Source organism: Fibrivirga algicola, assembly GCF_011742925.1.
Lineage (GTDB): Bacteria > Bacteroidota > Bacteroidia > Cytophagales > Spirosomataceae > Fibrella > Fibrella algicola.
Genome location: NZ_WAEL01000005.1, coordinates 288,358 through 403,700 on the forward strand (window position 1 = coordinate 288,358; position 115,343 = coordinate 403,700).

Here is a 115,343-nt window from a genome sequence, read left to right on the forward strand (position 1 = left end):
TAAGGGGTTACCGTACAGCTGAAAGTGCTAATTAGTACGTCAGTGAGTTGAGCGGGCAGTTGGGCCGGCGATTCAGGCAGCGGGTGTTGTGCCAGAAATGCATCGGCCTGTTGTTCCAGGTCATCGAAATAGGTGTCGTGCATAGCTTGATACGTACGCAACACCGAGAAATAAAACTGCTCAACACGCAGGTCATAGTTGCGGCCAATTTCGATGATCGTACTAATGAATGCGCTCAGTTTGGCAGGTGCATTGGCCATCACTTCTAAAAAATAACCGGGCTCTATACCAAACAGATCGAATGGTAACTCGTTGAGAACGTTCGAGTTGAGTAAGCCGACAACTGGTTCCAGTCGCTTGCTGACGCGTAGCGATACCAGCGAGTCGTAGTCGGTACCCAGCGCTTTGGCAATGGCAAAGATCTTTTCCGTTTTCGGGTACTTTTTCCCCTTCTCGATCTCATTTAGGTAGGAAGGTGACAGGCCGGTCAAATCGGCCAGGTCATAAGTCGACAACCCCTGATCGGCTCGCAACTGTTTCAGCTTAAGGCCAAAAATGAGCCTTACTTTATCCCGGTCGGTATTCATGATATAATCTGGAGAGGTGTACAGCCTGGGACAAAATTACAACTTCCCGTTCGATAAGCGTTGCTCTAAATTTTAGCGAACGTTCGCTAAATATATAATAATCGCTACTATCTTTGTTTCATCGCTCGTACAGTAAACACACGCCTACTATGGTCATTGAACAATCGCAATCATTTGCCCAGTTAATCAGCCTTAATTTTCCGGCCGATAACGCCATTGACTTCCTGCAACTGGCAGAACCCTCTGAGCTGTTTTTTCAACTTTCGCCAGCGGCCTTGATCGAGCAGGCAGTGCAGCGTGGTGAGGGTCAACTAACAGATACTGGTGCCTTGTTATGCACAACGGGTCGTTTTACAGGCCGTTCGCCCAAAGACAGGTACATCGTGCGCGATGAGTTGACGGCCGATACCGTAGACTGGGGCAACGTGAATATCCCGTTTTCGGCGGCCAAATTTGATCAGCTACATCGTCGGATGCGTAGCTTTCTGGAATACCAGACGGTATATGTGCGCTATGCCCGGGCTGGTGAATCATCGCCCGGTGCTGATCCGGCGCATCAGCTAAACCTTTGTATTCTGACCACGGCAGCCTGGCAAAATTTGTTCTGCCATAATATGTTTCAGCGGGTAGCCGACGACGAACTGAACCGGTTCAAGCCAGATTTCACCGTATTGGCCGTTCCCGGCTTTAAGGCCATTCCAACGGAAGATAGTACGCGCGCCGAAAATTTTGCCCTACTCAACCTGTCGAAGCGCATCTTGCTCATTGGGGGTACGTGCTACGCAGGTGAGATCAAGAAGGGAATTTTCTCGGCTTTGAATTACCTGCTCCCTTCTCAAAATGTGCTACCCATGCACTGTTCGGCTAATGTGGGCGAGCGCGACGGCAAAACCGACGTGGCGCTCTTCTTTGGCTTGTCGGGCACTGGCAAAACAACGCTCTCAGCCGATCCGAACCGGGCGTTGATCGGTGATGATGAGCATGGCTGGAGCGAAACCGGCGTTTTCAATTTTGAGGGCGGCTGTTACGCCAAAGTCGTTGACCTGACCCGCGAGCGTGAACCCCAAATCTATGACGCCATCCGGTACGGTGCCATCGTAGAGAATACCCGATTTGCGCCCGGCACCAGCACGGTCAATTACAGCGATACGAGCCTGACCGAGAATACACGGACGTCATACCCCATCGACTTCATCAATAATGCCCGTATTCCGTCGGTGGCGGGCCACCCTAAAACGATCTTTTTCCTGACCTGCGATGCGTTCGGTGTACTGCCGCCCATTGCCCGCCTCACGCCCGAGCAGGCCATGCAGTACTTCCTGCTAGGCTACACGGCCAAAGTAGCTGGAACCGAAATGGGCGTGACCGAGCCGAAAGCCACCTTTTCGGCCTGCTTCGGGGCAGCTTTCATGCCACTTACTCCAGGTGCGTATGCCAAGATGCTGGGTGATAAAATTCGTGAGCACGACACCGATGTCTGGCTCATTAATACTGGTTGGACGGGCGGCGGTTACGGCGTTGGTAAACGCGTTAGTCTCACACACACACGGGCACTAATCAGCGCGGTGCTGTCAGGCAGGCTCGACCCCGACCGAATCCAGTACCGTGCTCATCCGATCTTCGGCCTTGCCATGCCAGCCACCTGCCCCGACGTACCCAACGCCCTGCTCGACCCCCGACAAACCTGGGTCGACACCGCCGCCTACGACGAAAAAGCCATGTACCTGCAACGGTTATTCGACGAAAAGCAACAGATTCTTTGACCTGATCTTATGCCAGCCATAAGTTAGTCATCACTCTTTCCATCATCACTCGTATGACGTTTACTGAAAACAACGCCGATCTGGGTAATCTGGCGCTGCCCGTCGGCACCACGCTCGACCGCTACATTATGCGTCGGCAAACGGCGTTTCCGTACGCTACAGGCGAGCTGTCGCAACTACTACGCGACATGGCGTTGGCGAGTAAGATTATTAACCGCGAAATAAATCGGGCGGGGCTGATGGATATTACCGGCTCGGCGGGGTCGGGGAATATTCAGGGCGAAACGCAGCAGAAACTCGATGTAGTGGCGAACATTCGGTTTCTACGCGCCCTGAAAAACGGAGGTGAGGTGTGCGCCATTATTTCAGAGGAAGATGACGATATTATCTGTACCGGCAACCGCAATGCCAAATACGTGGTTGCCATCGACCCCCTCGACGGCTCGTCAAATATTGATGTGAACGTATCGATCGGCACTATTTTCTCCATCTATCGCCGCGTTACACCAGTAGGTACCGAAGCGACAATGGCTGATTTTCTACAGGGCGGTGATAAGCAGGTGGCAGCGGGCTACATTCTGTATGGCTCCTCTACGATCCTGGTCCTGACAACGGGCGACGGCGTTAGCGGATTCACCTACGACACTTCCCTGGGAGAATACATTCTGTCGCATCCGGGACTTCGTCAGCCAGCCGACGGGCAGATTTTCTCATGCAACGACGGCAACGAACTCGATTATCCTGCCTATGTGCAGACGTACCTGAAAACCTGCAAGCAGCAACGCCTGACAGGCCGATACATCGGTTCGCTGGTGGCCGATTTCCACCGCAACCTTATCAAAGGCGGGATTTACCTGTATCCACCAACGGTAAAATCGCCCAACGGAAAGCTGCGATTACTCTACGAATGCTTCCCCATGGCCTACATTGCCGAACAAGCTGGGGGCGTAGCAACAAACGGCCGCAAACGCCTGCTCGATGTTGAGCCGACGAACCTTCATCAGCGTTCTCCGCTCTTCATAGGTTCAACAGAGATGATTCAGGCATTGCGGAGTGCTGAAGAATGCCTGGTTGCTGATGCTGTTAGCGTACTGTGAAGTAGTGTGTTCCTTTTTCTTGAAACTCCATGCTGTGAAGCCTGCTTACGCCACTTGCACAGTATTGAATGGGAATTTGTGCTCAACCCATTTCCTAGGAACACCCTTGAAATAATCCTCGATGGCAAAACTAAGTCCTTTGCCGTAGTCGAAAAAGAACGTGGCGTTTCCATCGTAGTCGATGAATCGAAAGTAGAAGTAGGCGAATTTTCCCTGTGCCGTTATATGCGATTCGATTAGCGCAACATTACCGGCGGTCAGTAAAGTAGACGTACCGGCACGGTGAACCGTAATTGCCTTTACTGCGGGATCAAGCACCAGTGAAGTATGGCGGATGATTGTCCAGAACTTTTCTTCCAGCAGGAATAATTTGTTGAGCAGATAGAACGAAGCACCGCACACTGCGATCATGAAGGCGGCAAGAATCTAATGCCAGATGCTTGTAGCTGTATCTAGATAATACAGGACTACCCAGCAGGCCCAAAGAGAGATAAGACAAGCAATAAGCCATACCGGCGAATTTGTCCACTGTAAGAAATCCAGCGCCTTATATTCGTAAACGACTACCCGTTTCAGTGGTGAATCTTCTCCGACGGATTCACTCGTATACCGAATCGCCCGGTATATCAACCAGCCGACCAGAGAGAAGGGAATGGCGAACAACAGGAACGTACCCATGATCAGAAAGCAGCCTGGTACGTAATCTGAACGGTGTGTTGCGTGGTGGTATTCTTTTTAACGGTTACAGCATTGAGCCGGCCATCCATATCGAATAAGCTGGCATACAGGCCCTTCGGTTCGCGCACCAGTACCGAATACGTACCTGCGGGAAGGCCATAAATGCAGAATTTACCGTCTTTGCCTGATGTTACCGTTTTAACTGGCTTTACGCCCTTCGTAGAGGTAATAAAGCCCTCTTCCATACCCTCAACGCCCTCCATGGTCAGAGCTGGGTAGATCAGGACCTCGCGACTAACGGGCGTGCCTTTCGACGGTATTTTCCCGGGGCCGGGCATCTGGTTACCGGTCTGTTCGAGTACCGTGCCACAAATGCCTTGCTTTTTGCTCATCACAGTTTTTTGCTTTGGCTTTTTTTGAGCCATTGAGTTGGTTGTCAGGCAGAAAAACGCGATAATAAAGAGGAGGCTACGCATGACGGTAAAGGGGTCTGTGGTTGGTTAATGCTTTGCTGGTGGGCAGGGAGCGCGATCACTACCTACCCGCCAGTAACACCCGATAGACAAGCAAACTGCCTGATCGTTTAACTCACCTTCTTGAAGAAGGAGTCGACAAACTCCATCTTATCGAAGGTCTGGAGATCGTCGATTTTCTCACCAACACCGATGTACTTAACCGGAATTTGAAACTGGTCGGAAATGCCGATGACCACACCGCCCTTGGCCGTACCGTCCAGCTTAGTGATCGCCAGTGCTGTTACCTCAGTTACTCTCGTAAACTCGGTTGCCTGAATAAACGCGTTTTGTCCCGTCGATCCGTCCAGCACGAGCAGTACTTCGTGTGGCGCGTCGGGAATAAACTTCTGCATCACCCGCTTGATCTTCGATAGCTCGTTCATCAAATTCACTTTCGTATGCAGTCGCCCGGCGGTATCAATAATGACTACATCGGCGCCCATTTCCTGCCCTTTTTTTACGGCGTCGTAGGCTACGGCCGAGGGGTCGGTATTCATACCATGCGAAATAACCGGAACGCCAACGCGGTCGCCCCAGAGTTTAAGCTGGTCAACGGCAGCGGCCCGGAAGGTATCGCCCGCGCCAAGCACAACAACTTTGCCGCGTTTGTGAAATTGCGACGCCAGCTTGCCAATGGTCGTGGTTTTACCTACCCCATTGACGCCAACGACCATGATAACATACGGTTTCTTGCCGGCAGGCAAGTCGAAGTCATCGCTACCTGTGGCACTGGCGCTTTTATTATCAGATAGCAGGGCGGCAATTTCTTCGCGCAGAATAGAGTCCAGTTCACTGGTCCCCATGTATTTGTCGCGCGCCACTCGGGCTTCGATCCGGTCGATGATCTTAACGGTTGTTTCAACGCCTACGTCAGAGGAGATCAGCACGTTTTCAAGTTCATCGAGTACTTCTTCGTCGACGGTCGCTTTACCGACAACGGCCCGTCCCAGTTTAGAGAAGAAACTGTCTTTGCTTTTCTCTAAGCCTTTGTCGAGCGACTCTTTTTTCTCTTTTCCAAATAAACCGAAGAAAGCCATAGGTATATAATAGTCTTGAAAGTCGTCATTGAGGAGTTCTAGGTCTGGAAAGCCGTATACTCGTCTGTATTGAGCAACGTGACTTATAACGCATCGATGACGACTTTCAGGGCTTTGAACTTCCTGTACAAAGCTAAAACAAAAAAAGTCCCTCATCGGGACTTCCTTGTACGCGGTTACTGAACGTTAACGAGCAACTAAGCTTTCAGTGCGTTTTGCACTTCGTCGATCAGTACCATTTCTTCTTTGAAGGTGTAAGCCCCCGTTTTGGGTGACTTCACGGCACGGATCACTTTCGCGTATGCTTTGCCGTTATCCTTCGTTTTCAGGGTTGCAACTACCTTCTTTGCCATTGTTCTGAGCTTGTTTTGACGTGTGCCTCAATTGCTGTTACGCATCGGGTTCCGCCGGATGACTAATTACTTAATCTCTTTATGGAGCGTTACCCGCTTCAAATTCGGATTGTACTTCTTACGCTCGATACGAGCTGGCGTGTTCTTACGGTTCTTAGTCGTAATGTACCGCGATGTGCCGGGAACGTTAGTTTCCTTCTGTTCTGTGCACTCTAAAATTACCTGAACTCTATTACCTTTCTTAGCCATGGCTATCTGATTTTTCTCAACGGGACCGCAAAGATAGGAAATGGAATCTTTATGCGCAACGGTCTTTTCAGTATGGCTGTCAGATTATTACGCATCAAATAGGCTCTGCGGATCAAAAAAGGGTATGCAAGCCAAACCAGCCTTCTTTTTGGTACAACAAGCATGGGCGTTATACACCTGCATAGCCCACAAGTAGGTGATCATCAGTGCTTAACTACATAGGCAGCTGAAAGGCTGCTTTCATCGTCAACCGATATGCAATTCTATTCTCTGGTTCTGTCAATCTGTTTACTGATCCTCTCTTTAGTTGCTCCTGTACGGGCGCAGAAGCAGATCTGTGTGACGATCGATGACCTGCCCACCGTGTCTCGCTTTTATCGGACTCCCGAGGGACGTGACTTACTCACGAAAAGCCTGCTCACTCAGTTAGGGCAGTATAACGTACCTGCTATTGGGTTCGTTGTAGGTGAAAAACTGGTAGTAAGAGACAAACCCGATACCGCTCAGATAAGGTTGCTCAAGCGGTGGCTCAGTGCTGGCATGGAACTAGGAAACCACACCTTCGCCCACAAGGACTACAATGCTGTTTCGGCTGCCGAGTTCCAGCAGGATATCGCTGGCGTAGACACACTGCTGCGTGGTTTACTACAACCGATGAACCGGCAACCCCGCTATTTTCGGCATCCCTATCTGCATCGCGGAAACACCGTGGCCAAGCGTGATTCATTGGTGCGCTACCTGGCCGACCATGCGTATCAGGAAGCCCCTGTTTCGATTGATAATGGCGATTACCTGTTCTCTGCTGCTTACGATATGGCCCTGCTCCGCCAGAATACCAGTCTGGCAGCAGCAGTGGGTAAGCAGTACGTAACATACATGCTCGACTGTGTCCATTATTATGAAGCGCAGGCCGATTCGCTGTTTAAACGCCCGATCGCCCATATCCTGCTGATGCATGCTAACACCATCAATTCCATTTATCTGGGGGAAGTGCTTTCTCGCCTGGCGACAGAAGGCTATCGCTTTATCTCGCTCGAGAAAGCGGTTCAGGATCCTGCTTATCAATCGCGCGACGACTATGTAAACAAAGGCGGTATTTCCTGGCTGCACCGCTGGGCCTTGACGCAGGGAAAACGGGGCGCTTTTTTCAACGGAGAGCCAGAGGTTCCCGCTGGTATTAGTCAGCTAGCTGAGGGTAAGTAAAGGCCGTGAACATGTGGGACAATTAGGCAGGTGGGGTAATTATTTAAGGGCTGTTTATGTTACATCCGAAAGCTTTCCGGCTCGTAAACGGGCTGGGGCACTTACGGCTTTAACAACGCGATGAACAGCATTCCTTTTTCTATACTCGATCTGGTTCCCGTTGCTCAGGGTAGCACGGTCAATCAGGCACTACAAAACGCCCGTGATTTGGCGCAACATGCCGAAAAATGGGGCTATAACCGATATTGGTTAGCCGAACACCATAACATGACCGGCGTTGCCAGTGCCGCTACCTCGGTCGTAATTGGGTACATTGCCGGTGGTACAAAAACGATTCGGGTTGGGTCAGGTGGTATCATGCTGCCCAACCACTCGCCACTCGTAATCGCCGAACAGTTTGGTACGCTCGCGTCGCTTTATCCGGGTCGGGTCGATCTGGGTGTTGGTCGGGCACCGGGTTCCGATCAGGTAACTGCCCGTGCGCTGCGGCGTAACCTGACTGGCCCCGATACGTTCCCGCAAGACGTGGTTGAATTGCGCCAGTATTTTCAGGCGGCGCAACCGGGACAAGCCGTTCAGGCAATGCCGGGAGCTGGCCTGAACGTACCCATCTGGATACTAGGCTCCAGCCTGTTTGGCGCGCAACTCGCAGCGATGCTGGGCTTACCGTTTGCTTTCGCGTCGCACTTTGCGCCCGACGCCCTCATGCAGGCATTGCATGTGTACCGCACACAGTTTGTGCCTTCCGAAACCCTGGCTAAACCCTACGTAATGCTGGGTATAAACGTGGTGGCGGCCGATACCGACGAGGAAGCGCGGCGGCTCTTTACGTCGGTGCAACAGCAGTTTATCAATTTGCGGCGTGGTACGCCCGGCCAATTACCACCGCCCGTCGACCGTCCCGATTTGCTCGAATATGCCATTCAGCAATCGGGAGCAAATCAGATGCTGCGCTATGCCGTTGTGGGCTCGCCCGAAACCGTGCACCGTGGCTTGACTAACTTCATTGAGCAAACACAGGTGGATGAACTGATGACAACCGCCCAGATTTTCGACCATTCGGCCCGGTTACGTTCGTTCGAGATTACGGCTCAGGTGCGTAATGCATTAATCGGCCAGTCAACGCTTACCGGCGAACTATCGGCCTGACCAAACGGGAACAACCAAAGAGGGCGCCCCCTAGCAATAGTTAATTGCTAGGGGGCGCCCTCTTTGATTGTGTTCAGTACTAAGTGTCTGTCAGTCTTGGTACATCTGCTGGTAGACAGCGCATACGAGAGATGCCTTTGATTTGAGATATTGAGTACACATATAAGATTTTGGATTATTACTATATACTATATATGGCTGATTTTTGGTGTAATAATTCAGTGATTAGGTAGCCTGGAGGAAAAGTAAAAGGATATAAATGGGTAAAGTCTTGTAAGATTGACTATTAACTAGAATATGACGAATAGTTAATATTTGTTTGGCTGCCTGTTGCTACACAAATTTTCCTGTTAACTTTCCGCCAGATTAATGGAATAAATATAACTAAAACAAGCTTTATAATTGCTTTACAGGAATTTTACGTCAAACAATGTACCTACTTTTTAGTGCCTTAGGCTCTTTGATAGCTTTGTCGGGATTATTGCTGGTGATTTATCGCCCATCCCTCAGCGTAAAATGTCCACACTGCGGCCAGACCGTATCTATCGATAAAATGCACAGGCCAGCTTTGATCAAGACACTTTTTTTCTACCTCCCAACCGAATCATACAAATGCTTGTCTTGCCTGCGCAGTTTTTTGCTGATTGGTAACGGCAGATAGCCTCATCAGGCAGGAGAGCTTACTAGTCGAGATAGGGCTATAGCGCCACATTCGGTGCAGGGCTGAAAAGAAAAAACCCCTACCGGTCTGTTTTATCAAACTAGTAGGGGTTTTCTTAGTAGCGGGAGCTGAACTTTAACCTATCTAATTTCAGTAGTTATATTATACATCGCAATATGCATAAAATCTCCCTATTTAATCAATAGAGGCGGTTTTCGATAGTTATGGCGATTATGTCTGATTAGGCCGAATACGAATAAACTAAGCTATTCCGTACACCATTCCGTACACCGTGTTATATTTGGTGTACGGAATAACACACAGAAAACGCTATGTCTCGTTCGTCAGATTCGCCCGTTACGTACCTGTTACGTGACCCCAAAGCAACAAAAGCAACTCCTATTATCTGTGCAGTTCGATTCGAGAACCAACGGCTCAATTTTGGTTCAGGATTCAAAGTCCTGCCTATACACTGGAACGGCAAAACCAGCCGGGTAAAGAACATAGTTGATGCCATAGACAAGCAACAGATCAACGATTGGCTAAAAGATACAGATGAAGCCATAGGCGGCATTATTGCTGATATGAAGTCTAACCGGCAAGCCCTCACCAAAGAGAGCGTAAAGGCCCGTATAGATGCTTACCTAAAGCCAGTTGTCGAGGTAGCCAAACCGGAACCAACAGAACCCGCCTTATTTACATTCATATCTAAGTTCATTACTGCCGCCCCTACCCGCGTCAATATCGAGACGGGTAAGCACGTAGAACGGCGTACTATTCAGAAGTACGAAACCGTTTTGAAGGTCTTACGGGAATTTGCTATCATATACCGCCGTAAGGTTGATTTTGATACTATCGACCTTGATTTCTACGACGCTTTTAACGCCTATCTGACTGCAACGAAAGGCTTTGCCACTAACAACGTAGGTAAGTACCTGCAAACGTTGAAGGTCTTTCTAAACGATGCCAGCGCAAGGGGTATTCAGGTTAAGCAGGATTACCGGAGCCGCAAATTTAAGGTTGTCAAAGAGGATGCCGATAACGTCTATCTGAGTGAGGCCGAACTACTACGGTTACAGGAAATAGACCTATCCAAATCAGAGCGATTAGAGCGCGTTAGAGACCTCTTCTTAGTTGGTTGTTACACTGGCTTACGGTTCTCTGACTTAACCAACCTACGGCCCGAATACATCAAAGACGGGCTTATCCGTATTGAGCAGCAAAAGACCGCTGACAAAGTAGTTATTCCCTGCTATGACATAGTGACGGCCATGTTAGCGAAATACGGCGGCACGTTGCCCAGAAGTATATCGAACCAAAAGATGAACGACTATCTGAAAGAGGTTTGTCAGTTGGCTGGTATCAATAGTATTGAGAGCAAGGCGCAAACGAAGGGGGGGAAACGGGTAACAAAATCATTCGAGAAATGGGAAATGGTAAGCACCCACACTGCCCGCCGTTCGTTCGCTACAAATATGTACCTGATAGGTATTCCGGCTATGACCATTATGCAGATTACTGGCCACCGTACCGAAAAAGCATTTATGAAGTACATCAAACTTGACCGAGAGCAACACGCTAAAGTAATGGCCCTACACTGGCAAAAACAGGTTACCGCCGCTTCACCGTTCAAGAGTGCTTAAACTAGCAAAAAGCCCGCTGAGGTCTGGAACACCAACAGCGGGCTAAATCAATTTCAACAATGCAAGAGCCAATATACGACCCTGAACGGCTGAAAACAGATGATGCCTATACCTACTCAATGCTAGACGTATTTACGGCTCATATAGAAAGTTTGCTTTCCTATGAAGATCAGGTAGAATATTTTATTCGGATAAGTATAGCGATGGGGACTCACAAGGATGAAAACGGAGTCATTTGGCAACGCTCAGGTATGGGAATGTTTGGTCATACTAATACCGGCCCAACTTGGAAAGAGACAGATGATAATGGGGCGGTAATAAGTCAGAAGCATTGGGGACTAGCCTACCCAAACAATGACAAAGACCTAGCATTGACCCGTAAGGTATGGTTTGAAAAAGTTAGGCATACCGAATATTCATCGTTTGAGCAGTGGGTAAATGAACCCTTAGAGCAACGTAAAGCTAGATATTTTGCCAGTAGTGAGGGCTGGAATAGTACCGATTACGCACGCTTACAACTTACTGCAATCGAGAGTATGATAAAGCAGTTTCAGACTGAATACACTGTATTCAGAGAGGGAAAAGGTAAACTTACTCATGAACCAGAGCCAGTAAAACAGCAGCGACTGAACGCCCCTGCTTTGATTGAAAGCGAATTGTTGGGAAACCCGGCTATCAACTGGCTTGCTTTTATTCGGAGCAGCCAATTACGGAGCTTTGGCATATTGTGGGATATGGTAGCCTTTAAACTGTTCCTACTTAAAGAAATTAGTAACCCTACGCAGCCCGATCAACAGGGGGCAATAAAAAGCGAACCCTCAGCAACGAAAACAAAACGGGGTAAATACATCAAACACGGACGAGATCAAGCAATCGAACAGTTTAGGTACTTTGTTCGCAATACTATTACGACTGAGCTAAGGAACCGCCGTACTCCTAATCCTGCTAAGATTATAGCAAAGGCTTACAAAGATGTTTCAGAAAAGGTTGATGCTAAAGGTGAACGGATTTACAATGAGAGAACACTTAGAGGATACTTGCCAGCTGCCAATCATGAAACAATATTTGGCGAAATTCACCGGCAAGTTTCAAATGAATTAGGGCTATCAATCAGTTAGTTAAAGGGTACTTCTGGCAAGATTATTTTTCGCCAGTTCAACCGGCTTAAATCAGCGTAACCCGTTGGTATTGAGCCGGTTTTTATTTTTTTACTTCACGTTCGAATCAATTAAGATAAACAAAATGCACGATTTGAACGACCTGCAAATCTTCTTAGGCAATGTTCTAAGACCTATAGTTTATGAAGCTGTTAAAGCAGTTTCGACGCCTTCAGCACCTACACCTGTAGGCGCTGAACAAGATGAACTCCTAACACCGGGGGAAACCGCGAAACTCCTTAAGGTTTCTAAGGTCACGGTGTGGGATTGGACAGCTAACCGGGGCATTCTCACGAAGCACACTATCGGCAATCAGGTACGCTACCTAAAGTCAGAGGTGTTAGCAGCGGTCACGAAAAAACAAGTCAATCATATAAAATAGATCGCCGCTATGACTATGTATGACTTTGACTTGCTAGCGTTGTGGCATCTACTACAGCTTGTTCAACAATACGCACCCGATCAAAACGACCGGGAAACGGCCAAATGGTTTTCGGACCGTTTTGGTAACCATCTGCAAGAGCAGGAGCAAACACCCATTAGCACCCCCGGCAACCAAGAGTAATCCAATCACTTTAACGAAAACGGGTTGATGCCCCCGCGCCAACCCGTTTTAATCATTCAGTTATGGAATCTAATAGTATCGAAGATACAGCTGTATTAGACGCAGCCCAAACAGACGGCCCACCCATTTTTAAGATGAGTAATGAAGAGTTGGCCGCAACCGCTGATTGTGATTTTACCGATCTGAAAGCAAGCCCTTATTCCGATCAGCAACAAAAGGATAGCCCACACAAAACGAAACTTTGCGATCACCTTTTAGAACGTGAAAAGATTTTAAGCGATGCTGCTACACGCGCTGTTGTATTTAGCCCCCCCCTAATTATCCGCGCTGGAACAGGTATTATCGGTCGTGGGACCATCAATATAATTCAGGGTGCATATGGTAGCCACAAGTCAAGATTAGCTGAATTAATGGCTAGTTTAATGATAACTACCGATACCAGCAGCAATCATTTCTTAGACTTCGCCCGCTCACCGCTAGAACGCTTTTGCGTCTGTTACATCGATACGGAGCGTAATCAAAGCGAGGAATTACCCTTTGCTATTCAAGGTATTAAGTTGAAGGCTGGCTTTACCCTGACTGAACAGCCCGCTGAATTTCGATTTACTTCGATTAAAGCCGTTGATCGAAAAGAACGCTTTGACGCGATAGAAGCATTTATAAGCCACATTCGGGATCAAACGGCCCTTCACTTACTTTGCTTAATTGACGTAGTTACCGATGCTGTAGGCGACTTTAATGACGCCAAGGAATCTATGCGCTTGTATGATTTCATCGGTAATTTATGCGATCGGCATAATGCTACATTTCTTCTGGTTATTCACCAAAACCCCGGCACAGAAAAAGCCAGAGGTCATACCGGAACCGAAGCCGCCAATAAGGCCAGTACGGTCCTGCAAATTGGTTTTGAACGCGATGCCAACGGAGACGAAACTGACCTCATCCGCCTACGCTATCTGAAATTGAGGCGGGGCAAACGACCTGAACCACTCTACCTGAAATTTAGCGAAGAGGCCAAGGGGCTTATTCTAGCCGATGCTGCCAGCGTAGCCGCCCACGTTAACCATCGCAAGCGTAAGGCTGATACAGAGGATATTGCCGACCGTCTAGTAAGTCTGTTGTCTGAGGGACCCCTACCCAAGTATGAGGTCTGGACCATCTTAGAATCTGAGTTTAAAGCAAAAAACGCCACAATCCGTGAGCGGCTTAAAAGTATTATGGGTGGAGAAGAAGAAATGTATGATGAAGAGGGCCGCGCTGTTCGACTGTCTGACTACAAAGAGGGGCGTAACCAGTTTTTCAAACTAATCCCGATTGAGTAGCAAAGTGATACTGCCAACTGCTAAAGGCCATATAGGGGGTCTGGCAGTTGGCAGTATTAAATCATTATGCCAAAAAACATTCAGCACCATTATTAGCAATTAGCACTATGGATAATCAGCAGCACCGGCCGACGCTGTTAGACGTACCAATCAGCTTTTTTGAGTACGACCACCAGCGGGGCAACTTTGCGAACGTACCCAGCCAGCAAACCACCTTACGGCGTATGCTTACCACCAGACACTATCAGGAAATTATTGTGGCTATACGGGCCGAACCAGATAAAGGCATTCAAGCGCAAATGAAAAAGCAGTTACCAGCCATTGCGCCTGTTGCGTGGCTTCACCACCGAAAACGGGACACGCCTTTTGCGGAACGTATTCGGCAACAGTGGCCGCTACTAATGGGAGACATTGACAAAAAAGATAACCCCGGCGTTGATATGGCTGAACTCAAAACGCACCTTGCCCGCTTGCCATACGTGCTGCTTTGCGGGTACTCGGTACGCGGTGGGCTTTGGTTCGTGGTTCGATTACCTGACGGGCAAACACCCGACACGTTAGCAGCTCATTTCCGTCACCTGCAACAGCTATTCAGTAAAATCTTTGGTATACAATTGGATAAGAGTAAGAAGGGCAACCCAACTGATTTACGGTTTGTCTCCTACGATGCCGCCCCGTACATGAATGAAGCGGCTACCGTAATGAATGGTACATACACGCCAAAGAAAATGAAACCCCGCCCCGTTGACTATAGCCAGTTTAATGGTCAGGGTGAGGAACAACTATTAGTCAGGCTTGTTCGCTTTACTGAAGCCGCAACAGAGGGCAACCGGCATGAAACGCTGTTGAAAGCTTCAATAGTGGCTGGTGGATATGTGGCCGCCCAACGAATAAGAGAGCAAACCGCTGTGGAAGCTTTAGAGATTGTAGCAAACGAATGGCCCAATCCTGCCAAATCCCAAAAGACCATCCGAGATGGTATACGCTATGGCTTATTAAAGCCACTCTATGCTGAAGAGGTGCGCCCACTTGCCCGCCGATCATAGCCTAACTCATGCACCTCACATTGTTCATATCTAAGCAAAAATGAGTTGCTAATCTTAATTCCACTTTGAGCCTGCATGAACCACAGATAGGAATAATACGATTTAATAAGTAAAAAAACAAACTACTTCACAGTCAATATTTCTCGAAAATCTGATTCCAAATTTTTTAGAATTTCTGGAATTTCTTCCTTTATCGTCTTGTCAATTGTATCTCTCATATGTAGCCTTGATACACCATCACCAGGTGAAATATTCCATCTTTTGTTGAATGTATAGTCCCAATGAGTGCTAAAATATTTCTCTCTTAGTGAATCTAATTTTGCACAAACCACTTGATTGAAAAATATTTTGTGTTCTGAATAATATAAAGAATAAGCATTGAATGACTCACCAGCTTGCTTAATACGTTCATTTTCCTCTTTCTCTGCATCTTGCTGTACCTCTTTCATAAAAGCAGTCATTGCCCGAAAATCCCCTTCAAGTTTTACTATGAGCCTGTAAAGATGAGCAATTACTTCCGATTGCTTATCGTGAAGTTTAGAGTACTTAGCATTTAACAAGCCTAGTTCACTCTTGTGACTTTCTAATATTTTATTTAAATCAAGTTTATAAATTTCAGTGTCAGCTAAGAGTAATTGTTTGTGGCTCTCTAAGGCCTTATTTAGCTCAAGCTTCTTCGTCTCAAGTTCATTGTTTAATTCCATTTTCTTTATTTCTATATTCTCACTAAAAAAGTATTTAATCATACTTCTGCCAAAATATCCTATGACTATTAACAACAAGACTTGCGTTGCTGTTGTCAACCCTAAAGCTGTTAAAATTTCAACAGTTCTCATAATAGTAAAAGAGTGCTCAAATTTAAAATTGCAAAAAATACTTTAATACTTTTCCTCTACAATCGCTATTTCCTCTCCCGTCAATCCATACAGCGCGTAAACCAGTTGGTCTATTTCCCCTTCTAATGCAGATGTATTAGCGGCTAGGTTAGCAGCTTTGACGGTTAAGATCTGATTAACCATCACAGTTATTTGATCTTGGAGTGGCTGGTTATTGTTAGGAACGGGTATTTGAGAGATACTTGCAATTGTCACTTGCGGAAAGCTATCTTTAAAATCAGAGAACATGATAGTCCAATAATACTTAATCAACTTAGAGTTGATTAAGCCTAAAATATACGACTCTAATTTCTCAGATTGTGCAATAACTGTAAAAATATTGCCTGTTACAGCATAAGGATGACTAATGAGAGTAGCAGTAGGCTCTTTGCCAATTTGTCGAATGCAAATTTTGTGAGTACTTAGGTGAACAGCCCTATCCCAACAACCGCCCGATGTTTTTGGCTTTATAAACAGTACGTATTCAGCAGGTTCATTGTTACGATACCTGAATATATCTCCACCGGTAAGTATAGGAACGTATCTTATATCTAACTGAGAAGCCGAAAAGTATTTATTTCTATCTCCTGTTATAAGCCCTCTATTAATGACCGCTAATTTACTTAATGGTGTGAAAGCATTAATCTTATGAATTATTTGATAATTACTCTCATCAACTAATAAATTCCATATTCCATTAATATCTGAACCGAATTTTATTTGTTCGATTTCTCGAAACTTTTCTTCTCCCTGAATGGCGATTTCTAATTCAGTTGTTAACTTGATTCTGAAGTTCGGCTTAACCTCACTACACTTGTGAAACATAAAGATTGCCGTATGTACATCTGCATCAGCGAAAACCTTTTGCTCAGCTACCCCTATCAAAATAACTTGGTTTCGATCAATGAGCCACTTTCTTAGTTTTGAGACATATACATTGTTTAATAGACTACTTGGAGTGATGTATGATAGAAGACCGTTTGAAATTAAAATATTGACACCTGCCTGATAGAATAAATGAAATAAGTCAATTTTGAAGTCTGCGATTTCAAACGACTTTCTCATTAAAGCAATCTCATTCTCAGAGGTATTATGAGGTTGTATCATTTTGTACGGCGGATTGCCAATCACAGCATCAAAGCCTACAAAGTCGCCTTTATCATTCAGCACTTCGGGAAACTCAAACCGCCATTCAAACGAACCCCGATACGATGCGTTGTTTTCAATGGCAGCAATTTCAGCTTCAATTTGCTCAATGTACTTTTCTGTTCGGATGATCTCAACTGCTACCAACTTAGGGTCTTTGATTGGGTTGCCGAACATATCAATGTTATTGGCTAAAAGTACCCGTTGGCCCCGTAGGTCGGCTATCTTTTTTCGTTTTGGATCGCGGTTAGACACCGTTTCGCGGAACTGGCTTTTGATCTCATTAATGAACCGCAATAGATCGGCTTTAGCTTCTTTACTCTTTGCCTCTTTATAGGCTGCTACCGCGTCTTTGTAGGTACGTAGCGAAAACTTCTGTTTCCTGAATACGTCGCTCAAGTCTTCAGTCAGGCTAAACTTACTCAACAGACTATTACCCTGTTTAATGTTGATGTCGATGTTGGGTAGCGTTTCCAGTTCGGTAAAGCCTGATTTGTCGGTGTAGTAGGCATTCTTAAGTAACTCAATCCAGAGCCGTAACCGGCAAATCTTTACGGAGTTGGGGTTAATATCAACGCCAAACAGGCAGTTTTCAATGATGGTCTGTTTCTCGTGAAACAGCGTCTTTTGCACCCGTTGGCGTTCGGCCGTAGGTTTGTCAGTTACCCCCAACACATACTGAAACGGTAGTTCGTCCTCGTCCTGAACAATCAACTCATCATTCAGAATGCTAACGGTATAATCTTTTATCCGTTTACCGGTTTGGTCCTGTAGTATGCCCAAATCAGACTTCACGGCAATCAGTTCGTTTAAAGCCGATACCAGAAAGTGACCCGACCCAACGGCGGGATCACAGATGCGTATTTCGTTTATAAGGGCGTTTGCTTCAGCCCTGTCAAGGTCTTTGTTTTCCAGTGCGGCAAAGTCGGCACAGTCCCATCCTTTGGCATCGTTGAACTTTTGTACCACCGCCCTACGGATGGTTTCGCGGCACATATATTCGGTAATGAACCCCGGCGTATAGAATGACCCGTCTTTATAGCCGTTAATCTTCTCAAAGATCAGCCCCAGCACAGAGGCGTTTATCAGTGTCTGGTTCTTTTCCTGTATTACTTCACGGCTCTCAGAAGCAAAATCATACGCCTCTAAAAAAGCAAACAGATAAGCTAGCGTAGGTAAGGCTTTGGCAGTCCGATAAGTCTGGTTATCATTCAGCACACTTTGGCGCAACAGTGGCAAGGTTTGGCCGTTGTCAAGCTGATTGATGCCCAACGTATCATTCTCTAAGTCAGTGATCTCAAACAGCGAACTGTTCAAGTAGGGGACCCGCCCAAACTTAGCTTGTATAGTGGCTTGTCGTTCGGATGGTTTGCGGGCCAATACCCGAAAGAACAGTTTATTCAGTTCGTCAAAATCCGGTATCGTTTCCCGGTTCAAAAAAGCATAGTCTTTATTACCGTTATGATAGGTCACTAACTGCGATTCCAGCAGCTTCAGGAATAGCACCCGGTTAATCCACGTAATGCACAACTCCAGCGCAACGCTGAACATTTGCTCATCAATGTTGGCCCCGTATTGCCCCCGGTCGTGTAGTTGATAGAACTTGCCTGATGAGTCCAGTTCAGCTAGGGCGTTTTCTAATAGTGACCCCTCATCCCGTTTCCCGGCTTCTTTGCGCCGTATCACTTTCTTACCTCCGTCTTTTACCTCTTCCAACCCAATCAGGTGTAGGAGTTCAGCGTAAAACTTAGGGTTAAGCCGGTTACTGTCCGTGGCCGTTGGCAACTTCAGTAGGTGAGTAGGGGATAGTACCTTATAAAGCGGTAGCAGGGCTTTATCGTTGGCCGGGTCACTATCGGTAACAATAGTTTGAAAGTCCCGTAGGTCAAAGTAGGTAAAGGGTAGTTCCTCATTAAGAGCCGCCAAAAATGGTTTTGCAATCTCATTATAAAACAGGTCGTTATTAATGCTGACTTTCTGACCACTTGCCCAGGCTTTGTAGTCTTTGGCTAACTGAACGTTCCGAAAGAATACCCGATCAATCATCGCTGCATCAAAAATGAACCACTCATATACGTTGGTTATTACACAGTACCGAATGTCGTTATTATGAGCGTCTAAGCGTTCCCGGAAATAATATAGCAGTAGTTCGTGAAAGGCTTTAGCGTTCAGGTTTTGGCGGGTAATCATTTCGCCCCGGTTAGCGGGTCGTTTCACTTCAAATAGCACCCCGGCCGGTGTAGTCGCATCTTTCCCGGCATGAATGACAAAATCTGTCTTGCCTTTGGGTGCTACGATGTGGGTGTCTCTATAATAGACCTCTTTCAGAAAGTCCATCAAATGCCCCTTTACATTTTCCTCACTCTCCTTTTCGTTGATAAGGCCCAACAGCTTGACAAAACTAAGTTTAAAGCGGTCGATCTGTTCACGGTTGCCTGATTGGAGCCGATACGCTTTGTCAAGGGATTCAGTAGGGGTGAGGGACTTCAGCAGCATTTTTTGTATCTTTAAGAGAAGCGAATGTAGCGTAAGGTCAATAGACAAACAAGCTCATTTGCCAGCCTCACAAGGCGCATTGATAGTCTTTTCTAAATTCATCTACTTTAGATAAATGGCACACGGAAAGAAGACGGGAGGGCGTACAGTTGGAACGCCTAATAAAATAACTGGCAACCTGAAAAGCCGGATTGCTACCCTTATGGATGAGCGGTTCGATAACATAGCTTATGACCTGCAAATATTAGAGCCTAAAGATCGAATAGCGGCGTATCTGAAGCTGATGGAGTACGTAGTACCAAAGCAGCGGGAACAGAAGATAGATATGTCTACGCTGTCAGATGAACAGATAGACGACCTGTTAGAAAAAGCCTTGACCAAAGTAGGTGAACGCAGTGAGAGTTATTAACCGCGCCCAAAAACTGGCTTTGCTGCAATCGTTGGTGAATGGAACGACAACTGCCGCCCAACTCGATACCTTGCGGCAACTGCAAGAACCCATTCACATTACCCTAAATCTAAGTGAGGATGAACAGGCCGTACCAGCGGACCCTAGCGAACCGACGTACCATATAGATTGCTTCAGCAATGGAATCACCCGCAAGTACTACCGCTATCCTGATGGAAGTGTAGAACCGGCCTAACTGACCTAAGATTGATGCCACACCATGAAAAGAGCTAAAACAGGGGGACGCACAGCCGGAACTCCAAACCACGCCACTAAAGAGTTACGCGAGAAATTACAGGGTATTCTACAAACCACTATTGATGAGCTACCCGATACGTTGGCCGAAATGGGACCAAACGACCGGGCTAAACTGCTAACGGCGTTACTGCCATACATTCTACCCAAACTGACCACTGTGGATATTACCGCACAAGCTGAGATCAAACCATTAAGAGGCAAACCAGCATGGTTAGGAGGAATCGCCAAACGTGACGGGCTTGAAGATTGAGCTATTTATATTCTCAGATGCCATAAACGAAGGTATAAACGCAACTATGTGAGAATATAGAGCTTCACTTATACTGTCATTATTCAGATAATTCATACCTTAAGGCCTTCACTTTGACCAATAAGTCTTATGACAGAAGACCCAAAAGCACTAAGTTCAACAAATTCGGATGCTTCTAATCCAAATGGCCTTGCTTTAAGTTTAGATAACTTTAAAGCAATTATTTACACTTATAATGCAAAGCCTGATACAGATATTATCTTATTTAAAGGAAGTAAGATTATTGAAATAGGCGATATAAGAAGTCTTCATGAGCTAATAATGAGAAAGATTGAAAACTATGAAGACTTTGGAAATTCAATTTCTTTGAACTTAGTTATAGGTAAAAATAAGATCAAGGAGTATTCAAATTGGCATGAATTTTCTAGAGAAGATTGGAATTCAATCAATGGTATTATTAAATCGCTGGCGATTACTTGGATCTTCTATATCAAATTGCCAATGCATCAACTTCCCCAAAAGCACACTGTAAAGATTCGCATTGGAAGTAATATTCCACCTCAGGACATATTTCATGTAGTGATGTCATCAGATAATAGATCTGAATTGTTGGAGTTACAGGCTGAAGGAAGTTGTAAGATAGATTTTATTAATCCTGTTATATCCACTGAAATTTTAGCTCATGCTGAGTCGTGGTATGAAGGACTCAAAAATGCTCCTAAATTAGCGCTGCCTTTTCAAAAATTTCTCGAAAGATATCAGTCTACTATACTGAACATAGTTGGCAATGGTATCTCAATTCTTTTATTAGTTATGTTCTTACTCTGCCTAAAAGCGCCGGGAACTGAACCATTATTTTATTTAAGACTAAATATTCCTAATATTCAAATTATCATAGTATCAACAATATCTTTATTTGTAGTTGGCCAAATAATTGGGAGGCCAATGGCTAAATGGCTTGACAAAAAGATAGATTCTTACAGGCATCACAGTAGTTTTTTGATTACTAGAGGGGATTATAATGCTAAGGCTGATATTGAAAATGGAAACAAAAGTATTTCAAAGGATATCAGAGTTAGATTCATTTGGGTACTCATATCGACTTTTATAAGTATTCTCGCTAGATATCTTCTAAGTATTAAATAGCGGGAAGCGTACTTGACTGAAGGAATAGCTTAGAAGGCGTTTTGCTGACTTGAGTAGAGAAAAAGGTATCAATCAAATATTTATACCAATTTCCCGAACTGTACACTTGAACTATACTTCATGAGCGACGTTCAAGGGTATTTGCATTATCCCGTTATAACGCTAGATATTATTGATCTCGCGAGAAGCTAGTAGCTAAAGTTCCAAGAAATGCTTAATCGTTCACGGCAAAAGGTATAAGGGAAAGAGCTTTACATTTCTTAACAATTAGGCAAGCGAGGTTAGTTTATACAGCTAAGCTAAACAAACTTGATATTGACGAGGTTTGAAGCAATTCAAAAAACAGTTGTTGTATCGCTGTATTCCGTACACCATTCCGTACACGCCATAAACGAAGAAACCCCTAATTATCTGCTATTTAGATAATTAGGGGTTTTCTTAGTAGCGGGAGCTGGACTCGAACCAGCGACCTTTGGGTTATGAGCCCAACGAGCTACCAACTGCTCCATCCCGCGGTGTTGGGAGTGCAAATGTAAGACTGATTTCAAGAAATTCAACTACCTTTGTAAAAATATTTTTTCTGGCCACCTTTCGTTGGGAAACAAAAGGCACGGCTTTCACCTCAAAGCCATTGGTTAATAGACCAATATGGGATCACCTGACATACAACCCCCCGGAAATAAACTTCCGGAGAACCTGGCGGCAGCGGATAATCGTGCCGCAGACGGTTTCAAATCAGGGTTCGTGAGTATCGTTGGTAAGCCGAACGTCGGTAAATCGACCCTCATGAACCAGTTGATAGGCGAGCGCCTGTCGATTATCACTGCCAAAGCCCAAACCACCCGCCACCGGATCATGGGCATTCTGAACGGCAATCACAACGGACAGCCGTTTCAACTCGTTTACTCGGATACGCCCGGCATCATTCAGCCGAAGTATAAGCTTCATGAGTCGATGATGAGTTTCGTGCGTGGTTCGCTCGAAGATGCAGACGTTATTTTGTTTGTAACGGATATTTTCGAGCGGCACGATGAAGACGATGTTATCAAGCGACTGAAGTACGCGAACGTACCCATCATTCTGCTGATTAATAAGATCGACCAGGCCACACCCGAAGAGGTGGAAGCCAAAATTCAGTATTGGGAAGAGCACTTCGAGGTTGGCGGTTATGCCGTCATCGATGAAGCCGCAGTGGTTGCTGACCCAGATATTGCCGAGCTGGCCGAAGAGCACGAACTGGATGAAGAGCCCGTTGCTGATGAAGCCACTGAGTCAACCGAGGCGGGGCAGGCACCTGGTGCACCACGCAAGGCTACCGAGATCATTCCGATCTCTGCCCTTAATGGTTTCAACCTCGACCGCCTTTTCGACGATATCATACGGTATCTGCCAACGCACCCGGCCTATTTCCCCGACGATGAACTGACCGACAAGTCCGAGCGGTTCTTTGCGTCGGAGATTATTCGGGAGAAGATCTTTCTAAACTACAAGAAAGAAGTGCCCTACAGCTCAGAGGTGATCGTTACCGGATTTAAAGACCGGGAGGATATGCTTGTGATTTCTGCCGAGATTCTGGTGGAGCGTCCCACCCAACGGGCCATTCTGCTGGGTGAAAAAGGCAGCATGATTAAGAAAACGGGCATAATGGCCCGCGAAGAACTGGAACGCTTCTTCGGTAAAAAAGTCTTTTTAGAAACACACGTCAAAGTAGAACCAGACTGGCGCCAGAAAGAGCGTATGCTCCGCCGGTTGGGTTACGATGAATAAAACGAGGAGTCTCTGGTATCAAGTATCAGGTATCAAGTGCTTCGCTCAATCACCGTTTGGTTGGTAAGCAACGCACTTGATACCTGAATCTTGGTACCAGAAACTTCCATTGGAAAAATGGCAAATATTGTAGCAATTGTAGGTCGCCCCAACGTGGGTAAATCGACGCTGTTCAATCGACTGATTGAGCAACGGGTGGCCATTATGGATAACCAGTCGGGCGTGACGCGCGACCGGCACTATGGGCGGGCCGAGTGGACCGACCATTTCTTTACCGTGATTGACACGGGTGGGTACGTTGTAGGCTCAGAAGACGTGTTTGAGGAAGCAATCCGCGAGCAGGTACAGATTGCCCTTGACGAGGCCACGGTTGTCTTGTTTGTAGTCGATACCATGAGCGGCCTGAGCCCTCTGGATGATGACTTCGCCGATGTACTGCGCCGCTCGAAGAAGCCTGTATTTCTGGTGGCGAACAAGGCTGAAACAACTGAACGGAATCAGGCAGCGGCTGAGTTCTACGCCCTGGGTATGGGTGATCCGTATCCGGTTTCGGCCCAGACCGGTACGGGTACTGGCGATCTGCTCGACGAAGTGGTGAAGCATTTTCCACAGGGAGAAGAGGAAGACCCCGACGCAGGTATTCCGCGCATCGCCATCATCGGTCGGCCCAACGTGGGCAAATCGTCATTTGTGAATACGCTGCTTGGCAAGGAGCGGAATATTGTGACCGATATTGCCGGTACCACCCGCGACGCTACCAACACACGGTATAAAGCGTTTGGTAAAGATTTTATTCTGACGGATACCGCTGGCCTGCGGCGGAAAGCCCGAGTTAGCGACAACATCGAGTTCTATTCAACGCTCCGGACCATCAAGGCTATGGAAGCGTCGGATGTATGTATTGTGATGCTTGATGCAACGCGCGGCCTGGAAAGCCAGGATATGACAATCATTGGGCAGGCGGTGAAAGCCAAGAAAGGCGTGGTAATCATGGTGAATAAGTGGGATGCCATTGAGAAGGATCATAAGACGGCTGATGTCTGGAAAAAAGAGATCAACCAGCGTATGGCCCCGATCGATTACCTGCCCATCATTTTCACGTCGGTGCACGAGAAGCAGCGTATTTTCCAGGTAATGGAAAAAGCGATGCAGGTATACGAGAACAAAAACAAACGCATTGCCACCTCGAAGATCAACGAGCTGATCCAGCCGGAGATTGAGGCGTATCCGCCACCGGCTATAAAAGGCAAATACGTGAAGATCAAGTATATGCTTCAGGTGCCTACGCCGTCGCCAACGTTTATTTTCTTCTGTAACTTGCCTCAATACATCAAAGAATCGTATGAGCGCTTCCTGGAGAACAAACTCCGCGAGCACTTCGATTTTGAGGGCGTGCCCCTCACGCTGTTCTTCCGCCAGAAATAGGGGAATGAATATAGTCTACTAGGTGTATTACTAAAAATGGCTCTGCAAAGGCACCGATCGGTGATTTGACAGAGCCATTTTTAGTAATACACTTTTTTCAGTATCGCTGTGTCTATTTCTGAGTTAAAAGCTGCTGCGGCTTCTCCGCGAGTGCGGTATTGGATTGGCGCTGTCTGTGTGTTTGTGGCAGCCTTCTGTTTTGCGCTCAAAGGCGTCATGATCAAACTGGCGTATCACTATGGGGTTGATGCGCTGTCGTTGCTGACGCTGCGAATGCTATTCGCACTTCCGTTCTACGCAGGTACGTTGTTCTGGCTGTCGCAACGGTTGCCGCCTGCTCCAATGACGCCGAAGCATTGGGGGTTGGTAGCCATTCTAGGCGTAACAGGCTATTACGCTGCCAGTTATTTTAACTTTCTGGGGCTTGTCTACATTGATGCTAGCCTGGAGCGTATTCTCCTGTTTACGTACCCCACTTTCGTGTTGCTCATGAATGTCTTTCTGCTAAAGAATCGCGTAACGATGCTACAGTGGATGGCACTCGCGCTAACCTATTCAGGAATTATGCTCGCGTTTTTGCCACACTTAACTGGTGGATCGCCACCGAAAGCTGTGTGGCTGGGTACGTTCTGGGTAGTACTTAGTGGATTGGTATACGCTGTATATCTGGTTGGCAGCGATCCTATGATTGCCCGTTTAGGCTCGCAACGGTATACCTGCTACGCGATGCTTGCGGCCACCGTGCCAACCGTTCTGCATCGAGTTCTTATCAAAGGAGGCGATCTGAGTATTTTTCCTACACCTGTCTATATTATTGGTTTTGCCATGGCGTTGCTGAATACGGTCATTCCAACGTTCCTGATTGCTGAGGGAATAAAACGAGTTGGCTCAGGCAACACGTCGATTATTGGCAGTATAGGCCCTGTTTTTACTATTGTTCTTGCTTCTGTCTTATTGAATGAGCATATATCAATATATCAGCTCGTTGGCACTGCATTTGTCCTGGCTGGTGTTCTTCTGATTGGCTGGAAAGGCAGTAAGTGACAACTATCTCGCCAACATATGTGACCATGAGTATATTTATTCGTCAGTAAGAACAAAAGATCATTTCTTCCTTTAAATAAATTGCCCGTCCGGTTGCAATATGAACGTATAGGTAAGTTATGGATGACTGAGTACTTTCACTGTGCGTTCCCCAATCCCCACCAATAAATAACAAATGAACAATGGAAGACGAGAAGAAGATTGAGAAGGCGGCTTATGTACTTAAGGCTGTAGCCCACCCGCTTCGAATCAAGATTATCCTTATGCTCCAAGAGAATAAGGAGATGAACGTATCAACGATTTATAAAAACCTGAATGCTGAGCAGTCGTTGATCTCTCATCATCTGATTAACATGCGTGACAAGGGAATACTTGAGATTAGACGGAGTGGTAAAAATATTTACTATTTTCTGGTCGATACCTCAGTTGCTAATGTCATTGACTGTATTTACCAGAGTAAGATTTTGGTATAATAAAAAAGGCCCGCTAGTAGCGGGCCTTTTTGTTCGGAGGCATCAGCCAAATAATTCACCATTTCGGGTTTGTGGTACTACACCCAGGTGGAAATAGGCTTTTTCGGTTGCTTCACGGCCCCGTGAGGTACGTTTCAGAAAACCTTCCTGAATTAGAAAAGGCTCATAGACTTCCTCGATCGTTTCCGACTCTTCACCGCAGGCGGTAGCAATGGTCGATAAACCCACCGGGCCACCTTTAAACTTCTCGATAATAGTCGACAGGATCCGGTTGTCCATCTCATCAAGGCCGTGCTGGTCAACTTCCAGGGCATTCAGCGCAATCTCGGCAATGTCGACGTTGATAATGCCGTTGCCACGTACCTGGGCAAAGTCACGGGTACGGCGCAGCAGGTTGTTGGCGATACGTGGCGTGCCGCGGCTACGACGGGCGATCTCATAGGCGCCTTTCTCATCAATAGGGGTGGCCAGAATGTGCGACGACCGTTGCACAATGCTCGTCAGTAATTTCGCATCATAATACTCCAGGCGGCTGCTGATGCCAAACCGGGCGCGCAATGGCGCCGTGAGCATGCCTGCACGCGTGGTAGCGCCGATCAGCGTAAACGGATTCAGCTTGATCTGGACCGACCGGGCATTTGGGCCCGAATCGAGCATGATGTCGATCTTGTAATCCTCCATGGCCGAGTATAGGTACTCTTCCACAATAGGGTTGAGCCGGTGTATCTCGTCAATAAAGAGTACGTCGTTTTGCTGTAGGTTGGTCAGCAAACCAGCCAGATCGCTGGGCTTGTCGAGCACCGGGCCCGACGTCATTTTGATATTGGCCCCCAATTCGTTGGCGATGATGTGGGAGAGGGTTGTTTTACCCAAACCCGGCGGGCCATGCAGTAGCACATGGTCGAGGGCATCGCCGCGCATCATGGCCGCTTTTACAAATACTTCGAGGTTTTCGAGCACTTTAGCCTGGCCCGTAAAATCCTCGAACGACAACGGACGAAGGGCGCGTTCGATCTCCTTCTCGGTCGCCGACATGCCTTCGTTTGTGCCGCTTATAATCTCCTTACGCATAGTTCATTAGCAGGTTGTTTGCTGCCGTTGTGATTCTATCAAATTTACTAAAATACGCCCACAAGATCAAGTGATGATGGTACGCTGATTGGCCAGATAGGAGGGAATTTACGCGGATAGCTGGATCCAGGCGAGTCGGTAGATGAGACACCGTAAAGACCTGTCAGGATTCCGAAAATTCACGCAAATCGGTTTAACTCTGTACAATCCGAGTACCCTTAAAAGCGGCTCGCTACGCCCAGAGCTGATCGGGGTAAGCACCGCTATCGTGCAGGCGCTGAAACGACTTTTTCACCGTTGGTTTGTCTTCCGGGTACGTTACTCCAAACCATTCCGACTGGCTACGGAATACCCGGCAGGCTCCTTCGTTGGTCTGAATCAGTTGCATCATTACGGTAGGGATGTAGAACTCCGCTTTCGGAATGTCGAAGTTGGCGCGGGCGTAGGTCTCAAACTGGCTTTGCACGTGGGCAAACACACCGGGCTTGAAGCCCCAGAAGTTCATCGACACTGGTGTTTGCGGATCGAGCGGCGTAAGACCATCCGCTTCTTCGTATACGATAACGTCGTCTTTGCGGTAAATCTTGGTACGCTCTACTACCGAGGTCAGGTTGTCAGCAGCATCGGTGGCACATACGCCCCGCGAAACCGAGCCGAAATCCGACAGGGTGTTCTTTACCTCATAGCCCACCATGGCGTGCAAGCTGTCATTAGTGTCATTTTGCAAGAAATTGCCCATCACCTGGAACGCTTCCCGGCCGTAGAAATCGTCGGCGTTGATAACGGCGAAGGGCGTTTGCGTGTGCTCTTTGGCGCAGAGCATGGCGTGCCCTGTGCCCCAGGGCTTGGTACGCTGCACCGGGCCAAGGTCGTCAGGTACGTAGGAATAGAGAGCCTGAATGGCGAAGTCGACCTCAATTTTATCCGCCAGTTTAGGTAAAAAGATAGCTTCGAAATCGGCACGGAGTTCCTGCCGGATAATGAACACGACCTTGCCGAAACCTGCCCGAATGGCATCGTATAGGGAATAATCGATGATGGTTTCGCCGTTGGGGCCAAACTGATCCAGTTGTTTAATGCCTCCGTAGCGGCTGCCCATGCCGGCCGCGAGAATCAAAAGAGTAGGTTTCATACAGAACGAATCGGTCCGCCTGGAGCGGGGTGAAGGGCGAAAGAGCGGATACACGCTTTCGTCTGGCAAATGTAACTGACAAGCCCATACCGGGTTTTAGCCAAAAGAAAGAATTAGCCTGCCAATAAGGCCTGGATACGTACCTGATAGCTTGCCGTACAGGGTAAGGTGGCCTCATTGGCAGCGATAGTGTCGCCGTTTAAAAATAGTTTATCTGGATTATATACAAAACGACGGGCATTCATGTTATAATTGTGTGCTAAACAAATAATTGTTAAGCTAATTACCTTCATCAACGAACAGGGTTCTGGCAGTTGCCCGGGTTAGCAAGCAACTCAGGCAACTGCCAGAACCCACCAATGCCATGGATAATACACTGCTGCTGGAGCCTGAGGTTGCTCAAATTGGCGAAGCCGCCACCCCGAATGCGGCTACCGACTTTTTGCCGCTCAATGGGACCGATTATGTTGAAATGTACGTTGGTAACGCCCGGCAGTCGGCGCACTTTTTTCAGACTGCCTTTGGTTTTCAGCCGGTTGCGCATGCCGGTTTATCAACGGGGCTACGTGATCGGGAATCATACGTACTTCAGCAGGGGAAAATCAGGCTGGTGCTGACCTCGCCGCTTCACGGCGGCAGCGACATTGGCCGACATATCGACCTGCATGGCGACGGTGTTCGGGTGGTGGCGTTCTGGGTCGACGATGCCCGGCAGGCTTTTCTGGAAACTACCAAACGCGGGGCGAAGCCGTTTATGGAGCCCGTTCGCGATGAAGACGTGCATGGGTACGTGGTGCGTTCGGGCATTCATACCTACGGTGACACGGTGCACCTCTTTGTGGAACGTACCCACTATGCCGGAGCCTTTTTGCCCGGCTACGAAGCCTGGCAGCCCGCCTATCAGCCAGCGCCGGTTGGCCTGAACTACGTAGACCACATGGTGGGCAACGTGGGCTGGAACGAGATGAACGAGTGGGTGGCTTTCTACGCCAACGTGCTTGGATTCAGCCAGCTGGTCTCGTTCGACGATAATGATATTTCGACCGATTACACAGCGCTGATGAGTAAGGTGATGAGTAACGGCAACGGCCGGGTGAAATTCCCGATCAACGAGCCCGCCGAAGGCAAGAAGAAGTCGCAGATCGAGGAATACATTGATTTTTATGGTGGTGCCGGTATTCAGCACATGGCCGTAGCGACCGACAATATTGTGGAAACGGTAACTGCACTGCGCGACCGGGGTGTAGAGTTTCTGCGGGTCCCGGAGGTCTACTACGACGACCTGAAGGAGCGCGTTGGCCAGATCGATGAAGAAATTGACACACTCCGCTCGCTGGGTATTCTGGTCGACCGCGACGAGGAGGGGTACCTGCTCCAGATTTTCACCAAGCCAATTTGCCCACGGCCTACCCTGTTTTTTGAGATCATTCAGCGGAAAGGTGCCCGCTCGTTCGGGAAAGGTAATTTCAAAGCGCTCTTCGAAGCCATCGAACGCGAACAGGAAGTGCGAGGAACGCTTTAACTGGTTGGAGGTTCGGGATTTGTCGTCTGATGTTACGCTGCTAAATCAGACGTTGGTTGATAAGCAACACAACGTCAAATGACAAACCCCGAACCTTAAACTTCCTTCATCATGATTCAGAACTATTCCGCTTACACCCCCGACGATCAGGCCGTTTGGGGAATGTTGTTTCGGCGACAAATGCACCGGTTGCCGGGGCGTGCCTCGCAGGCTTACATGGACGGTATTGTGGCGACGGGGTTCCCTAACGAAGCCATACCTGACTTTGAGCGGGATCTGAATCCGCGTTTGCTGCCGCTTACGGGCTGGCGCGTGGTGGCAGTGCCGGGCTTGATCGGAAACCGGGAATTTTTTGAGTTGATGGCCGACCGCCAGTTTCCTGCCACGACCTGGCTACGTACCCGCGAGCAGCTCGATTACCTACCCGAACCTGACATGTTTCACGACACGTTCGGGCATGTACCTGTACTGACAAACCAGCATTTCTGCGATTTCTTGGCTGCGTTGAGTCGTATTGCCCTCAAGCACGTCGACCATGAAGAGACAATCGACATGATTGCCCGTTTGTATTGGTATACTGTTGAGTTTGGGCTCATTCGCGAGAACGGCCAATTGCGTATTTACGGGGGAGGCATCCTATCGTCGCCGGGCGAAACGATCTATGCATTGGAAAGCGACGTACCCCGCCGCACCAATTACGATGTGGCTACGCTGTTACAAACGCCCTATGTAATTGACCGCTTTCAGCAGCAGTACTTTGTGATCGACTCCTACGAACAGCTCTACGAATCGGTGCCCGAAATAGAACAGCAACTGGAGCGGCTACTGCTGGTGACTGGCGAATCACCGGCGGCGTAAGGCGCTTAGCTGGATCGTGGGCAAGTCGTAAGCAGGCACCGGAACGTCGTTTGGGGCGGGCTGATAAACGGTCTGCCGATTTGCCGAGGTCGTGCCGCTAAAAACGACCGGCAGTTCGGAAACGGCGCTGTTCTGGGTTAGGAAATAGCTTTTTAGGCTATCGGCATAATTAGTCACCAGGTATTTTTTAGCAGGATCGTCACCGTCTGGCTGAAGAATGAACTGGTAGGAGCCCCGCGTTGCCACACTAATTTTAACAATCCCCCCTTGTTGTGTATATGTTTGAGTAGCAACTGGTTCTGGTTGGCAACCGGCTACAAACACGAGCAGTACGCACAGATGAATCGGTTTCATGACAACGACTTTTTAGGTAGACTCAATCGAACCAAGGATGGTTGTAACTACACGTAAAAAGCCTGGGTTAAATTGTGTTGTTTGTGTAAACGTTTGTAAAACGGAATAATAGTTTGTTTTTTTGCGGATATACGGAATACTATTTCGTTGTTACAGACCTATGACTCACCCATCCGATCAGCGGGCCTATTTCTTTAAAATCGATACCACGATCAAGCGAATTCGATATGCGCTCCAGAAGCGCTTTACCGAAGCGGGGTACGACCTTACCGTCGACCAGTGGGTATTGATTGACCACCTGCACCGCAACCCCGGAATCAGTCAGAATCAGTTGGGGGAACTAACCACGAAAGATGCTCCTACCGTAACGCGTATCATTGATATATTAACAAAGAAAAGCCTGGCTGAGCGCCGATCTGCCGACGCTGACCGCCGCAAATTCCTGATTTCGTTAACGCCATCCGGCGAACAATTATACGACGAACTCTTGCCCCTCGTGATCGATATCCGGCGGCAGGGCTGGGGTCAACTCAGTGATGAAGACTACCAGCATTTCACGCGTATTATGGATTCGATCTACCAGAACTTCAGCGCATAAAACCGATATACCAATCAAAAAAGGCCATTCCTGCGCGGGATGGCCTTTTTTGATTGGTATGCGCCTACGTATTAATAAGCCGTGCGGTCACGCACCGACTGGGGATCGTTATAGGGTAGATCCAGCCCTTCGGTTGATTTTGAGTCGCTCCGGTCGCCATCCGATCCAACCATTTCCTGCGCCTTAGTCAACGATTCGTCGGCAGCCTGGCGGGGGTTGGTCATCATCTCTTCAGCTTCTTCAGGCCGCTCGCCTGGTTTATAAGATGATGGTTCGTTTCCATCAACCAGATAAGGTCGGTCAGATGAACCCGTATCGGGTGTGCTTTCCATGCCTTCTGCATCATCAATTCCAGTCGACATGTTTACGTACTGGGTACCCGGAACAGCCTGACCAGGTTCGACTTGGTCGGGTGTTTGCTCTACATGGTTCTGGTCAATAGATACCGACGACGTGCGTGTAGCAAAACCGCCGTAGCCGTAATGACCGAGGCCGGGCGGCGTTAGGCTTGGGTATTTCGACGTACCTGCCTGGTTGCTGGCCGCATAACGGGCGTTTATCTCGTGCGACCGCTCTGGCTCACTGGGATCCGTAATTTCAGGCCGATCGGGCGACGGTGAACCGGGCAGATCGGGAATTTCGGGGCCTGGTGACGGTGGTGTTGGCGGCGTTTCAGGGCCACCGGGCACCGGGTTGTTTGGGTCAGGCGTACTCGGCGTCATCGGAATCATATCACCCATGATGGTCATCGAATACGTGTTAGTCTGGTCAGCTCCGTTTGGCTGAATGCGGCTCATGGGTGCACCGTCATTAGCTGCTGCCGTAGTTGCTGGCTCGTCGGGGCCGCCACCCTGCTGTTCGCTGAGCGTATACGCAGAGTCGTCGTCGATCATACCCGGGCCATTGTCTTCCACTACATACGTACCTGTGGTCTCGTCAGCGTCGTTACGCGAGTCGGGCTTTACATCCTCAGCACCGCGCAGGGAAGCGTCTGAATTCTCGTACGTTTTCTCCGTATATCCCTGAATGCTCCGCTCTTCGTCGCTGCTGTAGCGATTGCGAAGCTGTTCATCCATTACGTCGTCGTCGGTATCGCCCATTGGCGTTAGTTTACCGTCGACCAGTTTTACCATATTCGTTTCGGCCTGATCGGCGCCGAACATCGTTTCGGCGTTTTCGTTTGAGACCAGGTTGGCTTGTTGTGAGCCATCGGAAGATGCTGAAGAGGCAGCCATAGTGTCGGTTTCGTTGAGTGTTTACTTACTCTCTAAAACAAGGCTTACCCCGAAAGGTTTATAGCGCTTATTGAAGGGGTCAGTAGAGTTTTGCCCAATCCTTCATGCCCCTGCCTTTTCACTTCCGTTTTTGATCGAACAGCCAGGGGAGCAGTCTGGAGTCGGCAAAAGCTTCACGCCATGCAGTATGACCGGCGTTTTCGTATTCCGTGTATTGAGGGTCGGCCCCAAGCGTTTTAAGGCGGTTATGGATGGCCTGCGAAAGCCCAACGGGAACGGTAGCGTCGTCCTGGCTATGAAACAGCCAGACCGGCACCTTGCGGGCATATTTGTTGCAGGCCGTTGTGTCGCCACCGCTACAGATAGGCACTGCCGCCGCAAATAGGCCGGGCCGCGTAGCCAGTGCTTCCAGCGCACCGAAGCCACCCATGGATAAGCCAACGATGTACACCCGATTTTTGTCGATATGGTGGTCTGCAACTAAGCGGTCAATCAGCGCGAGAGTTGCCAGCAGGGGTGTGCTGGCCCGTTTCTCATATTTCCCCATCTGAATCTCTTCGCCGGGGTTTTTCAGATAGCCAAATGTTGTCCAGTTATCGGGCCTGGCGCATTGCGGAAAAACTACGTACGCCTGAAACCGTAGCCGATTGTCGAGGTTAGCAAACACGTCGCCGCCATAGATCAGCTGGCGCTGGTTGTCATCGCCTTTTTCGCCCGCCCCGTGCAGCACTACCACCAGGGGATAGCTTAGTGTAGGGGCCTTGTCGAGCGGTTCCAGCAGCCGGTAGGGCAGGGCGTAGTCGCGACGGAAGACGAAACTCTTTTTCTGATAAAGCGTACTGTCGGCAATTGAGAAACGCGGGGCTATCTGGCCCGTAGCAGAGAAGGTAAGCCCGCCAAGCAGACAGAGCAGGTACGTAAAAAATCGGATCATGCCGCAAGCTACACGACGAAACAAAATCTTACTCGTCCCGGTGTTCTCCAGGCTCTGATTTTAGCATTGCAATGAACAGTTCTGCAAAGGCGACAGTTGCCCGTATGTCCATGACCACCAAAATTCGCCAAATTCTGACTGGCCCGGCGTTGCTGGGTCTTGTGCTCTCGGCCCTCCCGTTGCTGATGAGCTCGTACATTACGTACTATGCCGTCACCCACGAGGCTCAAATTGCGCTCTTCTCCACCACCGATTGGGTGCTGGTTACGATTGTGTGCAGTTTAGCCTGCGCGTTCGCCCTGATGCTGCCCACGCCGCTGGCGCTGATATTCGGCTATTTTCTGAGTTGGAAAGCGGTAGCACCGCTGTTCATTATCAACATGGCGGCCATTGTCCTGGTCAATCTAGTGGTGCAGCGCCTCGACAAAGACCGCGTTCGCCGGATGATCGAGCAAAATCCAAAGGCGTCCCGTATTCTGCACCGTATTCGGGAGCGGGAGTTACAGTTCATTTTCTTCGCCAAACTGTCGCCTGCCTTGCCTTTTTCGCTAACCAATATGGTGTTTTCGCTGTCGGGAGCCAGTATGCGAAATATTTTGCTGGGCGGCTTCCTGGGCATGGTCCCCCGCACGCTGCTGGCGATCTGGTCAGGTGCTGAAGCGCACCACATCCGTACCCTGCTCGATAACCCAAATGAAGGGAGTAATACCCAGATCATCATAATTGGCTTACTCGTTGTCTCAATGGTCGGCCTGATTTCAGTGGTTAGCAAAGCAATGGCGAAGCAATAACTGGTTTGACGTTTGATGTTGCTTCGCTAACTAACTAGTTTCATGGATTTGCGAAGCAACATCAAACCGCGGTGGCGGACCGTCTCAAACGATACCGTCAAACTACCTAAGGCTTTACCAAAACCTTACCCCAGCGACCGGGGGCGTCGGCGTGTTCAACGGCCTTGGTGATTTCGTCGAGGGAATAGGTAGCTTCGACCGGCATGTTGATCTGGCCCGAGGCGAGCATACCAATTACTTCGCCCGCTACCCGCTGCCGGGTTTGGGCATCAACGCGGCGCATCCAGTCGGTGAGCCAGAAGCCCCGCACTGTCAGTTCACGAAAGATCATCAGACCCGCGTTAAAAGTGGGGTCTTGCAGGCTCAAGAGGCCATAGATTAGCATGGTGCCGCCTTTACCGAGGCACTTCAGAGCTTCAGACGCTGTATGTCCACCCACCGCATCAAGCACGCAAGCAACACCCTGTCCATCGGTGATCTGCTTCACGCGGACGGCCATGTTGTCTGTTTCGGTGTTGATGATCTCCGTCAGGCCCAGTGCCGTTAGTTCGTCGTTCAGGTCGTTGCGGCGAACGGTACCGATGGTTTTGATCCCGCGCATCTGGCAAAGCTGAATAGCCATTTTGCCAAATGCAGAGGCGCAGGCCGTTATCATCAGCCAGCCGCCAGCCGGAACCCCCGATTCTTCGACCATGGCGAAGGCCGTAAACGGATTGACGAATAATTGCGCGGCTACTTCGTCGGTCATTTCGTCGGGAACGGGAATCAAGGCTTTATGATGTGCGATTGCGTACTCAGACCAGGCACCCACGCCCGTAAAGCTCACCCGCTGACCGGGTTGCAACGACACCCCTTCGCCTACGGCATCAATTACGCCCATGCCCTCAAAACCGGCTGCTGAAGGCAACTGAGGCCGAATGCCGTACAGATTTTGTACGAACATAATGTCCGACGGATTAATTGGACTTACCCCAACGCGGATACGTACCTCGCTTGGTCCGGGCTCGGGCAAGTCTTTTTCAATTGCTTTAAGTATGTCGGCGGGTTTGCCGGTCTGGTCAAACTGGATGGTCTTCATGTTGTGCTATTTAGTAGTAAGGGGCTACGCTATACGGGCCTGACAGAAAAAACCAGTAGCCGTGCCTGGCTGTTCGTCTTTGCTCTGAAAAGAAATTGACGCGTATATTGGCTCGAAATTGCCCTAATTTATCTCCAATAGAGACTATTTCTGCTCCCGAACTACCCTTCTATGCAAACATCTCCGTTTCTTGGCGAACTCATTGGTACCCTGGTGCTCATATTGCTAGGCAATGGCGTAGTGGCCAACGTTGTGCTGAAACAGACAAAAGGAGCCAACAGCGGCTGGATTGTCATTACAACGGGCTGGGCATTTGCCGTAACTATGGGCGTATTTGTTGCCAAGTCGTTTGGCAGCCTCGACGCGCACCTGAACCCAGCCGTAACGGTAGCGTTTGCCGTAGCCACCAACGACTATAGCCACATGGTCCCTTACATATCGGCACAAATGCTGGGGGCTTTTCTGGGTGCAGTGCTGGTTTGGCTGTTTTACCTGCCCCACTGGCGCGTTACCCCTGACCCGTTCGACAAACTGGCCGTTTTCAGCACCGGACCCGCTATTCGGCAACCGATGTCGAACCTGCTGAGCGAACTAATCAGCACGCTGGTGCTCATTTTGGGGCTGGCGGGTATTTCGTCGAAGGCGCTGGGCGTGCTGGCAATCGGCGTGGGGCCTTATCTGGTTGGCGTATTGGTCTGGAGCATCGGCTTGTCGCTGGGCGGCACTACCGGCTACGCTATGAGCCCCGCCCGTGACCTGAGTCCGCGCATCGCCCACGCGCTGCTGCCTATTCCGGGTAAAGGAACCTCTGACTGGGGCTATGCCTGGGTTCCGGTAGTTGGACCGCTTGTTGGAGCGGCGCTGGGCGGCGTTCTTATTCGGCTTTTTGCGCTGTAAAAACGGACTCAATACTGTTATGGCCAGTGGCCATAAGGGCGGCAGCAAAAGCGTACATTTGTTCTATGGCTTTTACCCAGACGGACAACTACACCTTACATAGCTACGAATGCGACGCCACCGGGCGCATCAGCATACCCGCGCTGATGAACCTCATGCAGGAATCGGCCAACCGCAACGCCGACGACTATGGTATCGGAAGTAGCACGCTGCAGGCGCAGGGACTCGGCTGGATGCTCATGCGCTTTGGCCTGACTATGCACCAGTATCCACGTAGTGGGCAGGTCATCCGGATAATAACGTATCCAACCTTCGTTGAAAAATTCTTCGTTTACCGCGATTTTCGGGTCCTGTCCGACGATGATACGCTGCTGGCTTCGGCCAGTAGCACCTGGCTGGTTTTCGATACGGCCAAGCGCGGTATTATTCCGGTGCCCGGCTTTATCCGCTCGCTATCGCCCCCCGATATTGCCGACGTGTCGGATAAACTACCTTTAAAACCCGCCTACCAGACGCTCGATTTCTCAGAGACGCCAACTAATCAGGTTACGGTTGGCTGGTTTGATATCGACGCAAATCAGCACGTAAACAACGTAGTTTACATTCGCTGGCTGCTCGAACAACTCCCCGATACCATTCTCCAAACGCAGGAAATAGCCGAGCTGGATGTGGTTTATAAAACTGAAACCCACTGGCGCGAGCAGATTGATGTACAAAATCAGTCGACGGAGTCAGGTACGTTTGTGCACCGCCTGACCCACGCCGAAACGGGTAAAGAAGTATTGCTGGCGAAGACCGTCTGGCGGGAGTAAACTACTTAAAACCGCCAACGTACCTGAATTTTTATGTCGGTCTTATGTGGAGCTGCAATCAGGTCGAGGTCAGACCCAACGTCGGGTTGATTGCTGACGTTGGTCCGGGCGTAGCGAAACCAGATATCAAGGTGCTTGCTGCACTGGTAGCGGGCCAGCAGGTAATGCCGAAGTCCCCGATCGAAGTAAGCCGGAAACGAAAATGCGTAGAGCACATCCCGTTCATAGGCGTACTGTCGGCTATCATAATCATCGGTGCCGAACAGGGCTACACGGCCACTCAGGCTAAACCGGCCGCGTTCGTAGGTAGCGTCCTGCATAATGGCGAAGCCTACCGAGCTTGTCGTCGATGAGGCGTACCCGAACGTACATGCCTGTAGGCGCGAGCGCATGGTCAGGCCCGGCGCAACCGTGTAGTCGGCGGTGAGGGCAAGGCTGCGGCGTGTAGTGCCAACTACTTCTTTGGGTGTTGTTTTGCTGCCGGGCTTATTTTTCTCCTTGTGCTCATCGTGGAAAATCAGAGCGAACCGTGTTTGCCGGTCGGGACTATAGGTGGCCGTAAGCAGGTAATCGCCCCCACCCGACGGGGCATCGACAAGGTATTTCCACCACGGAAACCGAAACCAGTCGACGAATCCGCTGAGGGTTAGTTTGCGGTATACACTATACTTTACCCCACCGTAAAGGCCTGTTTCGTTTATTGCCCGACTTGCTTCGCTGAATGCATTGGCATAAAAACTATGGAAGTTTTGGTCGTAATGACGGGCCAGCACCGACACGTCGAGGCGGCGGTTTACGCTCATCAGCGCGCCCGCTACCGCCCCAATACCGCCGCTGTTGGTGAGTGAGCCACTACTATGAGCTACTTCGCCAAACAGGTTCATGTTGCGCCAAACGTACCCAACATGCAGGCCCACCACCAGATTTTGCTTCCCTACAAATTCATACTTGTTATAGGCCAGATCGCGTTTTTGCAGTTTGGTGTCGAAACTGGTTTGCAGCACCGTCAGCCCGGCCTGAAACTGGGGTGTGTGGTAATGCAGATGGCCACCCAGGTTCGTTTCGACTACGGCCCGCAAGTCGAGTATGTCGCTGCTGGTCTGGTGCAGTCCCGAGGTGTTGAATGAGGTGACCACATTATCGTCGAGGGGCGTTTTACCCGCCGCTATATTGGCATCCCGCCGGTTTCGGGCGGCAAACAGGGTTACGTCCAGCGTTGGGCTAAGTCCATAAGTAGCCGAAAGTCCACGAAAATAACCGTATTCAGTCAGCGACGTGTAGGGCCGTGCCCCCAACGTTGGTCGCCTCACGGTCAGGATTGTCTCGGCGTTCTTGCCAAGCGAAAAACCGGCTGAGAGAATAAGTCCCTGTCCAATTTGCTGTTGGAAATCGCCGATAATCACGTTCCGCCAGCGACCCCGGTTCTTGATCTGAGCGTGAAACGATAGGTAATCTGCCCCATACTGCCGTGTTGCCGGATTCCAGCGAAACGCTTCGCCAGAGTCTTGCTCCAGTGTTATGCCAACGCTATAAAAGCCCGGCCGGCTGTTTCGGTAGCGCAGATACCACTGGCCGGGGCTGCCCTGATACCGAAGTGGGTACGTGCCGTTCTTATTTTGAGGGGCCATGGTGAAGCCTTTCTGCTCTTCCAGAACCCGCTCGTATCGGGCAATCAGGTAATGGTCGGTGGGGGCAGGTAGGTCGGCGGTAAGTACGGTCGTGCGGATGGTCACGAAGGGCCGTAACCGTTGAATGGTCGGCACATCGAAGTCGGGAACGGCCTGTAACTCGGCTACTGCCAGCAGGTCGCCCGTTGTGGTACGATACGCTAAGAAGCTGCTGATCTGACGTTCGGTAAGCAATAAAGTAGCCGCCAGTTCATCGCGCGAAGCCCGGTTCAGGTCCAGTGGACTATTAACTAACTGCGCCAGGTTATCGAAAACGGCCTGGTAATCGATGCCCTCGGTTTGTACGGGAAACAGATCCTGAAGCAAACGGTTAAGTGCTTCATCAGACCGCCCGCCCGGTAACGTACCCGACGAAGCTGGTGGTAGCGAAGAGGATGGCGACTGCGCCAAAGCCACCGGAGCGGCGAGCCAGCTTGCAAACAAAAATAGGTAGATACGAAAACTCAACGTGGATCGGGTTCGGTGGGAATCGGTACGTAACCGGCTGACAGACAATAGGGAGCTGGTTAGGAACAGGCGCCTGTTCGTTTTACTGAAAAAGCGAGCCGTAGCGTCTCGTTCAGACGAAGTGCGTTGGATTTAGTAACAACCTGCTTGTGTTACCTTTTTTCCCGGTATTGCACAATTCAAGATTGTCTGCGCTACATTTGTAAAACCGTATGCATGCATACTAATTTTAGGTTTGACAGTTGAGGTAGCCCACGCAAAGCAACATCAAACCACAAACGCGAAACTCAAATTTATGGCCAACGCCTTCATCTATGATGCCGTCAGAACCCCACGTGGGCGCGGCAAAAGCGACGGATCGCTGCATGATATTCAGCCCATTTCGCTGCTAACCAGCGTACTGCGCAACATTCGTGATCGGAATAACCTGGATACAAAACTGGTCGATGACGTAATCATGGGCTGCGTAACGCCGATGGGCGAGCAGGGGGCCGACATCGCCCGGACAGCCGTACTCGAAGCAGGCTATGCCGAATCGGTGGCGGGGGTTCAGTTGAACCGGTTCTGCTCGTCGGGGCTGGAAGCCATCAATCAGGCGGCGGCTTATGTCATGTCGGGGCAGGTCGATGCGGTCATTGCGGGTGGCGTTGAGTCCATGTCGCGTGTGCCGATGGGGTCCGATGGCGGCGCTATCTTCATGAATCCGCAGATCGTGGCGCAGCATAACATCGTGCCGCAGGGCATTTCGGCCGATCTGATCGCTACCCGGCAGGGATACAGCCGGGCTGATGTCGATACGTTTGCGGCTGAATCGTACCGCCGGGCTGAAGTAGCCCAACGCGAAAATCGGTTCCAGAAAACACTGGTGCCCTATACAGACGAGATTGGCATTACGGTACTCGACCGCGATGAAGGGGTACGTCCCGGTACAACGGTTGAGAGTCTGAGCAAACTGAAACCCGCCTTCGAGATGATGGGCCAGATGGGCCTTGATGCATTGGCCCTGTTGAAATACGCTGACCTGAACCAAATCAACCACGTGCACCACGCGGGTAACTCATCGCAGATCGTCGACGGCGCAGCGGGTGTGCTGGTAGGTAGTGAAGCCTTCGGGCAGGCGGCTGGCCTGAAACCTCGTGCCCGGATCGTGGCCTTTGCCATTGTTGGCTCAGAGCCGACCATCATGCTGACAGGTCCGGTGCCGGCTACGCACAAAGTATTGAAGAAAGCCGGAATGAGCATTACGGATATCGACTTGTTCGAGGTGAACGAAGCCTTCGCCGCCGTGCCGATGTTGTTTATGGATGAGTTCGGCGTCGATCACAGCCAAGTCAATATCAGCGGTGGTGCTATCGCGCTGGGTCATCCGCTAGGTGCCACTGGAGCCATCATCTCGGCCACCTTACTCGATGAGCTGGAACGTACCGGAAAGCAGTTTGGCCTCTCAACCCTCTGTATTGGCGGTGGCATGGGCATCGCTACCATTTTCGAACGGATCAACTAATTCAGGACATCAGACTTTGGACGTTAAATGGTGACTCCTACGGGCAGTCCACCATCTGGCGTCCGGCATCCCATATAGAACCATGGTTAACTACACCGTAGAGCAAAACGTCGCCGTCATTCGCTGGAATATGACCAGCAGTCCGATGAACGTGCTCAACGACGAGTCGATCCCTCAGTTTGAGGAAGCGCTCAATAAAGCCTATGCCGATGAGTCGGTGAAGGGTATCATCATAACGTCGGATAAACCGGAGTTTGTGGCCGGTGCCGATCTGAAAATGATTCTTCGGAATAACGATCAGCCACCTGCCGAGATGTTGAAAGTGTCGGTAGAATTGAACCGTATTTTCCGGCGGATGGAAACCAACGGCAAGCCTATCGTAGCGGCTATTAACGGAACGGCGCTGGGCGGTGGCTATGAAATCTGCCTTGCCTGTCATCACCGCCTTGCGTTGAGTAATCCTAAAACGGTAATTGGTCTGGTCGAGGTTACGATTGGTCTGCTGCCGGGTGGCGGCGGTACGCAACGCCTGCCGCGTATGATCGGTATGCAGGCCGCGTTGCCGCTGCTGCTGGAAGGTAAAAAACTGAACGTACCTGACGCCCTGAAAAACGGCCTGATCGACGACGTTGCCGAAACACCCACCACGCTGATGGACAAGGCACGTACCTGGATTCTAGCCAATCCGCAGCCGATCAAGCCGTGGGATCAGATCGATAAGAAGACGGGCAAGATCGTGGCGCGTGATGCCTTCAAAGTGCCGGGTGGCAACGTTCAGAGCCCCGTTGGTGCGCAGACTTTTGCGGCGGGCACAGCCATGCTGATGGACAAAACCAAAGGCAATTACCCCGCACCGCTGGCCATTATGTCGTGCGTATACGAAGGCTTGCAGGTGAACATCGACCGGGCGCTGGTGATTGAGGCGCGCTATTTCGTGAAGGTAGCGACTTCTAAAGTGGCCAAGAATCTGATCGGGACGATGTTCCTGGGCATGAACGAAGCCAACAAAGGAGCCAGCCGTCCTAAAGATCAGCCAAAAACCGACGTGAAGAAAGTTGGTATTCTGGGTGCGGGCATGATGGGTGGGGGCATTGCCTACGTGTCTGCCGTGGCCGGAATCGAGGTCGTGCTGAAAGATGTATCCATTGAGGGAGCCGAAAAAGGAAAAGATTACACGCGGAACCTGCTCAAAAAAGGCGTTGAGCGCGGTAAGGTCGACCCAACAACGGTTGATACAACGTTGGGCCGGATAAAAGCGACAGCCGACTACGCTGATATGCAGGGCTGTGACCTGATTATCGAAGCTGTCTTTGAAAACCGTGGGCTGAAAGCCACCGTCACGAAAGAAGCTGAACCGATGCTGGCCCCAAACGGTGTCTTTGGCTCGAATACCTCAACCTTACCGATTACGGGCCTGGCCGAAGCCTCGGCGAATCCCGCGAATTTCATTGGTATTCACTTCTTCTCGCCTGTCGACAAGATGATGCTGGTTGAAGTCATTGTAGGCAAGCAAACCTCCGATTACGCGCTGGCCGTGGCGATGGATTATACCCGCAAGATTCGGAAAACACCCATTGTGGTTAATGACAATCGTGGCTTTTATACCTCGCGCTGTTTTGGCACCTATACGGCCGAAGGCATGGAATTGCTGCGCGATGGCGTAAACCCGATCCTGATCGAGAACGCGGGAAAAGATGCGGGCATGCCCGTTGGCCCGCTGGCGGTGACTGATGAGGTAGCCCTCGATTTAGTCTACAAAATTTCTGGCCAGAGTATCAACGATGGCGTGCTGAACGAATCGGACACCAGCTACCAGGTGGCAAAACAGTTTGTTGATCTGGGCCGGGTGGGCAAGAAAGCCAAGGCGGGTTTCTACGACTACCCGGAAGGTGCCCCCAAGCAGCTATGGGCCGGCCTGGCCGAGTTATTTCCTGTTGCTGATCAACAGCCCAGCCTGGACGAAGTGAAAACACGGCTGCTCTACCGGCAGGCGATCGAAGCCGTCCGTTGCTTCGAGGAAGGCGTCGTTCGTACCAAACTCGATGGCGACCTTGGTTCTATTCTGGCTTGGGGCTTCCCCGCTTATACCGGTGGCGCGCTCTCGTTCGTCGATTTTGTTGGGATAAGTACGTTCGTTGACACCTGCGATCGGCTGGCTGATCAATACGGCGAGCGATTCCGACCTACTGCCAAGCTCCGCGAGCGAGCAGGTCAGGCTTCTTTGGTATAAACTTTACCTGTTTTTTGATCAGGAACAACCGAATTTTTGGTTACTCCTGATCAAAAAACGCGGATTATAAAGCTGCTGGCAGGTACGTTGACCATCGCTACTTACTTCGCCTGACTTGTCAGCGTTCGCTGGTAGTTGCGGTTTACATCTTCAACAAACTTCCCCGTCACCCAGCCAATGTCTGAATCACGGATGAAGACAAGGCGTTTAGGAATCGTTTTGTTGTCGTAAGCACGCGTAATGGCTTCGAGCCAGAGTGCACCGGCAATGAGTTGCTTCTCGTTAAACTGGTTCTGCACATTAGCCAGGTCCTTCTCCGCCTTCCGGCGAATGGCAACATCCTTCAAGTCGGTCATGTCGGGGTGCAGCAACGCCTGGTAGTCGGTCAGGGCCAGCCGTTTAAATCGCTCAATATCCGAATCGGTGAGCGGAATAGCCGTTAATCCCGCTTTCTCGGGATGCAGGCACGTGACCATGGCCCAGGCAATGCCCCCGCCAAATCCAACGGTTCGGCGTTCCTGTAAGTTGGCCAGTTCCCGCCTCGAGGCTACCAACGCCGTATCGGCAATCGCTTTAACCACGCGTTGGGCGGCCAAACGATACTGGCTAATCGACATTGACTGGTCTTTATCGATCAGGGCGGTTAGCGACTTGGTGCCGAACGGAAAGCTAACGGCATGAAAACTTCGCTTGTCGTCGTAGTAGCCTCCCTTCGTATTACCGCTGCCAATGTCCATGCAGGAGGTCGAGGTCCACATTTTGCGCGGAATAGCGCCAACCGTATATAACTCCGCCTCGCGCGCTGCCGTAAGAGTTGTATCACACTGAACACCTTTCGGGAGTTCAGTGGTCAGCAGCGTATATAATTCCCTGCGTAAGGCTGGTTTCTTGCCCAGTCCATCGTTGATACCACTGCTAAACGCGACGTAAATGCGTTCTGCGGGAATGTTATACCGCCGAATCGAGTCGGCATAGGCGCGCATGATAGCCTGCCCGGCTTTGAACGACTGAGGCGTTCCGGAAATCAGCGTAACATTCGGCGAATCAGGTTTCGACCGGATCGACTTGGTATAAAAGCCATCTTCAAGCCTCGTGCTGAAAATTGCCAGTTTAATACCCGACGAACCAATGTCGATACCTGCGTACACTTTTTTGTCCGTCAGTCCGTCGATGAGTTCGTTCATCGCCGTTTCGCTAGCCGTGTATTTAAGCGCTTTGTAGAGCAGTTGCGCCTTCAGAAACGAGCGTATAGCGTCGGCCGTTTTTTCCTGATCAACATAGGCGAGTCCCAGATTCTCGTGAGCTACCGCCTCCCAGTACAGGTCTTTCCCCTGCACAACCGGCAATGCCCGAAGCAACAGGTCGACGGCCTGCTGGGGCTTATCGACCGCCCGGAGGGTATTACCCAGCTTAATGTATTGTATGGCCGCAGTGGGGGTTGGAGCTGGTTGCGCCCAGCATGAGAACGCCAGGCTGCCGAGAAGCAGCAACAGGCAAAGAGGGGTTTTCATAACGTCGTATAAAGTCAGGCGCAATATACAAGGCCGGCCACTTTTAGAGAAGTGGCCGGTTTACTTTGATACTTACAGCTTTCCGTCTTGGCCAACGGCACGGATGGCCGTCACCTGCCGCCGAATAAGGAGCAATGTTTGGCGAAGGGCCACATTTCGGTTCGTCATCAGGTCTTCGTGCGTGCGTTGCGCCAGAAAATCGGGCTCTATCGTGAAACCGTTGGCATGGGCTTCGGCTACGGCATGGGTCAGTTTTTTCAGCGGAATACGTACCTGAATTCGTGAGTGGGGTAGCGTAACATACTTGAATTGTCCGGCAAAATCGCCCCAATAAGCACCACCACACGCTTCGCCAACAAAGGTACCCTGACCGGCATCCAGCGTTTTGGCCAGTACTGATGTAGCCGCTGAGAACGACGAGCCGTTCATAAGCAGATAGAGATTGCCCTTGAAAGCCAGGCGTTTGTAGGGACGGTAATGCCGGCTAACGGTAGCGCGGCTAGCGAATCCACCCTGGCCGTCGCGACGGTAACGGAGGTTGAAGTCGAGGCAGGAGAGCGGATTCCAGCGGTTGACCAGCTCGTTGCGGGCTGCCGGCTTGATGTATTCGCTCTGCATAATGGTGAAAGGTTTCCGCATCCAGAATTGCAGCAACCGGGCCGAATTAATGACCGCTCCGCCGCCATTATCCTGTAAATCGACCACCAGGTTCTCGACCCCTGTGGCTTTTATTTCCCTGAACGCTTTCTTAAGCCGCCTTTTGAATGACCACTGAAAGGGATCGAATGACTTACTGCTCGTAAATGAAGACACGCGCAGCACCGCCGTATTCGATAAGGAATCGACAAGGCGAAGGCTTAGGTTTGGCTGGCGAAATTCTGAGTTACGGCCAAAATCAGCTTTGTACCGATCGATCAGGGTTTGCCGGAAAGTGGCCGACACAATACCCGCCACCCGCTTCGTTCGGATTGTTGAGTCGAGCGAGCCATCGAGCCGGGCAAGTTGGTACTCGATCGTGACCGAATCGACAGAACCGTACCAGGCGGCGTAGTAATCGGCAAATTGCATCAGGCTCCAGTGATGCCGCCCCGTCAGGTTGTCACCGTCTGAACCAGACCGGTCGCCATCCATCAGGGTGCGGTGCACTTCGGCAATGGCTTGCCCCTGTACCGAGAGCAACCGCGTGCCGCGCCGCAGTGAGGTGTCGGCCGATGCGTTGTGGCTGATAAAATAATCGTGGTCGACCTGCCTGACGTAGAACGGGACAAAGCGCGTATCGCGATCAATGAATCCGCGGCGGTGATTCAGGTTTGTGTGGCCGTCTTTCAGGCCATTGAGGTACGGGCTCAGGTGATGGTAAAACGACAGGTATTCGATCGGGCTATTTACCCGGTTATAGAGTGAATCGAATAGCTGTTCCATCTGCGCGTTGGGCGTATAGTGGCCCAAACCGGGATGATAAGTGCGAAGTTGCCGCCTCAGGTAAAGTAGATCGTCGTGGGCCTGATCGGGCGATAGTGTAATGGGTTGAGCTGACAGCGGGCCTGTCAATAAGGCCAGCCAAACCACAATGAGTCCGGCTATACGTAAAAGTACAGACATAGTAAGGTTAGTACAAGATTTCGCCGATAGGCTTTATTGAGTTACGAGCTGTTAATCTATCAACTTTGCATAGAAAAAGCAACTCGTTTCCAAACAATCCGTATCTAATTTGGTTGCCAGTGGTTTTGGCGGAAGAAAGTGGCGGGGGCTGAGGGCAGGAAGCCTGGCGTATTGCCTTGGCGTCAGCAGAAAGCAATACCCTAAATCCCTTGCCCCCCGCCCCTCATTCATCGTACCTTTGCCTATATGGCAGAGACACTTCATATTCCACAAACCGATAATCGGCAGGCGATCTACGACAGCCTCATTCCGCAGATTGAGGCACTGATTACGGGTGAAACTGACCTGGTGGCTAATCTGGCCAACGTGGCGGCGGCCCTTCGGGAAGCATTCGGATTTTTTTGGGTTGGATTTTACCTCACGAAGGAAAACCAACTGGTATTGGGCCCGTTTCAGGGGCCAATTGCCTGTACGCGTATTGCGTTCAATAAGGGTGTTTGTGGAGCCGCCTACACCCGCCGCGAAACCATACTGGTGCCGGATGTAGAGGCTTTTCCAGGCCATATCGCCTGTAGTTCGGCCTCCAAATCGGAGGTAGTCGTGCCTATTCTCAATCAGGCAGGCGACGTGGCGATGGTACTGGATGTAGACAGCGACAAACTAGACGATTTCAGCGACGTAGATGTGCTGGGGCTGGAAGCTGTGGCAAGGCTGATAACTGCCAGTATGTAGTTTGAGGGTAATGGTTTGCTGTTCGCTGTTGCGCTGCTGAAGCACAAACCGATCGGTTTGCGGAGCACCCCTAACATGACAAACATCAACCCATTAACTCAAATTTTTATCGCTCTGATTACTTCGCGTTTACGAGCGGGGCCAACATGCTTTTCTACCTCGAAGCCTGCCTCGCGAAGGTTGCGCTGCACAGCCGACTTTGAGCAGTAGGTAGTGAGTGCGCCGCCGGGCTGGAGTAAGGTAGCTACTTTCTGGAAGGCCTCCAGTGTCCAGAGCTCGGGTTGACCTTCGGGAGCAAAAGCGTCATAATAGACCAGATCGAACGTGCCGATGGGGGGCAGATCCTGCATCTTGGTGTTGTATTTGGTGAGCGTCAATTCAGGAACGATAGGCGTAGGTACGTTCCAGGGAGCTTCGTGCAGGTCGGGTAGCCAGAACGTGGTTAGTTCGTGGTCGTAATTCAGCAGTTTCGCCTCGTCGACCGGAATCGGATACGCCTCAACACCTACGTAATCAATTACACGGTGATGCCGTTTTGCTTCACGAATAGTCATCAGGGCGTTGAGGCCTGTGCCAAACCCCATTTCAAACACACGAACTGGTCCTTTCACCCGTTGGAAGGTGTAAAGTAAACCCAGCTCAATAAACACACGGTCTGACTCCTGGACGGCGCCATAGATAGAGTGGTAGTGTTGCCCTACCTCCGCGTTGAATACCGAATGTGACCCATCGGCTGTTACCACCACTTGCGTATTCATCAAAACATTCAGGCTTTTCGGCTAATTTCGCCATTGGCAACCGACATAACTAACCTGTATAATCAGTTAAAAGGCGGCGGTGTTTTCCACAGCCTGTTTGTTAATCGTTAAACAGACTACAATTTCTCATAAAAAAATGATTCAACGCATTCAAAGTGTTTTTCTGTTCCTGATTTCAGCGTCGATGGGTGTGGCTCTGGCCAATCCAATCTGGGAGAAACCCGGTATGAACCCTGGCGAAGAAGCCGAGTTAACACCTCTTCAGTACACGTATGAGCAGGGAGTGACCACCTTTACCACGCCACTCTGGTATTTGGGTGGACTACTCGCAATTGTTGCCCTGGTTGCTCTATTTGCCATTTTTCAGTACAAGAAACGGCTATTGCAAATGGGCCTTTGCGCCGCCAACGCTATTCTGTTAACGGCGTCGATGGGCGTTATACTGTATAATGTACTGATCAATGGCAAAACGTATGGCAACCCCGCCGATCAGGGATCATTCCTGACAGGCTTTTGGGCAATCGTTGTTGCTTTAGTATTGAACGCACTAGCCAACCGTTTTATCCGCCGGGACGAAAAATTAGTCCGTGAGTCAAATCGTATTCGCTGATTTGTGGTACGCGGCTTAATCAAACCGGGCCGCGTACTTTTTTAAAACTTCGGGCAGCCGCAGTCTTTTTTCTTGAAGAGGCCCCACATAAAGCCTTTCTTACGGCGGTAGCCTTTCTTCTTGCGCTTAAAGATAGATTCTTCCTTCACCGTGCTACTACGGGTAGGCAGCGAAGCCGCTGGAGCCTCGCCGATCAGCAGTGATGCCGAAAAGACGAGTAAAAAAGCTGTTGTTCTCATAACTCATTCAGTTGACTACGCTTCATTACTGGTAACGCAAAAGCATACATGATCGTTGTCTTTTTCCACTGTATAAGCGAATAGCACAAACAATGCGCCAGTTGTTGCCTGATTAGCGCATTTTTTAACTCAAAAATCGTACACGTTTCAGGTTTAAAGCAGACTACAGCCTAGCTGCGTAGGGTAGAAATGCGAAATCCTGCCGCACCGGTCGCTACACACGCGTCAGCAACGTAGACCCTGCGTACATCAAAAAGCCCCGGCTATGAACCGGGGCTTTTTGATGTACGCAGGGTCTGGTGATGAACTACCGTCTCCGACCACCGTTGTAAACGCGGGGGTTGTTGTAGCGGTAACTGTAGTTTGGGCTTCTGTAATACCGGGGCGCTCGCGAATAAACCCGGGGTGGGGCCACGTAAACAGGTGCCCGACGGTAACCGTAGTAGGGAGCTGCATACGGTCTGGGACCGTAATAGCCGTAACCAGGGCCGGTGCGGACGCCAACGTAGGAAGGACCGCAACTAGCCAGAGCGAAAATGAGCAACAAGCCCATTAGCGTATGACGCAATGTGTTGTTTTTCATACCGATTGCCACGCTACCGGACTGGTGAAAACCGCGTAGCAGGCTTATCTCTATAACGTTAGTAGGACGGAAATGATTTTGTATTGGCCCATTATAACGTCCTTCTAATGGGCAAAACCAACCCTTCGGTAAAATCCGTACTCTTGTAGCTAGCCCAGACACATACTCAACTAAACGGTTGACCTTATTTGTTGTCAGAGGTGTGTAAAACCAGTTCACTATGCGTAATCCCGCCATCTATATCTGTGCCCTGACGCTGTTTCTATTACCGTTGCTGGGCCAGACACGTAAGAAAAGCAGTTCCTCAAGTTCTCCACCCATGACTGACTATGCTGCGAGCTGGAAAACGGCTGATTCCTTGATGGCCCGCGGATTACCCCAATCGGCCCTTGTAATTGCCGATCGGGTATATACCGAAGCCAAACGCACCGGCAACGACCCGCAACTATTGAAAGCTGCCATGCGACGGGTGGTGTATCGCACCAACGGGGCCAAGGATGAGGAGACGTACCTGACGCTGCTGAGTTCATTAAAGACCGATATCGATGCTACTACCGGGCCAACACGGGCGGTGCTGCAATCGGTGATGGCCGACGTGTACTGGCAGTATTTTCAGCAGAACCGCTACAAATTTTACAACCGGACGGCCACCGCTCCCGACGAACCGACGGCGCAATCGGCCACGACCGACGCCCTCGATCCACGTACCTGGGATGCCCGCCGTTTGCAACAAACGGTGACGGAGCTATATACGGCGTCGACGCAGGAGGCAACCAACTTGCAGCAGGTGCCCGTTGCGGCCTACGATGCGGTCATCAGCAAGGGAAACGAAGCGGGGCTGGCCTTGCGGCCCACGCTGTTTGACGTGCTGGCGCACCGGGCAATCGATTTCTTCACTCAGGCACAATCGGATGTGATCAAGCCTATTCAGGCGTTTACGGTCAACAACCCCGCGTATCTGGGTAGACCGGAAGCGTTCGCGACGATGGCCTTGCCTGCTACCGACCCGTTGTCGGGGGCTTACCAGTCGTTGCGGCTGTATCAGCAGTTGCTGGCTTTCCACCGGAACGATGCCGGTGGTGTGGCTTACGCGGCGAACGATATTGAACGGCTGGCGCTGATGAAACGGCTGGGGACCTTACCCAATGAAGATGACCTGTATCGCCAAACACTGACGCAGCAGATTGCGGCGACCAGGGGTAAGCCAGCCGAAGCGGAATACATGCTGGCGTTGATACAACACCTGGCCGAAACGGGTGAGGTTCGGCCCCTGCCAAGAGGCCGCTTTCAGGCTACCGATCAGGAAACGCCCGACCCGTCACCGGCTGATACAACCCGCCGCTGGGACCGGAAACGCGCCGCGGATCTGGCCCGTGACCTGATCGCGCGTTTCCCAAATACCATTTCTGCCCAGAGTGCAGCGTCGTTGCTCGCTAACCTGCTTCAGCCGGCATTAGGCGTAGAGGTCGAAGAAGCGACAGAGCCGGGCAAACCGTTTCGGGCGCGGGTTACCTATCAAAATACAAAAACGCTGTATTACAAAGTACTGCGTCTGAGCGCCACCGAAGCCCGTGCCCTGACTCGGTTCGACAACTACCGTAACGACCCGAAGTACGACAAATGGTTTGCAGCGGTTCAGAATCACCCGGTGGTGGCCGAAGAGGAGGTGACGCTACCCGACGACGGTGATCTGCGCAATCATAGTGTCGAAATTGCCATGAAGGCATTGCCGTTAGGGCATTACGTGCTGCTGGTATCGAATGAAGGAAAGTGGGCTACGCCCAGCGCTAAAACGGCTGAGATTGTTAGCCTCGGCACGTTTGCCGTATCGAACCTGAGCTACGTAACAGTAGGCGGAAATATGGAGTACACTGGCACCCGAACCTTTTATGTGACTCACCGCATGACCGGGCAGCCACTGGCAGGCGTGTCGGCGCAGTTGTTTGTACAGGATTCCCAGAGCGATGCACTGAGTGTGGCTGGTACGTATAAGACGGATGCCAAAGGGAAACTGACGATCGCGATAACGACAGATCGGTCGGCGTTTTTGCGGTTAACCATCGGAAACGATGTGTTGGATACCGATTCGTTTTACGGCTATCCAAATTTTCGCAATCCGGAAGCGCCGACCGACAACCGGTACTCAGTAGTCTTTACTGATCGCGCCATTTACCGGCCGGGGCAGACCGTGTACTGGAAAGTGCTGCAATACAGTGGTAAAGACAATGAGTTTGCGGTGGTGCCTAACGCGCCGATGGTTGTCCGGCTCACTGACGTAAACGGCGAAGAGGTGACAAAAGCAGAGGTGAAAACCAACGACTTTGGCACGGCCTCAGGTACGTTCACGGCACCCGTTGGCCGACTGACGGGCCAGATGACGATTGCAACGGCTAACGGGCAGGCCACGATCCGGGTCGAAGAATACAAACGACCCACGTTCACTGTAGTAGCCGACTCGCTGAAACAGGCCGTGGTGCTGGGGCAGAACGTACCCGTGAAGGCGATTGCCAAAACGCTGGCCGGTGCCGTGGTTGACGGAGCCGCCGTAAGCTACCGGGTTACCCGAACGTACTACCGGCCCTATTGGGGCTGGCACTGGTGGCGGCCGATCCGCCCGACCAGCGAGCAGGAGATTGCGAATGGTACGGCCAAAACCAATGCAGAAGGCGTAGTCAATTTTTCATTCCTGGCCCAGCCCGACTTGAGCATCGCCGCATCTGAAAAGCCACAGTTTACCTTTACAATCACTATCGACGTTACCGACGTGTCGGGTGAGACACGGTCGACTACGCAGACGCTGCGTATTGGCTATACCGCCCTGACGGCAGAGTTGGTACTGCCCAGCCCGGTGCTTACTACCGAGCCGAAACCGTACGTCGTCCGGTTGCTGAACGCCAGCGGGAACAAGGTCGGTATCAAGTCGGGAAGCGTGGCCATTTCGCGAATCACACCGCCGCGGCCAGGTTTGCGCAGCCGCCTTTGGGCCCGCACAGACCGCAACCTGCTAACCCGCGAAGCCTACGTGGCGCAGTTTCCGCTCGATATATACGCCAATGAAGACGACCCTACTACCTGGCCCAAAACACCTGTACGGTCAACTTCACCCACATCAGTTAGCCTGGCCGGGCTGGCGTCGGGCATGTACGTTGCCGACATCAATGCCATTGACTCGACAGGTGTGTCGGTGCAGCAGGCCGTATTTTTCGAGGTAATCGACCCCGGCAAACCAACGGCTCCTATACGGGCAGGTGCGTTCGTTCAGGTGCAGAAAGCGACCGCCCAACCCGGCGAAGAAGCCATATTCTGGGTGGGTACGTCGACGGCCTCGGCTACTCGCCCCGACGCGGTACTGATGGCTGTAGAGGAAAGGGGCAAGATTGTTCGGGAAGAGTGGCTGACGGTGACGGGGCAACCGATTCGGGTGACGTTGCCCGTTCAGGAAAAACACCGGGGCAACTTTGTGGTGCATTTCGCCACGGTGCAAAATGGCCGCTTGTTGAGCCAGTCGGAGACCATCACGGTGCCCTTTACAAATAAAGAGCTGACCGTTGAGACCGAGACCTTCCGCGATAAACTAAAACCCGGCCAGCCCGAACAGTGGACAGTACGGATTAGCGGCCCTAAACAGGATAAAGTGCTGGCTGAATTAGCCGCTACCCTCTACGACGCTTCCCTCGATGCCTTCGCCCGCCTGGAATGGCCTACTTCGTTCTATAGCGTCAATTATACCAATTCAGGCTACTGGCAAAGTCAGGCGTTTGGCACCATGATAACGCAACAATATTGGAATAGGAGCATGCCGGCCCTAGTTCGCTCAACGCTGCAACAACGCATGGTGCCCAGGCTTACCTGGGGGCCCTACAACTACGACCAGTACAGGGGTCGTTTTACACTTAATTTGTCCACGCTGACCATTCATGTTAAACGTGATAAAGGCGTACTTACAGGCCGGGCGTTTATGGGAGACATTGAAGCACCTGCTCCGGGGGTGAATGTAGTAGTTAAAGGCACAAAGCAGGGAACTGTTACGGATGCAGCAGGCAACTTTACAATTCAGATGGAGAAGCCCACAAAAAAGGTGGCGCTCCTTGTTGCCTTCGTTGGGTACAAACCGGCTACGATAGAACTGGCTGATAAACAGTCGATAACTACTGTTCTGCAAGCCAATGATCAGCTGTTGTATGAATCGGTAGTGGTTGGCTACGGCACCCAGAATCGGCGAGATATGACGAGCTCGGTCAACATACGCGGCGCAGCACCGATGGCTATGGCGAAAATGGCAGCCGCTGCCCCCGACGTTGCCGACGCCTCGGCAGTACAGGTTGAACAACCCAACGTACCTACAAAGGTACCGGTTGCTACCCCACCCCTGATTCGGAAAAACTTCAACGAGACAGCGTTCTTCTTCCCGCAGCTACAAACCGACAAGCAGGGGCGCGTAGTGCTGAACTTTACGATGCCTGAGGCCCTCACGCGCTGGCGGCTGGTGACCTTTGCTCACACCAAAACGATGCAGACCGGTATGATGGAGCGTGAAATCGTGACGCAGAAAGAATTGATGGTTACGACCAACGTACCCAGGTTCCTCCGCGAAAACGATACGCTCCGCCTCACCGCCCGAATCGATAACCTGAGCGGTAAGCCACTCACCGGTACGTCGCAACTCAACATCACCGATGCCATTACCGGCGAATCATTAAACGCAAAAATGGGGCTTGCGGTGATGAATCAGACGATTTCGGTCAAGGCTGGGCAGAGTACCCTGGCTGCCTGGACACTGGTTGTGCCGCAGGATCTGCCACCGGTAGCCTTTCGTGTCACGGCCACGGCCGGTACATTCACCGATGGCGAAGAACGGGTGGTGCCCGTACTGCCTAACCGCACATTGGTGACCGATGTTCAGCCATTCTGGATTAATGGCGGCGATAAAGACCGCACGTTTCGGCTGGGACCGCTGGTTGATCACAACCCGGAATTGCCGTTGAATACCGAACGCCTCACGGTGGAAGTGACGAGCAACCCCGCCTGGTATGCGCTGCAAAGTCTGCCGTATCTGATGGAGTACAGCTACGATTGTGCCGAGCAAGTGTTCAGCAAAATGTATGCAAACAGCCTTGGAGCACATATTCTGGCCAGTCGCCCGCAGTTCCGGCAGGTGGTAGATGTATGGAAGCAAACGCCGCCCCGGAGTCCGCTGGCGAGTAATGAGGAGTTGAAGGCCGTTATGCTCGAAAATACACCCTGGCTGGCCGACGCTAAATCGGAAGCCGATCGAACGGCGAAACTGGGCCAGTTCTTCGACCAGAGCCGACTGGCTGCTGAACAGCGCCGGGCCATTGATAAGCTGCGCCAGTTGCAGGACGCCAGCGGTGCCCTGACTTGGTTCTCGGGTATGCGGCCTAACCTGAGCATGACCCTGCATGTGCTGGCGGGACTGGGCCACCTCCAAAAACTAGGCGTTGCGTTCGATCCCGGTGTGCGGTCAGACGTGGCTACGTTGCAGGCGGGCCTGATCCGGTACGCCGATGCGGAGATTGTCCGGCAGATTGCGGAGCAGAAAAGGCGCGCCGCCGAGCAAAAAACAACGCCGGGTACGCCGTATTGGGCAGCGCATTACCTCTACGCCCGTAGCTTTTACCTCGGCACCAACGCCGTTGCCAAAGAGGTAGAAACGTATCTGCTACCGGTGCTGACTACTGGCTGGCAACAGAGCTCATTGCAAAGCCAGGCGCTGGCGGCCACTACGCTCCACCGATTCAAGAAAGTAAGCGAGGCCCACGCCATTTTGCAATCAGTCACGGAGCGCAGTAAGGTGTCGGAGGAACTGGGTATGTATTGGCCCGAAAATACGAGCGGTACATACTGGTACCAGACCCCGATTGAAACGCAGGCATACCTCATTGAAGCCTACGACGAAATCTGCCGTACCGAATCGGTCACCCCAACCGCTACTGCAGGCCAACTGGATTGTTTTGCCTGGTTACGGACGATGCCTCAGCATAAAAACCTGGTTGGTTCAGGGCCATTTATCGATAAGATGCGGCAATGGCTGGTGCAGCAAAAACGTACCCAGTCGTGGCCTTCGACCAAAGCGACTACCGAGGCCGTGTATGCGTTGCTGCTGCGCGGTTCTGACTGGCTGGACACGAAAGCGACCATGACGGTGCTGATTGGGGGCAAAGACATTGCCCCGCGCGTAACCAAAACCGAAACCCTAACCGACTACCAGAAGGTGACCTTCGCCCCCTCGGAAGTAACAACAGCAATGGGCGTGGTGACGGTAAGCAAACCAGCCAAAACGGGGCCGGGTTGGGGGGCAGCCTATTGGCAGCATTTCGAACCGCTAGACGCCATCGCGGGGAACGGCACAAACTTAACACTTAGGAAAACGCTGTTCCGGCAGCGCAATACGGATGCCGGTCCTGTTCTGGAGGCCATCACACCGAAAACGATCCTGAAGCCCGGTGACCTGCTGAAAGTCCGAATGGTGCTAACCGCCGACCGCAACATGGAATATGTGCACCTGAAAGACGGACGTGCCTCGGGGTTTGAACCGGTAGCGGCCTTGTCGGGTACCAAATACCAGAATGGCCTGTCATATTATGAAGCCCCCCGCGACGCCAGCACCGATTTCTTTATTGAATACCTCCCCACCGGAACCCACGTCTTCGAGTATGCGCTACGCGTAGTGCATACCGGCGATTTTGGCGCTGGCCTGGCTACGGTACAATGCTTCTACGCGCCTGAGTTCGCTGCCCACTCAACGGGTGGCCGCGTGCAGGTGAGGTAATAAGGGTACTACCGTCTAAACAATTCTAATTCAGAAGGGCCTGTTTGTGCGCACAAACAGGCCCTTCTCTGCGTTTACAGAAAACGGCACATCCCCCGTTTCGGTCTATGAAATTTATACGTACCTCCACACGCTGGTTTTCGCTGGTATTCGTTGCGCTGAACCTGACGAATTGTAAACCGGTAGACCCGATCGAAAGTCGGCCATCGGCTTTGGTTGGCAGTACACAGCTGGGTACGTTCACAAAAGCCCAACTCACGCAGCGAATTGCAGCATCCGGCATTGTCGATGCCCAGATTACTGCCTTTCTGGGGCTTCTGATTCAGCGCGACATTCAGGTATATCGCCTTACTTACAAGACGAAAAACACCGACGGAACCGACATCACGGCGTCGGGCGCATTGATTGTGCCGGTGGCTTTGGCTGCCGATGCGCCTTTCCCGATTGTGAGCCAGCAGCACGGTACCATCACCAGCGAAGCACAGGCCCCATCGAATTTTACCGATGCCAGCGAAGCCGCCACGATCGGGGCGCTGTTTGCGTCCAACGGCTACATTCTGTCGTGCCCCGATTACATTGGGTATGGCGAGTCGAAGAACGTCCCGCATCCGTATCTGCACCGACAAACCGAAGCGTCGGCCAGCCTGGATATGCTGCGGGCAGCCCGTGAGTTTATCGAGAAAAGTAGCACGAAGTGGAACAACAAGGTCTTTCTGTCAGGCTATTCGCAGGGGGGGCATGCGACTATGTCGATGTTGAAAATGATAGAGGAGCAGTTTCCCGCCGAGTTCACCATTACCGCAACGACCTGCGGCGCAGGGCCCTACAATGTAGAAGGCTTCATGCGTGATCTGGTGACCACCACTACGCACGGCATTCCGGAATACAACGGTCTGTATGTGCGGGTGCTGCAAACCTATAACCGCGTGTATGGCCTGAACCGGCCCATGAGCGCTTACTTCAAAGAGCCGTACGCCACTACGGTACAGGCCACCGGCGGGGCATCGTCGATCAACGTGAGCATTAACCAAGCGTTTACCGATGCTTTCAAAGCAGGACTCACCAGTAACACCGACGCTACCTTCCTGACGGCCGTACGCGACAACAACGTGTATGACTGGAAGCCTAAATCACCCCTGCAACTCTACCACGGTACCGCCGACAATCAGGTATTTTACCGTAACTCGACTGATGCCAAAGCGGCGATGGAAGCCCGTGGAGCTACTGTTGACCTGATCACCATCCCTGGTAAAGACCACGGTCCGGCTATCCAGGAATACCTCACCGGTACGTTCCAGTTCTTTAGCTCAAAGAAATAGTAGTGATACGCGGACGTAAGGGATACGCAGAAAGAAGCCATTTAATGCCTTTTATGCGCAATATGATGAAAATCTGAGTTGTAGCTACATGTTCAAAGACAGGCGGCTGGCCCTTATTTTTCTGATTGTGTTGCTTGATGTGGTAGTTGGTTCAGCTACCGGGCCGGTTCGCCCCGAATTCGTAAAAAACCTGTCGAACCCGGAATGGTGGCTGTCGGTGGGCACGGCGCTCTTTTTGGGTGTTCAGCTTATCTCGGCTCCGCTGCTTGGTAAATTGTCTGATTCACTGGGGCGCAAGCCGCTGGTGTTTGTGTCGGCGGTAGGTACGTTGGCCGCCAACCTGTTACTGATTCCTATCAAAGCGGGTTTCTTCTTCGCTAACCGCATCAGCGATGGCCTCACCAACGGCATGTATGCGCTCATGCGCTCGTCGGTAACCGACCTGTCGCCCGATGAGGAACTGGCCAAAAACAGCGGCTACATCAGCACCCTGGTGTCGCTGGGCCACGTGTTTGGTCCGATGGTGGCGGGTATTGCCCTGTTTTTTGTGAGCAATAAAGCTGACCAGGCCAAACTGGTGGTCTGGGTGCTTATTGCGCTGAGTATTATAAACGTTGGCGTAGTGCTGTTCATGAGCGAAACCGCCAAACAGCGCAGCAAACTCGACTGGGGAGCGGTATGGCAGGAGGTAGGGGCTAACCTAAATGTTGTTAAGCTCTGGAAACGTCTCGCCGAGAAAGATGAAGCCCATCCTGGGTTTCGCTTCCTAACGATTCTCATGCTTCTGGCGACTCTGCAACTGGGCTACCAAACCTACTTTATCACGTATCTGGCCCTGAGTCCCCTGAAGTTCGATGCCCAGAAGATATCGTTCTTCTTTGTGTGCTTCGGCGGTCTAAGCGCGGTGAGCAACCTGCTCTATTTTAAGTACCTGGTCGACAAGCTGAATAAACGTGTAGTGCTGATAGTGCTCGCGTTTATTGGCGTAGGCATGCAGATCATCTATGCCAACATAGGTACGTCGCTACCCCTGCTCTACGCAACTGTGGCGGTCGATGCCTTGCTGGTATCGCTCATTAGTGGCCTGCTGAACGGCTTTCTGGCTAAGCTGACGTCCGACGAAGATCGGGGCGAACTATTCGGCCTCAATCAGGCCCTAACCGGCATTGCCAGCCTGACTACCACACTCGTTTACGGCGGTTTGGCCACTATCAACCTGAACCTGCCCTTCTACTGGTTTGCCGCCAGTTTAGCCGTGCTGGGTACGTTGTGCTGGAAGCTGCCGGATTAGATTTCGGTTTGACGTCTGCTGTTTGACGTTGCACTGCAAACAAGCCAGTTCGTGATTTAGCAACGCAACGACAACCATCAAACCACAAGCGGCAAACCCTAAAGAAGTTCTCCCACGGCGGTGCGGATACCGTTTGCCATTCGTTCGGTGGGGAGGTCGTTGGGGTCGGTGCCGAATGGGTCTTCGATTTCTTCGGCGATCAGTTCCAGGCTGGCTAGTACGTAGAACACGATCAGCACTACGGGTATGACCCAATAGTGCAGCGACAATACGTACCCGAGTGGTAGGGTGAGGCAATACAGCGCTACGAATTTTTTCAGAAACGACGAGTACGAATACGGGATCGGCGTGCTGTGAATGCGTTCGCAGATGCCGCAGATTTCGGTGAATGAGCTGAATTCGCCATTGAGTACCAGCAGGTGTTCGGGTCGGAACGTACCCGACTGATACAGCTCGTCCATCTTGCTGAACAGACGCATGGCCACCTGATTCGGAACATGTTCGGCAGGTTTCAGGCTGGCGGGGTCGAAACCGGGGCAGGCAATAAGGTCATTGGCGTCGAAGTCGCCGCGCAGGTGATTCTTCAGCGCAAAGGCGTAGTTCGGAATCATAGCCCGGAAAAATGCCCGGCTATCCACATCGTCGGTGTTGATAATGTGGACAAGTTTCAGCGCCAGGTTACGCGAATTGTTGGTTAAGCTACCCCAGGCTTTGCGTCCTTCCCACCAGCGGTCGTAAGCAGTGTTGGTCCGAAAGACGAGCAGGGTCGAAATCACGAAGCCCAGTAGCGAGTGCATGATGGCAATGTTCTTCAGGTCTGAATCGGGGCCCGGGTGCACGTATTCGATCACGACGTAGGCTACCAGGCTGCAATAAAGGGCCATGGCCAACAGTACTGGGGCCAGTTTCCGGGCGGTATCGCCTTTTCTGAAGGAAAGTATGTACCGAAGCCACTCTTTCGAATCGTAGTCAACCATGTGTTAAAAAGAAAGTGTGTAACACGGACTTTAGTTGGGGACGCTCAGTCCGTAAGTGATTAACCGACCTACCGGCTAAAGTCCGCGTTACGTATTTACCTTACTGAACGTATCCAGGCATAAACGGCGGAGCGAACTCGTTCATAGCTGGCCTTTTTCGTGCTAAATTTCTTTCTCTAACTCAATAAACGCCAGGGGCTGCTTTGGCGTACCGAATCGTTCGGGATCATCCGGGAAGGGGTGGGTGATACCGGTACGTCTATAACCACGTCGTTCGTACCAGGCCAGTAACTCGGTGCGTTGCGAAATGACGGTCATGGTGATGGCGCGGCAATGTCGATCGCGGGCATAGTCTTCAGCGGCTTCGAGTAACTGACGGCCAAGACCGCCTGCCTGTAACTCCGGTGAAACCGTGAGCATGCCCAAGTACAGCACGTCGTCTTTCTGCTCCAGATACACACAGCCCAGCAACTGGCCATCCTTAACGTACCTGAGGATGGTGGCATTGGGATTGGTAAACTGCTCGGCCAGCGATGCTTCGGTGGTCCGAATGCCATCCAGGAGATCGGCTTCGGTGGTCCAGCCTTTACGCGAGTTGTCGCCCCGGTAGGCACTATTCACCAATCGGTTCAGCGCCGGAATATCGGTGGGCGTGGCGGGGCTGATAAACGGATTATTCATGGGAGTAAAAGGCATCAGGCCCGCATCGTCTGTACGACGCCACGGGCCTGATGCACACTGCTTGACTGTTGTAACTTAGAGCGTGTCGGTAGCGGTTGGAGCTACTGGCGGCGGTGGCGTCGCCTGCTGCTGAGGCTGCACCTGCTGCTGTTGCTGCGGCTGCATTTGTTGTCCCTGTTGTGGATACTGCTGCCCTGGGAAACCATACTGGCCGGGTGCCTGGCCGATCATTTCCACATTGGTAATGTAGTATTTGGTGTCGCCATTCCAGGGAAGGCGGAGGATTTTTTCTTCGTAATGCAGGGTAACGCGCTGTCCCGATTTCACCGCGTCGGTGATCTGCTTGGCAATGGCATCATCCTTCACCGAGAAATCAAAAAACTGGGGAGTCAGCGATCCGGTTTCGCCCGAGAAGCCACCTACATTCAATACGCCTTCATACGTTTTGAAGAGATACCCACGGCGGCTGAACTTCGAAATAGTGCCGGCTCGCTCGCCATCCGAGAAGCTCCAGCCAGTCAGAAGGTACAAGACGCCGAAAACCAGCAGGACAAAAACAAGCAGGTACGTGAAAAAGCGCATATGCGGTAGTGGTTAGATGTTGCCCACAAAACAACAACAATTTCAGACATTGTGGTAGAGGCCTAACAAGAACCCTAACTTCAGGGTTTGAAAATAACCTAAACAGTTTCCCTGTGAATCACCTCTTTCCGTATATCGATCGTACGCTGATCCACCCGAACGTGACCATCACGGAGCAATACAACGCTATCGACGAGGTGAATCAGCTGGGGTTAGCGGGGCTGGTGGTGGCTCCATTCTGGGTAAAAAAACACCGCCGTGAACTTGGCGATACGCATCCCGCCACGCTCACCGCCGTCATTGGCTACCCCTATGGATATCAGCGCACCGAGGTAAAGCAACAGGAGCTGGAACTGGCCCTGGCCGATGGCGCCAATGCCATTGAGGTTGTACTCAACACGTCGGCTCTGTTCTCGCCCACGTCGGTCTGGCTCAAAATCGAACTGGTCAAGCTGGTGGCTGCTGCGCACGCCCGCGAAGTGCCGCTGACTGTTGTGCTGGAGTCGGGCCTGCTGGATGATGAGCAACTGCTGAAGCTGATCAAAACGGCCACCGACGCCGGTACCGATGGCCTGAAAGACGCAACTGGTGTTCCATTGGCAGGTACGTTGCAGCCCACTTTCTCCCTGAAAAAAGCCCTGGACTTTCGGGCCAGCGTATCTCGTTCGGTAACCGTCACCATTGCTGCTGATGGTGCCACTGAGCAGGAACTGGAAGCCCTCGTTGCCGCCGGAGTTACTCGGTTAGCGATCAGATAAAGGGCCGGTTTCGACGCCTAAAAGTTAATACCTGACACTTTTTTCATTCATCCACGCAACCTGACGTGTATACCTCTCCGTACTGCCTACTGAACCGGTTCAACTGTTCGATTTCTCACTCTACTCAGTTGAAGCACTATGCAGTATATTTCGAGAACCTTCCGGCTAATTGGTTTCGCTCTGGCGATAACAGGTGTTCTATCGGGTTGTCACACGAATGACACCGCCACTACACCACAGCCAGACATTCAGCTCAACACCACCTCGCTTGGGAGTGTATTAACCGACCAGTCGGGTAAGACGCTTTACTTTTTTGCGGCCGATGCAAGCGGTAAATCAGCTTGCTCAGGTACGTGCCTTGATGCCTGGCCTGTATTTTATAAAGAAACGCCTACGTTGAGTACGAGTCTGACCGCGGCTGATTTTACTACCATCACCCGTGCTGATGGTAGCAAGCAAACGGCTTTCCGGGGCTGGCCGTTGTATAGCTATAAAAGCGACAGTAAAGCTGGTGATGTATTGGGCGATAATGTGGGGAAAGCCTGGTATGTAGCAAAACCAGATTATTCGATTATGATTGGCTCTGGTCAGTTGGTTGGTAACGACGGCAAATCGTACACGAAGACGTATACAGAAGGTACGGGTACAACCCTTTACCTGACAGACGGCCTGGGCAAAACGCTGTATGCCTTTGCCAATGACAAACGGGGTAAGAATAACTACACCAAAGAGGATTTTAGTAATAATGCTACCTGGCCCTTGTTCGAAGACGCAATCAAATCGCTGCCATCGGTGCTAAAAGCAGCTGATTTTGCTACTACCACGGCCGCCGGGCATACGCAGGTGACCTACAAGGGCTGGCCGTTGTATTATTTTGGACCCGATGCCGGCATCCGTGGAAATACGAAGGGCGTGAGTGTGCCTAAACCAGGGATTTGGCCTATTGTCTACACCGATTCTCCTGATGCTCCCTGATTAACTTTGCTGGCGGCTGGCTTCTCACCAACCAGCCGCCAGTAATTAGCGGTTTGGTAACCAGCCTGTTGTACCCTTAAAAGACGTTTATGGCGCAAACGCCTCAGATATTGCCCCTTTCCGACCTGCTGGCAGGTTGTCTGCGCCATCACCGACGTAGTCAGGAGGTGCTATACCGGCAATTCTACGGCTATGCGATGGGTATCTGTCTGCGCTATACGCAAACGCCAGAAGAGGCCGTAGAAGTATTAAACGACGGTTTCTTGAAAGTATTCACGAAACTAAATCAGTATGACCCAATGCAACCATTCAAACCCTGGCTGCGACGGATCCTGATTAATACGGCTACCGATTATTACCGGCAGGCTGTACCGCACTATTATCAGAAAGATATTGAGGCGGCCGGGCATGAGAAAAGCCAGGAGGCCGATGTGTTGAGTACAATGGAATACGAGTACCTGTTGACACTGGTGAAACAGCTTACGCCTGCCTACCGAATCGTGTTTAACCTATACGCCATTGATGGCTTTAGTCACGATGAAATTGCTACCCAACTGGGTATTTCGGTAGGTACGTCCAAGTCAAATCTGGCGAGGGCGCGCGAAAATCTTCGCCAGATGTTGCAAAAAAAAACGAACGATGAGTATGGAAGATTGGCCCGATGACCATCTGGACGAGCTCTTCAGAAAATCGGCTGAAGAACATAACGTCCCCTTTAACCCCGACGACTGGGCCGATATGAGTCGGCGGTTAGATGAACACGACCGGCATTCCCTGTTCGACCGGATTAGCCGGTGGGGGGGGATCGGCGCTGTACTGCTGTTGTTGCTGGCTGGTTTGGGTTGGTTCACCTACGAGCGCCTGCCTGAAAAGGGTAATCTCGCCGGTGGTAATCAATCCGGTGCTCGCCAAGTGGTCGCCCAGGGACCACAACGAACTACTACGAAGTCGGCCGTAGGGCTGGGTGAAAAGGCGACGGAGTCAGCAGATAAGGCTGTAGCATTATCTGCCGGGAAGGCGACTGCATCCACAAAGCAGGACCATGTTCCTGATGCGCCAATAAACGATTTACCTACAGCGGGTAACCCGGAAAGCCAACGTGCTACGTCTATAGTAAGTACCCCCGCCGGACGGGAAACAACAAACGCGAATGCGCCTGACGCCGCACGCAGGGTGGCTGATCGGGCAACAGTAAAACAGCTCAGGCACCGTATGGCCTTAAGCAAAAGGCGGCTGGTAGCAGAAAACACAGTGACGAAACCTATGATGAAGGCATCAGGTATGTTGCCAGCCGGTCTGTTGGGTAACTCCCTGCGGGTTGCGGCTTCGGCTGGCGATTTGCCTGACACCAGAGGAAGGCAACCTGTTGACCCGCTTGCCGACAATACCGACCAGCTACTAGCCGCTACGGACGTTGCTGATGCCACCGGACAGTGGATGCCCGTGCTTATGCCTGCCACGAGCTTGAGTGGCGTGGTGCAGCAGGTTCGTCCACTGGCAGAACCGACCTGGGTGGCGCCAACAGCCGATGCTCCGGTTCGGCGGCCTCCGCCCCGGCTAACGGGCCTGAGTGTGATGCTGTTTGCCTCACCCGATCTGAGTGGCATTGGTCTTGAAAATTTTGAACGACCCGGTAGTAATGCCGGTTTGTCGGTTCAGTACCAACTCACCGATCGGTTGAGCGTGACTGCCGGGGCCATGTACAGTACAAAACGGTATCAGACCTACGCCAGTGAGTATGTATGGCCCAGCTACATGAACATGGACGTATGGCCGGAAGAGATTGCCGGGGTTTGCAAAATGGTCGACGTGCCGCTGAATGTTCGTTATGACTGGCTGCTGCGGCCCCGTGGCGATGGGCGGGCCCCTGCCCGCTGGTTTGCCAGTGCAGGGCTCACCAGCTATTTTATTCAACACGAAGTATACAGCTACGAATACGCGAACCCGGCCGATACCAAGATCAAGTACTGGGGCTGGGATAATAAGAAAGCCGGGCGCGCGGGTGGTTCGTTTGGTTTCAGTAATTTGAATATATCAGTAGGCTACGAGCGGCCCATCACCCATCGACTATCGTGGCAGGTGGAGCCATTTGTAAAAATACCCTTGAAACAGGTAGGGTATTTCAAGGTCAGGTTGCTCAGCACCGGCGCATTCGTTGGGCTGCGTTACCGGCTGTAATACCTTGAAAAGTCGCGTATTAACTCTCAACAGTTCATTTATTCAACATACAAACATGACTACAACCCCCAACAATCGCCCAACACCACAGCCAGAATCAGAGACATCGCTGCTACAAACGCAGGTTTCCCGCGGCGAATTTATGCGTAGCCTGGGCATGAGCAGTGCCGCCCTGATGGCCTTTTATTGCATGGGTACGTTGTCGTCCTGCAAGGGGAGCACAAGTGACCCCGCTCCCGTAATAATCACACCGGGTGGCACAACGGGCGGCGGTAGCTCGGGCGTAACAGGTAATGCCAGCACTTCGGCAGGGGCCATTAATTTCACGGCCGACCTGACGAATGCAAACTTCGCTGGGTTGAAAACGCCCGGCAACTTTGTGAACGTTGGCGACATCATCGTTTTCAATGCAGCGGGTAGTTATAAAGCACTGAGCCGAATCTGTACCCACCAGGGCGGTAACCTGTCGTACCAGGCCAGTTCAAATGATCTGGTGTGTAGTCTGCATCAGGCTACGTACGGGATTGACGGGTCGACAAAAACACCGCCTGTTGGTGGCGGCACCACCACGGCTGTTAAATCGTATACGGTAACAGTTACAGGCAACAGCCTTCAGGTAAAAGCGTAACTGGTTAGCCGGTGAAGCGCGGGTTCTTTACCTTGCGCTTCACTGGCAACGACTCTCCGACTTTCTACGTACCGGTATTTATGATCCGTTCCTTATTCGCCTGCCTTCTTTGCTGGCTAACAATTACTGGTGTTCATGCCCAGGACACTACCCGGGTTGTGCCAACCACTACCACTGCCGATACAACCCGACCGGCTACCCAATCGGCTGATGACCTGTTGGGCAGCCTGACAGATTCAATTCCATCAGCGCCATTATTGCCCGATCATATGCTGATCTCGCAACGGCTGTTTTGGGGAAAGAATGGGTTAATGCGCATTACCAATGCGTCGCCGCTAACCGCTGAGGGCCGAAGCCATGAATTGAAGATCAGGCGGACGATGTTGAAACTGCACCAGATTGGCGGTTTTGTTACGCTGGCTGGTTTCGTGGCGCAGGGAATCATCGGGTCGCAACTGTACAAAGCCGGTGCCAGCGATTATCGCCGCTTAAAGGACCTGCACGAGAGTATGGCCACGGCCATTAATATCTCGTACGCCACCACGGCTTTGCTATCCCTCACGTCGCCACCGCCCGCTGTTGGTCAGCGGCGGGGATTAAGCACGATCAAGCTGCATAAATACCTGGCCATCGTGCACATGGCTGGTATGATTGCCACCAATATCCTGGCCGGGCAGATTAGCGAGAACGCAGCCCTAAAGCCCTACCATCGGGCCGCTGCCTACACGACATTCGGCGCTTTCGCCACGGCGATTATTGTGCTGAAATTTTAACTGGTACACTGCTGAAGCGCCGGCTTCGCTAGTGAGACATACGACTTTAATGACCGAAGTGTCCGCTTCGGCGCTACAACTACTATGAACCGTCTGTTGATTTTCCTGCTGCTCGCCTTGTCGGGCTTTGTACCGCGTGCCCTTGCGCCAAAAAAACTAATGGCCGATAAGGGGAAATCGACGGTAACGTATTCAATGGTGCACCCTATGCATAAATGGGATGGCATTAGCCGGGATGTAAACGCCGCGATGATCTACGACGATGACACCAAGCAGGTGCAAAACGTAGCGGTGGTCATTCGGGTAGCGTCCTTCGATAGTAAAAATCAGAACCGCGATTCGCACATGGTTGAGGTGCTCGACGGAATTAAGTACCCCAACGTAAGCTTCACCAGTCAGGATGTGAAGCCCAATGCCGATGGTACGCTGACCGTCAACGGAAAACTGACGTTTCACAACGTAACGAAGCCAATCACGGTACAAGTCACGCGCCGCGACGCGGGTAACCAACTACTGATGAATGGTAAATTTGATCTGAAAATGACTGATTACGGCGTAGAACGCCCCTCGCTACTCGGCATTGCCACAGAAGATCAGTTCAGCCTAGCCTTTGCGCTGGCCTTCAATAAGTAGAAGTTTCAGGTGTGAGTGGCAAGCACAAGGCTCGCTTACTGTTGGTTAACGAGCCTTGTGCTTGCCACTCACACCTGAGATTCCCGGATGTTATCTGCTACGCGATCCATTAACGTGCGGCGGGCTTCAACGCTACTCCAGGCGATGTGTGGAGACAGGATAATCCGCTCCGGGTGGGCCATTGTCAGGTAAGGGTGATTAGCGGCGGGTGGCTCCTGTTCAAATACGTCGACACCAGCACCGGCTAGCTTCCCCTCGTCGAGGGCACGGGCCAGATCTGCTTCATTCACCATGCCTCCCCGGCTAAATAACAGCAAAATGGCCGAAGGCTTCATCTGGCTCAGTTCGTTGTAGGTAAGCAGGTTGTTGGTTTTTTCAGTCAATGGCGCGTGAATCGATATGACGTCCGACGTGCTCAACAAGTCAGCTAACGACACCGCCTGGTATGGCACATCGTAGGTGTTCCCCGATGCTGAGAAGTAAACCACCGAGGCGCCAAAGGCCGTGGCAATCTGTGCCACTTGCCGCCCGATAGCACCCAGGCCGATAATGCCAAATTGCTGGCCGCTAAGCTCGAGAAACGGACGCCCCAGGTGCGTGAAAATCGTTTCGCGGCTGTAATCGCCCGACTTCACATACTGATCGTAATAATCAGGCGAATTCATCAACGATAGCAATAGCGTAAAGGCTACCTGCGCCACGCTCTGCGTTGAATAACCTACTACATTTTTAACCGGAATACCGCGCTCAGCCGCTGCGGCCATATCGATATTGTTGGTGCCGGTGGCAGCTACGCAGATCAGCTTCAGGTCGGGGCAGGTGGCTAGTACGTCGCGGGTAATGCGCACTTTGTTGGTAATTACCACGTCGGCACCCTGGAGGCGCTTACTTGTTTGCTCGGGCGACGTGTCTGGGTACGTTGTAAACGTGCCGCCGGTAGACGCAGCCAGCGTGTCAAACTGATTCAGGTCCGGTTCGGTGCCAACAGTGCGGGTATCCAGGAAAACGATGTTCATGAAAAAGGGCGTGTCAAGTTCCAGGTATCATGTGTCAAGTGCTTCGCTCATTGGGATAAGGGGTGAAGCACCTGGAACTTGACACTTATTTGTTAAGTAGCGGATGTTCTGTTTTGATCTTTTCCTGGAGCTTCAGAAAACCGTCAATCAGGGCTTCGGGACGGGGCGGGCATCCAGGTACGTAGACGTCGACGGGAATAATGCGGTCGACGCCTTTCACCACGTGATAACCGTGCTGCCAGTAAGGCCCGCCGCAGTTAGCGCAGGAACCCATCGAAATCACGTAACGTGGCTCAGCCATCTGCTCGTAGAGGCGGCGAATACGGTCGGCCATTTTATAAGTTACCGTACCCGATACAATCATGATGTCGGCCTGCCGGGGCGAGGGACGTGGGAAGATGCCAAACCGTTCCAGGTCGTAGCTAGACGTCATGGCGCCCATCATTTCAATGGCACAACAGGCGAGCCCAAACGTCAGTGGCCATAATGAAGAGGCGCGCGACCAATTAAGGAGTTCTTCACTCGTGAGAAACATCACGCCGGGATCTGCTGATTTTTGGGTAGTGGGAGAGACTGTCATACTCGTGGAACAAGGCTTGGCGCTTTCTGGTGCCGAGAAGGTGGAGATACGTTACTCTTGACTCGGCTGTTCAGTCCGATCAATCATGTCTTGTTGGGACTCGTACGAATAAGGGTCAAGCTGAAGCCGAAGCTGACGTGCTCTAGTAACAGGATCATTGCCAACAGCTCGAATTGCTACCCGTTTTGTATTGCCAATCAAGTGACCTGTCAGCATGCCGGCGGCGCTGCCTGTGCCCATAATCAGCACCAAGTTGAGGCCAAATAAAGTGGGGCTGCGAAATGTACTTTCGGGCGCGTGCACCAACCCAGCATAAAGCCCAGCCAGACCACCGACAATCGCGCCTTTGATTCGGGGTAACCGCCTGCTGCTTGGTCTGATTACGGCCCGCTTTATGTCACTGAGCTTAACAAGTTGGCCTGAGTAAGGAAACAGCAACAGCTCAGGGTCATTCTCCACGTCCAGGATTTGGTCTGTCAACGCGCCCACAATACCACGGCATCGCTCTCCGTTTTGAAGAACGACTTTGATGGTGTATACGGTAACTTTTACGGGTAGGTCAGGCGATGATTGGCCCCACAGAGTAGTTGGAAGCCAGTTTATTAGTAGCCAGATCGGGAATGACTTAAGGAGGGGTAACGCGTTCGTACTTGTCATTGATCTGCTGATAGAGCGTCATAGGAACGGGCGAATCGATTGTGGGAACCTTCGGCTGCGGTTTTTCCCAATCCAGATACCCTTTGGCCCAGGCGTAGGCCAGTCCCAGTGCTAATATAGCAACAAAAATAAACGCCTCAGTCAGCGCAAACCAGCCCCATAATCCATCGGTTTCGGCAATGAGCGTAGCCTGGCCGAATACCGTAGCCCACGGAAACAGAAAGACCAATTCAACGTCGAACAGCACAAAAATCAGGGCAATAACGTAGAAACGCGGGTTGAACTGAATATTGGCGTTTCCCACCGGCTCCTCACCCGACTCGTAGGTTGTCAGTTTTTCCTCGCTGGGGCGGTCGGGGCGCAGTAGCTTTCCGAACAGCAGAATGCCTCCAATGAACGCAAAAGCGGCCAGGATGAAGAGCAACATGGTGCCGAAGTCGGAAAGCATAGGTTGAGAGTAAGCGTGGCGCTTAACTTATTTCTTGTAGAAGTTGTAAACGAGCGATACCTGGAAGGCACGGTTCTGGAGCGTACTGTTAACTGTTTCCGGAATCTTGGTCACACCATACACGTAGCGGATGTTCAGACTGAACTTGTCGAGCATATCCAGAAAATCGTAGTGGATGCCCAGCGCAATGCCCAGATCGCGGTTCGATTTAGGACCGTTCGGGGTATCGATGGCCCAACTGAACTCGGGACCCGCCTGGAATGTCAGCCCCTCGGTTGGCATGTAACCAAACATGATGGGCAAACTGACGTAATTGAAGTTGTTCTCGGTCGTAATCCGGTTCGTTGATCCGATCTGAAACTGCTGGTACGTCCCGCCTTTTAGCTGATAAAGCAGTTCGGGCTGAATCACGAATTTTGTGAACCGATACCGATACATCACGCCTAGATGAAAATCCATCTTCTGCTTTGGAATATTTGGCGATATACCTGAGATGGGAGCACTGGTGAGTGATGGACCCACTTTGATGCCGAAATGACCACTGTTGAGCAAAGCGCTGGGGCCGTATCCGCCGGGCGCATACTGTGATCGCTTAGAAGTGCCGGGTGTGGGTACGTCCTGTGTAACGGGCGTGGCTGAGAGAGAATCGGAAACGGTCTGGGCCAGGGTGCTGAGCGGCAATGCCAAACCCACAACGCAGGCAAAAAGCTGATGGAGACGCATTATGAAGAGAAAAAAGATAGGGATCTACACTTAGCAGACCCTTCCATAACGCCGGACGTTGGCATACGGTACAGCAAAGTTGGTGAAAAAAGGTTAATAACTACGACGAATGTCCCTGGCGAACGTCCATGATGAACCCTGCAGTGCCACTTGCCCACCGGTCGTTGACCCGCTCTGCCTGTGTTAATTAAGTCGGGGGTCTACCGGGTAGTTGGAGAGGGCTTTATATTGGCCCCCCATCCGTTTTAAAATATCGCGCCACAACTGGTCGGCGGGCGTATCGAACAGGAAGTCGGCGTCGGTCTGTGAGATGATCCAGGTCTTTTCGTCCAGCTCTTTGGTCAACTGCCCCGACTCCCAGCCCGAATAACCAATAAAAAAACGGGCATCGGCTTCGGTCAGGGTGCCGATATTGAGTGCCTGCTTTACCTGCTCGAAATTACCGCTCCAGTACAGGCCTTCGCCCAGCGGAATCGACCCGTCGATGAGGTCGGGGCGTCGGTGAATGTAGTGGAGGGTATCGGGTTGAACGGGGCCGCCCACATACAATGGAATATCGGCATAAATATCGTCGATCACATCGCTGACATGCAACGTGGTTCCCTGGTTCAAAATCAGTCCAAAGGTGCCGTCGTCGGCGGTATGTTCACAGACCACCACCACGCTCCGTTTGAAGTTATCGTCGCCTAGAAAAGGTTCGGCGATCAAGAGGCTGTTGCGGGCAATGGTCTTCGTTTTCATGGGCGTTGTGTTCTGGTAATCACAAGAATACGGCAAAGAATGGTACGCAGTTGCTTGGTCAGTAAATAATTAGCAACAGGGTTTCCCTAACCTGTTGTGTAGGTAGCCAACTAGTTAGTTTGTTAGCTGAAAATTACTAAACACGTTGTCTACCAAATTGTTACGTAACCTATGGTGTCGCTGAGTATCGCTGATTTGACGGGCTCCCTGACGCTGGAAATCCCAAATTCATGGTTTTGGATCATGAGTTTGGGATGTCCATAAGCAGACTGCATTTATGGGACCTAGTCGAGTTTGACGTCGATTTTCTTCAGGTCGTATTTGCCGGTCGAGTTAAAACTGGTTAGTAATCCTTTCTGTCGTTTTTCGGCTTCCTGTATGCTTGTATAACAGTTCAGATCGCTAGTGCATAGGTCGTTGCCGGGCTTACAACCAGCCTTCACGTAGTTGGCGAATTGATTTGCCAGCCGACGAATATCGGTTTCGTCGGCCGTTACCTCCCGAATGTCGGTGTACAAAAGTTGCCGTTTCGCTGTCGACTCCTCGTTGGTAAGCACCTCCCGCGACAGGCAGAAGTAGTAGTACGCCTGCTTAGGCTCGGCCTTTTTTGGGTGCAGGGAGATAAACCCAAGGAACGGGAGGGTAAATAAGGTAAACGCTACTAGCTTTTTCATGCGTGAAAGGATGTTGGTAAGGATGTCAGGAGTTCGATTGATTACTGGCTAATTGGTTACCCTAATGCTCACAGGCCTGCCGGTCAGCTGGATTAGCATAGGCTGGAGCAGCGTTATGGCATTGCGGCGGGTTTGGTCCAGAATACCACTCTGCATGGCCGAGGCACGTACCTGACGCTCGGCCTGTCGGTAGGCATCACTAACTAGCTGCGCCTCGTTCAAAAAGGTGTAGTTGGTATCGTATACCCGCGATCGGTCGTGGTTTATCTTCCAGGTACAGAGTTCGGGGGCTGGCAACTGCACGACCAGTGAGTCGCCGTTCGTCGTAATGTCATCAGGTTTCAGTTTTGTCAGGTCAACGCAGCCTACGGCCTCGCCTTCTATAATGAGTACCGCGCGCGAATTGGGCAGCAGCATATTGGCCTGTTCGTGTTCAACAATGTCTTTAAATGTGTACCGCACCAGTTCAAGTTTGCCCAATGCCACCACCCGTTCGAGCACCACACTATGGGTAGTCTGGTCGGGCTGCCGCGTGAACCGGGCTAGCCAGGAAGCACTACGTACCTGTTCCCAAACGGCCAGTAACCCTACTACCAGTAAAGCCCACAAGGCAAGGCGAATAAGTCGATTCATGAAGTTATTATTTCTGATCGAGCGAGGCCAGTGCTTTGGCAATGTCTAACTCATCGGCAAGGTCGATGTTGTTTGTTTTCAGGAAGTCTTCCAAGGCGGGGCCTTTTTCTTTCAGGGCGCGAACCAGTGATCTTCGGTTCAGCTTTACCTGCTCGGCAGTGTGGTCAGGCCGAACTAGGTAATAGACTGACGCGTCGTAATATTCGTCACCTACTCTGGCATCGCCACCATATGTTTGGCTGGCGGAAGTTTTTAAGAATTTTTTGACGGGCAACTGCACGAGCAGGTACGTTCCTCGATGAATGATCCGCACCAATTCGTCTTTTAAGGCAGCATCGTCGGTAATTAAATTGGATAGGTGCTCGAAGATGATAGGCTCATGGTTGGCCGATGGCTGCAATAACAGTTGGCTCACGTCTGTTCCCTGATAACGTACCGAATCACGGGCGGAGGTTTTTACGGTTACCTGCCGCTCAAGAGCGTCATAATTGAAGTGCCCGGTAGTAAGTTTCCTGCCCGATTGCAAGGTTACCTCGCCTCGTGTCCAGCCGGGCATAATAAAGGGGCTGCCTTTAACGCTAACCGTACCGAAATTAAATGGCCGGAGCGTAGTGGCTACTCTCGACAGGGTACCTAAACTGTTCTGCACCTCTATAGTATTCTGGGCCTGCATATGAGTAATGCTAGCCAATTCAACTAATAGGCCTATGGCTAATGCAATCTGTGGGGACGTTTTTTTGACTAGCATAAGTAAGTTTAGCCTGTAACGTAATTGGTTGTTGTGCGGTAGGAAATATACGGGATTACAACAGGCAACTATACTTACTAAACGATGATTAGCAACTTTTTTTATATCCGTTACAACCCTTTTTGGTTGGGGTGAGTCTTTGAGTCACCAACGTATGATGCCGGACGAACGAACCCTAGTTGATGGCTGTCGGCAACAGGACCGACTCTCGCAGCGACTGCTTTATGAGCGGTTTGCCGGAAAGTTGTTTGCTGTCTGTAAACGCTACATCAAAGACCCTGACGAAGCTGCCGACGTGTTGCAGGATTCGTTTGTGAAAGTATTCCGGCACATCGATCAGTTCCGGTTTGAGTGCCCGCTGGAGGCCTGGCTAAAGCGGGTGGCTATCAACACGGCGCTGAAGCACCTGCGCAAGAATAAGCCTTTCGAGCACATGACCGACGTTGATGAACTGGCGAATTTGTTACCGCAAGCCGACGAAAGCCTGCCCAGCCTGAATTACCAGTATCTGCTAAACCTCGTACAGGAACTCCCTACGGGCTGCCGCACGGTATTTAATCTGTACGCCATAGAAGGGTATACCCATCCCGAAATTGCCGCGTTGCTCGGCATCTCGGAGGGAACATCGAAATCACAGTTTTTTCGGGCCAGAGGCCTGTTACAACAAAAATTAACGGACGACCAGTCCATTCGCAATGAATCGTTCTGACGATCTTTTCCCGCAACCCGGCGGCACGCCCGACCCGTACTGGCAGCGGGCTTTCGACGATGCTTTCGACACACCGCCCCCCCGGGTTTGGGAAGGTGTGGAACGGCAGTTAGACCTCGATGAGTCTGACGGCATATTGCCCCTTTGGCAACACCGGGAAGGGCGGCAGTCGATGCTGTTTGGCCGTTGGGCGGCGGGTATCGCTGCCTCTCTCATGCTGACAGCCTTGGGTTGGTGGGCGTGGCATCGCGAAGATGCCATTCGGCCCGATGTGGCTGTAGCAATAGCCGCCAAATCGCAGGAAACACGCGAGCCAGATGCATTACTGCCGACTGGACCCGTCGTTGCGAGTGCGGAGGCAACGAACGTACATACGCAGCCAATCCCCCGCCTTGCCGAAATACCAACGGTAGCCCGACGCCGAATGCACTCTGGACAAGATGCCAACCGGGAAACAACGCTTCCGGGTACGTACCTGGGTGATCAGGCGCTGGCGGTTGCCGGCAAGTCTGTTCCGCAGGCCGATGCGCCACCCCTGTTCAATCAGCAGGCGGTTAGCACCGCTTTAAGCCAGATTCAGGAAGTAAACAACGGTACGTTGATCTTCACCGAAGCAACTACCTCAACCCTGCATTTGATGAACGGGCCACAGTCTATTCAGTCAGGTATGACCAGCCCTGATCCTTCGTCGGCGCTGTCTCGTTCGGTTGTAACGTACTCTGTGACAACACAATCGTTTAGTCAGCAACCGGCTGGTGCGCAGTCGTTTACCCGGCGGTCGGTAACGGTGCAAACGCAGGGTACTTCTGGCTTCTCCGGGGCCATAGCTGGTTTTAGTCGGCAGTCATTACCAATGCAAATACAGGGAGGGCAACTTCCGCCCAATGCGTTTCAGCAGGCTGCACAGCCTGGCTTGCCTACGCCTGACCGGTCGGCACTGACAGGCGCTGTGCCGGAGCGAACGGCCCTGGTTGGTGCTCCGCTTGCAGCATCACCCTCAGGCGCTCGTCAGCAAAGCACCGAGTTGGTAGCTGACGCTGATGTCACGGCCGCACCTGCATCGACGACCTCGAAAAAACAGCGTCAGCGTCCCTGGTTATCGGCGGGGGTAGCGGCTTCGGCCTTTAGCCCGGCTGTGGCTGTTCGGCCAACCCTCAGCACGGCGGCAGTCACGGCACAACCTGCTTTCTCTTCAGGAAATATGAATGCTGCGCTCGGATCACCAGCCAGCTTGCAGAGTCAGGTTGGCCGGTCGGTGGCTTTTCAGGCGGGGATTGGTATAACGCTGGGCGAGCGCTGGTCGGTTGAGACGGGAGTGGGTTACCTCAGTAGCCAGAATGAGATTCAGAGTCCATCGCGAATTTCATCATTGACATCGGCTATCAGGTCAGCCGGTTCAGATAACCTGTACGTCGATCTGGTGGCTCGTCTGGCCAACCAGTACAATGCAACGTCGGCGAATACATCGGCCGATAAGATGTATGACTACACGTTAGCTAATCAGGCCAATAATTACACGGCCGTACAGCAGCAGGCCGTAAGTAACTCGTATCAGTTCGTGCAGGTACCCCTACAGGTAGGCTATGAACTTCGGCCTCGGCGCAAATTCGGGTTAGCATTACTGACGGGTATGGTTTCGAACTGGTTTGTGCGCAATACGGTAGCAGATGCCATTACGGTAAAGGCTGGCGACGGCGTGTATCGCCCCGTTACGCTGGCAGGCACGGCGGGTATGCGGCTTCGGTATCGGCCCGACCATATTTGGTCAGCGTCGGTGGCAGGTACATTCCAGCAAAGTCTGCAATCATTGACGCGCAGTGACGTAAGCCTACAGGCACAGCCACAGCAGGTAGGATTGAGCTTTAGTGTTGATCGTCATTTTTAGTACACATCTCTGTGTTAAGGTTATGAAACATACACGCTTGCCCGTATTCGTACTGACTTTCCTGTGGATCGGTCTGCTGTTGCTTACAGCTGGGTGTTCTTCGAAAAAAAACGAGATTACCTCCGTGGCATCAGCTAGCGACATGGCCGGTAACTGGCTGTTGATCGAGCCTGCTTCCCCGTATAGAATCACGCTCCAGATTACAGACGTAGGTTCGTCGTTTATCGAACATTATGGAGTGCAGTTAACAGGCCAATCGTCGGTTAATCAATACTTCGCTACGGGCTCGTTTAGCATACGTCCTTCTATCGAGTCGGGACCAACCGGAACGGGTTCGGTGAGTGGCCTCGGATCAACCAAGATAGCTGGCCTACCGGCAGCCATGCAGTTTGAGAATGACTACTTCGCCCGGTTACAAGCTGTAAACAAAGCAGAACTGGCTGGGACTAACCAGCTTCGACTCAGCTACGGTGGAACTTCGCCCGGCGTGCTGGTTTATAAGCGACAGTAAGAACAACAATAAGTTAATTCTCCGTTGGGTGAAATCAATGGAGACGGAAAGAATGTAAAAGCCATAATGATATTTTGTGTAGGACTCGATCGCCCGGTGGTTTTGCTGCCGGGCGATTTTTTTTGCGTCGTTACAACCATGTTGAATGGGGCTGGGTCATGCGCTTAACATTCCTTAACATATTGACTTTATGAAACGACTACTTTACGTACTGCTGCTGGCCCCCCTGACGCTGATCGACATGGCCTGCACCGACCAATGTACCGAAACACGCGTGTTTCGGCAGTATACGCCCGTGTCGCTTACGACCGCTCAGGTACGTATGGGCCTGAATGTGGCTCCTGCCCGTGGACTGATTAATCCCGGTAAGATTTACACGAAGGATGGCTACCTGTTTATCAACGAGTTGAAAATGGGGATTCACATCATCGACAACCGCAATCCGTCTGAGCCCAAATCGGTTGCGTTTGTCAACATCCCCGGTAATGGGGATATAGCCGTACGCGGTAACTTCCTCTACGCCGATAGCTACATGGATCTGGTTACGCTCGATATCAGTAATCTGGCCGATATCCATGAAGTGGCGCGGACGCAAAATGTGTTCACGCAGGGCCAGTTCGACGGCGGCTGGTGGTATTACTCGCCTACAAATAGCAATAGTCTGATTCAGGATCAGCGGGTTGACTATATGAAGCAAACTGTTAAAACCAACTGTGAAGCATCACCGGCAACAGCTGGCGGTTGGTGGGGTGGGGTTCAGTTTGCGCTGGCTTCGTCCGACAGCAAAGCGTCGTCGGGCGGAGGGAGCGGTAGCGGGACATCTGGTTCAATGGCCCGTTTTGCGCTTTATGACAAATTTCTCTACGCTGTTTCGTCGTCAGACATGAAGCTGTTCAACGTGCAGCAGCCTGAGAAACCTGCATTGAGCAACACAATCAACATGGGCTGGGGTATTGAAACGATCTTCCCCTACAAAGACAAGCTCTTCATTGGCTCGCAAACGGGGATGCTCATTTACGATAATGCAAATCCCGCTCAACCGAAGCAGTTGTCGGTATTCCAGCACGCCCGTGTGTGCGACCCGGTGGTGGTAAATGACAATACGGCCTACGTGACACTTCGATCGGGCACGACATGTCAGGGATTCAATAACCAACTCGATGTGGTTGATATATCGAATCTAAGCAGCCCGAAGCTGATGAAAAGCTACCCAATGCGGAACCCACATGGACTGGGGGTTGATTTCCCGAACTTGTTCATCTGCGAAGGTGCGTACGGCCTTAAGTCATTCAACGTGAGCGATCCGATGCAGGTGGATAAGAACCTGCTGCAATACATGGAAGATCTTCAGGCATACGACGTGATTCCGATGGGTGGAGTGTCAGGGCAGAAAACACTGTTGCTGATCGGTAAAGACGGCTTCTTTCAGTTCGACTACACCAACCCAAGTCGCCTGCGTCTGCTGAGCAAAATTCCTGTTAGCCGCCCTGATTTTAGCTAGATTGGTTTTCGGTTTTACCCCCCAACCCCCTTTAGTTGGTTAGGGGTAAAACCGAATCAAATTGCTCTGTCCTCATGAAACCAAATTATATACTTTACTGGCTGCTCCTACTAGTGCTGACCTGCAGCCAACGTACCCACGCTCAGTTGCCTGTCGCGGGGTCGCCATTGACGAAGCGCGTCTATCCATATGTGAATTATACGGAAGTGGGTGGCTTGTTTGGCCGGGTATCGTACCCCGCCTGGGTGGGTTCGCCCGATGAGGTCCTTGAAAATAGAGTGAGTCTGACGCTTCAGACGTTCAACGGCGTGCAGGTACGTCCACGGCTGGCGGCTGGCGGCGTGGTGGGTATCGATTGGTATTCCGGGGCGTTACTGTTGCCGGTAGGCGCGGGGGTACGGTACGACCTGGCTCAACCCAATGATAAGAACGTACGGGTATTTGTGTCGGCCGATGTAGGCTACGGCCTTACCTGGCTCAACAAAGCGACATCGGGTAATGAACTTACCCGCGGCGGTTTAATGCTTAACCCTGGCCTTGGGCTTCGGTTCGGTAAGCCCGATAAGGGTGCTTTTTTGCTGACGGTCAGCTACAAACGTCAGAACGTCGAAGCTGCGAAACCGCTACAATGGAATGATATTCGCCGCGACGAAAGCCGGGTATATAATCGGCTGGCGGTTCGATTGGGAATGAGCTTTTAAAAAAGCAAGGGGCTTAGGGCGTTGGGACTGGGGTACTACCCCCTCATCCCTTCGCCTTAAGCCCCTTGCTCTAAGCTATTGTTCGTTTACGCCATAGCGAACTTGTTGGCGTTCCGTTTCCGCTCGTTTTCGTCGAGGTAGATCTTACGAATACGCATCGACTTGGGCGTTACTTCCAGATATTCATCTTTCTGGATGTATTCCATCGACTCTTCCAGTGAGAAAGTAATCTTCGGAACGATCCGGACGTTGTTGTCTGAACCAGAGGCGCGCATGTTAGTCAACTGCTTGGCTGTCTGCACGTTTACTACGATGTCATTCTGACGGTTGTGCTCGCCGATTACCTGACCCGCGTAGATTTCTTCACCCGGATCGACGAAGAACACGCCACGATCCTGCAATTTATCAATCGAGTAGGCCGTTGCCTGACCAGACGTCATCGAGATCAGTGATCCGTTGATACGCTCTTGGATTGGACCTTTGAATGGCTGATACTCCTTAAACCGGTGCGACATAACGGCTTCACCGAAGGTAGCCGTCAGCACGTTCGAGCGCAAACCGATCAGACCACGTGATGGAATGTCGAACTCAAGGTGCTGCAGGTCACCTTTCGGTTCCATAATCAGCAGTTCGCCTTTCCGTTGCGTAGCCAGTTCAATTACTTTACCGGCCGTCTCTTCGGGTACGTCGACAACAAGGGTTTCGATCGGTTCCAGTTTCTGGCCGTTCTCATCTTCTTTGTACAACACCTGAGGCTGACCAACCTGCAGTTCGTAGCCTTCGCGACGCATCGTTTCAATCAGGACCGAAAGGTGAAGAATCCCCCGACCATAAACCAGGAAGCGGTCTTCGCTGTCGGTTGCTTCTACACGCAGAGCGAGGTTTTTCTCAATCTCTTTGTACAGACGCTCGCGCAGGTGACGTGATGTTACGAACTTACCCTCTTTACCGAAGAACGGTGAGTTGTTGATCGTGAACAGCATGTTCATCGTAGGTTCATCAACCGAGATACGCTCCAGTGCTTCTGGATTTTCGATATCTGTGATGGTGTCACCAATTTCGAAATCTTCCAGACCTGTAATGGCGCAAATGTCGCCGCACTGTACTTCGGTTACTTTCTGTTTGCCAAGACCTTCGAACGTTTGGAGTTCTTTGATCTTTACCCGCTTCACACTTCCGTCAGCTTTTACCAGGGCCATGTTGGCACCTTCTTTCATGATACCACGGTGCACCCGGCCAATGGCGATCCGACCAACGAAGGCCGAATAGTCGAGTGACGTGATCTGCATCTGTGGCGTTCCTTCGTTAACGGGTACCGGAGGAATCGTGGCAATGATCGTATCGAGCAGGTACGTGATATTGTCGGTTGGTGTTTTCCAATCCGGACCCATCCAGCCTTGTTTCGACGAACCATATACGGTTGGGAAATCAAGCTGATCTTCAGTAGCGCCGAGGTTGAACATCAGGTCAAACACCTGTTCGTGTACTTCGTCGGGGCGGCAGTTTTCTTTGTCGACCTTGTTAACGATAACGATCGGCTTCAGGCCCAGCTGAAGGGCTTTGCCAAGTACAAAACGTGTTTGGGGCATAGCACCTTCAAAGGCATCGACGAGCAGGCAAACGCCGTCGGCCATTTTCAGTACACGCTCCACTTCACCGCCGAAGTCACTGTGACCTGGGGTATCGATGATATTGATCTTAACGTCTTTGTAACGAACCGATACGTTTTTCGAAACAATGGTAATGCCACGCTCACGTTCCAGGTCGTTGCTATCTAGAATCAGGTCCTGGAATTCCTGGTTCTCGCGAAAGAGTTTCGACGCGTGAATAATCTTGTCGACCAGCGTAGTTTTGCCGTGGTCAACGTGGGCGATAATCGCAATATTGCGGATGGATTGCATACAATGTTTTCAACGTGTTACTACCTGGGTCTCGACAGTCATTGTGAAGTAGTGCAAAGTCTGGAAAGTCATTTTCGTTGCCTTAGCAACTTTCCAGACCTTGCACTACTTCACAATGACTGTCGAGACTGTCAAAAGAAACACAGGCAATTTTCCCGCAAAGGTACGAAATTTTACACTGTAAAACAGATATTTACAACATATTAATGCGCACACGGACAAAGAAGGCTATTGACTCCCTTTATTGTACAATTCCGGTAGTTTCATAGAGTATACCAATGGGCATAAAAAAACGCAGTGGCTCTAGCCGCTGCGTTCAATCTTAGCCAGTCGTGTATCAGTTTTTTGGCGCGGCCATCATCTCCTTAATGAGCGCGTCAGATACTTTGGCGCCGCGCAGGGCAATGAGGCCGTCGACTGACGTATTGAATTTGTTCTTTCCGCGACGGATTTTCTCGGTAATGAGCGTCTTCGATACGTTGGCGTTATTCAACATGATAACGTCATCATTAGTCATCACGTCGGTCATTATTGATTTAGCCATCATCGCCTTAACGATGGCATCGGAGATCTTACCGTTCTCGAGGTCGATCAGGCCTTTTGGTGATAGATCGAAATTCGCTTTGCTGCCGCTAATCTTAGCCTGAATCAGGGAGGTGCCTACTTTAGCGGTATTCATGGAAATGATGTCCTGATTGGTTAAGACATCCTGACTTCTGGCACCTATTGCCGAAAACAGCAGCAGGCTTAGGGTCACTAAAAATTGTCTCATCGTTTATATGCAGATAGATTGATTGTGGCTGCATAATAGTACAAAAGAGCTAACTGGCACAGAGACAATTGATTAAACGTACGCTTTTTACGTTACCGACAGCTTTATTTCCCCAATGTGGGTAGCTCGCCAAACCGTTTTGAGTAATACAGCACAACGGCAATCGAGGTTAACGTACCCAGCAAGGAGCCTGCAAATGTGTCTTCGACAAAATGCTGGAATAGGTATACCCGCGAGTAACCGGCTACTGCGCCCACAAACACGCAGAGCCAGCCCCATGCTTTGCGCTGCCACAAAAACGCCAGCATGCTGTACAGGGCAAATGCCGAGGTGGTGTGCCCCGACGGAAAACTGTTGTATTCGTTGATGTGCAGGTCTTTAATCAGGTGATACTCCCAGTTCGAGTGCTCGAAATAGCGCACAGGGCGCAGACGCTCGGGAAAAACGACGAGTTTTAGAAACATGCTGATCAGGCCGGAAATGGCGAAGCTGGCCAGAATAAGCCAACCTGCCCGGCGGTTCAGCACCAGAATCAATACCCCGACAACGAGCACAAAGCCACCGTCGCCCAAGTACGTCAGATACGGAAAGAGTGCGTCGCCGATGGGGCTGTTGTGGTCATTGACAAACCGGATAAGTTGTTCTTTGGTGTACAGTACCATCAGTATGCCTACAGTAAAGACTAGCAGCAGGTACGTTACAAAAAATGGTCGGTTGGCTCGAAAAAGGGATGAAAGCGTCATGGGTGCAAAGGTAGAAGCCATTCTATTATCTACTGGAACCGGCAATCAGTGATGGCCTTTGTTATCTTTGGCATACGATTCGTACTGTGTTGCGCGTTGTGTTTGCTGAACGTTGCGACGATCAACATTTTCCGCTACTTCCTGTCTATGACCATCCTACTTCAGGTTCCTTCCGCATCGGCTGTGGCCGATACCACCGCCAGTGCACTCAACGGGGCGGCCGCTACTACACAAACGCTTGGCCTGTTCGATCTGGTAGCTAAAGGCGGTTGGGTGATGGTGCCTATCGCTTTCTTGTTCTTTGCTACCCTGTACCTGATTGTTGAACGGTGGATTCTGATCAGCAAACAAGGTAAGGTCGACGAGGGATTTGTTGACAACGTAAAAGATATGCTGCTACAGGGCAACGTGAAGTCGGCGGAGTCATTCTGCAAAAATCAGCGCACGGCCATCGGTCGTGTGTTCGAGAAAGCTGTTGGGCGGGTAGGGGTCGCTTCCAACAAAGAAATCGAGAGCACCATTGAAACGGTTGGGCAGATCGAGCTGTCGCGGATGGAGCGTAACCTGGGCTACCTGGGTGTCATTGCCGGTATTGCTCCCATGCTCGGCTTCATCGGTACGATCTCCGGTATCATCCGCATCTTTTACGACATTTCGCTATCGGACAATATCAGCGTGGGCATCATTGCCGGTGGTCTATACGAGAAAATGATCACGTCGGGTTCGGGCCTCATTGTTGGGGTAGTTGCCTACACGGGCTATCACCTGTTGAACATGGCGATCGAACGCTTCACGCTCAAGCTGGAGATGAACGCCTTCGAATTTATGGAAGTCCTCCAAAAGCCCACCGAAACAGCACGGGCGCGGTAAACTAGTCTTCAGTTCGCGTTTCATCTTTTTCTATGAATCCGCTGATCAGCCAACAGGGTGATTGAGCAGCGAAACAGAAAACGGTGAACTGCAAATAGTAAACGCTCTTCAACATGAAGCTTCGTCGAAAACGAAAATTTGCCGCAGAGGTGGCTACGTCGTCGTTGAACGACATTATGTTTTTCCTGCTGCTGTTCTTTCTGATCATCTCAACAGTAGCCAACCCAAACGTTATCAAGCTGTTACTGCCAAAGGCCGCTGCCTCGCAGCAATTGAGCAAGAAGCAGGTAACGCTCTCGGTCGATGCCAACAAGCAGTATTTTATTGATAAGCAGCCCGTAGCTACTGAATCGTTAGAAGAAGAGCTGAAAACGGTAATGGCAGGTATTGATGAACCCACAATCGTGGTGCGTTTCGACAAAACGCTAAGCGTTCAAGACCTGGTCGATGTGCTGCAGACGGGTGCCAAGCTGAACATCAAAATGGTGATGGCAACGTCGAAATAAAACTAGTTTGCTGTTTGACGTTGCGCTGCTACCGATACACTCCTTCAGCGGTTGAGCAAGCGGAGCAACCACAAACGTCAAACAACAAACTGCTTTAATACCCATTGGCCAGCATACCGCCGTCGATAGCGACCACCTGGCCGGTGATGTAGCTGGAGGCGGGCATGCTAAGGAAAGATACGGCTGAGGCCACCTCTTCCGGTTCGCCAACACGATTCATGGGCGTACGAGCCAGAATAGCCTGCAATTTATCGGGGTTGTCGAGCACCGGCGCGGCCAGCGGAGTGCGGATGTACCAGGGCGCCACCGCGTTGACCCGAATCCCGTCCTGTGCCCATTCTACCGCCAAATTTCGCGTGAGCTGATTCATGGCCGCCTTGGTCATGCCGTAGAGCGATCCGCTGCTGGTATGGGTTAGTCCCGATACCGACGACACAAAGACAATGCTGCTTTGCCCCGTGGCTTTCAACAGCGGATACACCGCCTGGGTCAATTCGTAGGCCGAGCGGATGTTCGTGTTCAACACGTAGTCATACTCGTCGGCAGCATAATCGGCAGTGGGTTTACGAATGTTCGTACCCACGTTGTTAACCAGGATTCCCACGCTTCCCCACGTTTCTTTCACGGCGTCGGCCAGGGTGCGGGCGGCGTCGGGTTGGCTCAGGTCAACGGCCAGCCCTTCTACCACGTAGCCTTGCTGACGATACTCAGTGAGTTGCTGCTGGAGCAGGTCATTGTCGCGGGCTACTACAAATACAGCCGCACCAAGCTGCAAAAACTGCCGCACAATGGCTTCGCCAATGCCTTTTGTAGCACCCGTTACAAGAGCACGCTGACCCTGCAGGGAAAAAAGTGGAGTGTTCATGATCGTTTTGAAATGCGGTCGAACAGCGTCTTGCCCACGACCAGCATGATTAATCCCGGCAGCAAAATAGCGCCAGCCCGGAAGCCAGCCCCTGTCAGTTTATAAACGCCCTCATTGAACTGGATAGCGCTGATAAACAACCAGTAGCCACTTGCTGAAAGGAGCACCGCCAGAAGCAGCACTGCTATGGTTTTGGTTGCCCGGCCAATCAGCGCTGTTAGCAGGATCGATACGCCGACAACGGCAGCCACAGTGCCCAGTGCACGGGGAAAGGTTTTCAGGTAATTGTAATCGTAGAAAAAAATACCGGCCCGTCCGAGGAGGTTAGGGTGCGACATCAACCAGCCGTCGAGTACAACCAGAACGGCTAGTAATACGTAGAAAAAAGGGTTCTTCATGAAATTAAGCAGACACTGGCTTGATGTACCGCTTCAGCCAGGTTTGGGCAGCAGGTACGTGCCAGGCGGTCAAATATTCCGCTTTTGTTTTTATCAGTGTATTAAAAACGAGTGTATCGGCTGTTAGCGTGCCCTCGGCGAAAGCGGCCTTCAAATCACCCAGAGGCAAACTCTGTACTGACCCGTCAGCGGCGAGGTACGTTACCGACCGGTCCATAAAATCAATGCCCAATACCTGCCCGGCGGCCTGCACTGAATGCACCGATGAGTCGATGGAACAGCCGCTGGGAAGTCCCGCTCCTTCATCGACTGCAAGGAGTAGAAACCGGCCGTCGACAACCCGGGCTGCGGCCAGCAGCGGGTGCCCATGCGCCGCCCAATTGGCCAGTGCTGGCTGCAACGTCATTTCAACGGCCGTTATTTCGTCGGCGGTGAGCACCCGGTTTGCCTGGTACACCCACAGGCGGGCATCGGGCGTTATTTGGTCGAAAGAGATAACCATAAATGAATGTTGAATTTGGGATTTACAATTTAAGATCGACTTCGCTACGGGATAAGACAGCAAAACAACTCCCCAACTCGTAAATCCAAAATCTTACAACCCCTGCCCTTGCGCGATCAGTTCCGAAATGTCGTAGACCTTCACGGAGTCTTCGCGATTCTGGTTTTTTACGCCGTCGCTCATCATGGTCATGCAGAACGGGCATGCTACAGCGATGGTGTCGGCACCGGTAGCGAGAGCCTCCTGGGTACGTTCAACGTTCACATCTTTTTTACCGGGCTCGGGTTCTTTAAAATACTGAGCGCCACCGGCTCCGCAGCAGAGGCCGTTTGCTTTCACACGCTTCATTTCTACCAGATCGGCATCCAGCGCGGCCAGCACTTCGCGTGGGGCTTCGTAGACCTTATTGGCCCGGCCTAGGTAACACGAATCGTGAAATGTGATTTTACGGCCTTTGAACGATTGCCCATCTTCCACCTTTACGCGCCCCTCGTTGATAAGCTGCTGCAGAAACTGTGAGTGGTGAATGACTTCGTAGTTACCGCCCAGATCGGGATATTCATTCTTGAGCGTGTTGAAGCAATGCGGGCAAGCCGTCACGATCTTCTTCACGTTGTAGCCGTTGAGGACCTGAATGTTGCTAATGGCCAGCATCTGAAACAGGAACTCATTGCCTGCCCGACGAGCCGGGTCACCGGTGCACGATTCTTCAGGCCCCAGCACGGCGAACTTAATGCCTACATGGTTCAGGATGCGCACAAAGGCCAGCGTAACGCGCTTGTAACGATCATCGAATGATCCGGCGCAACCCACCCAAAACAAAATTTCGGGCTCATCGCCAGCGGCCATCATATCGGCCATAGTGGGCACGGTGTATGTTCTTTCTGTAGTCATGTTTTTCGGGGTTTGGCGTTTGTAGTTTGATGTTACGCTGCCAAGCAACTGGATTGTGCTTAAGCAGCGCAACGTCAAACAGCAAACTACAAACTCTATTTCTTTAAGGGTTCATTGACTTGTTCGGCCCAGTTGAAGCGGTCACTGGGGGAGAATTTCCAGGGGGCCTGGTTGTTTTCTACGTTGCTGAACATGGCATTCCATGAAGCGGGGGCCTGTGCATCTTCCATCACCTTGAAGCGACGCATTTGCAGGATGATGTTTAACGGATTGATGTTGACGGGGCAGGCATTGACGCAGGCCTGACAGGTGGTGCAGGCGTTGATCTCCTCGACAGTGGTGTAGTCGCCCAGGAGCGATTTGTCGTCAGTGTAGTCAGCCCCGTTCTTCTGCTTGCCGTTCATGATTTCTTCGGCCCGCCAGCGGGTATCCATCATGATTTTGCGCGGCGACAGTTTCTTGCCCGTAATGTTGGCCGGACAGGCAGCAGTACAACGGCCGCACTGGGTGCAGGAGAACGCCCCCATGATGTCGACCCACGACAGGTCAGGTACGTCCTTCGCGCCAAATTTGCCGATATCCGACGGTTGCTCGCCATTTTCGTTGGCCTGTTCGGCATTACCGACGGCGTCGATGGCCACAGTTGGTTCAATGCCGAGGGCCAGTTGCACCTCTTTGGTGATGGTCGGCATGTTCTTCATCTCGCCTTTGGGCTGCAGATCCGAGAAGTAGACATTCGGGAAAGCCAGGCCGATGTGCAGGTGCTTCGAGTACGTTACGTAGGCAGCGAAGAACAGAATGCCCAGGATGTGGAACCACCACGAAAAACGTTCGTAGGCTACCAGGCCGCCATCGCTCAGGCCGGTAAACAGCGGCTTCAGGTATTGGCTGATCAGGAAATCGGGCACTACGCCTTTCAGTTCACCGTAATGGCCTACGCCCCGGTCACGCAATACGCTATCGGAGGCGTTCCAGGTCAAGAAAGCGATCATCAGTACGATTTCAAAAATCAGGATCAGCGTGGCATCGAGTCGGGGCCATTGGGGGCGCATTTCTTCATGCCGTTCGGGTTGCAACCGGCTTACTTTGGTCAGGTAGCGACGGCTCAGGAACACAACGCAAACGGCCAGTACGCCAAACGCCAGCACCTCGAACACGCCGATCAGGAAGGGGTAAATAGGGGCAATGTAAGGAGCAAAGACCCGGTGCGTACCCAGCAGGCCATCGATAATGATCTCCAGAATTTCGAGGTTAATGATGACGAAACCAACATAGATGACCAGATGCATCAGGGCCACGGTGAGGTTGGTGAACATCTTTTTTTGCCCGAAGGCGATGAGCAGCATCAGGTTGAATCGCTCGCCGGGATTATCGCTGCGATCTTCCGGACGGCCCAGATTTATAGCCCCGGAAATGTAGTTAACCCGTCGGGCAATCACGACTGCGGCTATAATGAGGGCCGCAGCAAACACTAGTTGTTGAATCAGTTCCATATTTTTTAGCAGGTTAATCGGCTAAGGGTCAACTCGAAGGCGGTTAGGTTGTTCATTGGTAAAACTTTTTTATACATAAAGGCTTGCGCTGCATGCCCCCGGCGCCTACTTTTGCACCCACGTTTAACACAAACGTCGCGGTGATGTAGCTCAGTTGGTAGAGCAAAGGACTGAAAATCCTTGTGTCGGCGGTTCGATTCCGTCCATCACCACCGCACAGAAAGCCTTCTCTATCCAGAGAGGGCTTTTTTGTTGTGAGTTGGTGGGCGGAGTTGATGAGGCAGATAGTATGCATGCATACCATTTTTAGTGAGAGGCAAATATACAGCTTCCCTCATTGCGGTCAAGGCAGAAATTCGGGTAATTTTAACGCACCCACATCGTCATGACCGTCACCGCCAATGAGCGCCCTATCCCGCTTGCTCCTTCTAACCGGATGCCTGTTTCACAGCCTGCACGGTCTCTCTCAGGATCACCTACCTACCGCACTTGCTCCGGCTGATGGCCCGTTTATAGCCCTGCAAGTGACCCAACCAGCCAATAATCAAGTACGTATCGACTCAACCGCAACGCCTACCAATAGACCCGATTCACTGATACGCCAATCCGATACACTGTCCCGGTCAACGCGGCGGTTGCGAACGGGCCTGCTGCTAAGTTCATCGGTGCTTACGCTGGGGGCCACCTATGTATACCTCGAAAAAAGGTGGTGGGGTGATGGATACACCAGCATGCATTTCGACGACGGTCGTGATTTTCGGTATGCCAGCAACATCGACAAGTTTGGGCACCTGCTCGGTGGGGTGTTCACCGCCGATGTTTACTACAGCGGTTTTCGCTGGGCGGGCTTATCGCAGCGGCGCGCCGAGTGGTATGCGTTAGGCGCAACGGCGTTTGTGCAATTAAGCATTGAGTTCAAAGATGGCTTTTCTCCTAATTACGGATTCAGTTGGGCCGATGTGACGATAGGTACGTTGGGTGGCTTCTGGCCAATGTTTCAGCGCCGCTCGACCTTCATTCGCGATAGCCAACTGAAGTTCAGCTATTGGCAACGAACGGACAAATACTTCGAACACCGGGGTATTGAACCGCAGGCATTCTCGATAGACGATTACATTAATCAAACCTACTGGTTCTCGTTTTCGCCGAGGCTTTTATTCGGCCCCCAGTTTAGGCAGAAATGGCCCGATTGGCTGCAATTATCGGTTGGTGTCGGGCTGGACGCTACCACCTGGAGCCCAATCAGAAATGGCGAGGGTGGGCTGTGGGAGGTGTATCTGGCTCCCGATATCGATCTGGTTAAACTCTTTAAACCGAAAAAGCCCCTGATGCGATCAGTGTTGCGGTTATTGAACTACATCAAAGTGCCGATGCCAACCCTGCAACTTGGTCCCCAGCCGAGGCTATGGGCGTTGTACTTTTAAGACGTATCTCGAAGCTGGCTCTTCAAGATACTATACCCTCCTTCTTATGCTATATATTTGGGAAATAGTACAACAGACGCCCTTATGTATCGCCTTCTTTTTTGCTTTGCCGTAGCCTTTCTGGTGGGTTCAGTTATTATTGTATTACCCTCTTTAACACCCGCTACTACCGACCAGTCGGGCAACTGGGGCGATTACCTGGGTGGGCCAGACCGGGCGCACTATTCGCCACTGACGCAGATAACCCCGGAAAACGTACAGAAATTACGCGTTGCCTGGACCTACAGTGCCCCCGATAGTGGACAGATGCAGTGCAACGCGCTAGTAGTCGATGGGGTGTTGTATGGCGTTACGGCGGCGGTGCAGGCTTTTGCACTCGATGCCACTACTGGTCGCGAGTTGTGGCGGTTCGGCGATGCGCTCAAGGCGTGGCACAGCACCAGCCGGGGGGTGGCCTTTTGGCAAAGTCCCGATAAAGCCGATCGCCGTATTCTCTACACGCTCGGCAGCAACCTGTATGCGCTGGATGCCCGCACGGGTAAGCCCATTCCCGGCTTTGGCGAGGGCGGGCATGTTGACCTGCATGCGGGATTAGGCCCCGACAACGCAGAGAAGTTTATAATCTCGAACACGCCCGGTACTATTGCCGGTAACCTGATCATTATGCCCGTTCGGGTATCGGAAGAAGCGGGAGCGGCACCGGGACATGTTCGGGCGTTCGATGTGCAGACAGGCAAGCTGGTCTGGACGTTTCGGACCATTCCGCATCCGAACGAGGCGGGCTATGATACCTGGCCGAAAGACGCCTACAAGAATCCAGCCATTGGCGGGGCCAACTGCTGGGCGGGTATGGCCTACGACGCTAAGCGGCAGATCGTGTACGTACCCACCGGCTCGGCCTCCTTCGATTTTTACGGCGGCAACCGAAAAGGGGCAAATCTGTACGCCAACTGTTTGCTGGCCCTCGACGCCCGTACGGGTAAACGGCTATGGCATTTTCAGTTTATGCACCACGATATCTGGGATCGCGACTTGCCTGCCCCGCCTACGCTGATGACCGTTCGGAAAAACGGACAGTTGATCGATGTAGTAGCGCAAACAACCAAAACGGGCTACGTGTATGTGTTCGAGCGGGCAACGGGTAAACCTGTATTTCCGATCCAGGAGGTGCCGATGCTGCCCTCTGACATGCCGGGTGAGGCAGCCTGGCCCACGCAGCCTATTCCGACGTTGCCCGCGCCGTTTGCCCGTCAATCGTTGACGGTACATGAGCTCAACGCGTATTCGGTCGATAAAGACTCGATTCGGACGTTGTTCAACACGATCGATCACCGCCCTTTTGCGCCACTCAACCAGACCACGGGTACGTTGCTGTTTCCCGGCTGCGACGGTGGAGCTGAATGGGGCGGATCGGCCGCCGACCCGAACGGTACGCTGTACGTAAACGCCAACGAGATGGCCTGGATTTTCAAGCTGAAGGCCACACCGAAACAAGATGAACTGGCCCACCTCAGCCCCGGTCAACGCGTCTATACGGTTAACTGCCAGACCTGCCATGGTCCCGAGCGAAAGGGCAACCCCAAAAGTGGGTTTCCGTCGCTGGTCGATCTTGGCACCCGGCGCGATCGAGCGTATGTGTCGCAGATTATCAGCGGGGGTAAAGGTATGATGCCGGGTTTTCCGCAGCTTTCGGGCGAAGAAAAGCAGGCACTGCTGTCATTCCTGTTCGATCAGGAGAAAAAAGAAGTTGGTGCCAGGCCAGCTGTTGCCAAAGCGAGCACGAAGGCCCCTGAGCAGCCGTATAAGATCACCGGCTACAATCGCTTTGTCGACAGCCAGGGAATGCCGGCCATTGCGCCGCCCTGGGGTACACTTACCGCTATTGACCTGAACACCGGCAAACACCGCTGGCAGGTGCCGCTGGGCGATGTAAAAGCTGTTTCTGACAAAAACGGCGGCGTGACTACCGGTACCGAAAACTATGGTGGCCCGGCAGTAACGGCCAGTGGCCTGCTCTTTATTGCCGCTACAAAAGACGAGCAGTTCCGGGCATTTGATACTAAAACCGGCAAGGTGGTTTGGCAAACTACGCTCCCCGCTGCGGGCCACGCTACGCCAAGCGTGTACCAGGTCGACGGAAAGCAGTACGTTGTAATTGCCTGTGGCGGCGGAAAACTGGGCACCAAAAAAGGGAATCAGTACGTAGCCTTCTCGCTTTGAGAGAGCCGATGCATCAGTAACCGGCCGAAAACTTCGGCCGAGTCAACGCCGGTCTGGGTACGTTCGAGTAGTTTTGTAGTGTCCAAAACTGGATTCTGTATCAAGTCTGTATGGCTCAAGCGTCTAACCCTATTTACTTTAAGGGCTTTAACGGTGTGCGATTCATTGCTGCGTCGGCGGTGATTGTGCACCATATTGAAGAGTACAAAACGGTGTATTTGTTTGGTCGGGACGACCTCTGGGCGCGGCCGTTTGTGTATCAGCTGGGTCGGTTGGGCGTAGCCTTGTTTTTTGTGCTGAGTGGCTTTCTGATCACGTACCTGTTGCTGGCCGAGAAGCAGAAAACGGGCAAAATCGCCATTCGTAAGTTTTACATCCGGCGGGTGCTGCGCATCTGGCCGCTGTATTTTCTGGTTGTTTTTCTGGGCCTGCTGGTCTGGCCGCTGCTGCCCATTTTGCACACGCCCCCGGTGATGGGCGATGTCTACAATCAGTTTGGCCTTAAACTGCTGGTGTACGGCATGGTGCTCCCCAACATTGCCCTGGCCCTGTTCGACAACGTACCCATGGTGTCGCATACGTGGTCGATTGGGGTGGAAGAGCAGTTTTACCTGATGTGGCCGTGGCTGGTGATGAGCAACAACCCGAAGCGCGTGCTGAAAATTGTGCTGAGTATTCTGAGCGTTCTGGCGCTCTGGTTCCTCTACGAACGCTTTGTGGCCCGCCCGGTTTATCTGGGCGAAGAGTCGCGGCAATCACCGTTTGTGTTGCTGGCCTTCTTTCTGGCTCAGTTTCGCATTGGCTGCATGGCCATTGGCGGAGTGGGGGCATGGCTGCTTTTCTCGCGGCATCGCGTTCTGGACTACGTATTTCGCCGAGATGTGCAGATTGCCGTGTACAGCGTACTGACCGTTTGTATTGCCTTCAGCATTCGTCCGCTGGGCTTCAACTACGAGTTCTACGCCCTGTTTTTCTGCTTCATGCTGTTGAACCTGGCGGGTAATCCGGCGTCGCTGGTGAAGCTCGATAACCCCCTTACGCGGTTCATGGGCGATATTTCGTACGGCCTCTATATGTATCATCCGCTGCTGATTACGTTGTGTATGAACAGCTTGTTACTCCTGTGGCCAGGTTCGCCGGTGTTCGGCGATACGGCCAGTCCGGTGTTTATGACGTTACTGTATGTCGGTAGCTTTGTCATGACTACGCTGGTGGCGTGGCTGTCGTATACGTATTTCGAAAAACCATTTTTGTCGTTTAAAGACCGATTTGCGGTGGTCGCGTCGAGTCGTGGCCCTGTTGAACAACCTGCCCCGCCGGCTTCTACGCCGATGGCACCCTAACTGTTTATTATGTTTATTCTTCTCGTAAAAGGTATTTGTTCGCTGGTGCTGACACTCGCCATTGGCCTGTTACTCTGGCAACGTACCCGTGTAGAGCAACTGTTGACGACCAAAAAAGCACCCTGGCTTACGCTCTTCTTTGTGTTCTTCCGGCTGTTGCCATTTCTGGGCGTTTACGTTGTGCTGGGGTTCGAGCCGCAGTCTGACGTGCAGTGCTTTTACCCCATCGTTGATTCGGCCACCCGCATGGAGGTGCCCTATGTAAAGGCCTACAATGCCTACAGCCCCTTCTTCGGCTATTTGCTGGCAATCCCATTGGCCATTTATGACAACATCCGGGTTATTGTGGTAACGCTGCTACTGCTGGAAGCGGCCACGGTCTGGCTCACCCAAAAAATTTACCTGCCCCAACTGAGTCAGGGTGAGCGGCTGTTTCGTTGCCTGATCTATTACCTGCTCCCTGTTTCGTTCGTTTTTGCCGTGTTTAGCGGGCAGGAAGACACGCTGGTGTGGGGTGCGGCGCTGGCAGGGTTGTGGCTCTGGCAAACGCGACAGAACGCGTTTCTGGGCGGTATGGCGCTGGGGGTTGGCCTACTGCTGACAAAAGCCACCTTTGTGCTGTTGATGATTCCGCTCTTTCTGCTTACCCGCAAAAAAGTGTCGTTTGTAGCCGGGGCGGCGCTGGTGGGTATTCCCGTGCTGATCTGGCTGTATCTGAAAACAGGTACGTTGTTTTTAGATCAGCCACTCTACGAGGGTGATAAGATCAAGGCCCCCAACTGGCGATCGGTGCTGAACCCGGTGCTGGCTGGCAACGTCAGTTTGAACGGCGTAATTGGCAAGTGGATCACGCTGGCGCTGCTGCTGATCACGATTGGCGCGGCTACTTTCTGGGTACGTAAACGCGACGCGCTGACTGGGTATCTGCCCATGCTCTACATCGCTATTTTCGCGGCCATGAGCGTATTGCAGCAGAATGCTATTAGCGTGTATGCCTTTGCGTTTATGCTGCCGCTCGTTTTCTGCCTCACCAATTTCCGTGCTAAAACGGAGGTAACCATTCTGCTCATCTTCAATTTGCTGGCGGCCAACCACCCGTCGGTCTGGTGGCGTATGGGACAGCCGTATTTCACGTTCAGCTCGTTCAGTAACCCACTGTATCTGGCCGAATATGTCATGGAATGGCTGATTGTAGCCGGTTTCTGCTGGTGCACGTGGCTGGCTATCCGGCAACTTCGCCGCGACCCCATTCCCACGATACCCCTTACTCACAATCCGTCGCCCGAAGTAGAGGGCCGGAATATTGCCCTGCAATAGCGCTACCACATTGCATGTTTCGCGAGGTAATCTACATCGCGCCTGCAAAAAGCCACGCACCGCTCACTCGACACGCTTAAACTGCTGCTTTGCCTGCCGGCGTGAGAGCGCGTTGAAATGCCACCATTCGTACTCAATGGGCATGAATCCACCCGCCTGCATGGCCTGCCGAAGTAGTCGTCGGTTATCGACCTGCTGCTTCGTTAACTGACCTGATCGAAGCAGAGCCGCTTCCTGTTTCGGATACGCTTTGGGGCCGAAAAAGTCGTAAGGCGTACCCATATCCAGTGGGCGCCCGTCGGCTGTGGCGAGGGTCAGATCGACTGCGCACCCGTAGCTGTGAATAGAGCCTTCGCGCGGGTCGGCCACGTAGGTACGTCGTTGCCGCTCCGAATACTGCGGCAAGGCATTCCAGAGCTTCCACTGTGCCGCTTGTGGGCGGGCTGCGTCGTAAATCAGCAAGCGCAGATCAGGTCGACGTACCTGCAGCCATTTGCTGGCGGTAAGCAGTTTGCGGGCTGCCATCGGTTGCAGATACGCCCGCGTCAACTCGCCGTATACATCCTGCTTTACGAAATTATCAGTCGTCGAATACTTCAGTTCAACCAATACGCTGGGGTCAGTCGTTTGCACGTTTACCAGCCCCTGCTTTTGCATCGACGCGTCGGATTGCGCAAGCGCACAATGCGTAAGCGAGGGGACGAACGAATGGGCGATTAGGAAAAGAGCGAGGCGAAAGGGCATGAGACAGATTGTTTGTTGGCAATTGCGGTCGTAAACTTACAGCGGAACGAGAGCCGTCCGGCGGCCTGATCCCGCAACGGCAAACCGCTTTTTACTCTTTCGCGCTTTTACTTATTACCACATGGCCCTTAACTACATCTGGGTAGCTTTTTTCCTGATTGCCTTCCTCGTCGCCCTTGCCAAACTAATTTTCCTGGGCGATACCGAAATATTTAAACTGCTGGTCGAGGGGTTGTTCGATTCGTCGAAAGTAGCGGTCATGGACATTGCTCTGCCGCTGGCCGGTGTTATGACCTTCTTCCTGGGTCTGCTCAACATCGCGGAAAAGATAGGTGCCATCAATGCCATTGCCCGGGTTATTGGCCCATTCTTCAATAAGCTTTTCCCCGAAGTGCCGAAAGACCACCCCGCCAACGGACAGATGATCATGAATTTTTCGGCCAACATGCTCGGCCTCGACAATGCCGCTACCCCGTTCGGGTTAAAGGCCATGCAGAGCCTACAGGAACTGAACCCTGATAAGGAAACGGCCTCCAACGCGCAGATTATGTTCCTGGTGTTACATACATCGGGGCTAACCATTATTCCGCTCGGCATCATGGCGCAGCGAGCTATTCTGGGCGCTGCCGACCCGTCGGATATTTTTATTCCCTGCCTGATCGGTACGTACGTGGCTACCGTTGCCAGTATTCTGATTGTTGGTATCAAGCAGCGCCTCAACCTGTTCAATACTACTGTGTTGGGGGGCATTCTGGGCATCAGTGCGTTACTGGGGCTAGGGCTGTGGGGCCTGGCCGGTTTACCTAAAGAGCGTCTCGAGATAGTCTCGAAAATAGTGGGTAACGTGTTGCTGATGAGCATCATCGTGACGTTTCTGATCGGTGCCATCCGTAAAAAGATCGACGTGTTCAGCACATTCATCGAGGGAGCCAAAGCCGGTTTCGAGACGTCGGTGCGAATCATTCCCTACCTGGTTGGGATGTTGGTCGCTATCGGTGCATTTCGCAACTCGGGTGCGATGGACTACGTGGTGGGGGGTATGAAGTACGTGATCAGCCTTACGGGCGTTAATACCGATTTTACCGACGCCTTGCCTGTAGCGTTGATGCGGCCGCTCAGCGGCAGTGCCTCCCGCGCCCTTATGATCGACGCCATGAAGCAATTCGGTCCCGACTCATTCGTGGGACGTCTAAGTTGCATTTTCCAGGGGGCTGCCGACACCACGTTTTACATTGTCGCTCTATATTTCGGGTCGGTCGGCATCAAGAAAACACGCTACGCCATTGTTGCCGGTTTAGTCGCCGACTTCATCGGTGTCATCGCTGGTATCGCCCTCGGTTACTTCTTCTTCCACTAATCCAGGTACGTTGCTGGCGTATATATATTGCTGGCGCGTGTAGAGACCGGTCCGCCGTGGTTCGGCATTCCGGTGCGGCAAGATTTTACGTCTCTATTGACCCGAATGGCCACGGCCGGATGGTTCTACCCCAGCAATGCCTGAAAATCAATCTTCTCTGATGGGGTAATATCGGCGCTGAGGACGCGCTGCATGTAGGCAAGTGATTGCTGCGTATTGACGGTCGAGCCAGACGCTACGCAGTCGGAGGGGATGATCAGCTTCAGGTCGCGGACATAGGCATCGGTGGCCGAAAACTGCACACAGACATCGGCGGCGATGCCAGTCATAATCAGTGTGGTTGTTTGCAGGTACGTTAGCAGCGTTTCCAACGTGGTAGCGTAAAAAGCCGAGTGCTTGGGCTTCAACACCATGTAGTCATCGTCATCGGGCCGAATGAGTTCGACTATTGGTTTACCCCGCACCTCATCGGTGAGGCAATGTGTCAGCAACTCATCGAAATTGGAGCGCCATTTACCAAAGTTGTCGTTGGCATAGACTACGGGGATACCAGCATTTTTAGCCCGCTCTTTCAATGTAGTGATCTGTCTCGCTGCTGCCAAAGTGGGTTCCAGAAAATCGGGACCTTCGGGAAAATCCAGATCGTTGATCATGTCGATAATCAGCAATGCGACCGGTGACGAGTCGGGCGCATTGCCATGGAGGTCATCGCTTGTGTGGTTCATACGGTAGTGCCTGTTATACCTGTGGGATTAATTCGCCAATTGGTAACAGAGCAACCGACCGATAGGATTAGAATTGTTTCGTTGCGGATTCTTACAAACAGCCGCGGCGTGCTGGCAGGTTGTTCCTGCACAGCACGCCGCGGCTATCAGTTACTGGCTGTCTAGGCTTTAGTCATGACAAGCGCCACCGTACCGTTTTCGGTTTTGCCATCACCGTCGAAATCGTCTGTAAAGGTCTGCGACAGTTTCAGAGTCGTTCCGCTAATGTTAACATCGTATTCCTGCACATCGGTACCATCAGTAATTTTTACTTTACCAGCGGTAGTGCTTGCCCAGGTAGCGGTGCTTGCAAAAGGACTGGCATCAATACCGCTGCAGGCTGTAGTGGTAGTCCCGGTTATTTTGCCACTAGCCGCAAACGTAAGCGTAATGGCCTTATAGCACTCAACATATTGTGAACCACCTGGCAACAAGGCGTAATACCCTAAGATGTCATTGGTTTTCGTGCCATTACCAGCGAGGTCAATGGCCGGGTCGATGGTATAGCCGGTGAGGCGCCACGAGCCCTCAATGGAATTAGGAGTTACGTCAGTTGTGCTCTTGCTACAGGCGCCGAACCAGAGGGGAAGAGCTAAAAGAAGGGCCCACGATAGTCGGCGGGTAGACAAGGTGATGTTCATCAGGCAATTAGGATACATGTGAGCCCTAAACATACCAGTTAACGGCCTGAAACACCAACAGGTAGGTGGAATTAAGCAAGATTCATGATTGAGTGGCTAATCTACTTATTATCAGGGTTCAATAGGCATATGCGTAGTTTACTGCCTTGTCGCGCCTATTTACACCTTAATAATGATCCGGCGTTTGTACATGATCCAAAGAATAACCGCCCAGATCGCTACAAACGTAAGCGCTCCCGCCAGCGAAGCCATCGTTGGATCGGAAAAAAGCGGTGTGATAAAACCCCGATAGAGGTATTCTTTCAAACCCACTTCATCGTTACCTCCGTCAGGGTTAGGCAGCATAAACAGGCTCATGATGCGCGGAATGAGTCCCGACAGAAAGAACACAGTGATGGGGTTGACCCCAAACGCAACTAATACACCGTTCCAGCGGAGGCCTCTCCGAACATCGACCAGGTAGTAGAAAATAGCCAATCCGCACATGGCAAGTCCACCCGCCAGCAGCACATAGGAGCTAGTCCAGAGGGCTTTGTTAATGGGGAACGCAGGGTTGAGCAACGTACCCAGCACGGCCAGCGCAACGCCCGCCAGGAAGAGGAAAAGTGCTTTCTGGCTTTCCCGCACGGCCGAGCCGTAGTCCTTAGCATGCAGCCAATGGCCCGTCAGTACGCCTAGCAGGGCCGTGGCCACCGCCGGAAACGTGCTCAGTAGTCCTTCGGGGTCCCAAACTCGGGCTGGGCGGTACACATGGGCGGGTGTCAGCACGGTGAAGTCAACCCAGGCGGCGAGGTTGGTTTCGGGCTCCAAATTAGCATACCCAACGCCCGGAACCGGAAGTGCTGTCATGAGCAGGTAATAGCTGAGCAGAATCAAAGCCGTCAGGGTGAACTGTTGCTGGGGCGTTGTTCTGCGGTAAATCAGAGCGCAGGCTATATATACAAGCCCAATCCGCTGCAATACGCCCATGATACGAACGCTGCTAAAATCGAAGCGGGGAAAGAGATTCAAAAAGAGCCCCAATCCAAACAGGATCAGCCCCCGCTTCACAATTTTCGCTACGGCACCGGCGCCATCATCGGCTTGCCCGTAGAGGTCATAGGCTGGTTTTACGGCAAACGTAATCGACACGCCAACGATGAATAGAAAAAATGGGAAAATAAGATCGGTGGGTGTCCAGCCGTTCCAGGGAGCATGCCGTAGCGGAGCATAAATATGGCCCCAGTCGCCAGGATTGTTGACCAGAATCATGCCGGCAACGGTGAGACCGCGAAAGGCGTCGAGTGAGCGAAGGCGCATAAGAGTAGGGTACGCAGAGTTGGCGGATTGAACGGATCGACGCAGTATCGTGGCGGTAAAAGGCATTGCGCTGCTTGTTCTAAAACCAGCGTCGATCCGTTAAATCCGCTAAATCTGCGTACTACACAATCCGTGTATCGTTTTCTTTGTGCAAGATGTCGATTTCTACCGAAGGAACATCGGCCAACGTTTCACTCGATTATGTCAACCCTTCTCCGCATCGCGCTCATTGGTCCCGGTAAAGTAGCGCACCTTCACGCCCGGGCTACGCAACAAACACCTGGCGTTCAGCTAGTAGCTGTTTGTGGCCGCAACGAACAGAAAACCGCTGCTTTCGCCAACCAGTACGGCATCAACCCCTATACCGACGTGGCCGAGATGGTTAACCGCGAGGGCGTAGATGTTTGCGTAGTGCTCACGCCGCACCCCAACCACCGCGAACCGGCCGTTGCAGCTATGGAAGCCGGCGCCAGCGTGCTGGTCGAAAAGCCACTGGCCGCTTCACTCGACGACTGCGATGTGATGATTGCCACCGCTGAACGAACCGGCAAGACGCTTAGTGTAATCAGCCAGCGCCGCTTTTATGCCCCCTGCCAGCGTATTCGGCAGGCGATCGACACTGGGAAACTAGGAGCACCGGCTCTGGGTATGGTGCAGATGCTCGGCTGGCGCGACGAAGCCTATTACGGCAGCGATCCGTGGCGGGGCTCCTGGGCACATGAGGGGGGCGGCGTGCTGGTCAATCAGGCACCGCATCAGCTCGATCTGTTGCTCTGGTACATGGGCGAGGTCGAATCGGTGTATGGCGTCTGGCGCAACGTAAACCACCCGTACATTGAGGTTGAAGATACGGCAGCAGCCATTGTACAGTTCAAAAACGGCGGCATTGGTAACATCGTCGCCAGCAACAGCCAGAAACCGGGTCTATACGGTAAAGTACACATTCACGGACAGAATGGCGCGTCGGTGGGTGTGCAGACAGATGGTGGCAGCATGTTCATCGCCGGACGATCGGGTATTCAGGAGCCGCCCATCAACGACCTCTGGACCATCAGCGGTGAGGAAGATCAACTAGCCGTTTATCAGGCTGAAGACCATGCTTTTTTTGGTCAGACCGATGCCCTGACTTACTATTTCTCTCAGCAACTCGCTGATTTCTGCCAGGCGGTACGTACCCAGACGCAGCCTGCTATTACAGCGCACGATGGCCGTCGGGTTGTCGAGCTGTTTCAGGCCATTTATGAATCGACCAGAACTGGAAACGCAGTGCACATGGGCCGCTCTTGAGGGCTTAGTAAGCTAAGTCTGACAGGTTCTGAGATTAAAATTTGACTTAATTTACATATGTTGATCATCTTATTGCACGTAAAACGCAGTCACATAGCTAGTTAATCCCGTTCGATGTACAGGCTTATTGGCAAGCCTCTTCCTAGGTAAAACGGGCGCGTAATCTATTGAATAACAACAGACTGGCATTTTTGATCGTATAGCTCATTTTACCCTGAATAGGATCTTGATAAAATGAGTTATACGGTTAAAACCTTATTATAAGCCGGGATAATTATACTTATTTGATAAACTGTATTATAGTCTATAGAATTGGTAAATTGATAGAGCTGGGGTAGTTTTACATAGTTGGCGTAGTCTGGACAATTTGTAGAGTTGGTTAGACTACTTACTTATTTATTCAACTTAAGACTGCCTATAGTGTGAAAAAAAGTTTAATGTACCCTATACACAAAGCGCTGTTCTTCACCGGGTTGATCGGTCTTTCAGCCATCGCCCAGGCTCAAACTACATACTACGTAGCCAGCTCCGGTAACGACAGTAACACAGGTCGCTCTACCGACGCCCCATTTCAATCGATCAATAAGGTAAATTCCCTTGCACTGCAACCTGGTGATCAGGTCCTTCTGCGCCGCGGCGATACCTTCCGGGGTACGTTGCAAATCCGCCGGTCAGGTACGTCGTCGCAACCCATTGTGTTCGATGCGTACGGCTCAGGAAACAAGCCTGTCATTGCGGGCTCAGTTCCCATTGGCAACTGGAACAACATTGGCGGCAATGTATGGCAAGCCGATGCGTCGGTATTGGGCAGTCAGGTGACGGGCGTGTATCGCAACGGAGCGGTGCTACCTCTGGGCCGATACCCCAACCTCGACGCACCTAACCGGGGTTACCTCACTATTCAATCGCACAGCGGTAAAACGCAATTAACCGGTAAAGAAGGATTACCTGCCAATTTTGTAGGAGGGGAAGTTGTTGACCGGCCTGTGCAGTGGATTATCAACCGCAGCACAATCACGCAACAAAGCGGCAATACGGTGACGGTTAATCACCCGAACTCCTACGACTTCACCGACAACTGGGGCTATTTCATTCAGAACCACCCCGCCACCCTCGACCAGACCGGCGAATGGTACTATAACCCCAGCAACAAGACCCTCCGAATCTATTCGGAAGAAAGCCCAAACAACCAGCTGATTACGGCTACTGCTTTTGCGTCAGGAATCAGCATCTCGGGCGTGAACAATGTAGCAGTGCGTAACCTGAACGTGACCCAAACCATCAATACGGGCGTACTGATCGAAAACGGCGTAGCTATTTCATTGTCTGGCAACGACATTACCAGTTCGGGTGAAGATGCCATGATTGCCCGGGGAAGCGGCAATACCATTCTGATCGAGAACAATCTGATCGAGGAGGTAAACAACAATGGTGTGTCTGTTACGGGATATCAAAACTTTACGTTCCGGGGCAACACCCTGCGGCGCATCGGGCTGGTGCCTGGCCGCGGCAAAGATGGCGACGGCACCTACATCGGGTTCAACTCGGTTTCATCTGATCGGGTAACCATCGAAAACAACGTGGTTGAGCAGATTGGCTACAATGGCATTAGTTTCTCAAGCGGCACTACTGTTCAGCGTAACCGGGTGTCGAACTTTTGCCTTACCAAAAGTGATGGCGGCGGGTTGTACATCTGGAATGGTAACCGGCAGGCTATGAACAATGTGAATATCCTGAGCAACATTGTCTTCAACGGGTTCGGCGCACCAGAAGGTACCCCCGGCGGTGCGTATTCGGGTGCTAACGGCATTTTCCTCGATGATTGCACCACCAGCGTCGTTATTCGTGACAACACAGTATTCAATGTGCACGGACTAGGTATTTTCATGCACGGCTCTATCGGAGCGCAGTTGATCAACAATACGTCATTCAATAACGGCGAGGCGCAACTGGCGGTTAATAGCCGTAATGGAGGTTGCTCGCCTAGTGGCAACACTATCCAGAATAACGTGCTGGTAAGTCGGATTCCGGGGCAGATCGTAACCAAATACGAAACGCACCTCAACGATATCGCCAACTTTGGTACGTTCGACAACAACGTGTACGCTCGCCCCTTCGACGACCAGTTCAAACTTCGGGTAGTGAGCAACCCCGGCACAGGTGTTACCGGGGCTGATCTGAGCTTGTCTGAGTGGCAATCGCGTTATGGTAAAGACCTTAATTCGCAGAATAGCCCCATTACCTATACTCCGTTCTCGACAAAAGGAAACGGCGTGTTCAAACTCAACCAGACATATAGCAGCAATAGCGAAGGCTGGGACTCATGGGGACCTTACGGTAATGCGCGGATAACCTGGGATAATACAAACCGGCTCGACGGCGGTAGCCTAAGTATTGCCTTCCCTACTGCGTCGGGCAAAACAGATTCGTATGTGCTGGCGTCGAAAGATATCGGTTCCGTGAATCAGAACCAGTCGTACCTCCTCACATTCGATGCCATTGCATCGGGGACCGATAAGCGGATCGAAGTGTTCCTACGTCAGAAAACCGGATCGTACCGTGATCTCGACAGCCGGTCAGTGATTGCCGTTGGAACGGGTCGGCAGCGTTACGAACTCTCTTTTACGGCCAACGCCAGCGAGGCATCATCTATCCTGGTGTTTCAGGTGAAAGAGGACGGCAAAACGCTTTGGGTCGATAACGTACAGTTGCAGGAAGCTACCCGTACAGCGCAGAACCCCGACGATTTTATTCGGTTCGAGTACAATGATGGTAGCCAGAGCAAAACCATCTCGCTGGGGGCTTCTTATCGTGATGCCCGCAACACACTTTACACCGACCAGATCACGCTGGCTCCGTTCACCTCGGTTGTGCTGTTCAAGACAACCAGCGAGACGCCACCGCCACCAGCCCCAGTTGCGCTACGCGATCCGGAGAACCCAGCCAACGCCGTTACCGGACTGGATTTCAGTTATTACGAAGGCAACTGGTCTTCACTGCCTGATTTTAACGCCCTCAGCGCAATTAAAAAAGGCACGATTGCCCAGGTAGATTTGACGCCCCGAAATCAGGAAGATAATTTTGGCTTGCAATTCAAAGGCTTTGTGAACGTACCTACCGACGGAGTATATACCTTCTATACCAACTCTGACGACGGCAGCAAGCTCTTTATCGGCACCACCGAGGTGGTTAACAACGACGGAGGCCACCCTGAGCAGGAGCGGTCGGGTACCATTGGCCTGAAAGCCGGTCGACACGCTATCACTATTCCGTATTTTGAAGGTGGCGGCGGGCAAACCCTGTCGGTAAGTTACAGCGGGCCGGGTATCAGCAAGCAGGCTATCCCAGCCTCGGCTTTCTTCCGGGTTGGCGTTGAAACACCGCCACCTACTACCGTTGTGCTGCGTGATCCCGAGAATCCGGCTAACGCAGTGTCGGGTATCGGCTATACGTACTACGAAGGAAGCTGGAATACGCTGCCCAACTTCGCATCATTGACTCCGGTTCGTTCGGGTCTTGCAACCGTACCGGATGTCAGCGTTCGGGGGCGGGATGATAATTTCGGTCTGCAGTTCCAAGGTTTTGTGAATGTACCTACCGACGGGGTGTATACCTTCTATACCAACTCTGACGATGGCAGCAAGCTCTTTATCGGGACTACTGAAGTGGTTAACAACGACGGAGGCCACCCTGAGCAGGAGCGGTCGGGTACCATTGGCCTGAAAGCCGGTCGACACGCTATCACTATTCCGTATTTTGAAGGTGGCGGCGGGCAAACCCTGTCGGTAAGTTACAGCGGGCCGGGTATCAGCAAGCAGGCTATCCCAGCCTCGGCTTTCTTCCGGGTCGACAATGGAACCGTAGTTACCGTACCAACTGCACCTACCGGAACAGGCACTGGCTTGCGGGGCGACTACTTCAACAATAAAACCCTTACCGCGCCGGCCGTATTCAGCCGTACCGATGCGGTTGTCGATTTCGATTGGGGCAATGGGTCACCCGGTTCGGGTGTAGGAGCAGACAGTTACTCCGTTCGCTGGACGGGTCAGGTTGAGGCTCCTGTGACAGGCAACTACACGTTTACGACCATCGCCGACGACGGTGTTCGACTATGGGTGAATGGCGTGCAGGTAATCAACGACTGGATCGACCACGCACCAAACACATCCAACAGCACGAGCATAGCGTTGGTTGCCGGTCAGAAATACAGCATCCGGATGGAGTATTACGAAAGCGCAGTAGGGGCCGTGGCTCGCCTGCGGTGGACGTACCCAGGTCAGGCACAGCAGGTCATTCCGCAAATACGTCTGTACCCCGCGACCGGAAGTGGTCGGTTGGCGTCGGCAGAAGAGCCTGTGTTACAGCAGTCGGTGGTGTTCCCCGTGCCCGCCCGTGATGAGCTGAACGTTCGGTACTTTACAAATACTGCCGGTACCGCTACAATACAGGTAGTTAGCGCAGCGGGTGTTCCGGTGCAGATGACTAACCAGACTGTGAACGCGGGAGAAAATCTGCTAAAACTATCCGTAGGTGAGCTGACCCGTGGTTTCTACATCCTTAAACTTAGCCAGGGTGATCAGCAACGTACCTGGAAAGTGCTGCTGAGCGAATAAGTCGTAGTGCTTAATCCCCTTGCAAAAGAGGCCACCGCTCAGTTGAGCAGTGGCCTCTTTTGGTATTATAGAGTTGGGTACCCCGCAAGGAGGTGTACTGTTACTTAATCACTTTTCTTGCTGCCTGAACCCATCCGGGCTGGAGCGGCTCCAGCGGTAGGTGTAGCGACGGTAATAGGCTCTCCCTCTTTATCCAGTTCAACCACTTCGTAGCCAAGCTTCGATAGACCTGGCTTCACTAGGGCTTTGTCGCCAACTACGGCGATAACCATTCTGTCGATGGGTAAGCGCTTCTTGGCAACAGCATCGATCTGGGCTTTCGTAATGGTCCGCAGAATTTGAGCCTGCTGCTCTACATAGTTCTTAGGCAGGTCGTAATCGATGATCCGGCTCAGGAAGATTGCCTTCTGGAACGAGGTTTCGTAGCGAAGTGCATCAGTTTGGCCCAGCGAGCTCTTTACAAACGACAGTTCCTGATCGGTGATGCCCGACTGGCTGTAGTTTTTCATTTCCTTGATAAACTCTACCACCGAGCTGTCGGTAGCAGCGGCTTTCACCCCTGCGCTGGCCGTGAATGGGCCGGGCGTTTTGGTACTGCCAAAACCAGACCGGGCACCGTATGTCCAGCCTTTGTCTTCGCGCAGGTTCAGGTTAATCCGGCTACTGAACGCACCACCCAGCATGTAGTTGGCCAGCGTTGTTTTGTAGTATTCGCCAGTGGCATCGTAGGGCAGGTCGGTCAGGTAACCGATCCGGATCTCCGACTGTGCCGCCTTCTCCTTATCGATCAGGTAGATACGGGTTTTGTCAACTTTGCGAGCCACCGCTGGCTTGGGAATCGTCACCGGCTTAGCTGCCCACTTGGTCAGGAAAGCCAGTTTAGGTAGTACAGTTGCCTGATCAATGTCGCCCACGATAACCAGGTTGGTCACTGATGGCGAAAGCGAATTCTGATAAAACGACTTTACGTCATCCAACGTGATCGATTCGACCGTTTTGGTCGTGCCACTTAGCGGAACTGCCCGAATGTTGCCTGCGCCGTACAGCAATTTGTTATAGGCCTTATTGGCAATGACAACCGGCTGCGTGCTTTGACTGGCAATGTTCTCCAACTGTTGGTTCTTACGCCGCGTGAAATCGTCGGTCGAGAATTTAGGGCGGAGCAGTTTTTCTTCCAGTAGCGCCAGGGTAGAGTCGATGTTCTTGACTGGCGATTCGACCGAGATGCTGATTTCTTCCGTCGACGCCTGAATGTTAATGTTGGCACCCAGTTTCTCCAGCTTCGTGTTCATCTCTTCGTTCGAATACCGCTGGGTAGTCTCATTCATTAATGAAGCGGTCAGTTGGGCTATTCCCGCCTTTGATGGATCGTTGGCCGATAACAGGTGGCCGCCTTTAATGCTGAACAGCATCGTTACGGTCGGAATCTCGTCGTTGCGCGTACCAATCACCTTCATGCCATTAGAAAGCTTATCGGTCCAGAAAGGTGGCACTTTCAGCGCTGGGTTTGGGCCCGGTCCTGGTTTTACCGTCCGGTCGAAGCTATCTTTCGCCTTCGCGTAGGTCAGCCCTTTGTAGCCATAATCGGGTGCCTGATAACCGGCCGTTACAATGGTGTAATTGTCGGGCTGAGCCACAATCTTGGCCTGCCCTTTCGGATACACGGTTAGTAATACCGCGTTTTTGCCCTTGATATACTGGTTGTATACCCGCATCACGTCGGCTTTGGTTACGTCGGCGTACCGCTTAATCTCCTGCGGAATGTAATTGGGGTTACCCAGGTACGTCTGATAGGCTGCCAGTTGTGATACTTTCCCGGATACGCTGGCCAGTCCGGAAATGAGCTGTGCCTCGCGCGAAGCCTTGAATTGTGCCAGATCGTCGTCGGTAACGCCGCGGCTTTCAAATTCGGCCAAAGTTTTACGAACAACGGCTTCGGTGCTGTCCAGACTCTTGTTTGGGAACGGCAGAATACGCAGGGCCATCTGACCGGCCAGCTCCGAGGTAGGGTGACCCGCATTTGCCTGAACGGCCAGCTGCGTTTTCACCAGATTCTTGTAGAACAGCGAGTTTTTGCCGCCGCCCAGAATCTCGGCCAGCGCATCGAGTGGGGCTTCATCGGGGTGATAGTTAGGTACCGTTGGGAACACAATCTGAAGCAGTGGGAAGCGAACGTTGTCTTCGTAAGAAACCCGCCGGTCTTTTTCAAGAACAACCGCCGGTACCACCGTTTTGGTTACTTCCGGACCGCGTGGAATGCTGCCGAAGTATTTCTCGACCATTGCGACAACCTGCTTGGGCGTTACATCGCCGCCAATGGTCAGTACGGCGTTGTTTGGACCGTACCAGCGCAGGAAGAAGTTTTTCAGGTCGTTGACATTCACCCGGTTCAGGTCTTCGATATACCCGATCGTCAACCAGGAATAAGGGTGGCCATAAGGAAACAGGTTTTTGGCCGTGTACTCGCTGGCCAGTCCATAGGGGCGGTTGTCGTAATTCTGCCCCCGCTCGTTTTTCACCGTTGCCCGCTGGTTCTCGAATTTCTTCTGCGACACGGCGTCGAGCAGAAAGCCCATCCGGTCGGCTTCAAGCCAGAGTGCCCGCTCAAGCTGGTTGCTTGGTAAGGTCTCGTAATAATTGGTCCGGTCGGTGTTGGTTGAGCCGTTGAGGGTCCCGCCTGATTCGGTGACGATTTTGAAGTGCTCGTCATCGGCCACGTGGTCAGACCCCTGGAACATCATGTGCTCAAAGAAGTGCGCAAACCCCGACTTGCCAATTTCTTCGCGGGCCGAACCTACGTGATACGTCACGTCGACGTGAACGATTGGGTCAGAATGATCTTCGTGCACCACCAGGGTCAGGCCGTTGGGGAGAACGTATTTCTCGTAGGGGATCAGGAGTTCTTTCCCTTGCCGGGTCACCTTTTCCACGAGTTTAGTCTGTGCTGATGCTGTGCCTGCTAGAAGACAACTAACCAGTACCGACAGGTAAACGGTAGCTTTTTTCATGTTAGGGTACTAAAGAGTAGTAAGCCTGTAAGTTACAGACAGAATGAACACGACAAAGGCCAGCTACCCACTATGTGCTGGCCTTTGCTGCAACCCGTTTGTTAAATCCTAAAGGCAGCCTATAACCGCTTGTGCATGCATAGCGATCAACTCAGCCTTGACACACAACTAATAGTTGTTTTTGTATGGCATAACTAACTCATAGTCAACGGATAAAATAGTTATCCACACACGAACGTGTTATCCACACTCAACAGACAAGTTATCCACGTCATTTTTAGACTGTTTTGGCGCATTGGCTACTGGTAGAATGAGGGGCGATGTTATTGAGAGAAAGAAATTTAAATCTCTTTTTAGCCACAAGCCCCTGAGCTGGAGAGCCAATACGCGGATCGACTTCCTGGCTCAGGGGCTCATGAACGCACGCTGTTTGCAACTCAGCGAAGCACCCGGATATCAACCACGGCTTCATCATCTTCGCCGGGTCGTGTTGCGCGGTTATTGGGGGTCGAATCAGGATCAGCAACCGAGGAGCGAATGATCTCGGCGCGGCACGAATCGGATGCGGTAGGTACCCAGTAGACCGTTCGCTTAACGGTCTGGTTTACGCCAACCTGACCAAGGTCTATGGTTAATAATGGACTAACGGGGTTCCAGATTATTTTGTCCACGCTGTAGGTACCGTTGGGGAGCGTTAATCCGGTCTGCACCAGTGACGTCGAAGCACCACCTTGATTGTAAACCTGCATAGTTACCTGAATGGTATCGCGGAGCTGAGCCGTACGTTTGTTCAGGGTCAATGACAAACTTAGATCTGCCTGATTTGGTACAGGGGCGGGTTGATTGCTGGCTACGGCGGGCAGTATACGCCCGTTTGGGTTAGGCGAGATGGCCACGTATCGAGTCGAATCCGACGTCCGGTTATCGAGCATTATGGCATCATCTTCCCCATCACCTGTACCTGTATTGGGCCGACTGTCGGGGTCAGGCGTATTGCACGCTACAACTTCGACAGCATTCAGGTACGTACCTTGCTTATTGATCCGTGTTTTAACACTAACCGTGCGCGATTCGCCTGCAGGTACGTTCCCAATAGAGAGACGTAAGGTATCGCCCTGGCTAGCGGTAGAAGAAAGACTACTGACATAGCTAAGGCCAACCGGCAGACGGTTAACCAGAGTTACATTTTCGGCCACATCGGGGCCAGCGTTGGTGACACGTACCGAGTAGGTAATCGAATCCCCGGCCTGGAAATACCGCTTATTTGTCCACCCAGCCAGTGACACATCGGCGCCGTCTACAACTACGCGCACCACTGCACCGGTGCCTGCACCGCAACTGTTTGTAACGCCAACCAGTGAATAGCTGGTGGTTCTACTGGGGGTAAGCGTTAGGGAGTAAGGGCTCTGATAAGTGCTGGATACGGTGGGTCCGCCCACTACCGAGAACGACCAGGGAGCGGGGCCGGTTACCTGAACGGGGACTACAGCCGACTGTCCTGCTCGGATAAAAGGCTTGTCAGTTATCGAAACCGAAACCGGTTTACCAATGACGACAGATACTGAAGCCGATTCAGTAAGGCAGGAGCCCTGCTCGAAAACAAGACTGTACACACCTGTTTCAGTAGCCACTAATTGACTCGACGAGGCCCCGTCCAGACGGACACCATTCTGCCGCCAATAGCTGTAAGGGCCAGCAACGCGTTGCAGGGTAATGGCTGACGTGGGACAGCGTACCAGGTTACCAATGGCTGCAATAGTTGGCCGGCTTGGTTGGCCGATGCTTATACTGACGGGCTTCGAAACGCCCTGACAAACGCCGTTGGTTACCGACACGCTGTATACTCCCGATAGAGTGACGGTCTGATACGCCTGGGTGCCCTGACTGACGGGCTGCCCATTTCGTAGCCAGCTAAATGAAACAGTACCCGTGAGAGGAAAGTCGCGGGTCGACAACTCAACATCCGCGCAGTGTTCATCGACCAGCAGCGTTGGCGTCAGGGTTTGGCTGAATACCACCGAAACCGCCGCCGACGTACCTGAACAGGTGCCCGACACATAACGCAATCCGTAATTACCTGATTCGCTGACAGTGTAGTTAAAGCCCGTTGCGCCCGCTATAGGTACGTTGTTTTTTGTCCATTGTAGCGAGTGAGCCGTGTTTTTAGCATACAGTACCAGCGATTCACCCGTACATAAGGTCGTGCTGCCGTAAAAATAGATGCCGTTACTGAGTTGGCTATTGGCCGTAACGGCGATCGGATCGCTCACGGCTGAGCAACTTCCCCGTTGTACCTGCACCCGGTAAACGCCGCCTTTGTTCACCGTCAGCGAGGCTACGTTCTGGCCTGATACTGCCCGTCCATCGAGGAGCCATTGATAGGTGGTCCCGCTGGGTTGAGCACTGGCGTAAAGCTCCAGCGACTCGTTACCACACAGAGTAGGGGCCACGTCGCCGGTTACAGCAACAACGGGTGGAAGAATAGTGGAGCTAAACGTCAGGTAGGTAGCTGGTGCCGTTGCTATACACGTACCTGCGCCTGTTACACTGCTGCCCGATGCGCCAAAGGAAATACTGTATGAATAACCACCGGTCTGGGTAACCGACAATAGGGGCGCCGTTGAGCCAGTGAGCAGAGTGCCGTTGCGCATCCATTGATACGTTGCCCCCTGCCCCAGATACGACACGCCCAATGGTTGGGCCGTACCCGGACAGATTGGTCCGTCAACACCTACGATCGGGTTCACTACGTTGAGCGTTGGCGTATCGACTGAGATCAGCAAAAATCCGTTAGCACTAGTTGTGGTACAACTCCCCACCGAGGCTGTAAAGCTATAGGTGCCCGTTTGCCCGGTAAGTAGTGTCGCCGCTGTTTGATCGGAGATCACCTGTCCATCATTTGCCCACCGATAGGTAGCTGTGAGACTGTTTGGCTGGCTGGGAAGGACGGCCCGCAGTAGGGCTACATCACCCGGGCACACGTACCCACTGCTATAGCGGGTATCCGAAAATTGACCACTCAATGTTTGGCGTCGGTCTGCTATGTACGCTTGAGTTGTCGTTAAATTACTAACTGTTAGTGTGCTGCTACTAATTGCGCTCAGGCTAAGGGTAGGTGCCTCGAGGCGAATACGATAACCGGTTCCCGATACGGCAGTGGTCGAAATCAGAACAGAAAGTGGGCTTGATGTGCCTTCTCCAATGACGCTTCCCTTGCTAAAATCACCTGTTGCATCTGATAACCTGGCCACTACACGACCTGTTGCTGAATTAGTCAACGTGAAACTGAGCGGAAGACTGCTGCCAGCGCAGACTGCTGTAGTTGATAATGTGCCAGCCAGGAGAGCTGGTGGCCCCAAGGCCCAGGCGTTGGTTTCCCAAATGCCCCGTCCACTGGTGACCAAGGCTACAATACCATCAGCGGGGCGATAAACAAGTTGCTTGCTGCGAATAAGTGGGGCGGGTGTGTTGGTAAGTGTCCAGCCGGGGTTGGCAGCCGTAATATCGCTGGTCGACCAGGCTCCCAGCTCGGTAGCCAGCAGTACCTGCTGTCGGTTCAGCGGATTAATCAGTACACCGTAGACAGGCATGTCGGGGAGGCCATAAGTCGATACGTCTTTGCTGACCCAATCTGCCCCGGCATTGGTCGTGTACCAGACAGACTGCACGCCGTAGTTCGATAAGGTGACCACCAACACGCTGTCAGTAGCACCTATGTCGATGCCGCTGATCGTAGTGCCGGCTGGGAACGCCCCTCCGTCGAGGCGGGTTACCGTGGGGGCTGCCAGATTGGTATCCGTAAGTTTATAGAGCTGTCCGTTGAGCGTAGCGGCAAACAGCGTGTTGATACTACGCCCTACTTTCAAATAGGTTGGCCGGGTAAGTGTGCTGCTGGTCAACGTAGAAATAACGGGTTCGGCGCCAATACCCGTCGCTTTCATATAGCCATCTGACCAAAAAAATAGTGTGTTGTTACGGCTGTCATAATCCACACCACCGTCTGGATAATCGCCTGCTCCCCAGTTGGCTGAGTAGTAATCCCAGGCGGGCGAGGTACTGAGGTTTCGGGTTAAGAAGCCCCCGTTTGTTGTCATGGCCACCTGAATATCGGGCTCGTTTTGGTCGATAAAGGGGCGAAGTGGGTAAGCAGGGTAAATAGCCTGTGTAGTGGTGGGGTTACTAATATCCGACGATTCCAGCAAACCTGGCTCGGCGCTGCTGCCTGTCAACCGGTACATGTTTCCCGCCACATTTTTTAGCGCCATTCCGGAAGCGTTTAGACCGCCAAACCGGTTGCTACGGTCGTGTAGAGTGGGGTCAATTCCTTGAGAGACAAGTTGCTGAATGGAAGCAAAATAAAATTTATTATCACTGCTCCAAACGGCACCCTGCTTAAGGAGCGGCAGGAAGGCCGTAGTTCGACCAATGCTCCGCCCTATTGACCAGGATGTACCGCCATCTCCCGACCGGTAAAGCTGATCGTAAGCCGTGAGGTAGACTACTTTCGCTGTATCGGGCGAAGCTGCCAACGTAAAGTATTGGTCGCCTAGTCCCAGGGTGATATCCAGGTCTGGCGCATCTGTGTAGACCGGGCGGGTCATTGCCTGCCAGGTCTGGCCGCTATTGTTAGATTGCATGAGCCAACGCAGCGTATTACCGCCAAAACTGGCATCGGGCGCAATTTGAGCTGCGTAGAGTGTTTGTGCCGTTCCGCTGGTTGGGGCGGCAGCCACTGCCAGTTCGGTTCGTATCCCCACGTAAGGGGTCGTGTTTGGTGGGGTAATCTCCGTCCAGGCAGTGGCCGCCGATGTCGTTGACCGGAACAGTCGGCCAGCTGACATGGCTACGTAAATAAACCCATCAGATGCCGCGCGAATAGTCGAAACCTTATCGTTTCCACCAGTAATAGGCTGACTGCCAATCTGCTGTTGCGGGGCCAGCGAAACCTGCCATGTTTGTCCTTGATCGGCTGAGCGCAGTACGCCGCTCTGGGTACCGGCCAGCAAAACACCCGTTTTGCTTACAGACAACGCCGTAATCCGACTGAACGCTGATTGCAATGACGTACCTGACTGCGGAATTGTGGCTGACAAACGAAGCCACGTTTTTCCTTTATCGCCCGACTTCCATATCCCACTGCCTATCGATTCACCGGTTATGCTACCCGTGGCAGCGTACACCAGGCTTGTGTTGCTTGGGTCAGTGGCAAGAGCCGATATATTTTTACTTTCCCAGGCATCACTGATCGACGTCCACCCGGTAGTTGCCTGCGCTACATTTGTATGGCTCCAGAGCCCGCCGGTTTGGCTGCCCGCCCATATTTTACGCGCTGTTGCGTCTGAAGGGTCGGCCAGTAAGGCGTTCAACGTACCCGTGAAACCAACCGGACCGCGTTCGATCCAAGTTACGTTGGGAACACCTGCACGAGCCTGCCGTTGCTGGCTACCTGCCGTTACCTGATTTCTGATGGCGTCCAGGCGCTCAAGGGGAACTCGCCCCAGAGTTGGATCGAGGGTGCGGCGATTGTGCTCGGCTTCATACACACGTCTGAGCGAATCGGCTTGCCGGGCAGTGGGGGGCTTCGGTAGGTTAACGGAACGTCCCTGGCCCAGCACAGATAGACTGAACAGCGTGCTCGCCAGGGTAGCATACACTACCACGCGGGTATAAATGGTCATAGTTGAATAACATCGGTGGGTAAGCGCTCAACCTGCCACTAAAGTCATGCCAACCTATAGGGAATGGTGATTAAAAATATACATGTATGCTAATAAATTTATATATAACTAAACTAGTAAATACTATTATAATTTAATTAACTAAAAGGTAATAAAACATTGATTTTGGTAGCTAATACTAACTTCTGTTAGTAAAAAAGGATCAAGCTATAAGTGGCCACTTACAACTTGATCCTGGTAAACTATTGCAACGTCGTCATGGCATTTTCCAGCCGTTCGAGTACGCCAGCTTTACCTACAATTTCCATCGTTAGCATTAGGTCTGGTCCCGTACCTAAACCTGTCAGAGCTAACCGCATGGCCTGCATGACTTTACCCTGCTTAATGCCCGCCTGCGATAAGGTATCTGATAGCAGGTGTTTAATTGCCTCAGCTTCAAAGGCGCCTTTGTAATTGACAAGCGCATCGCGGAATGACATGACGGCTCGCCGGGCTTCATCGTTCCATTTGGCTGCCCGCACGGTTTCGTCGTACTCAGTAGGGGCGTAGAAAATGGTTTTGGCTTCTGAGAAAAGCTCGCTCGAAAAGGTAACTCGCTCTTTCAGCAGGGCCACAATTTTTTCGGCGCGTTCGTCCGAACACTCGAATCCAGCGTCCTGGGCCTGTTGTTGTACCGCCGGCGCTAGATCTGCGTTGGCCTGCTGACGAATATATTGGTGGTTGAACCACTTAGCCTTCTCGATGTCGAAGCGGGCACCTCCTTTATGAATCTTCTCAAGGTCAAAGGCGTCAATTAACTCATCCATTGTAAATAGCTCCTGCTCTGTACCGGGGTTCCAGCCCAACAACGAAATGAAATTGATGAGTGCTTCGGGCAGGTAGCCGTCTTCGCGGAACCCACGCGCCACAACGCCCGTAAAGGGGTCAGTCCATTCGAGCGGAAATACTGGAAAACCACCCAAATCGGCGTCGCGTTTACTGAGTTTACCGTTGCCTTCCGGTTTTAGTAACAGTGGTAAGTGTGCAAACTGAGGCATGGTATCTTCCCAGCCCAGGTACCGATACAGCAACACGTGTAACGGTGCCGAGGGCAACCACTCTTCGCCCCTGATCACGTGCGTAATCCGCATCAGGTGATCATCTACTACATTGGCAAGGTGATAGGTAGGTAGACCGTCCGACTTCAGTAGTACTTTATCGTCAATAGCCGATGAGTGTACATTCACCCAACCCCGCACCAGATCGTTCAGACGAACTTCCTCTTTACGGGGCGTCTTCAGCCGAATCACGTAAGGGTCGCCACCCTCAATACGAGCCTTTACTTCGGTAGCAGGCAGCGTAAGGGCATTTTTCATCTGCATCCGCGTAATAGCGTTGTATTGGGCGGCAGGTGCGTTGGCGGCTTCGAGGCGCTGCCGCATGGCGTCGAGCTCTTCAGCGGTATCAAACGCGTAGTAGGCTTTGCCTTCTTCAACAAGCCGAAGGGCCTCTTTCTGGTAAATGGCTTTCCGCTCCGACTGGCGGTAGGGGGCGTCGGCACCGACAGGGCCATTGGCGGTTTGGCCTTCGTCGATCTGAATACCGACCCAATTCAGGGCGTCGATGATGTACTGCTCGGCACCGGGTACAAATCGGTTCTGATCAGTGTCTTCAATACGAAGCAGCATCTGCCCGCCCATTTTTCGGGCGAACAGGTAGTTGTATAGGGCCGTGCGGACGCCGCCAATGTGGAGCGGCCCCGTTGGGCTGGGTGCGAAACGAACGCGGGGAGTTTGCATGAAAGTGAATTAGAGCATGCGATTAATGGTACGCGCATGACGCGGATTTTTGATTTGACAAAGAGACTTACGCTGCGCTGGTCAACGATCCCGCGCAAATCCATGTAAATCCGTATTATCCGCCTACCATCAGCCGGATACAAGTCTAGACGGCGATGACTGAAATTTCGACGTTGACGTCTTTAGGTAGTCGGGCTACTTCAACAGTTTCCCGGGCGGGAAAATCGGTGGTGAAGAAGCTACCGTATATTTCATTGATGGCCCCAAAGTTGTTC

General features: G+C 51.8%; 98 protein-coding genes and 2 tRNA genes (2 of these 100 only partly in view). 52 read left to right on the forward strand and 48 right to left on the reverse strand.

Features of this window, described 5'->3' with window-relative positions; all coding sequences use genetic code 11:
- Positions 1–587, reverse strand: partial view of a helix-turn-helix domain-containing protein gene (locus tag F7231_RS15285; protein WP_166692518.1) — the beginning only. Its footprint begins 922 nt before the window's first position; the window shows 587 of its 1,509 coding nt (coding positions 1–587); it begins with the start codon at positions 585–587; the stop codon falls past the left edge of the window.
- A gap of 149 nt (positions 588–736) precedes the next feature.
- Between F7231_RS15285 and pckA the strand changes: the two genes are divergently transcribed.
- Positions 737–2,350 carry a phosphoenolpyruvate carboxykinase (ATP) gene (pckA, locus tag F7231_RS15290; protein WP_166692519.1) on the forward strand — a complete coding sequence of 538 codons (1,614 nt, stop codon included), beginning with the start codon at positions 737–739 and terminating at the stop codon, positions 2,348–2,350.
- A gap of 53 nt (positions 2,351–2,403) precedes the next feature.
- The gene (fbp, locus tag F7231_RS15295; protein WP_085411328.1) at positions 2,404–3,447 is read left to right on the forward strand and encodes a class 1 fructose-bisphosphatase; all 1,044 of its coding nucleotides are present in this window, start codon (positions 2,404–2,406) and stop codon (positions 3,445–3,447) included.
- 45 nt (positions 3,448–3,492) lie between these two features.
- Here the strand turns inward: fbp and F7231_RS15300 are convergent, their stop codons facing one another.
- From F7231_RS15300 to rpmG, 5 genes are all read right to left on the reverse strand, one after another.
- A complete protein-coding gene (locus F7231_RS15300; protein WP_166692520.1) occupies positions 3,493–3,858 on the reverse strand; it encodes a hypothetical protein in 366 nt (121 codons plus the stop codon).
- Between the two features lie 269 nt (positions 3,859–4,127).
- Positions 4,128–4,601, reverse strand: coding sequence for a peptidase associated/transthyretin-like domain-containing protein (locus tag F7231_RS15305; RefSeq protein ID WP_166692521.1), 474 nt, complete (start codon positions 4,599–4,601; stop codon positions 4,128–4,130).
- Positions 4,602–4,708: 107 nt separating this feature from the next.
- Complete coding sequence (ftsY, locus tag F7231_RS15310; RefSeq protein ID WP_085411324.1) at positions 4,709–5,677, reverse strand: signal recognition particle-docking protein FtsY; 969 nt, start codon at positions 5,675–5,677, stop codon at positions 4,709–4,711.
- Positions 5,678–5,874: 197 nt separating this feature from the next.
- Positions 5,875–6,030: a DUF4295 domain-containing protein gene (locus F7231_RS15315; protein ID WP_085411322.1), complete on the reverse strand. Its 156-nt coding sequence runs from the start codon at positions 6,028–6,030 to the stop codon at positions 5,875–5,877.
- A gap of 66 nt (positions 6,031–6,096) precedes the next feature.
- Positions 6,097–6,279: a 50S ribosomal protein L33 gene (rpmG, locus tag F7231_RS15320; protein WP_085411320.1), complete on the reverse strand. Its 183-nt coding sequence runs from the start codon at positions 6,277–6,279 to the stop codon at positions 6,097–6,099.
- Positions 6,280–6,534: 255 nt separating this feature from the next.
- On the opposite strand from rpmG, the gene F7231_RS15325 reads away from it, so the two are divergent.
- The 7 genes from F7231_RS15325 to F7231_RS15355 all read left to right on the forward strand — a co-directional run bounded on the left by F7231_RS15325 (position 6,535) and on the right by F7231_RS15355 (position 15,025).
- Complete coding sequence (locus F7231_RS15325; RefSeq protein WP_166692522.1) at positions 6,535–7,482, forward strand: polysaccharide deacetylase family protein; 948 nt, start codon at positions 6,535–6,537, stop codon at positions 7,480–7,482.
- Between the two features lie 120 nt (positions 7,483–7,602).
- Positions 7,603–8,631, forward strand: coding sequence for an LLM class flavin-dependent oxidoreductase (locus F7231_RS15330; RefSeq protein ID WP_166692523.1), 1,029 nt, complete (start codon positions 7,603–7,605; stop codon positions 8,629–8,631).
- Positions 8,632–9,624: 993 nt separating this feature from the next.
- On the forward strand, positions 9,625–10,935 hold the full coding sequence (locus F7231_RS15335; RefSeq protein WP_166692524.1) for a site-specific integrase: 1,311 nt from the start codon (positions 9,625–9,627) through the stop codon (positions 10,933–10,935).
- A gap of 59 nt (positions 10,936–10,994) precedes the next feature.
- On the forward strand, positions 10,995–12,053 hold the full coding sequence (locus F7231_RS15340; RefSeq protein WP_166692525.1) for a hypothetical protein: 1,059 nt from the start codon (positions 10,995–10,997) through the stop codon (positions 12,051–12,053).
- Positions 12,054–12,177: 124 nt separating this feature from the next.
- Positions 12,178–12,474: a helix-turn-helix domain-containing protein gene (locus tag F7231_RS15345; RefSeq protein ID WP_166692526.1), complete on the forward strand. Its 297-nt coding sequence runs from the start codon at positions 12,178–12,180 to the stop codon at positions 12,472–12,474.
- Between the two features lie 245 nt (positions 12,475–12,719).
- Complete coding sequence (locus tag F7231_RS15350; protein ID WP_229369978.1) at positions 12,720–13,979, forward strand: AAA family ATPase; 1,260 nt, start codon at positions 12,720–12,722, stop codon at positions 13,977–13,979.
- Between the two features lie 107 nt (positions 13,980–14,086).
- A complete protein-coding gene (locus F7231_RS15355) occupies positions 14,087–15,025 on the forward strand; it encodes a BT4734/BF3469 family protein (protein WP_166692527.1) in 939 nt (312 codons plus the stop codon).
- A gap of 122 nt (positions 15,026–15,147) precedes the next feature.
- Here the strand turns inward: F7231_RS15355 and F7231_RS15360 are convergent, their stop codons facing one another.
- The gene (locus F7231_RS15360) at positions 15,148–15,861 is read right to left on the reverse strand and encodes a hypothetical protein (RefSeq protein ID WP_166692528.1); all 714 of its coding nucleotides are present in this window, start codon (positions 15,859–15,861) and stop codon (positions 15,148–15,150) included.
- Positions 15,862–15,903: 42 nt separating this feature from the next.
- Complete coding sequence (locus tag F7231_RS15365; RefSeq protein WP_166692529.1) at positions 15,904–19,542, reverse strand: type IIG restriction enzyme/methyltransferase; 3,639 nt, start codon at positions 19,540–19,542, stop codon at positions 15,904–15,906.
- Between the two features lie 115 nt (positions 19,543–19,657).
- On the opposite strand from F7231_RS15365, the gene F7231_RS15370 reads away from it, so the two are divergent.
- The 4 genes from F7231_RS15370 (at position 19,658) to F7231_RS15385 (ending at position 21,644) form a co-directional block, all read left to right on the forward strand.
- Positions 19,658–19,951 carry a hypothetical protein gene (locus F7231_RS15370; RefSeq protein WP_166692530.1) on the forward strand — a complete coding sequence of 98 codons (294 nt, stop codon included), beginning with the start codon at positions 19,658–19,660 and terminating at the stop codon, positions 19,949–19,951.
- The gene (locus tag F7231_RS15375; RefSeq protein WP_166692531.1) at positions 19,938–20,186 is read left to right on the forward strand and encodes a hypothetical protein; all 249 of its coding nucleotides are present in this window, start codon (positions 19,938–19,940) and stop codon (positions 20,184–20,186) included. The genes F7231_RS15370 and F7231_RS15375 overlap by 14 nt, the downstream gene beginning before the upstream one ends.
- 24 nt (positions 20,187–20,210) lie before the next feature.
- A complete protein-coding gene (locus F7231_RS15380) occupies positions 20,211–20,498 on the forward strand; it encodes a hypothetical protein (RefSeq protein WP_166692532.1) in 288 nt (95 codons plus the stop codon).
- A gap of 129 nt (positions 20,499–20,627) precedes the next feature.
- Positions 20,628–21,644, forward strand: coding sequence for a hypothetical protein (locus F7231_RS15385; RefSeq protein ID WP_166692533.1), 1,017 nt, complete (start codon positions 20,628–20,630; stop codon positions 21,642–21,644).
- 442 nt (positions 21,645–22,086) lie between these two features.
- Here F7231_RS15385 and F7231_RS15390 read toward each other — a convergent pair.
- Positions 22,087–22,159 (reverse strand) — tRNA-Met (locus tag F7231_RS15390).
- 133 nt (positions 22,160–22,292) lie between these two features.
- On the opposite strand from F7231_RS15390, the gene F7231_RS15395 reads away from it, so the two are divergent.
- The 4 genes from F7231_RS15395 to F7231_RS15410 all read left to right on the forward strand — a co-directional run bounded on the left by F7231_RS15395 (position 22,293) and on the right by F7231_RS15410 (position 26,353).
- Positions 22,293–23,411 (forward strand): GTPase Era, encoded by a 1,119-nt coding sequence (locus tag F7231_RS15395; protein WP_085411316.1) that lies wholly within the window; start codon positions 22,293–22,295, stop codon positions 23,409–23,411.
- A 117-nt stretch (positions 23,412–23,528) separates the two neighbouring features.
- Positions 23,529–24,836, forward strand: a complete 1,308-nt coding sequence (gene der, locus F7231_RS15400; RefSeq protein WP_085411315.1) for a ribosome biogenesis GTPase Der — start codon at positions 23,529–23,531, stop codon at positions 24,834–24,836.
- A 108-nt stretch (positions 24,837–24,944) separates the two neighbouring features.
- Positions 24,945–25,880, forward strand: coding sequence for a DMT family transporter (locus F7231_RS27740; protein ID WP_310589329.1), 936 nt, complete (start codon positions 24,945–24,947; stop codon positions 25,878–25,880).
- Positions 25,881–26,062: 182 nt separating this feature from the next.
- On the forward strand, positions 26,063–26,353 hold the full coding sequence (locus F7231_RS15410) for an ArsR/SmtB family transcription factor (RefSeq protein ID WP_085411314.1): 291 nt from the start codon (positions 26,063–26,065) through the stop codon (positions 26,351–26,353).
- 42 nt (positions 26,354–26,395) lie between these two features.
- On the opposite strand, the gene ruvB is transcribed toward F7231_RS15410, so the two are convergent.
- Together ruvB and F7231_RS15420 are read right to left on the reverse strand one after the other, a co-directional pair.
- Positions 26,396–27,424, reverse strand: a complete 1,029-nt coding sequence (gene ruvB / locus F7231_RS15415; RefSeq protein WP_085411313.1) for a Holliday junction branch migration DNA helicase RuvB — start codon at positions 27,422–27,424, stop codon at positions 26,396–26,398.
- Between the two features lie 232 nt (positions 27,425–27,656).
- Entirely contained in the window at positions 27,657–28,556 is a 900-nt protein-coding gene (locus tag F7231_RS15420; protein WP_166692534.1) for a nucleotidyltransferase family protein, read from the reverse strand.
- Between the two features lie 364 nt (positions 28,557–28,920).
- Between F7231_RS15420 and hppD the strand changes: the two genes are divergently transcribed.
- A complete protein-coding gene (hppD, locus tag F7231_RS15425; protein ID WP_166692535.1) occupies positions 28,921–30,078 on the forward strand; it encodes a 4-hydroxyphenylpyruvate dioxygenase in 1,158 nt (385 codons plus the stop codon).
- Positions 30,079–30,189: 111 nt separating this feature from the next.
- The gene (gene phhA / locus F7231_RS15430; protein ID WP_085411310.1) at positions 30,190–30,936 is read left to right on the forward strand and encodes a phenylalanine 4-monooxygenase; all 747 of its coding nucleotides are present in this window, start codon (positions 30,190–30,192) and stop codon (positions 30,934–30,936) included.
- On the opposite strand, the gene F7231_RS15435 is transcribed toward phhA, so the two are convergent.
- Positions 30,922–31,290, reverse strand: a complete 369-nt coding sequence (locus tag F7231_RS15435) for a hypothetical protein (protein ID WP_166692536.1) — start codon at positions 31,288–31,290, stop codon at positions 30,922–30,924. The two genes, phhA and F7231_RS15435, sit on opposite strands and share 15 nt — an antisense overlap.
- Before the next feature lie 160 nt (positions 31,291–31,450).
- Between F7231_RS15435 and F7231_RS15440 the strand changes: the two genes are divergently transcribed.
- On the forward strand, positions 31,451–31,888 hold the full coding sequence (locus tag F7231_RS15440) for a MarR family winged helix-turn-helix transcriptional regulator (RefSeq protein WP_085411308.1): 438 nt from the start codon (positions 31,451–31,453) through the stop codon (positions 31,886–31,888).
- Between the two features lie 71 nt (positions 31,889–31,959).
- On the opposite strand, the gene F7231_RS15445 is transcribed toward F7231_RS15440, so the two are convergent.
- Positions 31,960–33,123 carry a hypothetical protein gene (locus tag F7231_RS15445; RefSeq protein ID WP_166692537.1) on the reverse strand — a complete coding sequence of 388 codons (1,164 nt, stop codon included), beginning with the start codon at positions 33,121–33,123 and terminating at the stop codon, positions 31,960–31,962.
- A gap of 118 nt (positions 33,124–33,241) precedes the next feature.
- The gene (locus F7231_RS15450; RefSeq protein WP_166692538.1) at positions 33,242–34,057 is read right to left on the reverse strand and encodes a carboxylesterase family protein; all 816 of its coding nucleotides are present in this window, start codon (positions 34,055–34,057) and stop codon (positions 33,242–33,244) included.
- A gap of 71 nt (positions 34,058–34,128) precedes the next feature.
- Between F7231_RS15450 and F7231_RS15455 the strand changes: the two genes are divergently transcribed.
- The gene (locus F7231_RS15455) at positions 34,129–34,848 is read left to right on the forward strand and encodes a TVP38/TMEM64 family protein (RefSeq protein ID WP_229369980.1); all 720 of its coding nucleotides are present in this window, start codon (positions 34,129–34,131) and stop codon (positions 34,846–34,848) included.
- Positions 34,849–34,954: 106 nt separating this feature from the next.
- Here the strand turns inward: F7231_RS15455 and F7231_RS15460 are convergent, their stop codons facing one another.
- Positions 34,955–35,926, reverse strand: coding sequence for a zinc-dependent alcohol dehydrogenase family protein (locus tag F7231_RS15460; protein ID WP_166692539.1), 972 nt, complete (start codon positions 35,924–35,926; stop codon positions 34,955–34,957).
- A 171-nt stretch (positions 35,927–36,097) separates the two neighbouring features.
- On the opposite strand from F7231_RS15460, the gene F7231_RS15465 reads away from it, so the two are divergent.
- Both F7231_RS15465 and F7231_RS15470 read left to right on the forward strand, forming a co-directional pair.
- On the forward strand, positions 36,098–36,823 hold the full coding sequence (locus F7231_RS15465) for an MIP/aquaporin family protein (RefSeq protein WP_085411303.1): 726 nt from the start codon (positions 36,098–36,100) through the stop codon (positions 36,821–36,823).
- 65 nt (positions 36,824–36,888) lie between these two features.
- Positions 36,889–37,635, forward strand: a complete 747-nt coding sequence (locus F7231_RS15470; protein WP_166692540.1) for an acyl-[acyl-carrier-protein] thioesterase — start codon at positions 36,889–36,891, stop codon at positions 37,633–37,635.
- Positions 37,636–37,640: 5 nt separating this feature from the next.
- Here F7231_RS15470 and F7231_RS15475 read toward each other — a convergent pair whose 3' ends face one another.
- A complete protein-coding gene (locus tag F7231_RS15475) occupies positions 37,641–39,770 on the reverse strand; it encodes a ComEA family DNA-binding protein (RefSeq protein WP_229369982.1) in 2,130 nt (709 codons plus the stop codon).
- A 295-nt stretch (positions 39,771–40,065) separates the two neighbouring features.
- Here F7231_RS15475 and F7231_RS15480 point away from each other — a divergent pair, with 295 nt between their 5' ends.
- Together F7231_RS15480 and F7231_RS15485 are read left to right on the forward strand one after the other, a co-directional pair.
- The gene (locus tag F7231_RS15480; RefSeq protein WP_085411301.1) at positions 40,066–41,274 is read left to right on the forward strand and encodes an acetyl-CoA C-acetyltransferase; all 1,209 of its coding nucleotides are present in this window, start codon (positions 40,066–40,068) and stop codon (positions 41,272–41,274) included.
- An 82-nt stretch (positions 41,275–41,356) separates the two neighbouring features.
- The gene (locus F7231_RS15485) at positions 41,357–43,504 is read left to right on the forward strand and encodes a 3-hydroxyacyl-CoA dehydrogenase NAD-binding domain-containing protein (protein WP_166692541.1); all 2,148 of its coding nucleotides are present in this window, start codon (positions 41,357–41,359) and stop codon (positions 43,502–43,504) included.
- Between the two features lie 101 nt (positions 43,505–43,605).
- Here F7231_RS15485 and F7231_RS15490 read toward each other — a convergent pair whose 3' ends face one another.
- Positions 43,606–45,015 carry a tetratricopeptide repeat protein gene (locus F7231_RS15490; protein WP_166692542.1) on the reverse strand — a complete coding sequence of 470 codons (1,410 nt, stop codon included), beginning with the start codon at positions 45,013–45,015 and terminating at the stop codon, positions 43,606–43,608.
- Positions 45,016–45,087: 72 nt separating this feature from the next.
- On the reverse strand, positions 45,088–46,617 hold the full coding sequence (locus F7231_RS15495; protein ID WP_085411298.1) for a S41 family peptidase: 1,530 nt from the start codon (positions 46,615–46,617) through the stop codon (positions 45,088–45,090).
- Positions 46,618–46,863: 246 nt separating this feature from the next.
- Between F7231_RS15495 and msrC the strand changes: the two genes are divergently transcribed.
- Positions 46,864–47,349 (forward strand): free L-methionine (R)-S-oxide reductase MsrC, encoded by a 486-nt coding sequence (gene msrC, locus F7231_RS15500; protein ID WP_085411297.1) that lies wholly within the window; start codon positions 46,864–46,866, stop codon positions 47,347–47,349.
- Positions 47,350–47,447: 98 nt separating this feature from the next.
- Here the strand turns inward: msrC and mnmC2 are convergent, their stop codons facing one another.
- Positions 47,448–48,107: a tRNA (5-methylaminomethyl-2-thiouridine)(34)-methyltransferase MnmC2 gene (mnmC2, locus tag F7231_RS15505; RefSeq protein WP_166692543.1), complete on the reverse strand. Its 660-nt coding sequence runs from the start codon at positions 48,105–48,107 to the stop codon at positions 47,448–47,450.
- 136 nt (positions 48,108–48,243) lie between these two features.
- Between mnmC2 and F7231_RS15510 the strand changes: the two genes are divergently transcribed.
- Complete coding sequence (locus F7231_RS15510; protein ID WP_085411295.1) at positions 48,244–48,717, forward strand: DUF4293 domain-containing protein; 474 nt, start codon at positions 48,244–48,246, stop codon at positions 48,715–48,717.
- A gap of 41 nt (positions 48,718–48,758) precedes the next feature.
- On the opposite strand, the gene F7231_RS15515 is transcribed toward F7231_RS15510, so the two are convergent.
- Positions 48,759–48,956, reverse strand: coding sequence for a hypothetical protein (locus F7231_RS15515; protein WP_085411294.1), 198 nt, complete (start codon positions 48,954–48,956; stop codon positions 48,759–48,761).
- 803 nt (positions 48,957–49,759) lie between these two features.
- On the opposite strand from F7231_RS15515, the gene F7231_RS15520 reads away from it, so the two are divergent.
- The 3 genes from F7231_RS15520 (at position 49,760) to F7231_RS15530 (ending at position 58,939) form a co-directional block, all read left to right on the forward strand.
- Entirely contained in the window at positions 49,760–56,329 is a 6,570-nt protein-coding gene (locus tag F7231_RS15520) for an alpha-2-macroglobulin family protein (protein ID WP_229369984.1), read from the forward strand.
- A gap of 107 nt (positions 56,330–56,436) precedes the next feature.
- Complete coding sequence (locus F7231_RS15525) at positions 56,437–57,648, forward strand: alpha/beta hydrolase family protein (protein WP_166692544.1); 1,212 nt, start codon at positions 56,437–56,439, stop codon at positions 57,646–57,648.
- An 88-nt stretch (positions 57,649–57,736) separates the two neighbouring features.
- Positions 57,737–58,939, forward strand: a complete 1,203-nt coding sequence (locus F7231_RS15530; RefSeq protein ID WP_166692545.1) for an MFS transporter — start codon at positions 57,737–57,739, stop codon at positions 58,937–58,939.
- A gap of 98 nt (positions 58,940–59,037) precedes the next feature.
- Here the strand turns inward: F7231_RS15530 and F7231_RS15535 are convergent, their stop codons facing one another.
- From F7231_RS15535 to F7231_RS15545, 3 genes are all read right to left on the reverse strand, one after another.
- Positions 59,038–59,916 carry a bestrophin family protein gene (locus F7231_RS15535; protein WP_166692546.1) on the reverse strand — a complete coding sequence of 293 codons (879 nt, stop codon included), beginning with the start codon at positions 59,914–59,916 and terminating at the stop codon, positions 59,038–59,040.
- 162 nt (positions 59,917–60,078) lie between these two features.
- Positions 60,079–60,612: a GNAT family N-acetyltransferase gene (locus tag F7231_RS15540; protein WP_229369986.1), complete on the reverse strand. Its 534-nt coding sequence runs from the start codon at positions 60,610–60,612 to the stop codon at positions 60,079–60,081.
- A 60-nt stretch (positions 60,613–60,672) separates the two neighbouring features.
- Positions 60,673–61,179 carry a DUF8785 domain-containing protein gene (locus F7231_RS15545; protein ID WP_085411289.1) on the reverse strand — a complete coding sequence of 169 codons (507 nt, stop codon included), beginning with the start codon at positions 61,177–61,179 and terminating at the stop codon, positions 60,673–60,675.
- Between the two features lie 113 nt (positions 61,180–61,292).
- Between F7231_RS15545 and F7231_RS15550 the strand changes: the two genes are divergently transcribed.
- The 7 genes from F7231_RS15550 to F7231_RS15580 all read left to right on the forward strand — a co-directional run bounded on the left by F7231_RS15550 (position 61,293) and on the right by F7231_RS15580 (position 67,124).
- On the forward strand, positions 61,293–61,937 hold the full coding sequence (locus F7231_RS15550; protein WP_166692547.1) for a deoxyribose-phosphate aldolase: 645 nt from the start codon (positions 61,293–61,295) through the stop codon (positions 61,935–61,937).
- Between the two features lie 138 nt (positions 61,938–62,075).
- On the forward strand, positions 62,076–62,912 hold the full coding sequence (locus tag F7231_RS15555) for a hypothetical protein (protein ID WP_085411287.1): 837 nt from the start codon (positions 62,076–62,078) through the stop codon (positions 62,910–62,912).
- A gap of 89 nt (positions 62,913–63,001) precedes the next feature.
- Positions 63,002–63,577: an RNA polymerase sigma factor gene (locus F7231_RS15560; protein WP_085411286.1), complete on the forward strand. Its 576-nt coding sequence runs from the start codon at positions 63,002–63,004 to the stop codon at positions 63,575–63,577.
- Entirely contained in the window at positions 63,558–65,090 is a 1,533-nt protein-coding gene (locus F7231_RS15565; RefSeq protein WP_166692548.1) for a porin family protein, read from the forward strand. Before F7231_RS15560 ends, F7231_RS15565 begins: the two co-directional genes overlap by 20 nt.
- Positions 65,091–65,145: 55 nt before the next feature.
- The gene (locus F7231_RS15570) at positions 65,146–65,718 is read left to right on the forward strand and encodes a Rieske (2Fe-2S) protein (RefSeq protein ID WP_166692549.1); all 573 of its coding nucleotides are present in this window, start codon (positions 65,146–65,148) and stop codon (positions 65,716–65,718) included.
- A gap of 80 nt (positions 65,719–65,798) precedes the next feature.
- On the forward strand, positions 65,799–66,491 hold the full coding sequence (locus tag F7231_RS15575; RefSeq protein ID WP_085411283.1) for a hypothetical protein: 693 nt from the start codon (positions 65,799–65,801) through the stop codon (positions 66,489–66,491).
- Positions 66,492–66,575: 84 nt separating this feature from the next.
- Complete coding sequence (locus F7231_RS15580; RefSeq protein WP_085411282.1) at positions 66,576–67,124, forward strand: YceI family protein; 549 nt, start codon at positions 66,576–66,578, stop codon at positions 67,122–67,124.
- A 68-nt stretch (positions 67,125–67,192) separates the two neighbouring features.
- On the opposite strand, the gene F7231_RS15585 is transcribed toward F7231_RS15580, so the two are convergent.
- The 9 genes from F7231_RS15585 to F7231_RS15625 all read right to left on the reverse strand — a co-directional run bounded on the left by F7231_RS15585 (position 67,193) and on the right by F7231_RS15625 (position 73,269).
- Positions 67,193–68,140: a D-2-hydroxyacid dehydrogenase gene (locus F7231_RS15585; protein WP_166692550.1), complete on the reverse strand. Its 948-nt coding sequence runs from the start codon at positions 68,138–68,140 to the stop codon at positions 67,193–67,195.
- An 85-nt stretch (positions 68,141–68,225) separates the two neighbouring features.
- Positions 68,226–68,720, reverse strand: coding sequence for an NADH-quinone oxidoreductase subunit B (locus F7231_RS15590; RefSeq protein ID WP_085411280.1), 495 nt, complete (start codon positions 68,718–68,720; stop codon positions 68,226–68,228).
- Between the two features lie 51 nt (positions 68,721–68,771).
- The gene (locus F7231_RS15595; protein WP_166692551.1) at positions 68,772–69,377 is read right to left on the reverse strand and encodes a hypothetical protein; all 606 of its coding nucleotides are present in this window, start codon (positions 69,375–69,377) and stop codon (positions 68,772–68,774) included.
- Entirely contained in the window at positions 69,346–69,825 is a 480-nt protein-coding gene (locus F7231_RS15600; RefSeq protein ID WP_166692552.1) for an NADH-quinone oxidoreductase subunit A, read from the reverse strand. The genes F7231_RS15595 and F7231_RS15600 overlap by 32 nt, the downstream gene beginning before the upstream one ends.
- Before the next feature lie 27 nt (positions 69,826–69,852).
- Complete coding sequence (locus tag F7231_RS15605) at positions 69,853–70,548, reverse strand: porin family protein (RefSeq protein ID WP_166692553.1); 696 nt, start codon at positions 70,546–70,548, stop codon at positions 69,853–69,855.
- A 183-nt stretch (positions 70,549–70,731) separates the two neighbouring features.
- On the reverse strand, positions 70,732–71,289 hold the full coding sequence (locus F7231_RS15610) for a YqgE/AlgH family protein (protein ID WP_085411276.1): 558 nt from the start codon (positions 71,287–71,289) through the stop codon (positions 70,732–70,734).
- 284 nt (positions 71,290–71,573) lie between these two features.
- Positions 71,574–71,963, reverse strand: coding sequence for a hypothetical protein (locus F7231_RS15615; protein ID WP_166692554.1), 390 nt, complete (start codon positions 71,961–71,963; stop codon positions 71,574–71,576).
- Between the two features lie 48 nt (positions 71,964–72,011).
- Positions 72,012–72,596, reverse strand: coding sequence for a DUF4230 domain-containing protein (locus F7231_RS15620; RefSeq protein WP_166692555.1), 585 nt, complete (start codon positions 72,594–72,596; stop codon positions 72,012–72,014).
- 7 nt (positions 72,597–72,603) lie between these two features.
- Positions 72,604–73,269, reverse strand: a complete 666-nt coding sequence (locus tag F7231_RS15625; protein WP_166692556.1) for a hypothetical protein — start codon at positions 73,267–73,269, stop codon at positions 72,604–72,606.
- Between the two features lie 232 nt (positions 73,270–73,501).
- Here F7231_RS15625 and F7231_RS15630 point away from each other — a divergent pair, with 232 nt between their 5' ends.
- The 5 genes from F7231_RS15630 (at position 73,502) to F7231_RS15650 (ending at position 78,651) form a co-directional block, all read left to right on the forward strand.
- Positions 73,502–74,053 (forward strand): RNA polymerase sigma factor, encoded by a 552-nt coding sequence (locus F7231_RS15630; RefSeq protein ID WP_085415010.1) that lies wholly within the window; start codon positions 73,502–73,504, stop codon positions 74,051–74,053.
- Positions 74,040–75,938, forward strand: coding sequence for a hypothetical protein (locus F7231_RS15635; RefSeq protein ID WP_166692558.1), 1,899 nt, complete (start codon positions 74,040–74,042; stop codon positions 75,936–75,938). Before F7231_RS15630 ends, F7231_RS15635 begins: the two co-directional genes overlap by 14 nt.
- Positions 75,939–75,960: 22 nt before the next feature.
- Entirely contained in the window at positions 75,961–76,449 is a 489-nt protein-coding gene (locus tag F7231_RS15640; protein WP_085411271.1) for an META domain-containing protein, read from the forward strand.
- A 190-nt stretch (positions 76,450–76,639) separates the two neighbouring features.
- A complete protein-coding gene (locus F7231_RS15645; RefSeq protein WP_166692559.1) occupies positions 76,640–77,950 on the forward strand; it encodes an LVIVD repeat-containing protein in 1,311 nt (436 codons plus the stop codon).
- 74 nt (positions 77,951–78,024) lie between these two features.
- Positions 78,025–78,651 carry a hypothetical protein gene (locus tag F7231_RS15650; protein WP_229369988.1) on the forward strand — a complete coding sequence of 209 codons (627 nt, stop codon included), beginning with the start codon at positions 78,025–78,027 and terminating at the stop codon, positions 78,649–78,651.
- An 86-nt stretch (positions 78,652–78,737) separates the two neighbouring features.
- Here the strand turns inward: F7231_RS15650 and typA are convergent, their stop codons facing one another.
- The 3 genes from typA to F7231_RS15665 form a co-directional block, all read right to left on the reverse strand.
- Positions 78,738–80,552 carry a translational GTPase TypA gene (gene typA / locus F7231_RS15655; protein WP_085411269.1) on the reverse strand — a complete coding sequence of 605 codons (1,815 nt, stop codon included), beginning with the start codon at positions 80,550–80,552 and terminating at the stop codon, positions 78,738–78,740.
- A gap of 337 nt (positions 80,553–80,889) precedes the next feature.
- Positions 80,890–81,324, reverse strand: a complete 435-nt coding sequence (locus tag F7231_RS15660; RefSeq protein ID WP_166692560.1) for a hypothetical protein — start codon at positions 81,322–81,324, stop codon at positions 80,890–80,892.
- Positions 81,325–81,428: 104 nt separating this feature from the next.
- On the reverse strand, positions 81,429–82,067 hold the full coding sequence (locus F7231_RS15665; protein ID WP_085411267.1) for a phosphatase PAP2 family protein: 639 nt from the start codon (positions 82,065–82,067) through the stop codon (positions 81,429–81,431).
- A 147-nt stretch (positions 82,068–82,214) separates the two neighbouring features.
- On the opposite strand from F7231_RS15665, the gene F7231_RS15670 reads away from it, so the two are divergent.
- On the forward strand, positions 82,215–82,937 hold the full coding sequence (locus tag F7231_RS15670; RefSeq protein ID WP_085411266.1) for a MotA/TolQ/ExbB proton channel family protein: 723 nt from the start codon (positions 82,215–82,217) through the stop codon (positions 82,935–82,937).
- Between the two features lie 113 nt (positions 82,938–83,050).
- Positions 83,051–83,443 (forward strand): ExbD/TolR family protein, encoded by a 393-nt coding sequence (locus F7231_RS15675; protein WP_085411265.1) that lies wholly within the window; start codon positions 83,051–83,053, stop codon positions 83,441–83,443.
- Positions 83,444–83,537: 94 nt separating this feature from the next.
- Here the strand turns inward: F7231_RS15675 and F7231_RS15680 are convergent, their stop codons facing one another.
- The 5 genes from F7231_RS15680 to F7231_RS15700 form a co-directional block, all read right to left on the reverse strand.
- Positions 83,538–84,308 carry an SDR family oxidoreductase gene (locus F7231_RS15680; RefSeq protein ID WP_085411264.1) on the reverse strand — a complete coding sequence of 257 codons (771 nt, stop codon included), beginning with the start codon at positions 84,306–84,308 and terminating at the stop codon, positions 83,538–83,540.
- Positions 84,305–84,706, reverse strand: a complete 402-nt coding sequence (locus F7231_RS15685) for a hypothetical protein (protein WP_085411263.1) — start codon at positions 84,704–84,706, stop codon at positions 84,305–84,307. Before F7231_RS15685 ends, F7231_RS15680 begins: the two co-directional genes overlap by 4 nt.
- A 4-nt stretch (positions 84,707–84,710) precedes the next feature.
- On the reverse strand, positions 84,711–85,208 hold the full coding sequence (locus tag F7231_RS15690; protein WP_166692561.1) for a hypothetical protein: 498 nt from the start codon (positions 85,206–85,208) through the stop codon (positions 84,711–84,713).
- Positions 85,209–85,301: 93 nt separating this feature from the next.
- Positions 85,302–86,102, reverse strand: coding sequence for a (Fe-S)-binding protein (locus F7231_RS15695; protein WP_166692562.1), 801 nt, complete (start codon positions 86,100–86,102; stop codon positions 85,302–85,304).
- Positions 86,103–86,197: 95 nt separating this feature from the next.
- Complete coding sequence (locus F7231_RS15700) at positions 86,198–87,595, reverse strand: 4Fe-4S dicluster domain-containing protein (RefSeq protein ID WP_166692563.1); 1,398 nt, start codon at positions 87,593–87,595, stop codon at positions 86,198–86,200.
- 139 nt (positions 87,596–87,734) lie between these two features.
- Between F7231_RS15700 and F7231_RS15705 the strand changes: the two genes are divergently transcribed.
- The 5 genes from F7231_RS15705 (at position 87,735) to F7231_RS15725 (ending at position 93,899) form a co-directional block, all read left to right on the forward strand.
- Positions 87,735–87,807, forward strand: a tRNA-Phe gene (locus tag F7231_RS15705).
- 189 nt (positions 87,808–87,996) lie between these two features.
- Positions 87,997–89,019, forward strand: a complete 1,023-nt coding sequence (locus F7231_RS15710) for a YfiM family lipoprotein (protein WP_166692564.1) — start codon at positions 87,997–87,999, stop codon at positions 89,017–89,019.
- 84 nt (positions 89,020–89,103) lie between these two features.
- Positions 89,104–91,239, forward strand: coding sequence for an outer membrane protein assembly factor BamB family protein (locus F7231_RS15715; protein WP_166692565.1), 2,136 nt, complete (start codon positions 89,104–89,106; stop codon positions 91,237–91,239).
- Positions 91,240–91,349: 110 nt separating this feature from the next.
- The gene (locus F7231_RS15720; RefSeq protein WP_166692566.1) at positions 91,350–92,582 is read left to right on the forward strand and encodes an acyltransferase family protein; all 1,233 of its coding nucleotides are present in this window, start codon (positions 91,350–91,352) and stop codon (positions 92,580–92,582) included.
- A gap of 9 nt (positions 92,583–92,591) precedes the next feature.
- A complete protein-coding gene (locus tag F7231_RS15725) occupies positions 92,592–93,899 on the forward strand; it encodes a hypothetical protein (protein WP_166692567.1) in 1,308 nt (435 codons plus the stop codon).
- A gap of 63 nt (positions 93,900–93,962) precedes the next feature.
- On the opposite strand, the gene F7231_RS15730 is transcribed toward F7231_RS15725, so the two are convergent.
- Positions 93,963–94,643 (reverse strand): M15 family metallopeptidase, encoded by a 681-nt coding sequence (locus F7231_RS15730; RefSeq protein WP_166692568.1) that lies wholly within the window; start codon positions 94,641–94,643, stop codon positions 93,963–93,965.
- Between the two features lie 121 nt (positions 94,644–94,764).
- Between F7231_RS15730 and F7231_RS15735 the strand changes: the two genes are divergently transcribed.
- Positions 94,765–96,000, forward strand: coding sequence for a spore maturation protein (locus tag F7231_RS15735; RefSeq protein WP_085411254.1), 1,236 nt, complete (start codon positions 94,765–94,767; stop codon positions 95,998–96,000).
- Between the two features lie 125 nt (positions 96,001–96,125).
- On the opposite strand, the gene F7231_RS15740 is transcribed toward F7231_RS15735, so the two are convergent.
- The 3 genes from F7231_RS15740 to F7231_RS15750 form a co-directional block, all read right to left on the reverse strand.
- Entirely contained in the window at positions 96,126–96,725 is a 600-nt protein-coding gene (locus F7231_RS15740; protein ID WP_085411253.1) for a cysteine hydrolase family protein, read from the reverse strand.
- Between the two features lie 161 nt (positions 96,726–96,886).
- Complete coding sequence (locus F7231_RS15745; protein WP_166692569.1) at positions 96,887–97,405, reverse strand: lipocalin family protein; 519 nt, start codon at positions 97,403–97,405, stop codon at positions 96,887–96,889.
- A gap of 159 nt (positions 97,406–97,564) precedes the next feature.
- Positions 97,565–98,704, reverse strand: coding sequence for an acyltransferase family protein (locus tag F7231_RS15750; RefSeq protein ID WP_166692570.1), 1,140 nt, complete (start codon positions 98,702–98,704; stop codon positions 97,565–97,567).
- A gap of 201 nt (positions 98,705–98,905) precedes the next feature.
- Here F7231_RS15750 and F7231_RS15755 point away from each other — a divergent pair, with 201 nt between their 5' ends.
- Positions 98,906–99,991 carry a Gfo/Idh/MocA family protein gene (locus F7231_RS15755; protein WP_085411250.1) on the forward strand — a complete coding sequence of 362 codons (1,086 nt, stop codon included), beginning with the start codon at positions 98,906–98,908 and terminating at the stop codon, positions 99,989–99,991.
- A gap of 422 nt (positions 99,992–100,413) precedes the next feature.
- Positions 100,414–104,604, forward strand: a complete 4,191-nt coding sequence (locus F7231_RS27445; RefSeq protein WP_310589331.1) for a PA14 domain-containing protein — start codon at positions 100,414–100,416, stop codon at positions 104,602–104,604.
- A gap of 104 nt (positions 104,605–104,708) precedes the next feature.
- On the opposite strand, the gene F7231_RS15775 is transcribed toward F7231_RS27445, so the two are convergent.
- From F7231_RS15775 to F7231_RS15790, 4 genes are all read right to left on the reverse strand, one after another.
- Complete coding sequence (locus F7231_RS15775) at positions 104,709–107,612, reverse strand: M16 family metallopeptidase (RefSeq protein ID WP_166692571.1); 2,904 nt, start codon at positions 107,610–107,612, stop codon at positions 104,709–104,711.
- 437 nt (positions 107,613–108,049) lie between these two features.
- Positions 108,050–113,290, reverse strand: coding sequence for a DUF11 domain-containing protein (locus F7231_RS15780; protein WP_166692572.1), 5,241 nt, complete (start codon positions 113,288–113,290; stop codon positions 108,050–108,052).
- Between the two features lie 242 nt (positions 113,291–113,532).
- Positions 113,533–115,068: a glutamate--tRNA ligase gene (gene gltX / locus F7231_RS15785; protein WP_166692573.1), complete on the reverse strand. Its 1,536-nt coding sequence runs from the start codon at positions 115,066–115,068 to the stop codon at positions 113,533–113,535.
- Between the two features lie 145 nt (positions 115,069–115,213).
- Positions 115,214–115,343 carry the 3' portion of a Rid family detoxifying hydrolase gene (locus tag F7231_RS15790; RefSeq protein ID WP_166692574.1) on the reverse strand. 236 nt of this gene lie beyond the right edge of the window, so 130 of the gene's 366 nt are visible here — the last part of the coding sequence; its start codon lies beyond the right edge, outside the window — the gene reads right to left on this strand; its stop codon occupies positions 115,214–115,216.

Excerpts from the sequence above, each read along its gene's own strand:
- pckA (WP_166692519.1), top strand. The coding sequence starts at position 737 with ATGGTCATTGAACAATCGCAATCATTTGCCCAGTTAATCAGCCTTAAT.
- fbp (WP_085411328.1), top strand. The coding sequence starts at position 2,404 with ATGACGTTTACTGAAAACAACGCCGATCTGGGTAATCTGGCGCTGCCC.
- F7231_RS15300 (WP_166692520.1), bottom strand. The coding sequence starts at position 3,858 with ATGATCGCAGTGTGCGGTGCTTCGTTCTATCTGCTCAACAAATTATTC.
- F7231_RS15305 (WP_166692521.1), bottom strand. The coding sequence starts at position 4,601 with ATGCGTAGCCTCCTCTTTATTATCGCGTTTTTCTGCCTGACAACCAAC.
- ftsY (WP_085411324.1), bottom strand. The coding sequence starts at position 5,677 with ATGGCTTTCTTCGGTTTATTTGGAAAAGAGAAAAAAGAGTCGCTCGAC.
- F7231_RS15315 (WP_085411322.1), bottom strand. The coding sequence starts at position 6,030 with ATGGCAAAGAAGGTAGTTGCAACCCTGAAAACGAAGGATAACGGCAAA.
- rpmG (WP_085411320.1), bottom strand. The coding sequence starts at position 6,279 with ATGGCTAAGAAAGGTAATAGAGTTCAGGTAATTTTAGAGTGCACAGAA.
- F7231_RS15325 (WP_166692522.1), top strand. The coding sequence starts at position 6,535 with ATGCAATTCTATTCTCTGGTTCTGTCAATCTGTTTACTGATCCTCTCT.
- F7231_RS15330 (WP_166692523.1), top strand. The coding sequence starts at position 7,603 with ATGAACAGCATTCCTTTTTCTATACTCGATCTGGTTCCCGTTGCTCAG.
- F7231_RS15335 (WP_166692524.1), top strand. The coding sequence starts at position 9,625 with ATGTCTCGTTCGTCAGATTCGCCCGTTACGTACCTGTTACGTGACCCC.
- F7231_RS15340 (WP_166692525.1), top strand. The coding sequence starts at position 10,995 with ATGCAAGAGCCAATATACGACCCTGAACGGCTGAAAACAGATGATGCC.
- F7231_RS15345 (WP_166692526.1), top strand. The coding sequence starts at position 12,178 with ATGCACGATTTGAACGACCTGCAAATCTTCTTAGGCAATGTTCTAAGA.
- F7231_RS15350 (WP_229369978.1), top strand. The coding sequence starts at position 12,720 with ATGGAATCTAATAGTATCGAAGATACAGCTGTATTAGACGCAGCCCAA.
- F7231_RS15355 (WP_166692527.1), top strand. The coding sequence starts at position 14,087 with ATGGATAATCAGCAGCACCGGCCGACGCTGTTAGACGTACCAATCAGC.
- F7231_RS15360 (WP_166692528.1), bottom strand. The coding sequence starts at position 15,861 with ATGAGAACTGTTGAAATTTTAACAGCTTTAGGGTTGACAACAGCAACG.
- F7231_RS15365 (WP_166692529.1), bottom strand. The coding sequence starts at position 19,542 with ATGCTGCTGAAGTCCCTCACCCCTACTGAATCCCTTGACAAAGCGTAT.
- F7231_RS15370 (WP_166692530.1), top strand. The coding sequence starts at position 19,658 with ATGGCACACGGAAAGAAGACGGGAGGGCGTACAGTTGGAACGCCTAAT.
- F7231_RS15380 (WP_166692532.1), top strand. The coding sequence starts at position 20,211 with ATGAAAAGAGCTAAAACAGGGGGACGCACAGCCGGAACTCCAAACCAC.
- F7231_RS15385 (WP_166692533.1), top strand. The coding sequence starts at position 20,628 with ATGACAGAAGACCCAAAAGCACTAAGTTCAACAAATTCGGATGCTTCT.
- F7231_RS15395 (WP_085411316.1), top strand. The coding sequence starts at position 22,293 with ATGGGATCACCTGACATACAACCCCCCGGAAATAAACTTCCGGAGAAC.
- der (WP_085411315.1), top strand. The coding sequence starts at position 23,529 with ATGGCAAATATTGTAGCAATTGTAGGTCGCCCCAACGTGGGTAAATCG.
- F7231_RS15410 (WP_085411314.1), top strand. The coding sequence starts at position 26,063 with ATGGAAGACGAGAAGAAGATTGAGAAGGCGGCTTATGTACTTAAGGCT.
- ruvB (WP_085411313.1), bottom strand. The coding sequence starts at position 27,424 with ATGCGTAAGGAGATTATAAGCGGCACAAACGAAGGCATGTCGGCGACC.
- F7231_RS15420 (WP_166692534.1), bottom strand. The coding sequence starts at position 28,556 with ATGAAACCTACTCTTTTGATTCTCGCGGCCGGCATGGGCAGCCGCTAC.
- hppD (WP_166692535.1), top strand. The coding sequence starts at position 28,921 with ATGGATAATACACTGCTGCTGGAGCCTGAGGTTGCTCAAATTGGCGAA.
- phhA (WP_085411310.1), top strand. The coding sequence starts at position 30,190 with ATGATTCAGAACTATTCCGCTTACACCCCCGACGATCAGGCCGTTTGG.
- F7231_RS15435 (WP_166692536.1), bottom strand. The coding sequence starts at position 31,290 with ATGAAACCGATTCATCTGTGCGTACTGCTCGTGTTTGTAGCCGGTTGC.
- F7231_RS15440 (WP_085411308.1), top strand. The coding sequence starts at position 31,451 with ATGACTCACCCATCCGATCAGCGGGCCTATTTCTTTAAAATCGATACC.
- F7231_RS15445 (WP_166692537.1), bottom strand. The coding sequence starts at position 33,123 with ATGGCTGCCTCTTCAGCATCTTCCGATGGCTCACAACAAGCCAACCTG.
- F7231_RS15450 (WP_166692538.1), bottom strand. The coding sequence starts at position 34,057 with ATGATCCGATTTTTTACGTACCTGCTCTGTCTGCTTGGCGGGCTTACC.
- F7231_RS15455 (WP_229369980.1), top strand. The coding sequence starts at position 34,129 with ATGAACAGTTCTGCAAAGGCGACAGTTGCCCGTATGTCCATGACCACC.
- F7231_RS15460 (WP_166692539.1), bottom strand. The coding sequence starts at position 35,926 with ATGAAGACCATCCAGTTTGACCAGACCGGCAAACCCGCCGACATACTT.
- F7231_RS15465 (WP_085411303.1), top strand. The coding sequence starts at position 36,098 with ATGCAAACATCTCCGTTTCTTGGCGAACTCATTGGTACCCTGGTGCTC.
- F7231_RS15470 (WP_166692540.1), top strand. The coding sequence starts at position 36,889 with ATGGCTTTTACCCAGACGGACAACTACACCTTACATAGCTACGAATGC.
- F7231_RS15480 (WP_085411301.1), top strand. The coding sequence starts at position 40,066 with ATGGCCAACGCCTTCATCTATGATGCCGTCAGAACCCCACGTGGGCGC.
- F7231_RS15485 (WP_166692541.1), top strand. The coding sequence starts at position 41,357 with ATGGTTAACTACACCGTAGAGCAAAACGTCGCCGTCATTCGCTGGAAT.
- F7231_RS15490 (WP_166692542.1), bottom strand. The coding sequence starts at position 45,015 with ATGAAAACCCCTCTTTGCCTGTTGCTGCTTCTCGGCAGCCTGGCGTTC.
- F7231_RS15495 (WP_085411298.1), bottom strand. The coding sequence starts at position 46,617 with ATGTCTGTACTTTTACGTATAGCCGGACTCATTGTGGTTTGGCTGGCC.
- msrC (WP_085411297.1), top strand. The coding sequence starts at position 46,864 with ATGGCAGAGACACTTCATATTCCACAAACCGATAATCGGCAGGCGATC.
- mnmC2 (WP_166692543.1), bottom strand. The coding sequence starts at position 48,107 with ATGAATACGCAAGTGGTGGTAACAGCCGATGGGTCACATTCGGTATTC.
- F7231_RS15510 (WP_085411295.1), top strand. The coding sequence starts at position 48,244 with ATGATTCAACGCATTCAAAGTGTTTTTCTGTTCCTGATTTCAGCGTCG.
- F7231_RS15515 (WP_085411294.1), bottom strand. The coding sequence starts at position 48,956 with ATGAGAACAACAGCTTTTTTACTCGTCTTTTCGGCATCACTGCTGATC.
- F7231_RS15520 (WP_229369984.1), top strand. The coding sequence starts at position 49,760 with ATGCGTAATCCCGCCATCTATATCTGTGCCCTGACGCTGTTTCTATTA.
- F7231_RS15525 (WP_166692544.1), top strand. The coding sequence starts at position 56,437 with ATGAAATTTATACGTACCTCCACACGCTGGTTTTCGCTGGTATTCGTT.
- F7231_RS15530 (WP_166692545.1), top strand. The coding sequence starts at position 57,737 with ATGTTCAAAGACAGGCGGCTGGCCCTTATTTTTCTGATTGTGTTGCTT.
- F7231_RS15535 (WP_166692546.1), bottom strand. The coding sequence starts at position 59,916 with ATGGTTGACTACGATTCGAAAGAGTGGCTTCGGTACATACTTTCCTTC.
- F7231_RS15540 (WP_229369986.1), bottom strand. The coding sequence starts at position 60,612 with ATGCCTTTTACTCCCATGAATAATCCGTTTATCAGCCCCGCCACGCCC.
- F7231_RS15545 (WP_085411289.1), bottom strand. The coding sequence starts at position 61,179 with ATGCGCTTTTTCACGTACCTGCTTGTTTTTGTCCTGCTGGTTTTCGGC.
- F7231_RS15555 (WP_085411287.1), top strand. The coding sequence starts at position 62,076 with ATGCAGTATATTTCGAGAACCTTCCGGCTAATTGGTTTCGCTCTGGCG.
- F7231_RS15560 (WP_085411286.1), top strand. The coding sequence starts at position 63,002 with ATGGCGCAAACGCCTCAGATATTGCCCCTTTCCGACCTGCTGGCAGGT.
- F7231_RS15565 (WP_166692548.1), top strand. The coding sequence starts at position 63,558 with ATGGAAGATTGGCCCGATGACCATCTGGACGAGCTCTTCAGAAAATCG.
- F7231_RS15570 (WP_166692549.1), top strand. The coding sequence starts at position 65,146 with ATGACTACAACCCCCAACAATCGCCCAACACCACAGCCAGAATCAGAG.
- F7231_RS15575 (WP_085411283.1), top strand. The coding sequence starts at position 65,799 with ATGATCCGTTCCTTATTCGCCTGCCTTCTTTGCTGGCTAACAATTACT.
- F7231_RS15580 (WP_085411282.1), top strand. The coding sequence starts at position 66,576 with ATGAACCGTCTGTTGATTTTCCTGCTGCTCGCCTTGTCGGGCTTTGTA.
- F7231_RS15585 (WP_166692550.1), bottom strand. The coding sequence starts at position 68,140 with ATGAACATCGTTTTCCTGGATACCCGCACTGTTGGCACCGAACCGGAC.
- F7231_RS15590 (WP_085411280.1), bottom strand. The coding sequence starts at position 68,720 with ATGACAGTCTCTCCCACTACCCAAAAATCAGCAGATCCCGGCGTGATG.
- F7231_RS15595 (WP_166692551.1), bottom strand. The coding sequence starts at position 69,377 with ATGACAAGTACGAACGCGTTACCCCTCCTTAAGTCATTCCCGATCTGG.
- F7231_RS15600 (WP_166692552.1), bottom strand. The coding sequence starts at position 69,825 with ATGCTTTCCGACTTCGGCACCATGTTGCTCTTCATCCTGGCCGCTTTT.
- F7231_RS15605 (WP_166692553.1), bottom strand. The coding sequence starts at position 70,548 with ATGCGTCTCCATCAGCTTTTTGCCTGCGTTGTGGGTTTGGCATTGCCG.
- F7231_RS15610 (WP_085411276.1), bottom strand. The coding sequence starts at position 71,289 with ATGAAAACGAAGACCATTGCCCGCAACAGCCTCTTGATCGCCGAACCT.
- F7231_RS15615 (WP_166692554.1), bottom strand. The coding sequence starts at position 71,963 with ATGAAAAAGCTAGTAGCGTTTACCTTATTTACCCTCCCGTTCCTTGGG.
- F7231_RS15620 (WP_166692555.1), bottom strand. The coding sequence starts at position 72,596 with ATGAATCGACTTATTCGCCTTGCCTTGTGGGCTTTACTGGTAGTAGGG.
- F7231_RS15625 (WP_166692556.1), bottom strand. The coding sequence starts at position 73,269 with ATGCAGGCCCAGAATACTATAGAGGTGCAGAACAGTTTAGGTACCCTG.
- F7231_RS15630 (WP_085415010.1), top strand. The coding sequence starts at position 73,502 with ATGCCGGACGAACGAACCCTAGTTGATGGCTGTCGGCAACAGGACCGA.
- F7231_RS15635 (WP_166692558.1), top strand. The coding sequence starts at position 74,040 with ATGAATCGTTCTGACGATCTTTTCCCGCAACCCGGCGGCACGCCCGAC.
- F7231_RS15640 (WP_085411271.1), top strand. The coding sequence starts at position 75,961 with ATGAAACATACACGCTTGCCCGTATTCGTACTGACTTTCCTGTGGATC.
- F7231_RS15645 (WP_166692559.1), top strand. The coding sequence starts at position 76,640 with ATGAAACGACTACTTTACGTACTGCTGCTGGCCCCCCTGACGCTGATC.
- F7231_RS15650 (WP_229369988.1), top strand. The coding sequence starts at position 78,025 with ATGAAACCAAATTATATACTTTACTGGCTGCTCCTACTAGTGCTGACC.
- typA (WP_085411269.1), bottom strand. The coding sequence starts at position 80,552 with ATGCAATCCATCCGCAATATTGCGATTATCGCCCACGTTGACCACGGC.
- F7231_RS15660 (WP_166692560.1), bottom strand. The coding sequence starts at position 81,324 with ATGAGACAATTTTTAGTGACCCTAAGCCTGCTGCTGTTTTCGGCAATA.
- F7231_RS15665 (WP_085411267.1), bottom strand. The coding sequence starts at position 82,067 with ATGACGCTTTCATCCCTTTTTCGAGCCAACCGACCATTTTTTGTAACG.
- F7231_RS15670 (WP_085411266.1), top strand. The coding sequence starts at position 82,215 with ATGACCATCCTACTTCAGGTTCCTTCCGCATCGGCTGTGGCCGATACC.
- F7231_RS15675 (WP_085411265.1), top strand. The coding sequence starts at position 83,051 with ATGAAGCTTCGTCGAAAACGAAAATTTGCCGCAGAGGTGGCTACGTCG.
- F7231_RS15680 (WP_085411264.1), bottom strand. The coding sequence starts at position 84,308 with ATGAACACTCCACTTTTTTCCCTGCAGGGTCAGCGTGCTCTTGTAACG.
- F7231_RS15685 (WP_085411263.1), bottom strand. The coding sequence starts at position 84,706 with ATGAAGAACCCTTTTTTCTACGTATTACTAGCCGTTCTGGTTGTACTC.
- F7231_RS15690 (WP_166692561.1), bottom strand. The coding sequence starts at position 85,208 with ATGGTTATCTCTTTCGACCAAATAACGCCCGATGCCCGCCTGTGGGTG.
- F7231_RS15695 (WP_166692562.1), bottom strand. The coding sequence starts at position 86,102 with ATGACTACAGAAAGAACATACACCGTGCCCACTATGGCCGATATGATG.
- F7231_RS15700 (WP_166692563.1), bottom strand. The coding sequence starts at position 87,595 with ATGGAACTGATTCAACAACTAGTGTTTGCTGCGGCCCTCATTATAGCC.
- F7231_RS15710 (WP_166692564.1), top strand. The coding sequence starts at position 87,997 with ATGAGCGCCCTATCCCGCTTGCTCCTTCTAACCGGATGCCTGTTTCAC.
- F7231_RS15715 (WP_166692565.1), top strand. The coding sequence starts at position 89,104 with ATGTATCGCCTTCTTTTTTGCTTTGCCGTAGCCTTTCTGGTGGGTTCA.
- F7231_RS15720 (WP_166692566.1), top strand. The coding sequence starts at position 91,350 with ATGGCTCAAGCGTCTAACCCTATTTACTTTAAGGGCTTTAACGGTGTG.
- F7231_RS15725 (WP_166692567.1), top strand. The coding sequence starts at position 92,592 with ATGTTTATTCTTCTCGTAAAAGGTATTTGTTCGCTGGTGCTGACACTC.
- F7231_RS15730 (WP_166692568.1), bottom strand. The coding sequence starts at position 94,643 with ATGCCCTTTCGCCTCGCTCTTTTCCTAATCGCCCATTCGTTCGTCCCC.
- F7231_RS15735 (WP_085411254.1), top strand. The coding sequence starts at position 94,765 with ATGGCCCTTAACTACATCTGGGTAGCTTTTTTCCTGATTGCCTTCCTC.
- F7231_RS15740 (WP_085411253.1), bottom strand. The coding sequence starts at position 96,725 with ATGAACCACACAAGCGATGACCTCCATGGCAATGCGCCCGACTCGTCA.
- F7231_RS15745 (WP_166692569.1), bottom strand. The coding sequence starts at position 97,405 with ATGAACATCACCTTGTCTACCCGCCGACTATCGTGGGCCCTTCTTTTA.
- F7231_RS15750 (WP_166692570.1), bottom strand. The coding sequence starts at position 98,704 with ATGCGCCTTCGCTCACTCGACGCCTTTCGCGGTCTCACCGTTGCCGGC.
- F7231_RS15755 (WP_085411250.1), top strand. The coding sequence starts at position 98,906 with ATGTCAACCCTTCTCCGCATCGCGCTCATTGGTCCCGGTAAAGTAGCG.
- F7231_RS15775 (WP_166692571.1), bottom strand. The coding sequence starts at position 107,612 with ATGAAAAAAGCTACCGTTTACCTGTCGGTACTGGTTAGTTGTCTTCTA.
- F7231_RS15780 (WP_166692572.1), bottom strand. The coding sequence starts at position 113,290 with ATGACCATTTATACCCGCGTGGTAGTGTATGCTACCCTGGCGAGCACG.
- gltX (WP_166692573.1), bottom strand. The coding sequence starts at position 115,068 with ATGCAAACTCCCCGCGTTCGTTTCGCACCCAGCCCAACGGGGCCGCTC.